102 protein-coding genes, 18 tRNA genes and 2 pseudogenes (1 of these 122 running past the window's edge) are annotated in these 115343 nt (G+C 38.9%); 14 read left to right on the top strand and 108 right to left on the bottom strand.

Features of this window, described 5'->3' with window-relative positions:
• Positions 1–53 carry the 3' end of an Hsp33 family molecular chaperone HslO gene (hslO, locus tag HMPREF1654_RS03220; protein ID WP_003077705.1) on the top strand. It extends 820 nt beyond the left edge of the window, so the window shows 53 of its 873 coding nt (coding positions 821–873); its start codon lies beyond the left edge, outside the window; it ends in the stop codon at positions 51–53.
• Complete coding sequence (gene dusB / locus HMPREF1654_RS03215; RefSeq protein ID WP_003077834.1) at positions 40–1011, top strand: tRNA dihydrouridine synthase DusB; 972 nt, start codon at positions 40–42, stop codon at positions 1009–1011. Before hslO ends, dusB begins: the two co-directional genes overlap by 14 nt.
• Positions 1012–1086: 75 nt before the next feature.
• Here the strand turns inward: dusB and HMPREF1654_RS03210 are convergent, their stop codons facing one another.
• From HMPREF1654_RS03210 to HMPREF1654_RS03200, 3 genes are read right to left on the bottom strand one after another with little or no spacing between them, the layout of a single operon-like run.
• Positions 1087–1527 (bottom strand): GNAT family N-acetyltransferase, encoded by a 441-nt coding sequence (locus tag HMPREF1654_RS03210; RefSeq protein ID WP_003077674.1) that lies wholly within the window; start codon positions 1525–1527, stop codon positions 1087–1089.
• A 46-nt stretch (positions 1528–1573) separates the two neighbouring features.
• Entirely contained in the window at positions 1574–4003 is a 2430-nt protein-coding gene (locus HMPREF1654_RS03205; RefSeq protein ID WP_003077621.1) for an ATP-dependent Clp protease ATP-binding subunit, read from the bottom strand.
• A 3-nt stretch (positions 4004–4006) separates the two neighbouring features.
• The gene (locus HMPREF1654_RS03200) at positions 4007–4468 is read right to left on the bottom strand and encodes a CtsR family transcriptional regulator (protein WP_003077510.1); all 462 of its coding nucleotides are present in this window, start codon (positions 4466–4468) and stop codon (positions 4007–4009) included.
• A gap of 255 nt (positions 4469–4723) precedes the next feature.
• On the opposite strand from HMPREF1654_RS03200, the gene HMPREF1654_RS03195 reads away from it, so the two are divergent.
• The gene (locus HMPREF1654_RS03195; protein ID WP_003074775.1) at positions 4724–5074 is read left to right on the top strand and encodes a hypothetical protein; all 351 of its coding nucleotides are present in this window, start codon (positions 4724–4726) and stop codon (positions 5072–5074) included.
• A 75-nt stretch (positions 5075–5149) separates the two neighbouring features.
• On the opposite strand, the gene tsf is transcribed toward HMPREF1654_RS03195, so the two are convergent.
• Complete coding sequence (gene tsf / locus HMPREF1654_RS03190; RefSeq protein WP_003074777.1) at positions 5150–6193, bottom strand: translation elongation factor Ts; 1044 nt, start codon at positions 6191–6193, stop codon at positions 5150–5152.
• An 82-nt stretch (positions 6194–6275) separates the two neighbouring features.
• Positions 6276–7058 (bottom strand): 30S ribosomal protein S2, encoded by a 783-nt coding sequence (gene rpsB, locus HMPREF1654_RS03185; protein WP_003077447.1) that lies wholly within the window; start codon positions 7056–7058, stop codon positions 6276–6278.
• Between the two features lie 297 nt (positions 7059–7355).
• Here rpsB and HMPREF1654_RS03180 point away from each other — a divergent pair.
• Positions 7356–7426 (top strand) — tRNA-Cys (locus HMPREF1654_RS03180).
• Positions 7427–7695: 269 nt separating this feature from the next.
• Here HMPREF1654_RS03180 and HMPREF1654_RS03175 read toward each other — a convergent pair.
• The 5 genes from HMPREF1654_RS03175 to pbp2a form a co-directional block, all read right to left on the bottom strand.
• A complete protein-coding gene (locus HMPREF1654_RS03175) occupies positions 7696–8481 on the bottom strand; it encodes a hypothetical protein (RefSeq protein WP_003077832.1) in 786 nt (261 codons plus the stop codon).
• A gap of 206 nt (positions 8482–8687) precedes the next feature.
• Positions 8688–9224: a transcription termination/antitermination protein NusG gene (nusG, locus tag HMPREF1654_RS03170; protein WP_003074879.1), complete on the bottom strand. Its 537-nt coding sequence runs from the start codon at positions 9222–9224 to the stop codon at positions 8688–8690.
• A 145-nt stretch (positions 9225–9369) separates the two neighbouring features.
• A complete protein-coding gene (gene secE / locus HMPREF1654_RS03165) occupies positions 9370–9546 on the bottom strand; it encodes a preprotein translocase subunit SecE (RefSeq protein WP_003074881.1) in 177 nt (58 codons plus the stop codon).
• A 9-nt stretch (positions 9547–9555) separates the two neighbouring features.
• Positions 9556–9708 (bottom strand): 50S ribosomal protein L33, encoded by a 153-nt coding sequence (rpmG, locus tag HMPREF1654_RS09725; RefSeq protein ID WP_003074882.1) that lies wholly within the window; start codon positions 9706–9708, stop codon positions 9556–9558.
• Between the two features lie 49 nt (positions 9709–9757).
• Entirely contained in the window at positions 9758–11977 is a 2220-nt protein-coding gene (gene pbp2a / locus HMPREF1654_RS03160) for a penicillin-binding protein PBP2A (protein ID WP_003077670.1), read from the bottom strand.
• A 137-nt stretch (positions 11978–12114) separates the two neighbouring features.
• Between pbp2a and HMPREF1654_RS03155 the strand changes: the two genes are divergently transcribed.
• Positions 12115–12984 (top strand): RluA family pseudouridine synthase, encoded by an 870-nt coding sequence (locus HMPREF1654_RS03155; protein WP_003077631.1) that lies wholly within the window; start codon positions 12115–12117, stop codon positions 12982–12984.
• A gap of 40 nt (positions 12985–13024) precedes the next feature.
• Here HMPREF1654_RS03155 and HMPREF1654_RS03150 read toward each other — a convergent pair whose 3' ends face one another.
• The 7 genes from HMPREF1654_RS03150 to HMPREF1654_RS03120 all read right to left on the bottom strand — a co-directional run bounded on the left by HMPREF1654_RS03150 (position 13025) and on the right by HMPREF1654_RS03120 (position 19695).
• A complete protein-coding gene (locus HMPREF1654_RS03150) occupies positions 13025–13234 on the bottom strand; it encodes a heavy-metal-associated domain-containing protein (RefSeq protein ID WP_003074885.1) in 210 nt (69 codons plus the stop codon).
• Positions 13235–13246: 12 nt separating this feature from the next.
• Positions 13247–15499, bottom strand: coding sequence for a heavy metal translocating P-type ATPase (locus HMPREF1654_RS03145; RefSeq protein WP_003077844.1), 2253 nt, complete (start codon positions 15497–15499; stop codon positions 13247–13249).
• Between the two features lie 20 nt (positions 15500–15519).
• The gene (locus HMPREF1654_RS03140) at positions 15520–15975 is read right to left on the bottom strand and encodes a CopY/TcrY family copper transport repressor (protein WP_003077534.1); all 456 of its coding nucleotides are present in this window, start codon (positions 15973–15975) and stop codon (positions 15520–15522) included.
• A 267-nt stretch (positions 15976–16242) separates the two neighbouring features.
• Positions 16243–17742, bottom strand: a complete 1500-nt coding sequence (locus HMPREF1654_RS03135) for a zinc ABC transporter substrate-binding protein AdcA (RefSeq protein ID WP_003077715.1) — start codon at positions 17740–17742, stop codon at positions 16243–16245.
• Positions 17743–17751: 9 nt separating this feature from the next.
• A complete protein-coding gene (locus HMPREF1654_RS03130) occupies positions 17752–18558 on the bottom strand; it encodes a metal ABC transporter permease (RefSeq protein WP_003074889.1) in 807 nt (268 codons plus the stop codon).
• Positions 18551–19255 carry a metal ABC transporter ATP-binding protein gene (locus HMPREF1654_RS03125; RefSeq protein ID WP_003077500.1) on the bottom strand — a complete coding sequence of 235 codons (705 nt, stop codon included), beginning with the start codon at positions 19253–19255 and terminating at the stop codon, positions 18551–18553. Before HMPREF1654_RS03125 ends, HMPREF1654_RS03130 begins: the two co-directional genes overlap by 8 nt.
• On the bottom strand, positions 19252–19695 hold the full coding sequence (locus tag HMPREF1654_RS03120) for a zinc-dependent MarR family transcriptional regulator (RefSeq protein ID WP_003074891.1): 444 nt from the start codon (positions 19693–19695) through the stop codon (positions 19252–19254). The genes HMPREF1654_RS03125 and HMPREF1654_RS03120 overlap by 4 nt, the downstream gene beginning before the upstream one ends.
• Before the next feature lie 549 nt (positions 19696–20244).
• Here HMPREF1654_RS03120 and ily point away from each other — a divergent pair.
• A complete protein-coding gene (gene ily, locus HMPREF1654_RS03115) occupies positions 20245–21843 on the top strand; it encodes a cholesterol-dependent cytolysin intermedilysin (RefSeq protein ID WP_003077694.1) in 1599 nt (532 codons plus the stop codon).
• 185 nt (positions 21844–22028) lie between these two features.
• Here the strand turns inward: ily and HMPREF1654_RS03110 are convergent, their stop codons facing one another.
• The 3 genes from HMPREF1654_RS03110 to HMPREF1654_RS03105 all read right to left on the bottom strand — a co-directional run bounded on the left by HMPREF1654_RS03110 (position 22029) and on the right by HMPREF1654_RS03105 (position 29553).
• Complete coding sequence (locus HMPREF1654_RS03110; protein WP_242600911.1) at positions 22029–23084, bottom strand: hypothetical protein; 1056 nt, start codon at positions 23082–23084, stop codon at positions 22029–22031.
• A 219-nt stretch (positions 23085–23303) separates the two neighbouring features.
• Entirely contained in the window at positions 23304–23447 is a 144-nt protein-coding gene (locus HMPREF1654_RS10020) for a hypothetical protein (RefSeq protein ID WP_003077540.1), read from the bottom strand.
• Between the two features lie 337 nt (positions 23448–23784).
• Complete coding sequence (locus tag HMPREF1654_RS03105; protein ID WP_003077482.1) at positions 23785–29553, bottom strand: Spy0128 family protein; 5769 nt, start codon at positions 29551–29553, stop codon at positions 23785–23787.
• Positions 29554–29733: 180 nt separating this feature from the next.
• On the opposite strand from HMPREF1654_RS03105, the gene HMPREF1654_RS03100 reads away from it, so the two are divergent.
• On the top strand, positions 29734–30387 hold the full coding sequence (locus HMPREF1654_RS03100; RefSeq protein WP_003077749.1) for a TetR/AcrR family transcriptional regulator: 654 nt from the start codon (positions 29734–29736) through the stop codon (positions 30385–30387).
• A 122-nt stretch (positions 30388–30509) separates the two neighbouring features.
• Here HMPREF1654_RS03100 and HMPREF1654_RS03095 read toward each other — a convergent pair whose 3' ends face one another.
• The 13 genes from HMPREF1654_RS03095 to HMPREF1654_RS03035 form a co-directional block, all read right to left on the bottom strand.
• Complete coding sequence (locus tag HMPREF1654_RS03095; protein WP_003077635.1) at positions 30510–31121, bottom strand: HAD-IA family hydrolase; 612 nt, start codon at positions 31119–31121, stop codon at positions 30510–30512.
• A complete protein-coding gene (locus tag HMPREF1654_RS03090) occupies positions 31118–32395 on the bottom strand; it encodes an MATE family efflux transporter (protein ID WP_003077533.1) in 1278 nt (425 codons plus the stop codon). The genes HMPREF1654_RS03095 and HMPREF1654_RS03090 overlap by 4 nt, the downstream gene beginning before the upstream one ends.
• Positions 32396–32513: 118 nt before the next feature.
• Entirely contained in the window at positions 32514–33998 is a 1485-nt protein-coding gene (thrC, locus tag HMPREF1654_RS03085) for a threonine synthase (RefSeq protein ID WP_003077429.1), read from the bottom strand.
• A gap of 302 nt (positions 33999–34300) precedes the next feature.
• Positions 34301–34924 (bottom strand): V-type ATP synthase subunit D, encoded by a 624-nt coding sequence (locus HMPREF1654_RS03080; protein WP_003077697.1) that lies wholly within the window; start codon positions 34922–34924, stop codon positions 34301–34303.
• Between the two features lie 12 nt (positions 34925–34936).
• Entirely contained in the window at positions 34937–36328 is a 1392-nt protein-coding gene (locus HMPREF1654_RS03075) for a V-type ATP synthase subunit B (RefSeq protein WP_003077460.1), read from the bottom strand.
• Positions 36315–38105 (bottom strand): V-type ATP synthase subunit A, encoded by a 1791-nt coding sequence (locus HMPREF1654_RS03070; RefSeq protein ID WP_003077847.1) that lies wholly within the window; start codon positions 38103–38105, stop codon positions 36315–36317. The genes HMPREF1654_RS03075 and HMPREF1654_RS03070 overlap by 14 nt, the downstream gene beginning before the upstream one ends.
• A gap of 12 nt (positions 38106–38117) precedes the next feature.
• Positions 38118–38441 (bottom strand): V-type ATP synthase subunit F, encoded by a 324-nt coding sequence (locus HMPREF1654_RS03065; RefSeq protein WP_003077734.1) that lies wholly within the window; start codon positions 38439–38441, stop codon positions 38118–38120.
• Entirely contained in the window at positions 38431–39441 is a 1011-nt protein-coding gene (locus tag HMPREF1654_RS03060; RefSeq protein WP_003077703.1) for a V-type ATPase subunit, read from the bottom strand. The genes HMPREF1654_RS03065 and HMPREF1654_RS03060 overlap by 11 nt, the downstream gene beginning before the upstream one ends.
• Before the next feature lie 11 nt (positions 39442–39452).
• The gene (locus tag HMPREF1654_RS03055; protein WP_003077573.1) at positions 39453–40043 is read right to left on the bottom strand and encodes a hypothetical protein; all 591 of its coding nucleotides are present in this window, start codon (positions 40041–40043) and stop codon (positions 39453–39455) included.
• Positions 40044–40098: 55 nt separating this feature from the next.
• Positions 40099–40578, bottom strand: coding sequence for a V-type ATP synthase subunit K (locus HMPREF1654_RS03050; protein ID WP_003077766.1), 480 nt, complete (start codon positions 40576–40578; stop codon positions 40099–40101).
• 99 nt (positions 40579–40677) lie between these two features.
• Positions 40678–42636 carry a V-type ATP synthase subunit I gene (locus tag HMPREF1654_RS03045; RefSeq protein ID WP_003077678.1) on the bottom strand — a complete coding sequence of 653 codons (1959 nt, stop codon included), beginning with the start codon at positions 42634–42636 and terminating at the stop codon, positions 40678–40680.
• Positions 42626–42949, bottom strand: coding sequence for a hypothetical protein (locus tag HMPREF1654_RS03040; protein WP_003074917.1), 324 nt, complete (start codon positions 42947–42949; stop codon positions 42626–42628). Before HMPREF1654_RS03040 ends, HMPREF1654_RS03045 begins: the two co-directional genes overlap by 11 nt.
• Positions 42950–43401: 452 nt before the next feature.
• Positions 43402–44226 (bottom strand): MurR/RpiR family transcriptional regulator, encoded by an 825-nt coding sequence (locus HMPREF1654_RS03035; RefSeq protein WP_003077713.1) that lies wholly within the window; start codon positions 44224–44226, stop codon positions 43402–43404.
• Between the two features lie 118 nt (positions 44227–44344).
• On the opposite strand from HMPREF1654_RS03035, the gene murQ reads away from it, so the two are divergent.
• The 4 genes from murQ (at position 44345) to HMPREF1654_RS03015 (ending at position 48786) form a co-directional block, all read left to right on the top strand.
• Positions 44345–45271, top strand: coding sequence for an N-acetylmuramic acid 6-phosphate etherase (gene murQ / locus HMPREF1654_RS03030; RefSeq protein WP_003077785.1), 927 nt, complete (start codon positions 44345–44347; stop codon positions 45269–45271).
• Positions 45261–46670, top strand: coding sequence for a PTS transporter subunit EIIC (locus HMPREF1654_RS03025; protein ID WP_003077685.1), 1410 nt, complete (start codon positions 45261–45263; stop codon positions 46668–46670). The genes murQ and HMPREF1654_RS03025 overlap by 11 nt, the downstream gene beginning before the upstream one ends.
• Positions 46654–47709, top strand: coding sequence for a MupG family TIM beta-alpha barrel fold protein (locus HMPREF1654_RS03020; RefSeq protein ID WP_003077584.1), 1056 nt, complete (start codon positions 46654–46656; stop codon positions 47707–47709). The genes HMPREF1654_RS03025 and HMPREF1654_RS03020 overlap by 17 nt, the downstream gene beginning before the upstream one ends.
• Positions 47710–47940: 231 nt before the next feature.
• On the top strand, positions 47941–48786 hold the full coding sequence (locus HMPREF1654_RS03015) for a MurR/RpiR family transcriptional regulator (RefSeq protein ID WP_003074926.1): 846 nt from the start codon (positions 47941–47943) through the stop codon (positions 48784–48786).
• 68 nt (positions 48787–48854) lie between these two features.
• Here the strand turns inward: HMPREF1654_RS03015 and HMPREF1654_RS03010 are convergent, their stop codons facing one another.
• The 18 genes from HMPREF1654_RS03010 to ruvB form a co-directional block, all read right to left on the bottom strand.
• Entirely contained in the window at positions 48855–49739 is an 885-nt protein-coding gene (locus tag HMPREF1654_RS03010) for an ROK family protein (RefSeq protein ID WP_003077592.1), read from the bottom strand.
• Positions 49740–49756: 17 nt separating this feature from the next.
• Positions 49757–50674, bottom strand: a complete 918-nt coding sequence (locus tag HMPREF1654_RS03005) for a dihydrodipicolinate synthase family protein (protein WP_003077468.1) — start codon at positions 50672–50674, stop codon at positions 49757–49759.
• 25 nt (positions 50675–50699) lie between these two features.
• Positions 50700–51347, bottom strand: a complete 648-nt coding sequence (locus tag HMPREF1654_RS03000; RefSeq protein ID WP_003077829.1) for a DUF624 domain-containing protein — start codon at positions 51345–51347, stop codon at positions 50700–50702.
• 24 nt (positions 51348–51371) lie between these two features.
• Positions 51372–51827 carry a YhcH/YjgK/YiaL family protein gene (locus HMPREF1654_RS02995; protein ID WP_003077717.1) on the bottom strand — a complete coding sequence of 152 codons (456 nt, stop codon included), beginning with the start codon at positions 51825–51827 and terminating at the stop codon, positions 51372–51374.
• Positions 51828–51840: 13 nt separating this feature from the next.
• Entirely contained in the window at positions 51841–52671 is an 831-nt protein-coding gene (locus tag HMPREF1654_RS02990) for a carbohydrate ABC transporter permease (protein ID WP_003074938.1), read from the bottom strand.
• Positions 52672–52687: 16 nt separating this feature from the next.
• Entirely contained in the window at positions 52688–53575 is an 888-nt protein-coding gene (locus tag HMPREF1654_RS02985) for a carbohydrate ABC transporter permease (protein WP_003074939.1), read from the bottom strand.
• A gap of 111 nt (positions 53576–53686) precedes the next feature.
• Positions 53687–55012 carry an ABC transporter substrate-binding protein gene (locus HMPREF1654_RS02980; RefSeq protein WP_003074942.1) on the bottom strand — a complete coding sequence of 442 codons (1326 nt, stop codon included), beginning with the start codon at positions 55010–55012 and terminating at the stop codon, positions 53687–53689.
• A gap of 45 nt (positions 55013–55057) precedes the next feature.
• Positions 55058–55762, bottom strand: a complete 705-nt coding sequence (locus HMPREF1654_RS02975; RefSeq protein ID WP_003077708.1) for an N-acetylmannosamine-6-phosphate 2-epimerase — start codon at positions 55760–55762, stop codon at positions 55058–55060.
• A 292-nt stretch (positions 55763–56054) separates the two neighbouring features.
• Positions 56055–58706, bottom strand: coding sequence for a bifunctional acetaldehyde-CoA/alcohol dehydrogenase (gene adhE, locus HMPREF1654_RS02970; protein ID WP_003075021.1), 2652 nt, complete (start codon positions 58704–58706; stop codon positions 56055–56057).
• Between the two features lie 373 nt (positions 58707–59079).
• A complete protein-coding gene (locus HMPREF1654_RS02965; protein WP_003077427.1) occupies positions 59080–60897 on the bottom strand; it encodes an acyltransferase family protein in 1818 nt (605 codons plus the stop codon).
• On the bottom strand, positions 60887–61300 hold the full coding sequence (locus HMPREF1654_RS02960; RefSeq protein ID WP_003077737.1) for an MORN repeat-containing protein: 414 nt from the start codon (positions 61298–61300) through the stop codon (positions 60887–60889). The genes HMPREF1654_RS02965 and HMPREF1654_RS02960 overlap by 11 nt, the downstream gene beginning before the upstream one ends.
• An 8-nt stretch (positions 61301–61308) precedes the next feature.
• A complete protein-coding gene (locus HMPREF1654_RS02955; RefSeq protein ID WP_003077849.1) occupies positions 61309–61737 on the bottom strand; it encodes a low molecular weight protein-tyrosine-phosphatase in 429 nt (142 codons plus the stop codon).
• 249 nt (positions 61738–61986) lie between these two features.
• Positions 61987–62835, bottom strand: coding sequence for a class C sortase (locus tag HMPREF1654_RS02950; RefSeq protein WP_003075029.1), 849 nt, complete (start codon positions 62833–62835; stop codon positions 61987–61989).
• An 87-nt stretch (positions 62836–62922) separates the two neighbouring features.
• On the bottom strand, positions 62923–64386 hold the full coding sequence (locus tag HMPREF1654_RS02945; protein ID WP_003077620.1) for a SpaH/EbpB family LPXTG-anchored major pilin: 1464 nt from the start codon (positions 64384–64386) through the stop codon (positions 62923–62925).
• 53 nt (positions 64387–64439) lie between these two features.
• Positions 64440–66674 carry an Sgo0707 family adhesin gene (locus HMPREF1654_RS10300; protein WP_016670374.1) on the bottom strand — a complete coding sequence of 745 codons (2235 nt, stop codon included), beginning with the start codon at positions 66672–66674 and terminating at the stop codon, positions 64440–64442.
• Positions 66625–66891: a hypothetical protein gene (locus HMPREF1654_RS10295; RefSeq protein ID WP_016670373.1), complete on the bottom strand. Its 267-nt coding sequence runs from the start codon at positions 66889–66891 to the stop codon at positions 66625–66627. The genes HMPREF1654_RS10300 and HMPREF1654_RS10295 overlap by 50 nt, the downstream gene beginning before the upstream one ends.
• A gap of 331 nt (positions 66892–67222) precedes the next feature.
• Positions 67223–67789 (bottom strand): nucleotidyltransferase family protein, encoded by a 567-nt coding sequence (locus tag HMPREF1654_RS02935; protein WP_003077601.1) that lies wholly within the window; start codon positions 67787–67789, stop codon positions 67223–67225.
• 5 nt (positions 67790–67794) lie between these two features.
• Positions 67795–68793, bottom strand: a complete 999-nt coding sequence (gene ruvB, locus HMPREF1654_RS02930) for a Holliday junction branch migration DNA helicase RuvB (RefSeq protein WP_014829554.1) — start codon at positions 68791–68793, stop codon at positions 67795–67797.
• Positions 68794–69201: 408 nt separating this feature from the next.
• On the opposite strand from ruvB, the gene HMPREF1654_RS02925 reads away from it, so the two are divergent.
• Positions 69202–69969, top strand: a complete 768-nt coding sequence (locus tag HMPREF1654_RS02925) for a PspC-like choline-binding domain-containing protein (protein WP_003077775.1) — start codon at positions 69202–69204, stop codon at positions 69967–69969.
• 94 nt (positions 69970–70063) lie between these two features.
• Here HMPREF1654_RS02925 and HMPREF1654_RS02920 read toward each other — a convergent pair whose 3' ends face one another.
• The 8 genes from HMPREF1654_RS02920 to HMPREF1654_RS02885 form a co-directional block, all read right to left on the bottom strand.
• On the bottom strand, positions 70064–71110 hold the full coding sequence (locus HMPREF1654_RS02920) for an aldose epimerase family protein (RefSeq protein ID WP_003077690.1): 1047 nt from the start codon (positions 71108–71110) through the stop codon (positions 70064–70066).
• 42 nt (positions 71111–71152) lie between these two features.
• Positions 71153–72154: a tagatose-bisphosphate aldolase gene (lacD, locus tag HMPREF1654_RS02915; RefSeq protein ID WP_003077572.1), complete on the bottom strand. Its 1002-nt coding sequence runs from the start codon at positions 72152–72154 to the stop codon at positions 71153–71155.
• Positions 72155–72164: 10 nt separating this feature from the next.
• A complete protein-coding gene (locus HMPREF1654_RS02910) occupies positions 72165–73334 on the bottom strand; it encodes an SIS domain-containing protein (RefSeq protein ID WP_014829553.1) in 1170 nt (389 codons plus the stop codon).
• Positions 73335–73486: 152 nt separating this feature from the next.
• Entirely contained in the window at positions 73487–73891 is a 405-nt protein-coding gene (locus HMPREF1654_RS02905) for a PTS sugar transporter subunit IIA (protein WP_003075049.1), read from the bottom strand.
• A 17-nt stretch (positions 73892–73908) separates the two neighbouring features.
• On the bottom strand, positions 73909–74736 hold the full coding sequence (locus HMPREF1654_RS02900; protein WP_003075051.1) for a PTS system mannose/fructose/sorbose family transporter subunit IID: 828 nt from the start codon (positions 74734–74736) through the stop codon (positions 73909–73911).
• Positions 74723–75616, bottom strand: coding sequence for a PTS mannose/fructose/sorbose/N-acetylgalactosamine transporter subunit IIC (locus tag HMPREF1654_RS02895; protein ID WP_003071226.1), 894 nt, complete (start codon positions 75614–75616; stop codon positions 74723–74725). Before HMPREF1654_RS02895 ends, HMPREF1654_RS02900 begins: the two co-directional genes overlap by 14 nt.
• 18 nt (positions 75617–75634) lie before the next feature.
• Positions 75635–76111, bottom strand: coding sequence for a PTS sugar transporter subunit IIB (locus HMPREF1654_RS02890; protein WP_003075053.1), 477 nt, complete (start codon positions 76109–76111; stop codon positions 75635–75637).
• Positions 76108–77895, bottom strand: a complete 1788-nt coding sequence (locus HMPREF1654_RS02885; protein WP_016670372.1) for a glycoside hydrolase family 35 protein — start codon at positions 77893–77895, stop codon at positions 76108–76110. The genes HMPREF1654_RS02890 and HMPREF1654_RS02885 overlap by 4 nt, the downstream gene beginning before the upstream one ends.
• A gap of 167 nt (positions 77896–78062) precedes the next feature.
• On the opposite strand from HMPREF1654_RS02885, the gene HMPREF1654_RS02880 reads away from it, so the two are divergent.
• The gene (locus tag HMPREF1654_RS02880; protein ID WP_003077815.1) at positions 78063–78779 is read left to right on the top strand and encodes a GntR family transcriptional regulator; all 717 of its coding nucleotides are present in this window, start codon (positions 78063–78065) and stop codon (positions 78777–78779) included.
• 264 nt (positions 78780–79043) lie between these two features.
• Here the strand turns inward: HMPREF1654_RS02880 and purB are convergent, their stop codons facing one another.
• From purB to HMPREF1654_RS02805, 16 genes and pseudogenes are all read right to left on the bottom strand, one after another.
• On the bottom strand, positions 79044–80339 hold the full coding sequence (gene purB / locus HMPREF1654_RS02875; protein ID WP_003077607.1) for an adenylosuccinate lyase: 1296 nt from the start codon (positions 80337–80339) through the stop codon (positions 79044–79046).
• Positions 80340–80342: 3 nt separating this feature from the next.
• A complete protein-coding gene (locus HMPREF1654_RS02870) occupies positions 80343–81080 on the bottom strand; it encodes an STM2766 family helicase-associated protein (RefSeq protein WP_003077514.1) in 738 nt (245 codons plus the stop codon).
• Positions 81081–81121: 41 nt separating this feature from the next.
• A complete protein-coding gene (locus HMPREF1654_RS02865; protein ID WP_003077643.1) occupies positions 81122–83197 on the bottom strand; it encodes an STM2767 family DEAD/DEAH box helicase in 2076 nt (691 codons plus the stop codon).
• 3 nt (positions 83198–83200) lie between these two features.
• Positions 83201–83284: pseudogene (locus tag HMPREF1654_RS10015) on the bottom strand (hypothetical protein); the annotation flags it as partial.
• A gap of 35 nt (positions 83285–83319) precedes the next feature.
• The gene (locus tag HMPREF1654_RS02860) at positions 83320–83931 is read right to left on the bottom strand and encodes a CPBP family intramembrane glutamic endopeptidase (protein WP_002264673.1); all 612 of its coding nucleotides are present in this window, start codon (positions 83929–83931) and stop codon (positions 83320–83322) included.
• A 93-nt stretch (positions 83932–84024) separates the two neighbouring features.
• Positions 84025–84653: pseudogene (locus tag HMPREF1654_RS02855) on the bottom strand (aspartate/glutamate racemase family protein).
• 75 nt (positions 84654–84728) lie between these two features.
• On the bottom strand, positions 84729–85481 hold the full coding sequence (locus HMPREF1654_RS02850; protein WP_003077792.1) for a hypothetical protein: 753 nt from the start codon (positions 85479–85481) through the stop codon (positions 84729–84731).
• Positions 85482–85485: 4 nt separating this feature from the next.
• Positions 85486–85713, bottom strand: coding sequence for a hypothetical protein (locus tag HMPREF1654_RS02845; protein WP_003077479.1), 228 nt, complete (start codon positions 85711–85713; stop codon positions 85486–85488).
• Between the two features lie 15 nt (positions 85714–85728).
• Positions 85729–86391 (bottom strand): hypothetical protein, encoded by a 663-nt coding sequence (locus HMPREF1654_RS02840; RefSeq protein WP_003077616.1) that lies wholly within the window; start codon positions 86389–86391, stop codon positions 85729–85731.
• Positions 86391–87482, bottom strand: coding sequence for a 5-(carboxyamino)imidazole ribonucleotide synthase (gene purK / locus HMPREF1654_RS02835; protein ID WP_003077525.1), 1092 nt, complete (start codon positions 87480–87482; stop codon positions 86391–86393). Before purK ends, HMPREF1654_RS02840 begins: the two co-directional genes overlap by 1 nt.
• Entirely contained in the window at positions 87469–87957 is a 489-nt protein-coding gene (gene purE / locus HMPREF1654_RS02830; protein WP_037589505.1) for a 5-(carboxyamino)imidazole ribonucleotide mutase, read from the bottom strand. Before purE ends, purK begins: the two co-directional genes overlap by 14 nt.
• 321 nt (positions 87958–88278) lie before the next feature.
• Positions 88279–89460: an ATP-grasp domain-containing protein gene (locus tag HMPREF1654_RS02825; protein WP_003077478.1), complete on the bottom strand. Its 1182-nt coding sequence runs from the start codon at positions 89458–89460 to the stop codon at positions 88279–88281.
• 59 nt (positions 89461–89519) lie between these two features.
• Positions 89520–90779 carry a phosphoribosylamine--glycine ligase gene (purD, locus tag HMPREF1654_RS02820; protein WP_003077821.1) on the bottom strand — a complete coding sequence of 420 codons (1260 nt, stop codon included), beginning with the start codon at positions 90777–90779 and terminating at the stop codon, positions 89520–89522.
• 288 nt (positions 90780–91067) lie between these two features.
• Positions 91068–92156 carry an RES family NAD+ phosphorylase gene (locus tag HMPREF1654_RS02815; protein ID WP_003077810.1) on the bottom strand — a complete coding sequence of 363 codons (1089 nt, stop codon included), beginning with the start codon at positions 92154–92156 and terminating at the stop codon, positions 91068–91070.
• Positions 92153–93100 carry a sce7725 family protein gene (locus HMPREF1654_RS02810; RefSeq protein WP_003077536.1) on the bottom strand — a complete coding sequence of 316 codons (948 nt, stop codon included), beginning with the start codon at positions 93098–93100 and terminating at the stop codon, positions 92153–92155. Before HMPREF1654_RS02810 ends, HMPREF1654_RS02815 begins: the two co-directional genes overlap by 4 nt.
• A gap of 12 nt (positions 93101–93112) precedes the next feature.
• Positions 93113–93940 (bottom strand): sce7726 family protein, encoded by an 828-nt coding sequence (locus tag HMPREF1654_RS02805; RefSeq protein WP_003077688.1) that lies wholly within the window; start codon positions 93938–93940, stop codon positions 93113–93115.
• Positions 93941–94183: 243 nt separating this feature from the next.
• On the opposite strand from HMPREF1654_RS02805, the gene HMPREF1654_RS02800 reads away from it, so the two are divergent.
• Positions 94184–96112: a GBS Bsp-like repeat-containing protein gene (locus tag HMPREF1654_RS02800; protein WP_003077795.1), complete on the top strand. Its 1929-nt coding sequence runs from the start codon at positions 94184–94186 to the stop codon at positions 96110–96112.
• Between the two features lie 52 nt (positions 96113–96164).
• On the opposite strand, the gene purH is transcribed toward HMPREF1654_RS02800, so the two are convergent.
• The 33 genes from purH to HMPREF1654_RS02635 all read right to left on the bottom strand — a co-directional run bounded on the left by purH (position 96165) and on the right by HMPREF1654_RS02635 (position 115333).
• Positions 96165–97712 (bottom strand): bifunctional phosphoribosylaminoimidazolecarboxamide formyltransferase/IMP cyclohydrolase, encoded by a 1548-nt coding sequence (purH, locus tag HMPREF1654_RS02795; protein WP_003077457.1) that lies wholly within the window; start codon positions 97710–97712, stop codon positions 96165–96167.
• A 19-nt stretch (positions 97713–97731) separates the two neighbouring features.
• Entirely contained in the window at positions 97732–98325 is a 594-nt protein-coding gene (locus tag HMPREF1654_RS02790; RefSeq protein WP_003077587.1) for a hypothetical protein, read from the bottom strand.
• Positions 98318–98881: a phosphoribosylglycinamide formyltransferase gene (purN, locus tag HMPREF1654_RS02785; RefSeq protein ID WP_003077467.1), complete on the bottom strand. Its 564-nt coding sequence runs from the start codon at positions 98879–98881 to the stop codon at positions 98318–98320. The genes HMPREF1654_RS02790 and purN overlap by 8 nt, the downstream gene beginning before the upstream one ends.
• Positions 98881–99903 carry a phosphoribosylformylglycinamidine cyclo-ligase gene (gene purM, locus HMPREF1654_RS02780; RefSeq protein WP_003077841.1) on the bottom strand — a complete coding sequence of 341 codons (1023 nt, stop codon included), beginning with the start codon at positions 99901–99903 and terminating at the stop codon, positions 98881–98883. The genes purN and purM overlap by 1 nt, the downstream gene beginning before the upstream one ends.
• A 56-nt stretch (positions 99904–99959) precedes the next feature.
• Positions 99960–101399: an amidophosphoribosyltransferase gene (gene purF / locus HMPREF1654_RS02775; protein WP_003077787.1), complete on the bottom strand. Its 1440-nt coding sequence runs from the start codon at positions 101397–101399 to the stop codon at positions 99960–99962.
• A 25-nt stretch (positions 101400–101424) separates the two neighbouring features.
• Positions 101425–102045, bottom strand: a complete 621-nt coding sequence (locus HMPREF1654_RS02770) for a DNA alkylation repair protein (protein ID WP_003071279.1) — start codon at positions 102043–102045, stop codon at positions 101425–101427.
• Between the two features lie 21 nt (positions 102046–102066).
• Positions 102067–105792: a phosphoribosylformylglycinamidine synthase gene (locus tag HMPREF1654_RS02765; protein ID WP_003077487.1), complete on the bottom strand. Its 3726-nt coding sequence runs from the start codon at positions 105790–105792 to the stop codon at positions 102067–102069.
• A 9-nt stretch (positions 105793–105801) separates the two neighbouring features.
• Positions 105802–106509, bottom strand: coding sequence for a phosphoribosylaminoimidazolesuccinocarboxamide synthase (gene purC / locus HMPREF1654_RS02760; RefSeq protein ID WP_003077739.1), 708 nt, complete (start codon positions 106507–106509; stop codon positions 105802–105804).
• A 144-nt stretch (positions 106510–106653) separates the two neighbouring features.
• On the bottom strand, positions 106654–106899 hold the full coding sequence (locus HMPREF1654_RS02755; protein ID WP_003075134.1) for an acyl carrier protein: 246 nt from the start codon (positions 106897–106899) through the stop codon (positions 106654–106656).
• Positions 106896–107894, bottom strand: a complete 999-nt coding sequence (gene plsX / locus HMPREF1654_RS02750; RefSeq protein WP_003077605.1) for a phosphate acyltransferase PlsX — start codon at positions 107892–107894, stop codon at positions 106896–106898. Before plsX ends, HMPREF1654_RS02755 begins: the two co-directional genes overlap by 4 nt.
• Positions 107891–108664 carry a DNA repair protein RecO gene (recO, locus tag HMPREF1654_RS02745; RefSeq protein WP_003077503.1) on the bottom strand — a complete coding sequence of 258 codons (774 nt, stop codon included), beginning with the start codon at positions 108662–108664 and terminating at the stop codon, positions 107891–107893. The genes plsX and recO overlap by 4 nt, the downstream gene beginning before the upstream one ends.
• The gene (locus HMPREF1654_RS02740) at positions 108642–109829 is read right to left on the bottom strand and encodes a pyridoxal phosphate-dependent aminotransferase (protein ID WP_003077597.1); all 1188 of its coding nucleotides are present in this window, start codon (positions 109827–109829) and stop codon (positions 108642–108644) included. The genes recO and HMPREF1654_RS02740 overlap by 23 nt, the downstream gene beginning before the upstream one ends.
• A 163-nt stretch (positions 109830–109992) precedes the next feature.
• Entirely contained in the window at positions 109993–110961 is a 969-nt protein-coding gene (locus tag HMPREF1654_RS02735; protein WP_003075138.1) for a ribose-phosphate diphosphokinase, read from the bottom strand.
• Between the two features lie 133 nt (positions 110962–111094).
• Positions 111095–112276: a peptidoglycan hydrolase PcsB gene (gene pcsB, locus HMPREF1654_RS02730; protein WP_003077627.1), complete on the bottom strand. Its 1182-nt coding sequence runs from the start codon at positions 112274–112276 to the stop codon at positions 111095–111097.
• A gap of 109 nt (positions 112277–112385) precedes the next feature.
• Positions 112386–112886, bottom strand: coding sequence for a rod shape-determining protein MreD (gene mreD, locus HMPREF1654_RS02725; protein ID WP_003077700.1), 501 nt, complete (start codon positions 112884–112886; stop codon positions 112386–112388).
• Position 112887: 1 nt separating this feature from the next.
• The gene (gene mreC / locus HMPREF1654_RS02720; RefSeq protein WP_003077731.1) at positions 112888–113694 is read right to left on the bottom strand and encodes a rod shape-determining protein MreC; all 807 of its coding nucleotides are present in this window, start codon (positions 113692–113694) and stop codon (positions 112888–112890) included.
• 81 nt (positions 113695–113775) lie between these two features.
• Positions 113776–113863: transfer RNA gene (locus HMPREF1654_RS02715), tRNA-Ser, on the bottom strand.
• Positions 113864–113873: 10 nt separating this feature from the next.
• Positions 113874–113947, bottom strand: a tRNA-Ile gene (locus HMPREF1654_RS02710).
• A gap of 35 nt (positions 113948–113982) precedes the next feature.
• Positions 113983–114053, bottom strand: a tRNA-Gly gene (locus HMPREF1654_RS02705).
• 17 nt (positions 114054–114070) lie between these two features.
• A tRNA-Phe gene (locus tag HMPREF1654_RS02700) sits at positions 114071–114143 on the bottom strand.
• A gap of 6 nt (positions 114144–114149) precedes the next feature.
• Positions 114150–114223, bottom strand: a tRNA-Met gene (locus HMPREF1654_RS02695).
• A gap of 12 nt (positions 114224–114235) precedes the next feature.
• A tRNA-Ser gene (locus tag HMPREF1654_RS02690) sits at positions 114236–114325 on the bottom strand.
• Between the two features lie 14 nt (positions 114326–114339).
• Positions 114340–114413 (bottom strand) — tRNA-Ile (locus HMPREF1654_RS02685).
• Positions 114414–114426: 13 nt separating this feature from the next.
• Positions 114427–114500, bottom strand: a tRNA-Met gene (locus tag HMPREF1654_RS02680).
• A gap of 6 nt (positions 114501–114506) precedes the next feature.
• Positions 114507–114580, bottom strand: a tRNA-Pro gene (locus HMPREF1654_RS02675).
• 38 nt (positions 114581–114618) lie between these two features.
• Positions 114619–114692, bottom strand: a tRNA-Arg gene (locus tag HMPREF1654_RS02670).
• A gap of 12 nt (positions 114693–114704) precedes the next feature.
• A tRNA-Leu gene (locus tag HMPREF1654_RS02665) sits at positions 114705–114790 on the bottom strand.
• A 7-nt stretch (positions 114791–114797) separates the two neighbouring features.
• Positions 114798–114869, bottom strand: a tRNA-Gly gene (locus tag HMPREF1654_RS02660).
• 20 nt (positions 114870–114889) lie between these two features.
• Positions 114890–114962 (bottom strand) — tRNA-Thr (locus HMPREF1654_RS02655).
• A 10-nt stretch (positions 114963–114972) separates the two neighbouring features.
• A tRNA-Leu gene (locus HMPREF1654_RS02650) sits at positions 114973–115054 on the bottom strand.
• A 9-nt stretch (positions 115055–115063) separates the two neighbouring features.
• Positions 115064–115136, bottom strand: a tRNA-Lys gene (locus HMPREF1654_RS02645).
• Between the two features lie 27 nt (positions 115137–115163).
• Positions 115164–115236: transfer RNA gene (locus HMPREF1654_RS02640), tRNA-Asp, on the bottom strand.
• Between the two features lie 24 nt (positions 115237–115260).
• Positions 115261–115333 (bottom strand) — tRNA-Val (locus HMPREF1654_RS02635).
• Between the last annotated feature and the right edge of the window lie 10 nt (positions 115334–115343).

The following is a 115343-nucleotide window of genomic DNA, read 5'->3' as shown; positions in this document are numbered from 1 at the left end:
CATATCATTTTGACGAAAAAGACTTGGAGGAACTCATTCGTGACAAATCTTAATACCCCTTTTTTGATTGGTGATGTAAAAATTCCCAACCGGACTGTTCTTGCTCCCATGGCAGGCGTCACCAATTCAGCTTTTCGGACAATTGCAAAAGAGCTTGGCGCAGGACTTGTCGTCATGGAAATGGTCTCAGACAAAGGCATTCAATACAATAACAAAAAGACACTCCATATGTTGCATATTGACGAAGAAGAACATCCCGTTTCCATTCAGTTGTTTGGGAGTGACGAAGATAGTTTGGCGCGCGCTGCCGAATTTATCCAAGAAAATACCCAAACAGATATTGTGGATATTAATATGGGCTGTCCCGTCAATAAAATTGTCAAAAACGAAGCTGGAGCAAAATGGCTCAAAGATCCAGAAAAAATCTATTCTATTATCAATAAAGTTCGTTCTCTTCTAGATATTCCGTTAACCGTGAAAATGCGTACTGGTTGGGCAGATGCCTCACTAGCTGTGGAAAATGCTCTTGCAGCTGAAGCTGCTGGTGTGGCGGCTCTTGCTATGCACGGTCGTACACGCGAGCAGATGTATACTGGGCATGCTGATCTTGAAAGCCTCCACAATGTTGCGCAAGCCTTAACCAAGATCCCTTTTATTGCCAATGGTGACATTCGTACCGTACAAGATGCTCAACAGCGTATAGAAGAAGTGGGGGCAGATGCAGTTATGATCGGGCGTGCTGCTATGGGCAATCCGTATCTCTTTCATCAGATTAACCACTATTTTGAAACAGGAGAAATCCTGCCTGATCTCAGCTTTGAGGATAAAATGCAAGTCGCTTACGATCACTTGAAACGTCTAATTGACCTCAAGGGCGAGCATATCGCTGTTCGAGAATTTCGGGGGTTGGCACCTCATTACCTTCGTGGAACAGCAGGAGCTGCCAAGCTTCGTGGCGCTATCGCACAAGCTAATAGCCTCGCAGAAATTGAAGCATTGCTCCAAGTCTAAATATCAGAAAAACACCAATCATCTGGGAAATTATTCCTAAATGGTTGGTGTTTTTTATTTAAAGAGTAATTTCTACTAGGTATCTATCCGAGTCATTTCAGTCCTTGCCTGATTGCGATAAATTAAATCTTCTCGGGTAGAGAAACCTAATGTTTCCCAAAAATGATTTCCTTCTGTGTTCCTTTTGAATACAACCAAAGCGACCTTGTGAATTTTTAACTCATCTAAGACAATTAAAACTGTCTCAACCAACTTCCGAGCAATCCCTCTCCTACGGTAACTCGGATGAACAGCTGTATGATAGATATATGCCCTTCGACCATCAAAGCCAACTAAAATCGCTCCAATAATTATTTGATTTTCTACTGCTACCAGACAAGTTTGAGGGTTCCTTTTTAGAAACTGTGCAATCCCCTCCTTAGAATCATCCAAATGATTTAAGCCTATACTTGCACATGACAGCCATAATTGGTAAACTTGGTCGTAATCTTCTTCTACCATTTCACGAATGTTCATATTAAAATACCTTATCTACTCCCTGATGAATGCTTCGAATAGAAACTCAGAGCACTTCAAACTTCAATTTTCCAGCCTTGACACCGACTTTCAAGCTTTGCCCCGTTTTTAGCTCACCTGCTAAAAGTAATTCTGATAAATGGTCTTCCACTCGAGTTTGTAGAATTCGACGCAATGGACGAGCTCCCATTTCAGGATCATAGCCCTCTTGAGCTAGAAGCTTCAAAGCACTCGGTTGGAATTTGAGTTTAATTCCTTTTTCTGCAAGACTAGAAATGAGCGGTTGCACCATAATTTTCACCACTTCCTGCATGTCTTCGCTAGTCAAACTGTGAAAAACAACCTTTTCATCAATTCGGTTAATAAATTCTGGACGATAAGCTTTCTTTAGCTCTTCCATCATTCGTTTTTCCATATTTTCATGATCAAAGCGAACATCTCTTGCTCCGAACCCAACCGTCTTATCGTCCCGTAAACTTGTCGCACCAAGATTGCTGGTCATAATGATAATAGTATTGGAAAAATCTACCTTACGGCCCTTGCTATCCGTCAGAACCCCGTCATCTAGGACTTGGAGCAGCACATTGAAAATATCAGGATGAGCTTTTTCCACTTCGTCAAAGAGGAGCACAGAGTAAGGACGATTACGCACCTTTTCAGTTAATTCTCCCCCTTCTTCATAACCAACATAGCCTGGAGGTGCTCCATTGAGACGACTAGCAGCAAATTTCTCCATGTATTCGGACATATCAAAACGAATTAACGCTGTTTCGTCATCAAAGAGAACTTCTGCCAAAGCCTTAGCTAGCTCAGTTTTTCCGACCCCGGTTGGCCCTAAGAACATAAAGGAGCCAATTGGGCGCTTGCTAGTGCGGATACCAGATTGATTGCGCCGAATCGCTCGACTAATAGCAGAAATTGCTTCATTCTGCCCGATAACTCGTTTGTGTAACTCCTTTTCTAAATTGAGGTATTTCTTCGCATCTGTTTGTGTCAACTTTTGCACAGGAATACCTGATAAACTGCTGAGTGTTGCTAAAACATCCTCGTCTTTCACCCTTAATTTATAAACAATTGGCTGACTCTCTTTCTCCAACAACGTATCAACTTTGTTCCAATCGCCTGCCATTAAAGCCTCATCTGCTGCACTCAATTCTGCTTTTACGTGATTTTGCGGGCTTTTATTTTGTACCCTTGCAGCAGCTTCGTCTAGCAAGTCAATCGCTGAGTCAGGTAGATGTTTACTAGTCAGGTAACGATGCGCATACTTAACAGCCGTCTCAATTGCCGAATCCGTAATCACGACCTTGTGGTGATCTTCATAACTTTTCTTGAGTCCCTGTAAAATAGCAATGCTGTCAGCTACCGTTGCTTCTTCAATAGTAACCTTGGCAAATCTTCGTGAAAGAGCTGCATCTTTTTCGATATATTTTTGGTACTCTTCTTGTGTTGTTGCACCGATCGTTCTGAGCGTTCCTTTAGCCAAAGCCGGCTTGAGAATATTTGCTGCATCTAATGTCGAGTCAATCCCGCTGCCAGAACCCATAATGGTATGAAGCTCATCAATGAAGAGAATAACATGCCCATCTGCTTCAATATCATTGATAATATTGTTCATCCGTTCTTCAAAATCACCACGAAAACGAGTTCCAGCCACCACATTCATTAAATCTAGCTCTAAAACTCTCATCTTTGCAAGCTCATTTGGAACTTGACCATCTGCCACACGTTGCGCCAAACCCAGAGCTAATGCTGTCTTCCCAACTCCTGCATCTCCTACCAAAACCGGATTGTTTTTTGTCTTACGACTTAAAATCTGAAGTATGCGAGAAATCTCTTTATCCCGCCCAATGATCGGTTCTAAAAGGCCCATATGAGCCATTTCAGTTAGATCACGAGTATAATCTTCTAGTCCGCCACTGGTTGCAGGAGGCATTCCCATCATATTAGCCATCGTTTGTCTTGTTGCTGCAGCACTTTTATTTAGGTGACGAATAGCCTTTAAATCCTCTTTATTCCAGCTGGCCTTATGCTCTAAATTTTTCCGCAGATCTGTCATGCGCAAAACGCCTTCTTTATCTTCGTAACTAAAACCAATAAATTCAAGAATACGCGCTGCCAAGCTTCCTTGGTCAAATAACATAGCTAGCAATATATGCTCTGTCCCAAGATTATTAGCATGAACCGCCCCTGCAATTTGTTCAGCAGTCAAAAATAGCACTTTCATGCGATAAGAAAACGGCCAAATAGTAAAGTCTCCCTCTTGTTGATAGACTTTCCCCGTGATATGAAAAGCTGCCTTTTCAAAATCATCAATTTCAAGTGGGTAATCATTTAAAACTGAACCAGCAACACTATAAGGATTATTTGCCATAGCAATCAACAGCTGCCAAGACTCTAAATAATCCGTTTCAAAATGACTTGCTAATAACTGTGCTGATTCAATACTTTCTGTCAAAGCTTTTGAATATTTCATATATTAGTTTTTCCCTTTTCTATCAACTTGCTGTAAAATTTTCTTTAACATCCGCGCACGAATCTGTGCAGCATTTGTCCCCAATACCCTGTCTGTTGTCGTTGCTAAAAGAAGATTCCCTTCTCGTTCTGTCATGATCTGTTCATCAAATAACAGCTGAATAATATCTGTAAAGACCTGATGGCTAATCTGCTCACCAACGCTATGCAACAAATCACAAAGCAACTCATGGTGATTGGAAAATTCAATTCGACCAATCCGAATGTAGCCACCTCCACCACGCTTACTTTCAACAATATAGCCACGACTTTCTGTAAATCGTGTCTTTATTACATAGTTTATCTGACTAGGAACAACTTGAAAAACATCTGCAATCTCACTTCGCTTCAACTCTGCAATTCCTGCTTGCGCCAAAAGAGTTTTAATATATTCTTCAATACTATCTGATGTATTTTTACTACTCATGCCAACTCCTTCCCTTTAGACCTCATTCTATAAATCATATCCACAACTGACATTGACTATCTTTGACTATTATACCGAAATTCTTCCATTTTTGAAAGAGAAAGCGCTAAATGAAAAACTGAAAAGTCTGATTATTCAAGCAAGTGAAAAAGCTTATCTACTAGTAACAATTTAAGTGTAAACGCTTGCCTTTTAATTTTAAAGCGTTATAATATAGATGAAAATTTGACGATATCAATAAAGGAGGCCAAATGAATGAAAATGGATTGGTTCAAATATACACGTCATGTACTGGTTTGGTGGTTTTCAACTTTGTTCTTTTTTACAATTATTTCTGCTGACTATGTAGATGTTCAAGTCGCTACATTAGTCGCCTGTTTGTTTGCCCCGTTTTTATTTGAACCGTCTTCAATAAAACCAAAAACAAAATGGATAATTGATTTAGCCATCATTGTCATCAGTGTCTTTGCTGTTCTTTTTACACAAACTTACCGAATCGCTTTTACCTACTCCGAAATTACTTATCTACTCATCTCCTTGATTATTTTAATCCTTATCGATTTAGTTATTTCTCACAAGGGATTCACTAAAAGAATTGTAAAATAGTAACCGCAGCTAAAAAAGGTTAGAGAACTTCATCTGTTCTCTAACCTTTTGTTTGTTATTACATAATTGATTAACTTAGTTTTGTCCAAGTGCAGCAGCCATTGTAGCAGCTACTTCTGATTCAAAATCATTGGCAGCTTTTTCAATACCATCACCCACTTCAAAACGTGTGAAGCCAGCGATTGTAACACCTTGACTTTCAAGGAATGCTTCAACAGTTTTGCTGTCATCCATAATATAAACTTGAGCTAAAAGTGTATATTGTTGGTCGACTTTTGTGTTATCTAACATAAAGCGATCCATCTTACCAGGGATGATTTTGTCCCAGATTTTTTCTGGCTTACCTTCAGCCGCAAGACCTGCTTTAATATCTTCTTCAGCTTGTGCAATCACTTCATCTGTCAATTGAAGTTTAGAACCAAATTTGTAGTGTGGAAGTGCTGGTTTACCAACCATTGCACGGCTTTCATTGTCTTGGTCAATTTTATGGTTCATTTGCGCCAATTCATCATGGATAAATTCTTCACTCAATTCTTTGTATGAAAGAACAGAAGGTTTCATTGCGGCAACGTGCATTGCTACATGTTTTGCAAGGTCTTCGTCACTACCTGAAAGAACAGTAATAACTCCGATACGTCCACCATTGTGTTGGTATGCGCCAAATACTTGATCATCTGCTTTTTCAACAACTGCAAAACGACGGAATGAAATTTTTTCTCCAATTGTAGCAGTTGCACTAACATAAGCAGCTTCAAGCGTTTCTCCTGAAGGCATTATCAAAGCAAGTGCTTCTTCATTGTTCGCTGGTTTGCCTTCTGCAATCACTTTAGCCGTTTCGTTTACTAATTCAACAAATTGAGCATTTTTTGCTACAAAATCTGTTTCTGAATTCACTTCAACGATAGCAGCGATATTGCCACTCACATAGACACCAGTCAGTCCTTCAGCAGCAACACGATCTGCTTTTTTAGCAGCTTTTGCCATACCTTTTTCACGTAGCAATTCGATTGCTTTTTCGATATCGCCATCTACTTCTACAAGTGCTTTTTTAGCATCCATGACACCAGCACCAGATTTTTCACGCAATTCTTTTACAAGCTTAGCTGTAATTTCTGCCATTTTGATCCTCCAATTAAGATATTACGATTTGATTGAATAAAAAGGGGAGGGCTAGGCCCCGCCCCATAGGTTCGTTACTTGATTATTCGTTTGTGCCTTCAACAACTTCAACGATTTCTTCGATAGAATCAACTTGTGTATCAGTTGCAGCTAATTCTGCTTCTACTGATTCAACGTTATCTTCACCTTGGCGCCCTTCGATAATCGCATCAGCCATTTTCGCAGTGATTAATTTAACAGCGCGGATAGCATCATCATTTGCTGGAATAATCACATCAATGTCATCTGGATCTGTATTTGTGTCGACCATCGCAACCACTGGGATACCAAGCTTCTTAGCTTCTTTTACAGCGATTTGTTCTTTATGTGGATCAACAACGTACATTACGTCTGGGATGCGAGGCATTTCTTCAATACCACCCAAGAATTTTTCAAGACGAGCGCGTTGTTTGTTCAAAAGAGCGACTTCTTTCTTAGGAAGCACGTCAAAAATTCCGTCTTCTTCCATGCGTTTGATTTCTTTCAAACGAGCAACACGTTTTTGGATCGTTTCCCAGTTTGTAAGGGTTCCGCCCAACCAACGGTGGTTGATGTAGTATTGACCTGCACGTTCTGCTTCATCTTTTACAGCATCAGCAGCTTGCTTTTTGGTACCAACAAACAAGATAACCGCATCGTTAGCAGCAGCATCGCGCATAAAATCATATGCTTGATCTGCAAATTTTACAGTTTGCTGAAGGTCAATTACGTGGATACCATTACGTTCTGTGAAGATGTATTTCGCCATCTTAGGGTTCCAGCGACGAGTTTGGTGACCAAAGTGAACACCAGCCTCAAGAAGTTGTTTCATTGAAATTACTGCCATGAGTAAGATCTCCTTTTTGTTTTTTTCCTCTTTCAGATTTCAACTTGCAAAATCACCCGTAGGCAACAATTTCACAATTCATCTGAAATGAGTATTTGCCGATTACACGACATCTACTATCATATCAAAAGTTCTTCTATTTTACAAGAGGTATTCTGCTTTTTTATAGTCTTCTCAATCTCCATCCGTTTATTCTAGAGTTTAATCTTAGGTGATGAAGCGCTACAATTTTACCGAGAGAAACAAATCTACACTCTTGACGAAAACGATTTTTTACGATAAAATAGTAAAAGTTGTGGCGGTATAGCCAAGTGGTAAGGCACGGCTCTGCAAAAGCTTGATCGTCGGTTCAAATCCGTCTACCGCCTTTCAATACCTGACTTGTCAGGAATCAACCGAATGAAAAGCCTGATTTTACAGGCTTTTTGTTTTACTTTGAAACTAATCTGGGAATAAATTTGAGGCTATCTATTTGGTAACACTTTATTTTGTTTATACATAAAAAGCGGACATTACTAACCGCTTCTATATTATTCATGTAATTCTGTACGGATTACTTACTGTAATAGTAAAGTTCATTTTATTTCCTTTTCCTATCTCTACAAGGCAACTTATATGTAAAAATTATACTCTCAATCTACAGTACCCCTTCTAATAAAGTTGCAAGGTCATATTTGTATGCACTCATTCTATCATAGATTTGTTTTTGCCATTCTTTATCAAGAGTTCCATCACTATTGACAAAAAAGTTAGCATCCATATAACGAATAATCATAAATTCAGAAGTCTTTTGATCAAAACCATTTCCACGACTGAAATCTATTCCCTTTCCTGTATTTTTAGTAACAATCGCTTCAAATAAAGGTAAAGTAATTTCATTACAAGGAACCTTCATATCAGGAATATCCCAAAATGTCTTTTTATCACTTTTGTACAGTGCAAGATTTGAAATCGTACCATTTGTTACACATTGTACTCTACGAATATCTTCAATACTAATTTTATGCTTTGAGCCATAAATAACACCACTGGCAATACGGATTTCTTTTTCTTTCATGCTAAAAGCCAGTATTATATCAAGATCCCTTAGGTTATTTGGGAAATCTTTTGTAAGTTTACGTGCTGCAAAAGCCAGTAGGATTACTTTCGTTTCCAAAATGTTATGGCCATTATTGTAAATGGTGGTATCTGTATCAAATTCAGCCATATTCTTTCCATTCTGATCTCGAAAAATGAGATTATAAATTGAATTAGAGTTACAATAACGAAGTGATAAGATAGTAGAAACTTTGTCAAATGAAATATTCAGATTTTTCTTTTCACTTTTTGCGTCTAGATAAGAAAAACCATCATTTCTAACAATGACCGTACTTCCATTCTTACGGTTCAATTTGACTTCTTGATTTTCAAAAATAGTCTTCACAATTTCTCCTTAAAGATGATTTTTTGTTCCATCAATCCTTATTCTAACATTTTCAAAGAATTATGTATTCGTTTTCAATAACTGGAAATCTATCATTATCAAGAGCATAGGCTCTTAGAGAGAATATTAAAACTTGCAAGTAAGCTAAAATAGCATATAAAAAGAGTGGAAAATTTTTCCCAACCCTTTTTATGTTTTTCAAGGAATTATAGCTCTGCAATTTGGCTGAGATTAACTTCTGCAACCGTGTCATTGCCAAACATAGAGATAATCATTTTCACCTTGCTATTATCAATTTCGGTGATTTTACCTGTATAATCTGCAAAAGCTCCATCAATGATACGCACAGTATCGCCAACTTTCACATGAATATCGAATTCTTGAACAGTTTGGCCCATTGAAATCAAGATTTGGCGAATTTCTTCTTCCAAGAGCGGAGTTGGTTTAGAGCGGTTTCCGTGTGAGCCAACAAATCCTGTTACATTCGGTGTATTCCGCACGACAAACCACGCTTCATCTGTCATCACCATTTCTACCAAGACATAACCTGGAAAACGATTTTCTTCAACTTCTTTCGTTTTTCCATTTTTCTCTACTTGTACCGTTTGTGTTGGGATTTCCACGCGCAAAATGTTTTCCAACATATTGTAGGTTTGTGCACGTTGCAAAAGATTTTCTTTTACTTTATTTTCATAACCCGAGTAGGTTTGCAGAACAAACCAGCCTTTATCAAAACTGTCCATGAGTTCTTCCTTTCCTAAATAAAAAAGCCTGTGGGCTTCGGTTTCTTTCTAGCCCTATTATACCATAAAAATAACAAATACAACCTTTTTATCGTTATTTTTTTACAATAAAAACCTACTTGACAAATAGCAAGCAGGTTAAAAATTAAAAGATATTTAACAATCGTACTAAACCTCTTGTGACAAAGAGATCGAAAAGATAAATAATAACAACAAAGAAAGCGGTATATTCCATGACTGAGATAAAATCTACCCAGCTTTGCTTTCTAGTTGGCCAAGTTGTATCTTTTAACACTTGAAATGTATCTCTAATGAATTTCACAACTTTCTCCTATCTAGTTTCTTTATGAATCGTATATTTACTACAATGTTTACAATATTTATTTACTTCCAGACGTTTTGGTTTTGGCGTACTACTCAACTTAATTGAATAGTTTCTCGATCCACAAACCGTGCACGCCAGACTTGCTTTTTTTAGTGCCATAACGCCTCCATCTTTTTTATTATATCAGGAAAGCTAATTTTTGACAAGTCTATCGGAACCAACTCTTAACAGCATCCCAAAGATTCCCTGCTTTTTCAGAAATTTTGGCATCATCGATTGCCTTTTTGGCTTGGTCGACCAGATTCTTAGCTTTATCTTGCACATCTTTCAAGATATCTGAATTACTACCAGCTTGGTTTCTAGTATTATTCGTACCAGCCGTGTCCACCGGTGCGATGCCATTTTTAGCATAAGCATTTTTGTCACCAAACTTCGTGCCATTTGTATACGGCAAAATACTGTTTGCCAGACTTCGGAAAATAGCGGAGGCTTCATTAGCGCTGGTTCCTGTAAGATAATGATTTTCATCTGTTTTTGGAAAACCTAGCCACTGGCTGATGACTACATCCGGCGTGTAGCCAATGACCCACTGGTCTCCTGATAAATCTGGATTAAAGTTAGTTTCTGTCGTTCCTGTCTTCCCAGCCATAGTATAGCCATAAGGAGCAGCATAAACACCTGTACCATTGGTAAATGTTCCTAGCATCATACTGGTCATTTTTTCCGTTGTTGAGCGGTTGAGTACTCGAGTCGAGGTGGATTTATGAGTTTTAACGACTTGTCCACTAGCATTTTCAATTTTGGTAATCAAATGGGCGTCATTCATAACCCCATTATTTGCAAAAGTAGAATAGGCTTGTGCCATTTGCAGCGGATTAGTTGTAACGCCACTACCAAGAGCTACCCCAAGGGTCTGCTCTACTTTATCCATATTCAGGCCAAATTTCTTACCATATTCAAAAACCTTTTTCAGCCCCAATTCATTGGCAGCGGCAACTGCGGGAATATTTAGGGATTGAGCTAAAGCTTGGTACATTGGGACAGTCGGACTAGACTTGATACCACCGTAATTGTTCACAGTGTAATTCCCATAAGTCGTTGTGCTATTGTCCAACTCTTTATTAATGGGCCAACCTGCTGCAACTGCGGGACTGTAAACTGCTAATGGCTTAATAGTGGAGCCAGGACTTCTTGCGGATTGTGTAGCATAATTAAAACTTCTGAAATTGGCACTCGTACTATTGATTTGCCCGACAAGCGCACGAACTCCTCCCGTTTTAGGGTCTAGTGCTACGCTGCCAGATTGGGCCCTCGTACCGTCTGCTGCTTGTGGGAACAAATCTTTGCGGTCATAAATGACTTGCATGCTAGCTTGATAATTTTGATCTAGCTCTGTGTAAATACGATAGCCGTTATTGACAATATCAGATTCTGTCAATCCATAATCACGTACTGCTTCATTGATAACTGCATCAAAGTAAGACGGATAACGATAATCTGCCGATTTCCCAGTATAAGCATCTCTCAACTGGCTGCCCAGACCAATAGCGGTAGACTGGTTAGCAGTTGCTTGATTAATATAACCAGCAGCTACCATATTTTGTAAAACGGTATTGCGTCGATTCGTTGCGTTTTTTATAGAAGCAAGCGGATTATATAGTTCCGGTCCTTTGAGCATTCCTGCTAAGGTAGCTGCTTGATCTAGTGTCAGTTGGCTAGCAGATACTCCAAAATATTTCTTAGAAGCATCTTCTACTCCCCATACACCATTCCCAAAGTAAGAATTGTTGAGGTACATAGTGAGAATCTGCTTTTTACTATATTTCTTAGTTAATTCTAAAGCTAGGAAAAACTCTTTTGCCTTCCGTTCAATGGTCTGATCCTGAGATAAGTAAGCATTTTTAGCTAATTGTTGTGTAATGGTAGAACCACCACCAGAACGCCCAGCTGTTAAGACTGCTAGAATAAAACGACCATAGTTAATGCCACTATTTTTATAAAAGGAACGGTCTTCTGTCGCAATGACGGCATGTTGTAAGTTCGGACTAATTTTGGACAATTCTACGTAAGTACCCTTTTGCCCCGACAAACTTCCAGCTTTTTTTCCATCCTTATCATAAATTGCAGTCGTTGCTTTCAACGCATTCTGCAAGTCATTGACGTTAGTGGATTTGGCAACATAAAAGAGATAGCCTCCTGTCACCAAACCAAAACCAAGTCCCAGAATCAAAACAATTTTCGTTAGATGATAGCGACGCCAAAATCGACGAAATGGATGTTGAGAAATTGACTTTTTCCGACTTTTTCCAGAACGGCTCAAATGCGATTCGCTTTCTTCCGCCTCTGTCACCTCTTGATGATTGCGCTCAGGACTATCTTTTTTAAAATGATTCACTACTATTTCAAATAATTCGCTCAATTTTTTCATATCCTTATTCTATCACCTTCTTCATATCCAGACAAGAAAGGACCTCTCATTAGGCTTGTCATTTAGAAAATTTTAAGAAATTGTTCAAGAATTAGCTGACTATTTGCAATCATCTACTATTTTGTTACAATAAAATCATGCATTTTACAATTACGATTCCACAAGATCTGCCAGAGATGACAGTCAAAGAATTGCTGGAAGAACACTTTTTAATCCCGCGTAAAATTCGCCATTTTTTACGTATCAAAAAACACGTCTTAATCAATCAAGCATCAATCAATTGGCAGAGTATTGTTCATCCATCTGACGAAATCACGTTAATGTTCGATGAAGAAGATTATCCAGAAAAGTCTATTTTAATGGGTAAAGCTAATCTTGTGGAAGAATTATATCAAGATGAACACATCATCATTGTCAACAAACCTGAAGGCATGAAAACACATGCTAATGAACCGACGGAGCTGGCGCTTTTAAATCATGTTTCTGCTTATGTTGGCAATACCTGCTATGTCGTTCATCGCTTGGACAAGGAAACTAGTGGGGCTGTCCTTTTTGCTAAAAATCCATTTATCCTCCCTATCTTAAATCGACTGCTGGAAGACAAAAATATTTCACGTGAATATTGGGCTTTAGTGCAAGGGACATTTCTCCAAAAGAGCCAAACCTATACGGATAAAATCGGACGCGACCGCCACGATCGACGAAAGAGACTGGTAGATAATAAAAACGGTCGGTACGCTGAAACCTATGTCACAAGATTAAAAGAATTTAGAAACAAAACACTCGTCAATTGCCAACTTAAAACTGGACGAACTCATCAAATTCGGGTACATCTTACTCATCACGGATATCCTATTATCGGTGATCCATTATACAATCCACAGCGTGCAAGACGCCTTATGCTTCATGCTCATCGCTTAACTTTCACACACCCTTTCACACTTGAAAAAATTAGTGTTGAAGCATTTTCCGAAAGTTTTGAAAAGGGATTAAAGGAAGAAAACTAAAAACGGACAGGCGTCAGTATATTTGCCTGTCCGTTTTTAATTACGCAACATTGACAACTTTATAAATTGTTTTAGCGAGTGCTGCTTGGTAGTCTTCTGCGCTGTAAGTGTGATCAGTAGTTACAGTAGCAACCTTTGTATCCAGATCAATTTGAACGTCCGATACCCCTTTTAGTGTTTGGAAGTGATCGGTAACATGTTTCACGCAATTTTGGCAAGATATATTTTCTAAAGTGACGATTTGTTTCATGATGAACTCCTTTTATGATTTTAGTTTAAAACGTCGCAAACGTAATGCATTGGTCACGACAGAAACTGAGCTAAAACTCATAGCAAGACCCGCTAACATAGGATTGAGCAGCGGCCCCCCAAATATATACAAGAACCCCATTGCGACTGGTATCCCTAGGGTATTGTAGGCAAAAGCCCAGAAAAGATTTTCTTTGATATTTTTAATCGTAGCTTGGCTGAGTCGAATGGCCGTCACCGCGTCTAATAGGTCACTATGCATTAAGACAATATCAGCCGAGTCGATGGCCACATCTGTTCCCGAGCCAATAGCAACCCCAACTTCAGCTTGTACCAGAGCAGGTGCATCATTAATTCCATCACCTACCATAGCAACCTTTTTCCCTTTTACTTGCAAGTCCTTGACTAGAGCTGCTTTGCCGTCCGGAAATACTCCTGCAATCACTTGATGAACACCAGCTTCTCTTGCAACTGCTTGAGCTGTCTCCTCACGATCACCTGTCAACATTATCACTTCTAAACCCATTTTTTGCAATTCAGAAATAGCTTCACGGCTATTTTTTTTGATTTGATCAGCAACTGCTACGATCCCAACTAAGTGTTTATCCAAAGCGACAAGCACAGCTGTCTTTCCTTGATGAGACAAGGAAATCAAGTCAGAAATGTGCTCCCCCAGCTCAACTTGGTATTGTTTCATCAAACTTTCATTCCCAATCAAAATCTCTTGATCATTAACTTGAGCTACGATCCCTTTGCCTGAAACTGCTTGGAAATCTGTTACCGGAGTCAAAGATACATCTTCTGCCTGAACTGCTTGCAAAATGGCTGTCGCTAGTGGATGCTCTGAATGTTGTTCACTACTTGCAATCAAACTTAATAAATCCCCTCGTGAAATAGTACCGAAGGTCAGTACATCAGTCAAACTGGGCTTTCCTTCCGTAATTGTCCCTGTCTTATCTAGGACAACAGTATTCACCATACGAGCTGCTTCAAGAACTTGTCCAGATTTGATAAGAACGCCATTTTCAGCTCCTTTTCCTGTGCCTACCATAATAGCTGTCGGTGTGGCTAACCCAAGTGCACAAGGACAGGCAATGACTAGCACAGCAATGAAAATAGAGAGTGAGAATTGCAGACTTTTGCCTGCTACAAAGAACCACGCTAGAGCCGCCAAGATTGCTAAAAGTAAGACAATGGGTACAAAGTAGAGCGAAATTTTATCTGCCATAACAGCAATAGGGGCTTTTGAACCTTGTGCTTCCTCCACCAAATGGACAATCTGGGCTAAGGTCGTGTCTGATCCAACTTTAGTTGCTTCATAGTCAATAGAACCCGTTTGATTTACCGTAGCACTCGTGATTCGATCTCCAATACCTTTTTCAACAGGAACACTTTCACCTGTCATCATAGACTCATCCACATAAGTCTGGCCAGAAACAACGATACCATCAACTGGCATCCTCTCTCCTGGTTTAATCCGTACAATATCCCCAAGCTTGATGTCTTCGGTATCAATTGTCACAACTTCCCCATAACGAACAACAGTCGCTTGGTTAGGAATCAGACTCATTAAACCTTGAATCGCTTGCGAGGTTCGGCCCTTAGCATTGCCTTCTAAATATTTCCCCAGTAAAACAAGAGTGATAATTACACCAACTGATTCAAAATACAACTGGTGTACAAAAGAATAATGCCCCGATAAAACTTGAACAACCGAGTATAAGCTATAAAGAAAAGCTGCACTCGTTCCCACGGCAATCAAACTATCCATATTGGGATGCCGTTTTGCTAGGTTCCGAAAACCACGTGTATAAAAGCCTCGTCCTATCCCAATAGCTGGTAAAGTCAGGAGCAGTTGCGCCAAAACAAAGATTATCGGATGAGCTCTGGAGTCTAAGAAAGCGGGGAGAGGTAAACCAATCATGCTCCCCATTGAAATATAAAGCAGGGGGATAGTAACTCCTGCCACAAACCAAATCCGGCGTGCCATATGACGTACATTTTCTTTCTTTTCTGCGACCTGTTTCGCATAATCTGACTGTCTTTGTTCTCCTTTTTCTACCGCTTGATAACCTGCCTCTTTCACTGCATCAAAAACTTGCTCGCTTGCAAATCCTTCTTTTGGAAAAACTGTCAATTTTTCCGTTGCCAAGTTCACAGTAGCTTCTTTTACTGTTGGAAGTTCTTTGACTACCATTTCAATGGTCATCGCGCAAGCTGCACAAGTCATTCCAGATAATTTATACTCTTTTTTATCATTTTCCATTTTTTTACTCCGCTATTTGGTTAGAGGCGATTCATTTCATCCTGACAATCCTTACCACACGTACATTGACCTGGTGGACAATTGCATTGAACTCTTTTAGGTGCTTGTACCTGCTTTTCTTTTACAACATCTAGGATACGAGACAAATCTTTCCGACTGAATTGATTGCTTTCTAATATTGAAATCACTAAATCACCATGTTTAGTATTGCACATATTATCAAGCAAGATGCGCCAGCTATTTTGCAAATGCTCATCTTCTAAAACCAAAGCATCATAATAAAATTTTCCTTCAATTTTTTCCATTGAAATAAATTCTTTGGTTTTCAAACGATTCAGTAAAGTTTTGACAGTAGCGGGCTTCCAAGCAAAATCAGTTTCTAGCCGCTCTATCACTTCCGTGCTTCTAATATGAGGATATGCCCAAAGTACGCGCATAACTTGCCACTCTGCCTGACTAATATTTTGGTGTTCCATTCTTTCTTATCTCTTTTCTGATTACACTTGTAATTTTCAATTTGTTTATAGTTTACATCTGTAATCAGAAATTGTCAAGCAAAAAATCGAGAAGATTTCTCAACTCGATTTTTCTCATTTTGTATAGAAAGCAGTAATTTTTTCTTTGCTTCTTCTTAACTGACATGGACTAAAGCCTTAAATAAATAGGAAAATAAACTATAAGGCGACTCCCTTAAAATGAATTTCCTATTTTTCAAACTTCTTGCATACACTTTTCATCGTGCATCAATGCGCCAGCATTTCTTGAGCAATTTCTTGTCCACTTAATTTAGTTGGGTAGTAAGTTGGCCAATTTTCTAATTCGTTGAAAAGTGCTTCTTGACTTTCACCGCCGTAGAAGATATGGAAATGCGCTGCTTTTGTTGGTGCAATATTATGGTCACTAAATTGAACGTATTTATACTTACCTGCATCTGGGTCTGTCGCTTCAAACATGAAACGCACACCTCGGTTTCCTTTAGAGTACGTCAATGTATGCTTACCAACATATTTATAAGTATATTTCTTCTTTTGTCCGTTGACTACAAATTCCATAGTCTTATCTGTGATATTGATATGAGACACATCTGTCTTATAGCCTTTTTCATAATACGCTTTGTACTCAGCAGCTGTCATCTTACCAGTTAATTTTGCCTTGTAATCAAATACTTGGTCTAAAGTACCATCTTGTAAGTATGGATAAACTGATTGCCATTGACCTGCATAGTCAGACAAAGTACGGTCTTTGACAGCACTATCTTCAAAGTAGCCATTTTGTACAGTCTTTGTATTTTTTTCTTTTTCAGCAGAAATTTCAGTACCAGCTTGATCTGTCGTCTTTTTCAAAGCTTTCAAGTTTGATTGCATGATGGAAATGTAGTCTGCTCCATCTTTTGTTTGCTTTTCAGTCAAACTTTCAAGCGGATTAAGGACATCTAACTTCACACCTGTTTCTTTTGCCAATGTAGAAGCCAATGCTTGAGAAGCATTTTCTTCAAAATAGATATACTTAATATTGTTTTTCTTAATATATTTTGTCAACTCAGCCAAACGCGCTGCTGAAGGTTCACTATCTGGTGAAAGTCCTGAAATAGGAACTTGTTTCAAACCATAATCCAATGCAAGATATCGAAAAGCAGCATGTTGTGTTACAAAACTTTTTTGTTTTGCATTTGCTAAACCAGTTGCATATTCTTTATCCAGACTTTCTAATTTCTTAATGTAAGCTGCTGCGTTCTTTTGGAAAGTCGCTTTCTTATCAGGATAGCGTTTACTTAAGCTGTCACGAATATTTTCCACCATTTTAATAGCACGTTTTGGTGATAACCACACATGAGGATCATATTCATGATGATGTCCTTCTTTACCATGATCATGATCTCCTTCTTCTGTACCAGGCAGTAGCAACATCTTCCCAGTCGCCTTCACCACATTCACTTTACCTTTTTTCAAGGTTTTAAGCAATTTTGGTACCCAAGTTTCCATGTTTTCATTTTCATAAACGAAAGTATCTGCATCTTGAATCGTTGCAACTGCCTTAGCAGAAGGTTCATATTCATGTGGTTCTGTCCCTGCACCGATTAGCAACTTAACATTAGCAGTATCACCTGTCACTTGCTTAGTAAACTCATAAACTGGATAAAATGTTGTCACAACATTGAGCTTCCCATTTGCGCTTTTTTGATTGGAACAAGCCACTAAAAAGAGACTTAGTAAGCTTGCTACTAATAGACCAATTTTCTTCATTTTTCACTCCTATTTGATAAATTTTTTTAATAGATTCACTAGTAAAAATACACCGACAAAAATAATCGTAATACTTGCACTGGCTGGCGTTTCAGCATAGTAAGAAATATACAATCCAGCAATCATACCTACAAATCCGATAAAATTCGCTAATAAAATGACCGACTTGAAATTTTTCCCAAGTCGCAAAGCAATACTTGCCGGCAACACCATAATGGTAGATACCAACAGCGCACCTGCCGCTGGAATCATGAGAGCAATCGCAACACCTGTCACGATATTAAATAGAATAGACATAGTACGCACAGGTAGACCGTCTACAAAAGCTGTATCCTCATCAAAGGTCAAAATATACATCGGACGAATGAAGAGAAAAGTCAAAATAAGTACGATCGTCGCAATAATAAATAGTGAAATCACTTGTTCCGTACTAATCGTGACAATAGAACCAAACAAATATTGGTCTAAGCTCATGGAACTGGAACTTTTACCTCTGCTCATCACAATCAAAGCAATAGCAAGTCCTGTTGACATTAAAATAGCCGTTCCGATTTCCATAAAATCTTTGTAAATGGTTCGCAGATATTCTAAGAAAACAGCTGCAACCATAACAATAATGACTGTTGAAATTGTAGGTGAAATACCCAATACCAAGCCAAATGCAACTCCTGAAAGCGACACATGACTAAGTGTATCACTCATCAAACTTTGACGACGTAGAATTAAAAACGTTCCTAAAATAGGTGAGAACAAACTCATAGCAATCACAGCCAGAAAAGCCCGTTGCATAAAATCATAAGTTAGTAAATTAAACATGGCTCACCTCCTTGTCACTCTCATGAACATTGAAGCATCGCCATGGCGAATCTTGATTTCGCACTAAATGGATATTGCGGTCTGCATATTTTCGGACTTCCTCTGGATCATGTGTAATCATCAGAACAGCTTTTCCATGCCGATGCGCACTATGGTGCATCAAATCATAAAATTCATCCTTACTACCAGCATCCATCCCTGTTGTTGGCTCATCCAAGACAAAAATATCCGGATCTGAAGCAAACATGCGCGCTATAACCGCTCGTTGCTTTTGTCCCCCTGACAGTGAACCTATCCGCTTATCTCGATGTTCCCACATACCAACGGCATCTAGACTGACTTTGATATGCTCCTCATCATGAGCATTTAAATGACGGAACCATCCCTTACGCGGATACCGACCGGATTTGGCAAATTCGTAGACAGTACTTGGAAATCCCGCATTAAAGCTAGCAATTTGCTGCGGCAAATAAGCAATCCGCAACTTTTTACCAGCCGTATTTGTCTTAGAAATTGTTACCTTTCCAAACCGAGGCTGTAAAATTCCGAGACTAGCTTTAATCAAGGTCGTCTTTGCAGCGCCATTTTCTCCCGTCAAAGTTACAAACTCGCCACTATCTAAAAAGTAGTTGATATGCTCCAACACAGGCTCTTTGTCATAATAAAAAGACAAATCTTCAACTGTGATATACCTCATCTTCCGATTTCTCCCACTAAGGTTTCTAAGAATTGTTGAATAATCGCTTGTTCATCAGAACTATATCGATTAGCAATTTTTTCATAGATTTCTATCGTATGATGATGGTGGTGCTGATGTTCAGCCGCGACTGGCTTCGCCAACTCTGTCAAACGATAAAAAATGATGCGTGCATCTTTCGCATCTTTAAATGGTTCCAACATTTCTTTCTTAATCAATGACTTGATAGCCTTTGTTACCGCCGCCTGACTAACCTTTAAGCGCCTTGCTAACTCTGAATTTGTCAAAGATTCCTCAGATAACAACATCAAAATATGCTCTTGAGTATTGGTTAATGGCACATCACTCGTGCAAGACCCAATTAAAATCTCATGTTGATTCTCAGATTTTAAAATAATTTCATTTAAAAAACGATCAATTTCATGTGCTAACTGACTCATTGTTCTCCTTTTCTGATTAACCGGTTAATTCTTTACTAGTTAAGTATACCACAAAGAAAATAAGAGTCAAGTAAGAAATGTAGGTCCTTTTGTTATTTTCTGGTAATTTCATGGAAAAATGGGCTTCTTGCTACTTATAAAGCTGTTTCTAACTCCATACACTTCCCCAATAATTAAAAATTTACAACCAAATATATGGTTTTTTATTAATGTATAAAGCATATTTATAGATACAGATAAACAAATATAGAAATTTATATACTCACTCTTATAAACCTTCACTTTTTAAATATATAAATTACCAAACATTTATATTTTTCCATAAATACCTATATATAGCCGCTTTATCCATCTAACTCTTATCCCAAAAATATTTATCTAAAAAAATTTAAACATTATATAACTTTAAAAATGTACAAAAATGTTTATGTAACGACACAGACCGGTCTGTTATTTGTGTGTTTTTTATAAATTTTTGTTGATGTTTGCTCATCATAGTGTTAATATATAAATGAAAGCGTTAGCAATTTAGCAAAAGGAGGCTAATTTATGAAAACTAAGCAAAATATTGCTCGCAAATTGTCAAGAGTTGTTTTATTAAGCACTCTCGTTCTCTCTTCGGCAGCACCGATTTCAGCTGCATTCGCTGAAACACCTACCAAACCAAAAGCAGCTCAAACAGAGAAAAAAACCGAAAAGAAACCGGAAAACAGCAACTCTGAAGCTGCAAAAAAAGCTCTGAATGATTATATTTGGGGATTGCAGTATGATAAACTAAACATTTTAACACACCAAGGTGAAAAATTGAAAAACCACTCTAGCCGCGAGGCATTTCATCGCCCAGGTGAGTATGTTGTTATCGAAAAGAAAAAACAAAGCATTTCAAACGCAACATCTAAGTTATCTGTAAGTTCAGCAAATGATGACCGCATCTTCCCAGGTGCATTGCTAAAAGCGGACCAAAGTTTGTTAGAAAATCTTCCAACCCTAATCCCAGTTAATCGCGGCAAAACAACTATTAGTGTAAACTTACCGGGATTGAAAAATGGCGAAAGTAATCTTACAGTTGAAAATCCATCCAACAGTACAGTTCGAACAGCTGTTAACAATTTAGTTGAAAAATGGATCCAAAAATACTCTAAAACTCATGCTGTGCCAGCTAGAATGCAATATGAATCTATTAGCGCCCAAAGCATGAGCCAATTACAAGCAAAATTTGGTGCTGATTTCTCAAAAGTCGGTGCACCACTTAATGTTGACTTCTCATCTGTTCACAAAGGTGAAAAACAAGTATTTATTGCGAACTTCAGACAAGTTTATTACACAGCTAGCGTAGACTCTCCAAACAGTCCTTCTGCACTCTTTGGCTCTGGTATCACACCAACTGATTTAATCAATCGTGGAGTTAATTCTAAAACACCACCAGTTTATGTTTCAAATGTATCATATGGCCGTGCAATGTATGTGAAATTTGAAACTACAAGCAAGAGTACAAAAGTACAAGCCGCTATTGATGCTGTTGTTAAAGGAGCAAAACTTAAAGCTGGAACAGAATATGAAAACATTCTAAAAAATACTAAAATTACTGCTGTTGTTCTCGGTGGTAACCCAGGTGAAGCTTCTAAAGTCATCACAGGTAATATTGATACTTTGAAAGATTTGATCCAAAAAGGTAGCAATTTCAGTGCTCAAAGTCCAGCTGTACCAATCTCTTACACTACTTCTTTTGTAAAAGACAATTCTATTGCAACTATCCAAAACAACACAGACTACATCGAAACAAAAGTAACATCCTATAAAGATGGTGCTCTCACCCTCAATCATGATGGTGCTTTCGTTGCACGCTTCTATGTTTATTGGGAAGAACTCGGACATGATGCTGATGGCTACGAAACTATTCGCTCAAGATCTTGGAGTGGAAATGGCTACAATCGCGGTGCACACTATTCTACAACTCTCCGTTTCAAGGGAAATGTTAGAAACATTCGCGTAAAAGTACTAGGAGCCACTGGACTAGCTTGGGAGCCTTGGAGACTGATCTATAGCAAGAACGATCTTCCTTTGGTTCCACAAAGAAACATTAGCACTTGGGGAACAACCCTTCATCCACAGTTTGAAGATAAAGTTGTGAAAGATAACACTGATTAAGCTTGTTTCATTGAACTATCTTCCATTCTAAAAGCCCGAGAGAAGCCTTGAATCTTCGCATATGAGGTTCATTGGATACATCTGGCTTATCGTTCAAAAAGGAATCATCACAATGATGATTCCTTTTCTTGTGTACTAAATATCTTTTCCCGCTTCTAAGGCGATATACAGTTTGACACTTCCCATTAAAGCACAGCTTTATAGAGCTTCTTGCGATAGCGTTTCCTTAACGGAGGAGGTCCCTCTCTTATTATCTGGCTCTCCTTCTCAAACCCTGTTCCTTCCAAATTAGTAATGGAACTTTTCATCAGATTCCGAATATAATCCTTTGTACCATCTCGTATAAAGACCTGTGGGTTCTCCCCATTCAACTCTAGTAAATTCGTATGTGGTTGCCAAGTGAAATAATAGATCTTTCCATTTTCAACTGAGCAATATTGTAAATAATGAATACCATGCTGATCTACCCAACGATTTTCCAATAGAAACAATTCTTTCCGATACAGCATCTTCTTACTAGAAGCATAAATCTTCAAGGAAGGGTTCGTATAATAGATGGTATGTCGATTCGTAGTGCGTGTCAATAAATAACTCCCTATCGGCGAATCAGTAGAATCCGTCGGGAAAATATACAAAAACAACAAAGGCAAAGCAAAGAACAGGGCGGGGTACAGAAATAAATTCATAAAGAGAGGTCGCAACTCATAAAAGAAAGGCCGCTTGAAGAGGAAAAGGAGAAAACGAGGCATATTCATAGACGTCATCACGACCGCTAAAAGTAAACCAAAACGAAATCTCAAAGCAGAACAGATATTCCCCAACCTTTGTACGAAGAAACGGAAAAACTGCACCAGCCAAGAAGGCAGAAGCTTCTTCTGTTCGACAAAGCCATACCGAATCAAACGCGAACCATGGTGAGTATAGTTTCCTAGGCTGACAATCACCCAAGCTAATAGCTTTTCTATTGCTAAGACTGTCCCATAATAAAACGAGAAAATCTTCAAACCTTCTGGAACACTCTCTAAAAAGTAAAAATAAAACCCAACAAGCGTTTGAATAATAAAGGTTAAAGACAATACAATCGTAAGCAGGTGGCTCAGGAAATAAAAACGACAAACTTTCTTTTCGCAATAATAGGCAATGAGAATATAGAAATACATTACCAGCAAAGAAAATAATAGTTGCACATAGGGAATCCGATAAACAAGAGTGTAGTACAAATTGGCTACTGTATTAATCACTTCATTGGTGTCGTCCTGCGCAAGATACACTAAGATCCGCGTCATTAATAAAGGAAACGTGAAGTAAACACTATAGCGATAGAGAAAGTCATGCTTGTGCAGACGTTTCCCATCTGACGTTCTGGCCCTGTAATAGCGCAAGCGATTTAGAAAAAGGTAAACGGGCAAGGTGAAATAAAACAAGCCTCTATAAACTCCTTTGTAAAACCACCTATCTTTTTATGAACGAAGCAGCTGATAAACGGGATAAAAGTCCTCACGCTCAAGCGTCCGAAGCAAGCGTTTATCCACTGTTAAACAATAAATAAGATAGAAATAATAATAGGAACTGATTGTAATCCATAAAAGATGTTCTCTATCCATATAATCCCTCCTAGAATATATTTTTTTACTTTTTTAGGTAATACTAGTTATACATTTTTTTGGGTCCGTTTAGATAATATTTGACTAATTTTTTTCTAATATTTTACTATGTTTTTCGTTCCGCTACAAGTAGTATCTGCCAATAAAACACCAGTTTATGACTGGTTTTAAAAAAATAACATTAAGAGGAATTTCTAGAGCATATCAAGAAACTACTGCATGACTCAGATAAAGATCGCCATATAAAAAAAGAAATCTAATGAGATCCTTCGTTGCTACGAAAATTCTCACTAGATTCCTAATTTAAACGACTCTTTTCTGATAAACTCTTATCTTATCAAGATTTCTTCTTCATCAGATAAACTGCACCAGCCAAAACAATGAGTCCAATGAAAATAGCTAAGGTATGAATGACAGTACCTGTCTTAGGCAAGCCCTTCTTCGGTGGAGTATAGCGATTTTCAAATGTCTTGATGTTCTTGTCGTAACTTACTTTGGCAACCAGATGACCATTGGCATCATCTGTGACAGTTACTGTCACCTTAATCACTTTCTTATCATAAGTGATTCCTTGAAGTTTTGTATTCTTCTCGGTAATCGTGTAATGGTAAGTACCGGTTGTGTTATATTCAAGAGCATCAAAGTTTACGGATCCATCTGCTGCATTTTTCTTCGTTTGAAGCACTCGACCTTTTTCATCCTTCAATACAAATTCAAATTCATTTGCTTTCAAGGCACGGCCAATCAATTTCTTGGTTACTCCAATAGTAGCAGGGACTGGATCTGGTGTATAAGTATTGTTGAAGACACGATCTTTTGTATCATAAGATACAGTTGCTACCAGTTTTCCTGCGCCATTATCTGTCACAGTAACAGTTGCTTTAATCACTTTGGTGTCATATTTCACACCGCCAAGCTTCGTATCTTTTTCGGTAATCGTGTATTGATAAGTACCGACTGCTGTATAAGTTAGCGTCTTAAAGGTAATCTTACCGTCCTTATCATTTGTCACCGTTTCAAGCACTTCGTCCTTGTCATTTTTCAGTTCAAAACTGAATTCACCGGCTTTAAGGTCACGACCAGTTAATTGTTTATTAGCTGAAAGCTGAGCAGTCGTTGGAGCAGCTTGGTATTGGTTCGTAAAGGTTTGGTCGTTCTGCTCATAGGCAACTTGTGCTACCAATTGACCTTGACCATTATCTGTTACGGTTACGGTTGCTTTAATCACTTTCTTATCATACGTTACACCACCTAAGTTATTGTCTTTCTCTTCGATGGTGTAATGATAAGTACCGGCTTTCGTGTACTCAATCGTATCGAAAGTGACACTACCGTCTTGTGCATTTGTCTTCGTTTGGCGAACTTGATCATCTTGGCCTTTCAATTCAAACTCAAACTCGCCATCTTTCAAAGCACGACCTGTCAAGGCTTTCTTAACAGAAAGTTGTGCGTTTGTTTTTGCAGCGGAATAAGTGTTCTTGAAGGTCTGATCATCTTTTTCATAAGCAACTTTTGTTACTAAGTGGCCTTGACCATCATCTGTAACAGTGACTGTCGCTTTGATCACTTTGGTATCGTATTTCACACCACCGAGTTTCGTATCTTTTTCGGTGATGGTGTAATGATAAGTACCCACCTTAGTATACTCAATGGTATCGAAAGTGACGCTACCATCTTGTGCATTTGTCTTCGTTTGGCGAACTTGATCATCTGTACCAGTCAGTTCAAATTCAAATTCCCCTTCTTTGAGGTTGCGACCTTCTAATAGCTTCTTAGCAGAAAGAGTCGCAGTGGCTTTATCTGCTGAGTAAGTATTCGTGAAGGTGTTTTGGTTGTTTTCATAAGCAACTGTTGCATGTAGTTGTCCTTTACCATCATCCGTGACAGTGACTGTTGCTTTGATTACTTTGGTGTCATATTTCACACCGCCTAAAGCACCAGCTTGTTCTTTAATGGTATACGTATAAGTTCCAGCTGTCTTGAATGTCAACTCTTTGAATGAAATCTTACCATCTTTAGCGTTCTTAGCGGTATCCACCACTTTACCGTTTGGATCAATCAAGTCAAAGGCAAATTCATTCGCTTTCAATTCGCGACCAGTTAGCACTTTGTTCGCTTCTAATGTCGCGGTTGTTTCCTTAGCAAGGTAAGTATTGCGGAAGGTTGGATTAGCTGTATCATAAGATACTTGGGCAACTAACTGGCCATTGCCATCATCAGTAACTTTGACAGTCGCTTTGATTTCTTTCTTATCATAGGTCACACCACCTAAGCCATTGTCTTTCTCTTTGATGGTGTAATGATAAGTTCCGACTTGTGCATAGTCAATCGCATCAAAAGTAACACGACCGTCTGCTGCATTTTTCTTCGTCTGACGAACGTTGTCATCAGATCCGACTAATTCAAATTCGAACTCTTGATTGTTTAATGCACGACCTGTCAGTTCTTTGGTTACGCTTAGTTGTGCACTAACCTTTTGACTAGAGTATGTATTGTTGAAGGTTTGGTCATTGTTTTCATAGGTTACTTTTGAAACAAGCTGGCCTTTACCGTCATCGGTGACTTCAACTGTTACCTTGATGGTCTTGGTGTCGTAAGTCACACCACCCAATCCTGTATTTTTCTCAGTAATGGTATAGTGATGCGTTCCTACTGCTGAATACTTGATTGCATCAAATTGAACCTTACCATCTTTCTCGTTCTTCTTAGTTTGAAGAACATCTGCCTTGCCGTCTTCTTTCAATTCAAAGCTAAACTCGCCATCCTTCAAAGCACGTCCGGTTAATTTCTTCGTAACAGAGAAAGTAGCATCGGTACCTTTGGCTGTGTATTTATTTGTAAAGCTTTGTTTAGAAATTGGATTCTTACCACTCTCGTCAAGACCTAGATAGATGACATTGACAACCAACTGTCCATCCTCTTCTTGTTGAACATGAACTGTAACCTTAATTGGTTGTTTATCATAGTCAACACCTGGAACGTTACCATCTTTTTCTTTGATAAGATAGTTATAGAGACCAGCTTTGGTGAACTTAAGATCTTTGAAAGGAATCGTACCATCCGCTTTATTTTTAGCTGTTTGAAGTAAACTATTATCTTTTCCATCATACAGCTCAAACTCAAACTCGTCATCTTGCAGATTGCGACCAGTTAAAGCTTTTGTCACTTTTAGTGGTACTGTGATTTCTTTTGGTGTGAACGTATTTTTAAAGGTCTTTTTACCACCATCATAAGTCACGGTAGTACTTAGTTTCCCTTTACCATCATCCGTTACTTTAACTGTGACTTTGACTTCGCTCGAGTCATAAGTAACCCCTGTCAGACCATTATTTTTTTCTATAATGGTGTAGTGGTAGTCACCTGCTTTATCGTAGGTAATAGCTTGGAACTGAACTTTTCCTTGGGCATCATTTTTAGCTGTTTGAAGAACGTTTGGCTTACCATCTTCCTTCAACTCAAACTCAAATTCTTGCGCTTTCAGTTTGCGACCTGTTAACTCCTTGGTCACATCGAAGGTTGCAGAAGTAACTTGAGGTGTATAGGTGTTGTTGAAAGTGGTATCATTTTTTTCATAGCTAATTTCAGAATGTAGTTTGCCTTTTCCGTCATCTGTAATTTTGACAGTAGCTTTCACTTCTTTCGTATCATAAGTAATGCCACCTAACTGACCTTTTTTCTCTGTAATGGTATAGTGGTAGTTACCTGCTTTTTTATACTCTAATTCTTTGAAGGTCACTTTACCATCAGTGTTGTTTTTCGCAGTATCTTCAACAACTCCTGTGTCATCGTTCTTCAACTCAAACTCAAATTCATCTTTTTGCAGCTGACGGCCTGTCAGAATTTTATTCACTTCTAATCGAGCAAAAGTCTTTCCTGGAGTATATCGATTGATGAAAGTCGGATTTTCGACCTCTTCATTGACTTTTGAATACATCACTTTGGTGACTTTCAGCTGACCGCCTTGGTCTTCAACTTTTACCGTAACTGAAATAAGATTAGGGTCATACTCTACACCAGCAACATTACCCGATTTTTCTGTAATAGTATAATTGTAGGTTCCGGCTTTAGTATATTCAATCTCTTTGAATTCAACCTTACCATCTGCTTTATTTTTTACAGTTTCCAAAACTTTGTTGTTGTTTTGTAGATCTTTCAGTTCAAATTCGAATTCACCATTTTGAAGATCTCGACCAATTAGCTTCTTAGTTACAGCAAGTTTTGTACTTGTCTTATCTGGAATATAGTGGTTTGTGAATTTATTCTTTTCTTCTCTACCACCCTGAGCAGCAAGACCTTCATATTTGACAGTAGACACTAATTTACCAGATGCATCTCTTGAAACAGTCACTGTCGCATAGATATCATTTGGATCATAATTGATTCCTTTTTCAGGGCGGGCTTCACGCTTTTCAGAGATTATATACTCGTAAGTTCCAACTTCAGTAAATGTCAACTCTTTAAACTTGACTAAACCAGCACCGTCATTCTGCACAGTCTCTTCAAGATGTTGATCTGATTTTCTTTTTAATTCAAATGTAAATTCTTTATCTTTGAGTTGGCGACCGATCAATTCCTTCTTAACCTGAAGTTGAGCAGAAACTTTTTCATCTTTTTTATTTATAACTTCCTTTTTATAGACTTTATCGGCACCAAAGTCTGATGGTTTTATTTTTATCTCTTCATTTGATAATTTATATCCATCTGGAGCTTTTACTTCTTTTAGTGTGTAGTTATCTTTTAAAAGATTTTTTATCTCCGCATTACCATTCGCATCCGTTGTGACTTTTTTTACTTCACCAGTACTATCACGTGTCAATTCAAATTCTGCGCCCTGTAAATTGTTTCCTTTATCATCTTTTTTATGAACCCTAACACTATAAACGTAACCTTCAGCTTGACCACCACCTGCAAGATATCTTAACGAAAATGAGGTCTCATATTTTAGTTGACCATTTTCTAGTAAGGTTGCGTTATTCTTAAAAATTTCTCCATCTACTGGAGTATAGGAAACCTTTACTTGGTATTTAATGTAATATCCCTTGTTACCAACCTTACCAAGATTAACAGAAAAACCAGATTCGTCATTATCAAGCTTAGCATCAGAAGAACTTGTTACATCTCTATCACCAGCATGCTCATATTTCCCATTTTTAAAAGACCATGTTACTTCATAAACTTTAAGAGAACCCTTAACTATTTTTAATTTACTATTAGCAAGGCGATCTTTGACGATCACATTACCAAGATTTTTGCGGCTACGATTAACAGGGATACCATAATAAAACAAAGTTTTATCATTAGAGTCTCGCCAACCACTTTTTTCCAGTATAGATTCATATGGTGGATTTGGACCTCTATATTTAACTTTTTTATTTGTAAATACAACTTTATTGTTGATTGTTAAAGTAAGGTCTATATCTTCTGCTTGTTGAACTTTATTATCATCAACACGTGCATAGAAGAAGAAGCTTCCTTTTATATCAGAATGATTATTCACATAATCAGTATAGGTTAGAGTAATTGTCTTTGTCTTCGGATCAGCAACTGCCTTTGCAACAACTTGGTTATTGGCATCTTTTAAATCAAAAGTTAACGATGCATCTCCCATCATCAATTTATCAGGTAATTTAATGGTTGTTTTATCCCCACCACGAACTGTGCTAGGAAGAGAAAAATTCGCAGTTATACGGAAATTTTCCCATTGTTCAACCGTTCTCTGTAAAGGTTTTCCTGAAGAATCCGTAATATTAAAATTAGTAAAATTCGCTTCTACTTCCTTCACATCCAACGCACCAGCAGGAGCGGCTCTCCGTGTTCTTTTACTTCTCGGTGGAGCACCTGGTTGAGTTTCACTCTTTTCCTCTGTTTTGTTCGATTTTGATGATTCTGCACCTTTTGGAGATTGTTTCGACTTATCCCCAGTATTAGTAGTGCTGCTTGATTGTTGTGCTTGCTCCTTTGACACCTCTTTTGATCCACTAGTTGTTTGACTAGTTTGTGTACTGTTTTGCGTTTGTGCAACAACTGTACTTATTGGTGTTAAAATTGTTGAAGCGAGCAACAATGTTACTCCAAGCAAGCTCATCAATTTTTGACGCGCTTTCATGTTCGTCCTCCTTTAATAATCTTATGCATGCATAATGCACTCATTTTATATTATAACTATATAATCAATTGATTTCAATATAGTTTGTCTATGTTTGTTTACAAGTTGTCAACTTTTCGACTCCTTTTTACTAGACTACATATATTTTTTTAATTAGAATACTTATAAGGAGGAATCACGATGGTACTTAATACGAGAGAAAAGATTTTAGAGGCTTTTTTTGAGCTTGCTATGGAACACCCCAATAAAATGCATTTTTCTTTAGCAGAAATTGCAAAAAAGGCTGGAATTTCAAGGCAAGCTATTTACAAACGTCATTTTAATGGAGATTATGAAATTCTTGATTATATCCATAAAGAGATCGATGCAGAATTTCAAACGCTTTTTCAGCAATATAATAAAAAACTCTATCCAAATCCTTTTATATTTTTTGCTGAGGTAGTTATTCCCATCTTGTATACTCGACGAGAACGGATTAGTTGTCTCTATAAGACAGCGGCTGATCCTTATTGGAGAGACTTTTTACTAAAAACCTATGGACAATGGATTGAACAACATATTACAATTGACTATCAAAAATTAAACATTCCAAAAGAAAAAGCAATTCAAGTTCTGGTCAGTAACATTTTAATCTTTATTGAGATTTGGATTACTCAACCTGAACCTACTCCTCCTGAACAATTTGCAAAGACCTTTTTAAATTTGATTCATTTCCCTCTTGTAGATTATGTTTGTTTCAAACCACGTTCTCTTAATGATAAACTAATGATTCCAAACTGTTTAGAAGGTAAAGAAAAAAACTATGATAAGATGATTCCTAATCTTAGACAATAAGCTTTTAATAATGATGAAAACGAGATAGATTGTAATTTACAACAATTCCAGTTATCTCGTTTTCTTTTTCTCTTATTTTTTTGTGGACTAAATAAAAAGAAAAGCAACTGTCTTGCTTCCCTTTAACGGATTATCTTTTTTATATCTACTAACTGATTGATTTTTTGATTGATCGTTGGTCGGTAATCACAGAAATTGAGGGATTGAATACCGCTATTAAAGGCAACATCTACATCCAGCGTTCGATCACCGATATAGTAAGTCATTTCTTTATTCAACTGATATTTTTCCACCAGATAATCCACCCCTTCTGGATCAGGTTTTCTTGCAAATCCATTAGCCGTCGTCACAATTTCTGTGAAATAATCCAAAATATCTAAATCAGCTAAAACCTGGTAGGCATTTTCCCCCTTATGGGTATAAACAAACTGCTGAATACCTGCTTCCTGCGCCCAAGTAAGAATTGTCTTAGCACCATCCATAAGCTCAATTTGAGCATTCTTCTCTTGTAAACTTTGCCCTCTAAATCGATTCATCTCTTCTGCATTCAAGCCTTTTTCTACTGCGACTTTTTCCAGCAATTTTTGAACAGAATGCCGCAAAATATAAGCATGGATACCCTCTCGGTCAAAGTCCAATCCATAGTGAGTATAAGTTTCTTCAATCCCCGCCAAAATAGCGTCATAGGAATCTAGTAATGTTCCATCCAAATCCCAAATAAAAGCTCTTGTCATGTTCGCTCCCTCATTTTCCGTTGATAGAGTATTTGTAAAAATAGCCAGCGAAAGCCATTGTCCAAAAGAGTAGCCGTCCAAACTCCAGGCAAGCCCAAGCCCATCGTTACCCCCAGAAAATAGCCTGCTACAATGCGAATGAGCCACATACCAACCGTCGTGGCATAAAAAGGCAGCTTAGCATTGCCCAACCCTTGCCAAACAGCTGTATAGATGACTGTTCCTGCTGTCATAGGAACTCCCAAAAGTGAAAACAGAACAACAGATAAACTAGCCTGAACAGCAGCACCATCAGCTGTATAAAGTTGTGTTAACAGCTGCCCAAACCCAAAAAGAAACAGAGCTATCGGTAACATGAGGCTGAGAGATAACCAGTACGTCTGCTTTGTCAGCCTCCTAACTGCTTGAAAGTCGGCTTGTCCCACTGCATGAGCTACCAACATGACTGTTGCAGTAGCGACACCAAAGCTCGGCATGTAGTTAAACTGGGTCAGAACCTCTCCAATAGCATTTCCTGCGACGGCATCTGTCCCGAACTTAACAATAATAGCAATCATCACAACATCCCCGGCTCGCATCATCAATCGTTCCCCAGCAGCTGGCAGAGATAAGCGCAGCAGTTCCCAATCCAGCTTCCAACTCCAAGGCGCCAAAGGTAGCGACAATTCTTTCCATAAAATGAAGACGCCCACCAGACGAGCTAAAATGGTTCCCAATGCCACCCCGACAATTCCCATGTGGAAAATAAAAATTGCAATGCTGGAAAAAAGGACATTAAGTAGATTGCTAAAAAAGCTGACATACATAGGCAGGCGGGGATTGCTGGTCGCTCGAACCAAAGCCCCTAGACTTGTCATCATTCCCAAAAGAACAATTGTTCCTCCGATTAAAGCGAGATAGAGACCACCTGCATTAGCGACTGCGGGCTCCGTTCCCAACCAAGCCAATATTTGCCGTCCAAAAGCAAGCGAGAAAAGTCCCAGAAACCCACTCAGTATCAGGGTCAATTTAATGGCTTCACTAGTATGATAAGCCAGATTATCTCGGTCTCCTTCTCCTAAACTCTTAGAAATTAGACTAGATACCGCTGATCCTAGCGCAATAAAAATGGCCTGGTAAATGCTAATCATATTGCCAGCAACCGAAACTCCTGAAATAGCCACCAGACCTAGACTAGCTACTAAATACGAATCTACCATTCCCATTAGCATCTGCAAAAAGTTTTCTACCATGGCTGGCAAAGCTATGTTTAAAATCTTTTTATAAGTAGTCATGCATTATGAAACTCCTGCTCTGATTATCCCCTTTGCTGTACGAGACTTGCAATAGACTGTTTACATACTTTTACAAGCCGAAAACTCTCAGGTAAGTCCCTCTGAGTGTTGAAAATGGTTAAAGCCCTAAATCCTTTTCTACTGCTGCCTGCATCTGGTCAGCAGCAACAATCATTTTATGGCGGACTTCAGCCGTTTCGATGCCATCCACTGCTGCTGGAATTGACACACCACTAAGATCATGTAACTGAGCCAAAGCTTCAAAATCACTCAGTCCGGTTTGTCCAGTCACAGCTTCGACTGCAACAACTGGGAATTTGTAAGGACTGGCAGTTGAAACAACGACTGTCTTCGTGTCATCACCTGTTTTGGTCCGATATTTTTGATAAACGGCTGATGCTACTGCTGTATGCGGATCTTCAATATAGTTAGATGTTTCATAAACCCGTTTGATTTCAGCTGCGGTCTCCACTTCTGTGGCATATTCAGCCGCAAAGAGTGCTAGCATTTCTGAGTCAAAGTTGGTCAGCTCATACTGACCATGTTTTTTGAGATTGGTCATCAACTCTGCTGTCTTTTCGGAATTATTTCCTAACAGGTGGAAAATCAAGCGTTCTAGATTTGAAGAAACTAAAATGTCCATAGACGGGCTAGATGTCACCTTAAAACAGCGCTTCTTATCATAGATATGTGTTTTAAAGAAATCTGTCAAGACATTATTTTCGTTGGAAGCACAGATTAACTTGCCAACTGGAAGACCTATTTGTTTAGCATAGTAGGCTGCCAAGATATTACCGAAGTTTCCAGTTGGAACAGAAAAATTGACTGCTTCACCAGCTCGAATCTGATCGGTTTTGACCAATTGTGCATAGGCATAGACATAATAAACAATCTGTGGCACCAAGCGCCCGATATTCATGGAGTTGGCGGAAGAAAATTGCAACTTGTGTTCTGCTAGTTTTTTGCGAAGCACAGCGTTATTAAACATCTGCTTGACATTGGTCTGAGCATCATCAAAATTCCCTTCAATAGCCACTACATGAGTATTGTCCCCTGTCTGAGTTGTCATTTGTAGCTCCTGAACCTTGCTGACACCATCTTTCGGATAAAAGACGATAATCTCGGTCCCAGGAACGTCTGCAAAGCCGGCCATAGCCGCCTTACCCGTGTCACCAGAAGTCGCCGTCAGAATGACAATTTTATTTTCCAAACCATGCTTTTTCGTTGCAGTCGTCAATAAATGCGGAAGGATGGACAAGGCCATGTCCTTAAAAGCAATGGTCGAACCATGAAAAAGCTCTAAATTGTACTGACCATCTAGCTTGATTAAGGGAGCAATGTTCGGCGTATCAAACTTGTTATCGTAAGCATGGGCAATACAATCATCTAGCTCTTGATCTGTGAAATCATCTAAGAAAGCAGATAAAATTAATTTTGCTACTTCTTGATAGGAAGCATCTTTTAGTTTTGCAAAATCCAACTCGACCTGAGGATAAGAAATTGGAGTAAAGAGACCGCCATCTGTTGCCAATCCCTGCAAAATAGCTCGGCTGGCTGTCGTTGTATTGTTTGCGTCACGCGTTGATTGATAAACTAAAGTCATAAATTTTTATCCCTTTCGTGTAGTCTGTTCTATTATAACATGACTTATCAGAAAATTCTCGCATTTCTATGGAAAATACTAACGTGCGTAAACTTTTGGTTTCTTCTTGCTTGCACGTCTAATCATCGAAAAGAAAAACAGACGTCAACTCATCAAAGTATCGTCCGTTTTGTTTTTTGATTCGCATTGTCAGCCATAGAACTGAATGTCAGTGACAATGATTTTAAATATCGAGTATCCCACTACCGACTTATTACACAACATTATTTGGTTACCTCAGTTTTTTGAATACTCTCCCATCATTATTTCACTTTCATAACTCTCACTAGACTAGCTCGTTCAGCCTCTTCTAGCTTCATTTCGATATAATGAATGGTTTCTATGAGATCTGGAATAGTTGCATACTCTAAGCCATTGACCCGGCGGCGAGTTTTTTCAATTTCATCCGCCATCAACTGACAGCTCTTTTCAATCTCTGCTAAGCGCAAAAGATCTGGCAATAGGTTACTCATATCTTCAATCGTCTCATCCATCTGGCTGTTGGATGCCACGTAGCTATAAACTACATCTCCCTCATCATCACCGTAAGGATTGGCAATATGGGCATGCATCTTAGGAACTCGCACGCTCATGATATTTTCCTGTTCGATATGGAGATTGATTTCTCGCATAGGGACAGCAAAAATTTCTTCCACCATAAGGTCACTTTCCAAAGCTTTTGCCAACACAAAGTCCTGCATATGACCAACTAGAGCTTCTTCAACTTTTTGGCGAAGGCGATTATTTTCGCGAACAGCTTCAATGAAACGACGCATCAGTTCATCTCGCTTATCCTTGAGAAGTTTATGACCGCGAGTAGCTGTTTTCAAGCGCTCTTTTAGATTGTTGAGTTCCATTCGAGTGGGTTTGATATTCAAACGAGTCATCGGCTCACCTCCTTAAGCTTGCCGCCTACTTTCTGGTAAATATTGGTCAATCATATCATCCTTAATCCGCTTAAGCTCCGTCCGTGGCAAGATAGACAACAATTCCCAACCTAAATCTAGGCTTTCTTCAATCGTTCGATTGGTATAAAATCCTTGATTGATATATTCTTTTTCGAATCGCTCAGTAAATTGTACATAGAGCTTATCCGTATCAGATAATGCAGACTCTCCTAGTACAACTGCTAATTCTTTGGCCTGTTTACCTTGTGCATAAGCCGCAAAAAGCTGATTCATCGTTGCCGCGTGGTCTCCCCGAGTCTTTCCTTCGCCAGAACCTTTGTCCTTGAGGCGCGAAAGGGACGGTAACACATTAATCGGCGGACGATAGCCACTATTGTAAAGGTCACGCGACAGGATAATCTGACCTTCAGTAATGTAACCAGTCAAATCAGGAATGGGATGAGTGATATCATCCTCAGGCATGGCAAGAATTGGAATTTGTGTGACCGAGCCTTTCTTCCCTACCAAACGTCCTGCACGCTCATACAGAGTGGATAGGTTGGTATAAAGATAACCCGGATAGCCTCGGCGTCCTGGCACCTCTCGACGAGCAGCGGATACTTCTCGCAAGGCCTCACAGTAGTTCGTCATATCTGTCATGATGACGAGAACGTGCATGTCCTTTTCATAAGCCAAGTATTCGGCAGCCGTCAAGGCAATTCGTGGTGTCGCAATCCGCTCAATAGCAGGATCATTTGCTAGATTGATAAAGAGGATAGAGCGGTCAATAGCCCCCGTCTCCCGCAAGTCATTCATAAAAAATTCAGCTTCTTCAAAGGTTGTCCCCATAGCTGCAAAAACGACTGCAAAATTTTCTTCTGAATTGAGCACAGTAGCTTGACGAGCAATCTGAGCAGCCAATTCCTTATGAGGCAGGCCCGATCCAGAAAAGACTGGCAGTTTTTGGCCGCGTACCAAAGTATTGAGGTGATCAATAGCTGAAATCCCAGTCTGAATGAACTCATCAGGATAATCTCTTGCTACTGGATTGATCGCTTGACCGTCAATGTCCAGATATTTCTCAGGCAAAATATCTGGACCACCATCAATAGGCTTACCCATCCCATTGAAAATCCTTCCGACCATACCTTCTGATACTGGCAACTCAAGAGGATGACCAGTAAAACGCACCTTAGTTTTCCCTAGATTGATTCCGCTAGAGCCTTCAAACAGCTGGACCATCGCCTTATCTTCTTGCACTTCTAAGACCTGCCCTTGACGCTTCGTTCCATCATGGAGTTGGATTTCCACTAATTCATTGAAATGCACCCCTTCTACTCGATCCACAATCATCAAAGGGCCGACAACTTCACTGACGGTACGGTATTCTTTAATCACGTTCATTAGTTGCTCCTCCTTGGGCAAGAATATCATGCAGTTTTTCCCGAATAGCGGTATCCAAACTGCGAATTGCTTCCAACTGATCCTCTGGGATAAATTTAGAGCGGGCAATCTGATCTCTCAACTCCACAGTACCGTTCATAATCTCAGTAAAATAGGCACCTAAATTCAAAGAACGGTTAGCTTCTTCATCAAACGTTAGGATATTAGTAAGAAGAGCCACTTGTTTTTTAAAGGAAGTGTAGGTATCCACTTCGTCAAAAGCATTCTGCTGCAGGTAGTCCTCACGGATCATTTTTGCTGTATTCATGGTAAGACGATCCTTTTCAGACAGCGAATCCAGGCCAACCAACCGTACGATTTCTTGTAGTTCACTCTCTTTTTGAAGAATATTCATTGCCTTGGTTACCTTTTCTGACCAAGCCAACTGTTCATGTTGATTGATATAGTGCCCTACCTCATCTAGATAAAGTGAGTAAGAACTAAGCCAGTTGATAGCCGGAAAGTGACGACGTTGTGCCAACTGAGCGTCCAATCCCCAGAAGACCTTGACAATCCGTAGAGTATTTTGCGTGACGGGCTCCGAAATATCTCCTCCTGGAGGGGAAACGGCACCAATTGCAGTAATACTTCCCTCACGCTCGTCACTACCTAAGGTTTTCACCCGACCAGCTCGTTCGTAATATTCAGCAATCCGACTGCCGAGATAGGCAGGATAGCCTTCATCGCCCGGCATTTCTTCCAAACGCCCGGACATTTCCCGCAGAGCTTCTGCCCAACGTGAGGTCGAATCTGCCATAATGGCCACAGAGTAGCCCATATCTCGGAAGTACTCAGCAATTGTAATTCCTGTATAGATAGAAGCCTCACGCGCCGCAACTGGCATGTTGGATGTGTTCGCAATCAGAACGGTTCGTTGCATAATTGACTGACCAGTTACTGGATCGATTAGCTCTGGAAATTCATTTAAGACATCCGTCATTTCATTTCCCCGCTCGCCACAACCAACATAAATCACGATGTCCACATTAGCAAATTTGGCAACTTGATGCTGAACAACGGTCTTGCCAGCTCCAAATGGGCCAGGAACAGCAGCAGCCCCGCCCTTAGTGACTGGGAAAAAGGTATCAATCACGCGTTGACCCGTCACCAAAGGTTCCTCTGGGATTAGCTTTTGAGCAAATGGACGGCCTCTCCGGACTGGCCACCTCTGCATGAGACTACCGACAAAGACAGAACCATCCGCACGCTCAACTTCATAGACTGCTTCCTCGACCGTGAAGCTACCAGCTTCAATAGCCGTCAGCCGACCACTAACACCAACTGGTACCAGAATACGATGCACTACCAGCTCGGTTTCTTGAACGGTGCCTAGAATATCTCCAGCTTGGACTTCATCGCCGACAGCTAGACAAGGTACAAAGTCCCACTTAGTCTCACGATTCAGATTAGGCAGCTGAACTCCACGTACCAGAAAATCACTCTGTGTCACCGTTTGAAAGCGTGCCAAAGGACGTTGAATGCCATCAAACATTTGCGAAATCAGCCCTGGCCCCAACTCAACTGATAACGGACTCCCTGTTGTTTCTACTGGTTCTCCTGGCCCAAGACCAGAGGTTTCTTCGTATACCTGAATAGAAGCCTCATCTTGACGCATCTCGATGATCTCCCCAATCAAGCCCAAATTACCTACATGACAAATATCCTGAATGTTCGCTTCCTGCATTCCAGAAGCAACCACCAAAGGACCTGAAACTTTTATAATCTTTCCTTGACTCAAGTCTTGCTCCTTCTAATTTAAAATATTTTGTCCGACTGCTTTTTCTACATTCTCACGAATGCGTCCCCGTCCTAATCCCATTATTCCTTTATGAGTCGGGATTAAAATAATCGCCGGCAATACTTGCTTATCATAGTAAGCCAATGTTTCAGGGATTTCTGCAGCCACATCCTCTGTCAAATAAATAATGGCAAAATCTTCTCGGCTCAGTCGGCGTAAAGCATTCACAGCCTCAGCTGCTCCTGTGACTGGAAAAGTCTGAAAACCAATTAGACGAAAAGGTAGAATGGCATCACGATTTCCTACCACACCAATTTTATAAGTTTTACTGGCCATAAATTGGTCTCATCCTTTCTTTAATGATTTCTACTGGAAGCTGATTTGTCAAACCGGTCAAAATAAGTCGAAGATTTTTCACTTCTAGCTCTTTTCCCAATAAATAGCGAGCTAATGGAAGTGGACCACTTGTTTCAAATTGTCCTTGCTCTAAGAGTTTAAACGGAACCAAGTCTGCTAAATATTCCAGTTCAAGATTTGTCAGCTTCCCCAAATGCATTTTTTCTTCATAAGAGCGCAATTCTGCATCAAATTCTAATGGGTTTACTTGAGAAAACCAGTTCGTTAGTTGCCCTTTTTCTGCTAACTCAATCCACTCTGCACTTGTCAAAGACCCATCATCAGATAAGAGTTGTGTCATAAAACTATGCGGTTTTTGGTGACGAATGGCACGCTGCACCGTTGTTGCATTGTAAAAATCAATCGTCAACCGCACCAACTGCTTAAGCCGCTCATCTTCAAATTCAGATTCCAACCTTTTTAAGTGTGCGAAATAAGCTAGGTCCATTCCGATTTCCAAAACACGCACATCTTGGTAATCCTGGTATTCTGCCCAAGTTGCTTCTATTTCATCCACCATCAATTTGGGACAGTATTCCGCAGAAAAAGTTGTAATCAGCTGCTCCAGCATGTCTAACGAATATGACCCGACAGGAATCAACAGATGCTTTAAATTTAAGCCTGTTGCCTTGTGCTTAAGCAACACTTTAAGATTATGATAGGTATATTTAAGCGTGAAAAACTCCACCAAAGCAGATTCTGGACTGACTTCAAAAGCCCATGTATACTCTGCAAACAAATGCTTCATGAGAAATCTCTCAATCGTATTTAAGTCAGTTAGTTGTTCATGATTCGGATTATATGCTGTCCCTTCCAAAGCTGCTGATCGACTTTCAGAAGTTGAAGCTCGCAACAACTGCTCATACTGCGCAGGACTTAAGAAACTACTCTCATGAATACTAATTTCCGTATTAACTTGTGCGAAAGTATTGTCATTCATGAACAGTCTCCTTACTCTTCTTTATCTTGGAAAATAGCCTGAGCGAGCTGATAGCTTTCCTCCTGCCATAAAGAATCCACCAAATAACGGTAGAGATAGTTATCATCAACATTCCCTTGCGAAAGGAGAAAACCCGCTTCTCCACTCACAGGTGAAGAAGCTAATTTCACTTGCGGATAACGCTCTAACAATTGTTCTAATTGAACGGCTGAATATTTACCAAATGTTCGTGAACCAAATGTCAAAACCAGCTCTTCTTGAGGATACTTTTTTAAGATCTGCTCCAAAAAAGCCTGTTCTTGTTTGAGCGACCAAGCCGCCATCTGCTCATAAGCTCCTGCAAATAATTCTTTCAAAATCCGTTGCTTGGTCGCCAAAGTAGATTGACGTTTTTCATTTTCAAGTTGCTGCACTTTACGCTGTACCTGACGTTTTAGCACTATTACTTCTTGCTCACGTTGTTGCATTTTTTCTTGTTTCAGCCGTGCTTTTTGTTCTTTAGTTTCGCGGTCAAGGGTTGCTTGGGCATTAGCTACTAACTGTCGCCCATTTTCATGTGCCTGCTCTAAAACCGAATCCCTCAATTGAGATTCAAATCCCATATCTGCCTCCTTCTATGAAATCAGATGGTTCAAGACCCTAAAAACTGTCTCATTTTCATTTCACATTCAAAACCATTAAAAGAGACACAACAAAGGCAAGGATAGCATAGGTTTCGACCATGGCAGCAAGGATTACTCCTTTCATTACGTCTTCAGGACGTTTTGCCAAAATCTGCATGCCTGCTGTCGCTACATTTCCTTGATATTTAGCGGAATAATAACCAACAATTCCGATTGGCAGTGCGGCAAAAAAGAGTGCCAAGCCTGTTTGGAGAGCCATTTCGGATTGAACTTTAAAGAAAATTAAAATTCCAATAACAAAACCATACAAACCTTGCGTACCTGGCAACAACTGCAAAATCAAAGCGCTAACAAATTTCTCGGGCTGTTCTTTTAACAATGCTGCCGCAGCCTGACCAGTCGAGCTGACATTCCGCGCAGAACCAATACCACTAAGAAAAATCGCCAGAACCACACCTAGTGCTGCGAAAAAGGCACCACCATAAGTTGAAAAATAAGATGAAAAAGCTTGCATAAATAAACTCCATTTCTAATAGTAAATACTATTTGTTTGATTGTTCTAATTGTCAATGGTATAAAATTCTGTCTGAGCAATTAAAACAATTTCGCTGAACTACTTTTTGTAGCGAACATATTTCCCTGCTGGTTTCAAAGGTTTAAAGGCTTTTCCACCACCATCGTAGAATTTTCCAAAAAATTCAACAAAAATCAAACGTGCTCCGTGTACATAGCCTGATAAAAAGGAGAGGAACATATTGATACTGTGAAGGGCAATAAATAGCACAATACCAATACTGAAGCGAGCAAAAGGAGGAAAGAGACTAACAATTAAGTTAAAGGCTGAACCAATACTCGCACCTGCAAGACCCAAAGCCATAAGTCTCGTGAAACTCACTAAGTCGCCCACATAACCGCTGATATTGTATAAATTAAACAATGCGGGCCCCAATCCTTTCAAACTCTTAGCGCTGATAATAGAAACGAGTACAATACCCACAGCATTTATAATAGCAAGCCATTGTCCGATCAAACCAGCAATAGCAAGCGATGGGAATAATCGGCCCGCTGCTAATAAGACCAGCCCGACGAGAATCAGCATCCAAGCAAAGCCTGAATTATAGGCTTCCGCATAATCTTTCATGCGAATATTCTTTGCGCCACTGAGGTAAAGCCCTGTCATGACTGTAATAAACCCAATCACGACCGACATAATTAGAATGGTGATCACATCCGTACTAGTATCAACAACTGCAAAAGGCAATTTGAAACCAAAGAATGAACCGTAGATGACTCCCCAGAGTGCAACACCGACTCCTAAAATTCTAAAAAAGCGTAAATTCTTAGCCAGATTTGGCTTGATATGTAGGGCCTTCAAAGCCCAACTTGTTCCACCAAAGAGCAACAAACCATAACCAATATCAGCTGCCATCATACCAAAAAAGATAAAATAAAACAGCGACACAACGGGTGTTGGATCTTTGTCTTCGTACTTCGGCAGTGAATACATTTCCGTTACCAACTCAAACGGCTCAATCAGCGCATTGTTTTTGAGTTTTGTCGGCACGCGCTGTCGATCAGCTACCGTCATTTCATGGATTTGAAGCAAGACAGCACCACCAAATTGCTGCGTGAGTCCCATTCTCAAATCTTCTATCTGCTCCTGCTCAATCCAGCCCTCTAAGGCAACCAAATTCTGTGTACTAGCAAGAGCTTCCTTGCTTTCTTGACGAGAAGTTAAATTCAATACATAATCCAACTGATACTTGAGTTGTTTTAATTCTTCATTTGAAGACGCCAGTTGTATTTTTATTGAGGTTATGAGTGCTTCTTGCTCTTTTATCATCGCTTGTAATGCTACCAAACGCTCCTTTGGCAATTCCTCAAAAGCATATTCAAACAGCTTGAAACCAAGTTCTGTCAAAACTGCTTGGGTTTCCTTAGCAATTTCTGCTTTGCATAACACAAGGATTCCTTTTTCTGTACTGCTAGTAAAAACCTCTCGAACTTCCAGATTGGGATAATCCTGCAATCGAATATTGAACTGATTGTTTCCACTAGTTGGAATGGTTCCCACAAACGCACGAAGATGTTTAAATTGCTTAAGTGCTACTGGAGTAACGTCTAAACTTGCCCATTTTTCCAACTCCGCCACTTCCGACTGAGCCGTTTCTTTGGCTTCTTGTGCTCTTGCCAATACTTGAAATTGTTGCTGAATCGCCGCAAGAAACGCTTCTTCGTCACGCGCTTGTCCCACCTGTTCTAAACTGACAAAGCTTGTTTCCAACGGAGCTTCCTTCAATGATTCCAGCATTTTTTTCTTAGGAACAAATGCTTGCAGGTTTTCAATCATACGTGCGAGTTTTTCCTGCCGCCGAGTCAAAGCTTGAAGATGTTCCGAAAAAGATGTATCAGGATTCCACACTAACTCTTTCTCAAAAGCACCTTTCCAGGTCTCTTTTGCTTGTAAATCCTGAATTTCAACCGATTGGAGATTTTGCAGATAGGAAAGGATTTCATCCAACAATTCTCTTGGCAACAGCAGCGACAACTCCTGCATCTGACTAATTGCCATATTTTTCTACCACCCTGTCTACAATCATTTGCAGTAACGCCTCTTTTTTATTTGACAAAGCTGCTTGGACTTTTTCTTCGTTCTCTTGTTTCGTTTTTTCCAAGTCTTGTGTCAAGCTAGCAATCTCTTTTTCAGATTGTTCCTTTAACTCAATAAGCAACTGTTGTTTTTCTTCATCATAGGCTCGCCCTAGTTGCTTCAAATCACTGGCAGCTTGGTTTTGCAACTCCCGAATCTGATGTTGATAACCAGCTAGTACTTCGTCTGCTGCTCGCTCAATTTCTTGCATTTGCTCAAGAGTAGCGTTCGTCATATCTTGCACCTCCTTTGTATCATACAATGGCTGTAACGTTTACTTGTGTAAATTATAACACATTTTCAAACCATTCGTCACAGAGTTTTATTCCTTTTCTTTGCAAACAAGAATTATTTTACACGAAACACTACCATTTGTTAGACCAGCCTTATTTCCTTTTACTTTTCATCTGCTTGTATCATTTCTGAAAGCTTCGTTAATTCTCCATCACAACCACTTACTCAAAATACGGCATCATAGCAAAAAAACAACTTAAAATATTTGACTATCTGAATAGTCAAATATTTTAGCCCTCTTCTCTTACTTATTTTAGTTAAAATAAAGAATCTAAGATTTACCCCTAGATTCTCTAATGTCAAAAACAATTATTCCTTCAGTAATTTTTATATCTTAATGCATCCATCAATAACAATCTTTTACAATGATAGCACAAATAACCTAATTATCGTCTAATATTTCAAAGACTTGGTTAATAATTGTGTATCTTCTAATAACCTTCCTAATTGCTCACTATCCTTTTGAATCATAGCAAGATACAGCAGGTCTGTTAAAAATAAAGTATTGTTTCTAGAGTCAATAGCTCCCACTCTCACCTCTTGTTCATGTTTAGGAACACGAAATACAAGATCCCCTAACTGCGTCAGCGGATTTATCCCAACACCTGTAATGGCAATCGTGAATACTCTTTGTTTTTTTGCAAATTGTAGTGGAGCAACAACCTCCTTTGTCAATCCACTATAGCTTATTCCAATTGCTAAATCTTTACTACTTGCTGAAGCAATACTGGCCATTTGAACATGACTATCCTGGACATACACACAGTTTTTTCCAATCCTATTTAACTTATAATAAAAATCACTACATACTGTTCCAGATGCACCTACCCCAAACAGATAAATTTTACTTGCTTGATTTAGTAAAGTACTCGCTTGTTCCAGCTCTTCGATTTTTAGAAGCTCCACTGTCTGCTTGATTGATTCTGTGTAAGAACTTGCTAATTTTAGCACTAAATCACTCAAACTATCATTGGACAGAATACTACCATTATACAAATTATCATACTTGGTTTTTGATAATTCTAATTTAAACTTAGCAAAATTTGAATAGCCGAATTTTTTCGCCAATCTACTCACTGTAGCAGTTGACACTTCTGCTTGTTCTGCTAAATTCCGAATAGTTAATTCTTCAATGTGCAAGAGGTTCTTTTCTATATAATTTAACAATTTTTGTTCTGCTTTTGTTAAACCGCTTATTTGATTATGTATGATCGCCATATAATTTCACTTCCTTTGTTACTATTTTACATTTTTTTAGATAAATATTGAAATTTTATAACTTTTGTTTTATAATATGATTGAAGTAAGCGTTTACAAAAATGAAAGGAGCTTATAAATGGATATTGACCAGCTCAATACTGAACAAGCAAATCCTGATTCGTTCGAGATTGAAAAAATGACCACCAAACAGATTACATCTTATATCAATCAAGAGGATCAAAAAGTACCTTTAGCAGTAGCACAAGCCCTACCGGCAATTAATAGCTTAATTGATGCTACTATTTCTCAATTGCAGCAAGGAGGTAGAATCATTTATGTAGGAGCTGGGACATCTGGACGTTTAGGAATTTTAGATGCTTCAGAATGTCCGCCTACTTATGGAGTAGAAGCTGACTTAGTCCAAGGGATTATAGCAGGAGGAAACAGAGCTATTCACCTTGCTCAAGAAGGAGCAGAAGATGATAGGCAAGCGGCTAAAATAGACTTAAGTAAGCTCAAATTATCAGATAAAGATATGGTTATCGGATTAACAGCTTCAGGTCGGACACCTTATGTAACAGCAGCACTCAAGTATGCCCATGAGCAAAATGCCCAAACAGGTTCCATCTCCTGTGTAAAAAATGCCGAAATTTCTACTATTTCAGATTATCCCATAGAGGTTTTAGTCGGTCCGGAAGTAATCACTGGATCAAGTAGAATGAAAGCAGGAACTGCACAAAAATTAATTTTAAATATGATTTCTACTACTAGCATGATCCGTCTTGGTAAAATATATAAAGGTTATATGGTCGATGTGAAACCAACAAATGAAAAACTTGTGGAAAGAGCCCAGAGAATTATTCAGAAAACAACCGGTGCCAACTCACAGGAAGCAAGAGATATATTTGAAAAAGCGAAAGGAAACGTAAAACTTGCGATTTTGATGCAATTAGGTCATTTAACTACAGAGCAAGCGGAAAATATGTTACTTGAAAATCACCAAAACATTGCGCTGTCTATTGAGACTTTATTACAAGAAAAGGAGAATACCCATGAATGTTGAACAAGTGGCAACTGAACTTTTAAACAATGTTGGCGGATCCAATAATATAAAAAGTAATGCCAATTGCATGACTCGGTTAAGACTAGGACTTAAAAACCCTGAATTGGCTAACATTGAAAAATTAAAGAAAATTGATGGCGTTTTAGGCGTTGTAGAAGCGGATACTTTGCAGATTATTTTTGGGCCTGGCATTGTTACTAAAGTAGCTCAAGCATTTGCGGAACTCTCTCATCTTCCTCTCGGAAGCATAGACGAAACTATCGATGTTGAAAATCTCACCAAAATCAATAAAAGTGCTAATAAGCAGAAGCATGACAAACCACTACAACGCTTTTTGCAAAAAATAGCCAATATTTTCATCCCTTTATTACCAGGAATCATCGCTGCAGGAATGATTAATGGCATCACCAACATCATCAATGCTTCAACGGGAAATGCCTTTGCCATGGCATGGTGGTATCAATGTATTCGGACAATGAGTTGGGGATTATTTACATTTCTACCAATCTTTGTTGGCATGAATGCTGCAAAAGAATTTAAAGGTAGTCCAATTTTAGGTGCAATTGCTGGCGCTATGTATGTAAGTGTTCCCTCTATGCCATTACTAACAAAAGGGATTTTACTTCCTCTTGTAAACAAAGCTTATTCAACCGGAATCGGTGGTTTATTAGCGGCTTTATTTGGCGGTATTTTATTTGCTTATTTAGAACGCACCATCAGAAAATTTACGCCAGATTTTCTTGATACATTTCTCACACCACTTATGACAGTCATTATTGGTGGGTTTTTAGCTTTGCTGATCATTCAACCACTTGGTGAGGTGATTACGGGAAGTATTTTTACTACTTTAAACTTCTTCTATGAAAAATTAGGTGTCCTTGGAGGTTATCTCTTATCAGCAGGATTTTTACCTCTTGTTTCAGTAGGACTACACCAAGCACTCACCCCTATCCATGTTCTCCTCAACAATCCATCTGGACCAACCTCAGGGATTAACTATCTGCTTCCAATTTTAATGACAGCTGGGGGCGGACAAGTGGGGGCAGGTCTTGCTCTTTATCTGAAAACGAAAAACAAAAAATTAAAACAAATCACGCGCGACTCTTTACCAGTTGGAATACTAGGAATTGGTGAACCGCTAATGTACGCTGTCACTCTACCTCTTGGGAAGCCATTTATCACAGCATGTCTTGGTTCTGGCTTTGGTGGTATCTTAGCTGTATTATTCCACTTAGGTACTGTCACTCAAGGGGTATCAGGCTTATTTGGTTTGTTAATAATGGTGCCTGGCACACAAATCCAATTTGTTATTGCAATGCTTGGTGCCTACTTAGCTGGCTTTGTGATCACCTGGTTCTTTGGTGTGGACGAGGAGCGAATCAATGCAATATACAACTGACCAGACGTTTAACACTCCTTTAGGCTTTTCCCTTTATACATCCAACAATTTAGCAGACAGCAAACAGTGGATAAGAGATTATAAAAAGGCAGGTTTCTCATTTGCTTTCACATCATTAAATCTTCTTGAAGAAACAGACCAATCGAATAAAATACGTCCACTGCTTCAAGAATGTCAGGAACATTCTATTCATACCTTTGTAGACATTAATCGTCAAGTTTTAGATAGCTTCGGAATTGATGGATTAAAGAAACTCGGAATTGTTGCCCTGCGGATTGATGATGGCATTACTGATTCTGAGATCGTAATATTATCAAATCATTTTAAAATTGTTTTGAATGCATCCACTCTTACATCTCAAAAAATCAGTCGTCTAAAAATACAGGGACTAAAAACAAGCCAGTTAATTGCCTGCCATAATTATTACCCCAAACCATATACAGGATTGAGCCTTCACAAAGTGAAACAATTCAATCAGCAATTACACCAGTATAATATCCCTGTTATTGCGTTTATTCCAGGAGAAATAAAAAGATTACCGATTTTTGAAGGTTTGCCAACTATTGAAGAACACCGCCATATAAAACCTCTGCAAGCTGCTCTTGAATGCTTAGTAGCTGCTGAATGCGACTACATTTGTATAGGGGATAATGCCCTCTCTGCCTCCTCACTAAGTAAATTTTCTTTCCTAGCAAAAGAGGTTATTCCATTAGAAGCCGCTGTCCCTTCTCCCTTGTATCATATGATTTTTGAAAATCGACTAGATAGTAGCGATTATGTTATTCGAGCAGCTTATTCGCGACAACAACTAAAGCAATTTAAGCTATCAGGAGCAATTCAGCAACGACATCTCGGCGATATTGTCATTGCCAATGAAAAATTTTTACGCTATAAAAAAGAATTAGAAATTTGTCTTTGCAACCTTCCATTAGACGAACGACAGACTATAATTGGAAAAGTCCGAAATGAAGATTTAGCTTTATTACATTATATTCAATCCCCATTTAAATTTTCTTTTGTGAAATTGAATGTCAAATAGTTTTTTATTAGTCGTTGGAGACAAGATCTATCAACTACTAATTTTTTAAATCAACCTCCTCATTTATACGCTTACATTTATTATATCATTAATTTGGTTTACACATCACTTCGATAAAATCTTTCAATAAATTTACAATTCCAATCCAACCTTATCTTAAAAAAGCATGTTATAATATAACTACATAAGTAACAAATTGTTATATAGTAATGCAATGGAGATAGTGTTTGTATGAAAAATACGCAACGTATCATGGCGAGGATTGAAAGCCATTTTGATAGTATGACCGAGTTAGAAAAGCGGATTGCAAACTACTTTTTAAACCCTTCTAGTATCTACGACGATCTTTCCTCACAAAAAGTTGCGCAAACTCTCTACATCTCCCAAGCAGCATTGACTCGCTTTGCAAAAAAATGCGGATTTAAAGGCTATAGAGAGTTTAATTTTCAATATATTCACCAATTGCAAGGTAGTATTGAGCAAACAGAACATTTACAAAACGACCTATCTCGTAGAGTTCTACGAAATTATACTCAAATTCAGCAACAAACTGAAGAATTGATTGATGAAGACAAACTACTGCGCGTTGCTAATCTCATCGAAGTAGCTGATCGCGTCTATTTCTTTGGAACTGGAAGCTCTGGTCTCGTCGCGCGTGACATGAAATTGCGGTTCATGCGACTTGGTGTTATCTGCGAAGCCTTGACAGATCAAGATGGGTTTGCTTGGACAACGAGTATCTTAGACGAAAATTGCTTGGTTATTGGATTTTCTTTGTCCGGAGGGACACAATCTATCATCAATAGTCTCATTGATGCTCAAACAATGGGGGCCAAAACAGTATTAGTAACAGGTCACTCCAACAAAGTCAAAGAAACCTTTACCGAAATCATCACCGTCGCTACTCAAAACAAGCCAGAATATATTTTACGCATTTCAGCACAATTTCCTATGCTACTGATGATTGACCTCCTTTATGCCTTTTTCTTAGAAATTGACCGAGAAAGAAAAGAAAAAATATTCAACAGCTTTTGGGAAAATCAAAAATTAAATGGCTATTATAGGCGACATAAATAATGCATCAAACAAAAACGAGCAGCTCCTCACTGAAGGATTTGCTCGTTTTCATTATAGGAAGTTTTCCGTTAAGGATGCTTATTTTTAAAGTGATAATAAGCTCCAAACATACCAGCTGCATTTTGATGGTGAGCAAAAGCAAGTTTGGTCTTTTCAGCGATACTTTGTACCAAACAAGATTTCATGGCCGCTTCAATTCGAGGGCGGAGGATCGCCTCTTGACCCATAATACCACCACCCAAAATCACCACTTCTGGATTGACTACATAGCAAATATTCGCAATCCCTTGTCCCAGATAGTTGACCATGCGGTCAATACCTTGGATACAGCGTGCATTTCCTTCTGTTGCTTCCTTGAAAATGCGCCGTCCATTCCACATAGCAGGTTCTTCGTCGTGAAGTTTTGCTACATAATTGACCAAGGCAGTCGTTGAAGCCACATCTTGGAATGCACCATCTGATAGATACACATAACCGACTTCACAAGCTGAATTACTAAAACCATGAAAAACCTGACCATCCACCAGCAAACAACCGCCGATACCCGTCCCAATCGTCAAACAAATCGCAATATTCGTGCCCTTTCCACTCCCGGACATGACTTCCGCTAAGCCAGCACAATTGACATCGTTTTCAATCTCACAAGGAACGGCAAATGTTTCTTCTACCACTTTCTTGAACTGAGTACCAGCATAATTTGGAATCTGAGGGCCAGCATAAAAGATTTCTCCTTTATCTGGATCGACCATTCCGGCTGAGGAGATACAAACCCCAGCAACTGGAATTTGTTCTAAATAACGTGCTACAATTCCCTTTACCTTGTGTAAAATTTCTGGACCGCCCTTATGAGCCTCTGTTGGGATTTCATGCGCTTCCAGCAAGGTGTCAGTATCATCAATCAGACCATATTTGATATTTGTTCCACCAATATCAATGGCAACATATTTCCCCATAATCCACCTCTTTTTTATTACAAGAACGTTTCCTTAGCTACACGAATCAAGCGAGCTGCTTCTTCTACAATCGGACGATCTGTGTCTGTCACTGGTGTTAACGGAGCACGAACAGAACCAATGTTTAGACTTTCATTGATTTTCAAGACTTCCTTGATGACAGAATACATATTTCCATGTGCAGCAGTTAATTTTCCGATAATAGTGTTGATGGTAAATTGTAATTCTTTTGCTCTCTCCAATTCCTTGTCGGCAATCAATTGGTTGAGCTTTAAGAAAAGTTCTGGCATGGCCCCATATGTTCCGCCGATGCCTGCTCTTGCTCCCATCAGGCGACCGCCTAAAAATTGTTCATCTGGCCCATTAAAGACGAGGTGATCTTCCCCACCAAGTGCTGCAAAGATTTGAATGTCTTGGACAGGCATAGAAGAATTCTTCACGCCAATCACACGTTCATTTTTGAGCATTTCTTTATATAAACTTGACGTCAGAGCTACACCTGCCAACTGCGGAATATTGTAGATCACAAAGTCTGTATGTGGGGCAGCCGCGCTAATAGCGTTCCAATATTGAGCAATCGAGTATTCTGGCAAACGAAAATAAATCGGTGGTATAGTTGCAATAGCATCCACTCCCAAGCTTTCTGCATGGCGCGCCAACTCCATACTATCCTTGGTGTTGTTGCAAGCGACGTGAGCAATAATAGTTAATTTCCCTTTTGCCACTGCCATTACTTCTTCCAAAATCAATTTTCTATCAGCAACACTTTGGTAGATACATTCACCAGATGAACCATTGACATACAATCCTTGAACTCCTTTGACGAGAAAATATTCTACCAAAGCTCGCACACGTTGCGGACTAATCTCACCTTGATCATCATAGCAAGCATAGAAGGCCGGAATGACCCCTTCATATTTTTTTAAATCTCTCATATTTTATTCTCCAAGTTAATTGGTTTTATCGTTTATACTTATTAAAAATAGTTTCCATAATAGGCAATTGTAAAAATCCTAGGGCTGCAAACCCGATTAATACAAAAAGAGTAAAGCCCAGCAGCAATACAAATCCTGAACTAGAGAGGAAAAAGACGATTACAGCTAATAAGGCTATCATCAAAAAGAACCACGGGAAATGCAAACTCACCATGATCAGTCCTGTTTGTAAGAGATCTTTTACCGTCATTTCAAACTTAGCTGCCAAAGGATAGATGCATAAAAACAGCAAACTAGTAAAAATAATGACGCCGATACAGGTTACTTTCAGCAGTTGAAATGGCATTGTTTCCTGCCTCCAAAAAAGCACAAGGTCAAATAGACTGATTCCTACAACTAGCAGTTCTAGTAAACCAAGTTTTAAACCGACTTTCCAATTTTTCCGAAAAGCCTGTATATATGCCGCTGTGACTTTTATACGACGTGCACCTTTGATTTCAAACAAGGTCTGATATAGACTAACTTTTGCAATACCAATCGTGACAATCGGCAGACACGTCAAAAGAAAGATGAGATTCACAGTAACCAGATCTAATATTTTCTCACATACTCTCATAAAGAAATTATCTGTATCAAATAGACTTCGTATTAACTGAGAACCTCTCTTTTCCATGGTTCTACCTCCTAATCAATTATTTCAATCGTTGAGCAAAACTTTGACGACACATTTTTTGACCTTCTTACCTTTCCCAGCAAGTCTATTGGGCTGATGAGACTCATTGGGTAAAAATAGAACAAAATTCTGTTTATCCAAATAAAATGGAAGAGATTGCTCACAAGTCACAAAGCCAATGTCCTTCTTTTTATCATACGGTTTTCTCACTTCTTTTACCCTGTTGCCATATCGAATGATTTCATGCCCTGCTAAAAGCAAATGCAAGTCCAGATAATGGTGATGAAATTCAAATTCATCTGTCGTGTCAGAACACAATTCATTTTCCTGTACAAACAGAAATACTTTTTCTCCGTCAATCTCATACCGTCCCGAATCATAATCGTTTACATCGTGAGTTAAGAGATAATCAATAGCACAATCCAAATGCTTATGGATACCTTTGTAATGGGCAAGATTTTCCAATTCATCGAAAATCATTCGTTTTCCCTCCTTATCCTTTCACAGCTCCCATGGTAATACCTTGTGTGAAGGATTTTTGGAATATTAAGAAGACAGCTACAATCGGAACAGCTGCCATCGCAGCACCGGCCATAATTAAACCATAATTCGTTGCCATTTCAGCTTGCATCGTTGCCACTCCAAGTGAAATCGTTAGATTCTGCCGCGATGTCAGCATGACCAATTGCATAAAGTAATCATTCCATGTGTTGATAAAGGTAAAAATGGCAAGGGCAGCAAAACCTGGTTTCACAATCGGAAAAGCAACATTCCAAAATGTCCGAATCTCACCACAGCCATCAATCTTAGCAGATTCTAACAATTCCGTTGGGATATTTTCACTAAATTGCTTCATGAGGAAAACCCCAAAAGGCCAACCGACAAGAGGCAAAATAACCGCAGCTAGTGTATCATGAATTCCCATAAAGTTGACAATACGGACCAAAGGAACCAGTACTACTTGTTTAGGCAGAGCCATGGCAGCGATAAAAGTTGCAAAAAGGATTCGTTGACCATAAAAGCGTTTCTTCGCTAAAACATAACCTGCTAAAGAAGATGTAATGCAGACCAAAAACATGGTCGCTAGCGAGATAAAGACACTATTCCACATCCATTGCAGGGCTGGGTTTTGCACCATCAGCTGTTGGAAATTTTCTAATGTTGGCATCTTAGGCCACCATTGAGGTGGAATGACAATCGTATCTGGTTGAGACTTAAAGGCCCCTGTCAAAATCCAATAGAAAGGGAAAACAAAGAGAACGGTCAACACCAATAGAATAATCGTTGAAATAACCGTAAAGGCACTGATTTTTTTCTGTTTCATCTTGTCTCTCCTTTCTTTAATATTCGACATCATTTCCAAGAATCTTGAATTGGGCAAAGCTAATCAAAGCAATCATGACAGCTAAAAATACTCCCATGGTATTAGCATAACCATATTCAGATAACTTGAAGGCTTTTTCATACAGGTAATACATCAATGTACTGGTTGAATAGTTTGGACCGCCGGACGTCAACAGCTGAATCAAGGCAAAACATTGGAAGGAATTGATTGTTGTAATGATCGCAATATACAGAGTTGTTGGCAAGAGACTTGGCCATTTAATCTTCCAAAAAACTTGCAGCTCTGTCGCTCCGTCAACACGCGCAGCTTCCACCAATGAATTGTCAATGTTTCCCATAGCAGCAATATAGAGAATAATAGGCTGTCCGACAGAAGTTGTCAACAAAATCACAATAATCGCCATCAATGCCCAATGCTTATCTCCTAGCCAAGAAATATTCTGGTTGATAACATGCCCCGACTTCAGTACGAAATTCAAAATCCCTGACAGCGGGTCGTAAATCCATTTCCATACAACCGTTACAGCTACACTGCCTGTTACTACCGGCAGGAAGAAGACGAACCGATAAAATGACCGTGCAATCGCATTCTGACTATAGGTTTGAGAAGCCACAAACAAAGAGAACAGAACAACAATTGGTACTGAACCAATAACAATAATCACCGTATTAATGAGAGATTTAATAAAGACTGGGTCTTTAAACATTCGTGAGTAATTGTCCAATCCAACGAATGAAAAGGAAGTCATAGAATAATTAAAGAAACTCGTTACAAATCCCATCACCATCGGTGCCAATACAAAGACAATAAAGAATAATAGAACTGGTGCCAAAAAAGCATAGGAAATCACCGTTTCTCTCATTCTTATTTTATTCACTTTCACATTCAACACCTCATTTAGCTAGAGGAGATACTGACCTCCTCTTTTTGATAAAAAATTCCCTTTTCCTATTTTATGAAACCAACAACAGAAAAAGGGAAATCGTTACATTATTTATTTTTTACTTTTTTTAATGGTTTTATTTGCTTTTTCTGTAAAGGTCTTCAAAGCAGATTCAACTTTTTCATCGCCATTTGAAACAGATTGCAACATTGGGAACCAGAGTGTTCTCATTTCTGCAAATCCATCAATCGTGTTGTAATATGGTGAATAATATTTTGTCCAAGTGCTGATTTTTTCCATCCGTTTGTCATTATATAATTTTCCAAATGAGGAACGGACTGGGAAGGCACCTGTACGAACAACATTTTTTGGCCCCCACTTTTTATCATCCGCAATAAATTTGACAAACTTTTTAGCAGCTTCTACTTTCTTTTTATCTTTATTGTTAAAGATACCAAAACCATTTACAAGGTATTCCAAAGCTGGTTTTCCGTTATCTGATGGGAATGGCACTTCCACAACTTCGACGCCACTGGCTTTCAAGAGTTTAGCTTGGATGCCTTTTTGCGCAGGTGCCCAAAGAACAGTATAAGAAGTTTGTCCATTTGCAAAGTTTTGAATATCTGCTCCACCATCGAATTGAGAGCCGTTTGTCATCAAACCATCTTTAATCCAACTAACTGCTTTATTTAGCCCTTTGACAAAGTTTGGACTGTCTGTTGTATATTTTGTCACTTTATCATCTGTAACAGAACCACTATACAAATTAGCAATGAAAGCACGTGTTCCTTGGTCACCACCTTGACCATTACTGAAGAGCGAGCCAGGAGTATACCCTTTAGCTTTCAATGCTTTTAATACTTTTTCAAAGTCAGCAGTTGTCCAGCCCTCTTTAACAAGGTCTAACACACCAGCTTCTTTCAGCATTTTCTTGTTCAATGCCATGTAAAATGGTGCAGAGCTAATTGGATACATATAAGCTTTGTCACCAGCTTTGCTAGCCTGAATGATTTGATTGTTATTGACATCTTTGACAAAATCATTTGTAAAGAGATCGTTCAAATCCGCCAATTTTCCATTTTTACCATATTGAATGATCCGTCCAGGTGCATCAAAGAGGACATCTGGTGCTGTTCCTGCTTCAATCGCAGTTGTAATTTTTTCTGGCCCCGATTTAAAGTCAATCGTTTCCAATTTCACCTTAATATCTGGATTAGCTTTTTCAAATGCCTTAATAATCTCTTTTTCATAAGTGCCAACACCATCGCTTGCTTTTGCTTGCGTGAAAACCGGAAATGCCCACCATGTAATCTCCGTTTTACCAGAAGAACTGCCTGAGTCAGCTGACTTCTTTGAACCACCTGAATTTCCACATGCTGCCAAAGATAAAATTGCAGCTCCTGCAACTAACGAACAAAGTATTTTCTTCATCCTCATATTGTTTCTCCTTTTATTGTCATCCTTTTTAGGATAAAATTGTTCCTACTTTTCACTTACTGCTGCAACAAAACGCTCTGTAATTTCTTTTGGACGCGTAATGGCACCACCTACTACAATTCCTCTAACACCTAAGTCATGAATCGTTTTGGCTTCACTTGGATAATGAATTTTTCCTTCCGCGATAACATCCAAACCTGCATCACATAAGTTTTTTATCAAATCAAAATCCGGCCCCTCACATTGCAAACTATAAGAAGTGTAACCCGACAAAGTTGTCCCTACAAAGTCCACACCAGCTTCTACCGCAGCAATTCCCTCTTCAAAGGTACTTACATCTGCCATGAACAATTGATGAGGATATTTCTCCTTCACTTTCTTGATGAAATCCACAATCTTTAAACCATCAAAACGCTCCCGCTTTGTACAATCAAAAGCAATCACTTCAATATCAAGAGCTGCCAGTTCATCAATTTCTCGCATCGTTGCGGTAATAAATGGCTCTTGAGGTGGATAATCTCGCTTGATAATACCAATAATGGGTAGCGAAGTGACCTCTTTAATTTCCTTAATATCCCGAACGCTATTCGCTCGAATACCAACAGCGCCTCCTTGTTCAGCCGCTTTCACTAAAAGAGGAATAACCCCACCTGCATCAGTATAAAGCGGTTCATGTGGCAGAGCTTGACAGGAAACAATGATGCCATCTTTTATTTTGGCAATCAGCTCGTCTTTTGTCATTTTTGCCATAGACAGCCTTCTCCTTTACTATTGTAGATTGATTTTTAAAGCGCTTTCAATCTCACACTGCTATTATAGCTGTTTTTTAAAGTGCTTTCAACGAAATCCGATTTTTAGGTTTTAATTTCTGTAAACGGTTACTTTTTCTTAAATTCTGAAAGTAGTTTCAACAAAAACACCCCAAATGTTAGACATAGAATCTAACCTTTGAGGTACTGTTCTACGATAAGCAGAAGAAATACTCTTCAACAATTGAAAAACCTCCCTACTTTTTTGTAGGGAGGCATGACTGATAAACAACTTATTTCCGACGTCCTGGACGTTCTTTGTATCCATAATATGCATCTTCAATGATTTCTTGCATATGGTCAACCATTGGAAGACGAGGATTCGCTGGTGAACACTGATCTTCATAAGCTAAGAATGCTAACTCACGAGAATGTTCTTTCCATTCTTTCTCATCAATTCCTTGATCACGGAAGTTCATTTTAATTCCTACACGCTCACCAAGTTCGTAAACCGCTTTGGCATATGATTCAACGCCTTCTTCTGGAGTAGAAGCTGGAAGACCGAGCAATTTAGCAATATCTTGGTATTTTTCATCAGCACGGTAGTAGTTGTACTTAGGCCATGTAGCTGCTTTAGCAGGGCGAGTACCATTATAGCGAATAACATACGGCAACAGGATGGCATTTGTCCGACCATGAATTGTATGGAATTGTGCACCAATCTTGTGAGCCATTGAGTGAGAAATTCCAAGGAAAGCATTGGCAAACGCCATACCCGCCATAGTCGAAGCATTGTGCATCTTTTCACGAGAGTGGAAATCAGCATTCTTCACAGAGTTTTCAAGATGTTCAAAAACTAATTTAATCGCTTGCAATGCCAAACCGTCTGTAAAGTCATTTGCCATTTGAGAAACATAGGCTTCTGTCGCATGTGTCAATACGTCCATACCAGTATCAGCTGCGATAAATCCTGGAACAGTCAATACCAGCGCAGGATCAACAATAGCAACTGTCGGCGTCAAGGAATAGTCTGCAATTGGGTATTTACGGTTATTAGCTTTATCAGAGATAACAGCAAATGGAGTAACCTCTGAACCTGTACCTGAAGTTGTCGGAATACCGATAAATTTCGTTTTTCTGCCAAGCTGAGGGAACTTGAAGGCACGTTTACGAATATCCATGAATTTTTGAACAAGGTCATGGAAGTCTACTTCTGGTTGTTCATAGAAAAGCCACATAACTTTTGCCGCATCCATTGGTGAACCACCACCCAAAGCAATAATTGTATCCGGTTTGAAGGTACGCATCAAATCTGTTCCCTTCATTACGGTCGAAATATCTGGATCTGGTTCAACCTCTGCAAAGATTTGATAGGTTACTTTATTGCGACGAAGTTCTAACTGCTCAATAATGCGGTCAAGGAATCCTAATTCAACCATTGAGTGGTCTGTGACAATCATGACACGCTCTACATCACGACATTTTTGTAGATATTGAATTGAATTGCGTTCGAAGTATGTTTTTGAAGGAACTTTAAACCATTGCATATTATTATTACGTCTTCCTACTTTTTTGATATTCAAGAGATTTACAGCACTGACATTATCACCAACAGAGTTGCGTCCATAAGAGCCACATCCTAATGTTAATGAAGGTAAAAATGCATTGTAAACGTCCCCGATACCACCGAAAGTAGAAGGTGAATTGCAAATTACACGAATCGCTTTTACAGCTTTACCAAATTCTTTTGTCAATTCTTCATCTGCTGTATGAATAGCCGCTGAGTGACCAAGTCCATGGAATTCAACCATTTGACGAGCCTTGTTAATGCCGTCTTCACGAGATTCTGATTTCAAAACAGCGATGACTGGTGACAATTTTTCACGTGTCAACGGTTCTTTTTCGCCAACTTCCTTACATTCTGCAGCCAAAATATTTGTATCTTCTGGTACAGAGAAACCTGCTTGCTCCGCAATCCAAACAGCTGATTTACCAACAATATCTGGATTTAATTTAGCACCTGCGCAATTTTTACTGTTGGCTTTCACACCAAAGCAGAAATCTTCCAAAAGAGCTTTTTCTTTCTTATTGACAAAGTAAGTGTGATAAGATTTAAATTCTTCAAGAAACTCATTGTAGACTTCTTTATCAATGATAACAGCTTGCTCAGAAGCACAGACCATTCCGTTATCAAATGATTTAGACATCACAATATCATGAGCTGCTTGGCGGATATTAGCTGATTTTTCGACATAAGCTGGTACATTTCCGGCACCAACTCCAAGAGCCGGTTTCCCACATGAGTAAGCAGCTTTCACCATCGCATTTCCACCAGTTGCAAGGATTGTTGCAATCCCTTCGTGGTTCATCAGTGCTGAAGTAGCTTCCATTGATGGTTGAGTAATCCACTGTACACAATTTTCAGGCGCACCTGCTGCAATCGCTGCATCACGCACGATTTGCGCCGCATGAGCAGATGATTCTTGAGCTGATGGGTGGAAAGCAAAGATAATAGGATTACGCGTTTTCAAAGAAATTAATGATTTGAAAATTGCTGTTGAAGTTGGGTTTGTTGTCGGTGTGATCCCACAGACAACGCCGACCGGTTCTGCAATAAGTGTCAAACCAGTTACGTCATCTTCATCAATGATTCCAACAGTTTTGGTATGGCGCATATTGTTTACCACATGTTCACAAGCAAAGAGATTTTTGGTTGCTTTGTCTTCAAAAACACCACGCCCAGTTTCTTCTAGAGCATGTAAAGCCAGTTGACCATGTGCATCAAGCGCAGCAACAGAAGCTTTCGCAACGATATAATCAACTTGTTCTTGATCTAATTTACGCATTTCCTCAAGCGCAACAAGACCCTTTTGAACAAGTTCATCCACGTGTTTTTGAGCAGCTAAGACTTTGTCTTCTTTTGCTACAGTTTTTTTATCAGCCATATCTTCCTCCAATGGTTCTTAGGATTTTAAAACCCTTGTTAATTTTTTCACAAGATTATTATACCCTATTTTCCTGATATTGTAAACACTTTCACTTAAAATTCACAATCTTTTTATTTTATTTTGTGAAAACCTTTTAAAAAAGCCGTTATAATCACGTTTTTACAATCTATATTGTGAAAAAATAAATATAAAATATTTATTTCACATACTTTCTCTGAAATTTGTTGAAATACAGCAATCAATAAGAAAGCGCTTTCTTAATTTAGGCCTTCATTTTTGCTGTAAAATCACCAAATAATATTTAATATGAAAAAACTCTATGAACACTAAATCCATTCACAGAGTTTCGACTGTTATTCAAAATATAAAGCTACTTCTTTACACTTCCTTTTTTCGTTGCCTCATCAATCGTTTGTTTGATTGTTTGAGCATATAGTTCCCCACCTTTGGTGATAGTCGTGGACTCTGCACCAAAATGTACATAATCTGTACCATACCAAATTTCGGGATGCTGAATTGCCGTCTTATACCAATCCGCTACAAAAACATAATCATACTTTTTAGCCAATTCTAATTCATACTGCCGCGTTTTTACAGCAATACTAGCCCCATTATGTGCAGTGCGTCCATCATAAGGCGTAACTAAAATCAAACGATGACCTTTCGGTAGCTTTGCCACTATTTGATTGAGCAATGCTTCATAGTTTTCTACAGTATTTGTACCAAGGGCAACTACCACATTCTCTAGTAAAATTTTATTTGAAATAGCTGTTTGATAAACTTCCAAACCAGACGACAAATTACGGCTAACAGCAGCATCCACTTGAATTTCTGGCATAGCTTGTTTAAGCCATGCACTTGCCCTCAAGGCGACAGAATCTCCGATGACTGTCGTACCTTTTGCTACATTGTATTGACTCGCAGTCGCATTATCAACTTGTGTACGAGTAATTTGCATTTTATTATCAGCCTGAACTAAGCCATTTGTCAAGAGATTTTCTTCAAAAGCACCAATTTTAGGAGCCGTTATGATGATGGCCAAAGCAACTAACGTTAAGGGAATTAAACTATAAAATGCGGGCATTGTGATTTGCTTGATATCCATTTTCAAGCCAAATACTTTAGGTGGTTTACCAGCTAAAGTCGGCTCCAAAAGGTAGAAGGAGCCCGCAGCAAAAGCAAAGGAGAGAATGGTGGTCAAAAGCACTGCCAAACCATTGTTCAACAATTGAGAAAAAATGATATAGAATGGCCAATGGAACAAATATACACCATAGCTCGTATCTGCAATAAATGTGATAACGGGCGGCTCATCAAGATGTGGCGTTTTCTCGTGTAGCACACGCGTTGCTAGAATCATCACTAATGAAAAGATTGTGGAAAAAAGGAAACCAAATAGATAGGTTAATAAATTGTCAAATTTCAGAAGAAATGTCAGTAACAGCAAAGCTCCAAAACTAACACCAAGTAGATAGAAGGTTTTTTTCAAATCAAGCGCCTGTTCCATTTTTCGGAAAGGTGCCCCTAAGTCACTTACGCCTGAAACTGTAGCGAGAACACTGCCAGCAAAGAACGGAAAAATATGAGTAAAGCTTGAAAAGTAGATCACAGAGAAGTTTGAAGAGAAAAATGCTCTTATAAACATTGAAAGAAAACTAATGAAGAATAAGGCAGATGATAAAAGAAAAATCATTCCACGAAATTGTCCAACCGATTTACTTTTTCTCGCTAAAAACCAAGTAGCCACACCCCACAATAGATAGTAGTGCATTTCCAAGGCCAAACTCCATGTATGTACAAAAAGATGCGGGATGAACTGGCTTTCATAATTTCCGCCAGATAAAATTTCAAAAAAGTTTGTCACAAACCCTAGAGCCGCAGCAATCTGTGTGCCAATAGCAGCTACAAAATCTTTCCGAATCAACACTGTAAAAGGCATGACAATCAAAACCATCAACACAAGCGGTGGCACAATCCGATAAAAGCGACGTTTCAGAAAGCCTCTGAGATCAATTACCTTACTTCTAGCAAATTCATCAATCAGGAGTGATGTAATCAAAAAGCCTGAGAACGTAAAGAATATATCCACACCGATAAATCCACCAGGAAAAGCCTTCTGAAAGAAATGATAGAGTAAAACTAGGAGTAAGCCTGTTATCCTCACTAATGAAAACCATTTAATGCGCATTTTGATAAATCCCCTGTTTAAACTTTCCCTTGTAAACAACATTATTTTCTGTTGTTAATTTACCTTGTCCTTCAGGCTGACCGTTAACAAAATCACCCTCATACTTCCAGCCAGTCTTAGCAGTAAATGTTCCTTGTCCATCAAAAGTTCCATTTCTAAAATGACCTTTATAGACATCACCATTTTTAAAAGTCAACGTTCCCTGTCCGCTCATTCTACCACGAACCAGACTACCGTTATATTTAATTGTTCCCTTATCTAAAGTCAATGCCCCTTGGCTAGGAATACCTGATGTAAAAGTCAGCAATGCTGATAGAACAATAACAGTTACTGCTAATAGCTCCAAATTGTGTCTTGTCATATAAATGTTATATTTTTTGTAAAACTCTTTTAATGTATCCATGCTCTCCATTAATCTTCGCTTTTTACACGCTCAATCCATTTCTGACAGCCTGCCAAAACAAGCTGATAAGTCTCGTCAAAATCACCTGTGTACCACGGATCTGGTACACTTTTTTCTGCAAATTGAAAAACCTTCTCCAGATATTCATCTGGCGCAATTTTCATCAACTCTTGAAAATTAGATTCATCCATTCCAACAATATAATCAAAGTCTACAAAATCCTGCCGAGAAATTTGCTGAGAAGTTTTACTTTTGTCATAAGGAATGGCATATTTTCTAAAAATCCCTTGTGTTCCAGAATGGATTGGATTCCCATGTTCCCAATCCGAAGTCGCTCGACTTTCCACATAAAATTCATCTGTCAAATTCTTCATCACAAATTCTGCCATTGGACTACGACAGATATTTCCCAAGCAAACAAACACAATTTTCTTCATAACATAGACCTCTTTACTATTATAACAAAATCTAAAGAAATATCACTTTTAACCTCTTTAGTAAATAAAAAAATTCAAAATAGACTCTTACAATCTCTTATTTCTAAGCCGTAAAACTAACACAACTATCATAACAAAGATTATCTCACACAAATAAAAAGACTGAACTCTTTTGTACTGATCCCCAAAAGTTAGACATAAAAAATCTAACTTTTGGAGGTCAGTACACTCTTCTCAGCCTTTAATATTTTAATAAACTTTCATTTTGAGCTGCCGTCTTCTATGTCGAAAATAGACAAGTGCAAAAATGATAAAAAGAATCGTTCCTCCCGTAATCAGAATAAGATGTAACACAGGATGCTGTCTAGTCGACTTATTGATTGCCTCTGAATTTTCTTTCTCTTTAAATATTCGATGTCCCCTAACTAACAAACGATGCGTATTCACACCATAAGGTGTACATGTCACAAGCGTACAATAATCTTGTACAGGGTCAATTTTTAAAGCAGACAAATCTTCTGGTTTCACAGTCAAACTCTGATCTACTTCATAAATCAGCGTTCTTCCTAAAACGTGAATCATAAATGTATCACCGTTTTTTAATTGATTTAAATTTGAAAATAACTTTGCTGAAGGCAGACCGCGATGACCTGAAATAACTGCATGAGTCCCTTTCCCTCCAATGGGAAATGACGTTCCTGGAATATGCCCGATTGCTATTTCCAACACAGCCTCATCTGTCCCATGATAGATAGGCATAGTCGTCTTTAGCTTGGGAATCTCAACATAAGCCATAATGCCCGTACCTGTGACATCCAAGATATGATTATACGTTTCTATTTCGGACTTTGTCAGATTTAAAAGGGGGGTTACTCCTGTCGCTAAAGTTTTATTATAAGCATGAGCAGCAGATAGCATTTCCTCTTCTTTACTCTGCTTCATATCTGCTACATGATGCTTATAAGATGCGATTGCTTCCGACTGATGATAAGAATTCCAGATATTGCTAAGTGTGGGATATAGGAGTAATGATAACCCACTTAACAAGATGATAACTAATATAAAAGTAATAAAGTGTTTTTTAATAAAAGTAATCATGTTAAATGAGTTCTCCTTGTATAGCAAATAAAAGAGATAGAAGCAATTTGTCCATCTCTTTTGCTTGAGTCTGTCTCAAACTCTAAATCATTTTGTATTCATACGCTTTCTTACGATAAGCAAAGCACCTGCACCAAGAACTAAGATTGTTCCAACAGCATAAAGAATTGTTGTCCCAATGCTACCTGTTGACGGGAGGATTGAACCTTTTTTATTGACAACATTTGCGGTCAATGAGCCATCAGTGATATTGCTAGTAAATGTTAGCTTATTCGTAGAAGTTGCTGTAGCTGTTAAAGATTTCAAGGTTGGATTATCAGATATGCGATCCATTTCAGCAGAAATTTTAAATTCTACGTCTGCAATCGTATTATATCCAGCAGGAGTTTGGGTTTCAGAAAGTTTATAATCACCTGCGCTGAGTCCTTTAAAAGTAAAGGTCGTTGTTTCTCCAGCGGCAATTTCTGTTACTTTCGTATACTTTCCAGTAGCATCTTTCTTATAAAGTGTGAAACCTGCACCTTTCAAAGGAGTTTGTTTATCTTGGTCAACTTTATTGATAACTACTTGATAAGTAAAGACAACAACTTTATCTTTTGGCGTTTCACCTTTGCTACCACCACCTGTACTATTTGGGTCATTTGAATAAATCAAACTAGCTGTATTTGAATTTCCGGTTGAACCAATCACAGCTTGGTCGTTTAATTTTGCAGTATAACGAACGACGATTTTAGAATCTTTTGTAATGGTAACAGCTTGCCCTTTGTCATCTGTCGTAACAGTCTTCAAATCGTTGATTGTATAACTTGCACCATTTGAATCAATAGTAAACTTACTTGTAACTTCTTGTTCATTATTACTATTGATAACATAAACTTTCGCATCTTTATTATAAGTCAAACCTGCCGATAAAGTATCATTAAATGAAAGATGATATTCTTTATAAGAGTCGTAGTTACTTGGCAGCGTTGCAGTTAATTGGAATGGAACAGAAGCTCCGATAGCATAATCAACTGCATCATGGTAGCCATTTGTATCTTGCACTTTTTTCTCGATAGTTGGAACATCAGCCTTTAGATTTGCTTGTGTATCTTTCACAACTTCTAAAATGAAGCGTGTGTATGAGCTAGCTTTTCCATCTTGAGAACCACTTTTGTCTTTAATCAAGTAGTAACCAGCAGCCAATCCTGAAAAAGTAGTTGTTCCAGCTGTACTCGTTACTGTAGCAGCAGGATTTTGTAAATATGGAGCAACATCTTGAGCAAATTTTTGAGCTTCTGCAGCATCTTTTGCTTTTCCATCTAAGCTCTCTGCCTTGACACTCGCATCGCCAAGAGCAGTTTGCCCGGTAGCACTAACTCCTGATCCCCATTTAATGTTAGAAAGAGTGCTTCCCGACAAATCACCAGCAAAAATTTGGTAGGCTTCATAAGTATGTCCAGTAGTTGTTCCATTTAAAGTGACTGTATAGCTATCCGCTAAAACTTTACCGCCAGTGAAGACGGCTAGCACAGCAGCTAGGGCCGCTAAAATATATTTTATGTGTTTCATTTTTTCTCCTTTTATTAACCTTACAATAGCAACTTTGATGATTTACTATGTGTCTATCCGTTAACTTTTCGTTTATGATAGAAACGGTAAGTCAACACAGCAACTGCACCTACTACCAAAGCTGAACCTAGCATTAGATAGATCCCAATGCCTGTTCCTCCAGTTCCTGGTAAACTATATTGCTTAGGAGTTGGATTTTTAGTTGTATTCGTTTTTACAGTGTTATTTCCAGTAATGACTTGAGCAGTGTTTTCAATTTTATCTTGATTAACTTTATCATCAACTTTAACCTTGAATTTCACTGTCCAGGTTTCATTTGCAGCTACATTCTTAGTCCAAGTAACTTTACCGTCCGCATAAGTTCCAGCATTATCTGCCGAATTTTCAACATAGGTTGTGTGTTCAGGGATTGCATCCGTAATAGTGACATCCTGAGCTTGTCCTGTTGTATTTTGATAAGTTACAGTATAAGTCAATTCCTGTCCACGTTTTACTTCTTGACCATCAATGCTAGTGCCCTTAGTATCCAAGACATCTTTGACTGGTTTTTTAGGAGTTGGATTATGGGTTGGATTTGTATCAATTTTTTGTAGACCGTCATCCACATGTCCTGTATTTTCTATAGCTTTACCATTTACATCATCATTAACTTTTACTTGGAAAGTCACTTTTAAAGTAGTGTCTTTAGCAACCGTTTTTTTCCATGTCAATTTCCCGTCTGCATAGACACCATCATTATCTGCTGAGCCATTAACATAAGTTGTTGATTTTGGAATTGTATCTGTAATAGTTACTTCACGATCGCTATCCGTCGTATTCGTATAACTAATGGTATAAGTTAGAACATCGCCAGGCTTAACGCTTTGACCATTAATACTGGTCCCAGCTGTGTTGACAACATCTTTAACAGGCTTATCGTACTCTTCAATCACCCAAATTCCGATAAAATGAGCATCCTTGTTGTTAATGACTTCTGATTCTTTGTCGTAGCCTTTAAAGACCCAATTCCCTTCTGGTACACTGACTTTTTGGATATTATTCTTTGGTGGGTCAGGTGTAACCGTTGTTCCATTTGGAATATCTAATTGAGCCGGTGGAAGTAAATCCAAAACAGATTGCGGTAGTTCTTTACCTGGTGTTCCGCTTCGATATTCGTGTGTTTTCTTAAAAAGTACCTGTGTTTTAACCGTATTAGAGTGGGACGGAACATTATCTAGAATTTGTTCAGCTCGATTTTCAATATCTGAACCATTTTGCTCAATTTTACTATTAGTTACCGTCTTATAAGTGATAACATAATTTTTACCACCGTTCCCTTTAGCTAGATACTTAGCTGCTGGAGTCACCGTGACAGTTTGTCCAGAAACATCTACAGTATAATCCTCTCCTTCTATTAATGTCTTACCATCTAAAACAACACTTAAACTTTTAAAATCGAGCCGTTCATCAAAGGTGTCTGCCATCTTCATACTATCCAGATTCCCAATCAAGTCAACCCCTGGAACTGGAGCAGTATAATTTACTGTATAATTAATCTCTTGCCCAGACTTAGCAGTCACTTTTTCAGTACTGACTGTTTTAACAGGTGGAGCCGCGGGTACTTCAGTATAAATTCCAAAGAGACCTCCGCAACTTGCAGTTGTTCCATAGGAAAATGTCATTGTATTGTTAACTGACCGTACTGCAAAACCTGTTTTATTATGTTCGTCCCAGTCACCGCTTGTTCCATTAGGATCAGTAGGGGTCCAAGTAATATTACCTCCAGACGCTACTTCTGCCAAGTTATTGGCATTATTGGTTACTATCTTTGCAATAGTACTAGTAGCATTTTCCAATGTAAAAGATTCTTTAAGGGTTTGTCCATGGATATTACTGATGACATCAATATCAGATGGTGTCATAACTAATTTTAAATCACAGGGGGTTCCATCTTGATATCGCAACTCAGCAGTAATATTAGCGTTGATCCAGTAAGATTGATAGATATCATGTGTCACCGTTGGATGATTTGGATAAATATAATCCATAATTTGAATGGATTTTGTGCCCCAATTTTCATCTACCGTTAAGAAAGGAACTACTGTTTTTGATGAGTTATTATAGTCAGCATTCTTTTCAGCTAGATTAGCTGTAACATTATTAACCTTAACGTAGACATCAACCACTTTACCATAAACAATACCAGCATTTTTAAATCGTAGTGTTATCGTATTTGGAAAAGACTGGCTATTTTGATTCTTATCTACCTTCAAACAAAGAAAAAACTGTGCTTTCTTTCCAAGAGCCATTAGCAGGAACAACATCCTTAACTACAGCTGCATTCTGGTTAAGGACTTCCATATTATCCTGTCTCAAAGTAAATTGGTACAAGTTTATCTTAGATAAATCTGTGTCGTCTTTAATCCGCGAAATTGCCATAGTATTCTGCGCAGAAAAAACCAACAAAAGAAAACTGAAAACCGCTATGGCTGTCATAGCAATTCTTTTTCCTATTGACTTGAACATGAACTTTGTCTCCTATTTATTCTTTAACTGTGTCTCTTATTATTGCGGATAATTAAATATCTATTTTATTATACTGCAATAACCTTCATCAGTCAATAGTTATATCTTAGAATGTTTACATTTTGTAAACTTCTTATGTCTCTTTTCTAATTTTTATATAATTTTTTCAAAAAAGCACAAAAAGCCACCGATTAGATGGCTCTTATAGGGAGATTATTATGAAAAAGAAAAGTTTTTAGGAGTTCAAGTTAAGCTTTTCTCAACTTGTGATTATAGTATAACGATGTTGACTTAAATTTTTCTTAAAGATTTTACCTTTTTCTAAAAAATTTTAAAGAAATTTGATTTGAAGCTTACTCCACTTCTTCTGCCACTCTTTTTTCTGTATTCTCTTGTTATAAAGTTGTCTCCTACTTATATCTTCTAGGAAATGTGGAGTGGGCTGAACATAAAAATGGAAGATATCATCTAAACCGTAAGGAGCAAAAAGTTCCAACTGGCCATTATCCAGCAAACGCAACCCCACAGCTGTACATCGCTCTGGATATTTACTCATGGCGTCTTGTGAGCTAGTATAGGGGTGCGTATTGGGACTGTGGAGATGCATATAGACTTGATTTTTGACTTCCCAATGGTAACTAGGGTAAGCTCGCTTAAGTCGGTTTTCAATGTTGATCGTTTCCTCATACGAAATATCTGGGTCAAAGAAAATCACATCCACATCGGTTTCTGTATCAAAACCCGATTTCCCCGATAGAATATTCCAGATAAAGTTTCGTACGCTACCAGCAGCCAACCAACTATCTTTTAATCGCAAACTGCGAATAAGCGTCAACATAGTCATTAAATCTTTATCTGCTGCGAACTGTTTTAAAACATCCTGCTCTGCTATTTTCATAAATTCTACTTTTCTAAATATTCATAACCCAAATGCTCATAAGCTTTACGCGTTGCTACACGGCCTGTTCGAGTTCGCATAACAAAGCCTTTCTGAATCAAGTATGGCTCATACATATCTTCCACCGTTTCTTGCTCTTCTGCAATATTGACAGACAAGGTTCCTAAACCAACAGGTCCGCCTCCATACACCTCAATCATGGTTTTAAGAATCTTCTGATCCACATAGTCTAAGCCTTCTTGATCCACATCAAGCATCGTCAGGGCTTGATCGGTAATCCGATTATCAATCAACCCGTTCCCCATGATTTGAGCAAAATCTCGTACGCGTTTGAGAAGCCGATTGGCAATTCGAGGGGTTCCTCTGCTACGTAAAGCCAACTCCTCAGCCGCTTCATGTGTAATCTCCATCTCAAAGATTTCGGCCGTTCGCTCTACAATCTCGGTCAAATCCGTCTCTTCATAGTATTCCATATGTCCAGTAATACCAAAGCGAGCCCGCAAGGGATTTGACAACATACCAGCTCGGGTCGTTGCCCCAATCAAAGTAAAAGGTGGTAAATCCAAATGAACACTGCGACTGGTTTCACCAGAACCGATCATAATATCAATGTAAAAATCTTCCATAGCACTGTAAAGCACTTCTTCAACAGACATGGGTAAGCGATGAATTTCATCAATAAAAAGGACATCTCCTGGCTCCAGATCATTCAAGATCGCTACCAAATCGCCCGATTTCTCAATCACAGGCCCCGAAGTCTGTTTGAGATTGACTCCTAGCTCATTGGCGATCACAAAAGCCATCGTCGTTTTACCCAATCCCGGAGGTCCGAAAAGTAGGGTATGATCTAATGCCTCATCTCGCAACTTGGCTGCCTCAATAAAAATCTTCAGTTGATTTTTAACCTTATTTTGGCCTATATATTCTTGTAAGTACTGGGGACGCAATGTCCGCTCAACGAGCTCTTCGTCTCCCATCAATTCATTATCTAACATTCTATTCATAACTATTATTATAACAAAAAATAGGTTAGATGGATAAAGTAGATTAATAGCCAGAGAAAAACTGCCTAATTTGGCATCCTACTTTCTATTCACTTCCTCATCCATACAGATACTAAGGCAGTTTTCACTATTAAAAAACAAATCCTCTTCCATTCAGAAGAACAAATTCGTACCGAGCTTTTTATTAAATTTTCATTTCTACTTTATTCTTGAAGAAGCTATCATTTTGTCAAACTACTGTGCATCCTTTTGAGAATATTTGTTTTCCAATCAAACAGAATGTCATTTAGAAATCAAAGAACCCCTTTGATGATTACGGATTGATTTATCATTTAAAATATGTTACCTTTAATATGATCTATTTTGTATACGCATACATTATTGTTGTTTTATGAAAGGAGATATCAAATGAACAACATCCTTAAATACAGTTCAAAGCTTTTCTTCTTAGGACTGGCAGCCAGTGCAATAGCTCTAGCCACTAATGTTCCTGCAACTGCTGAAGAAACACCTCAAGCTGGACAAGAATTGGTCAATCGCGCTGATGGGCAATGGATTAAGGACTCTACTGGTTGGTGGTTCAAATATCCTGATGGCACATATCCGAAAAACCAATGGAAACAAATCAATAGCCGATATTACTACTTTAACAATCAGGGTTATATTACTACTGGATGGAAGCAGCTAACTGGCTTTAATAAACACAAAGAGGTATCCTGGTATTATTTTGATCCCACAAACGGAGATATGAAAACAGGTTGGCAAGCCATCAATGGAAAATGGTACTATTTTGATCCAACAGAAGGTTATATGCTAACGGGCGTTAAACAAATCGGCGCACCTGGAGTTAGAAAATATTACTATCTCCATCCGACCAACGGCGATATGCAGACAGGTTGGCATAAATTACCACATTCCTATGCAAATGGGGAAACCATTTACTACTGGCGTTATTTTGATCCAGAAGATGGACATAGAGTTGAAGGTTGGCGGAAAATTGATGGCGATTGGTATCATTTTACAAGAGGCATGGGCGTTATGTCCTCATCTGCATGGAACGGCCAATATTATCTAAAGGAAGATGGAAAAATGGCACACGATGAAACTCTTTTAATTCGCGGAAAATATTACACTTTTAACTCAGATGGTATTGTAACGAGTGTTAAAGAAAAATAAAGCTATCACTTCATATAAAACAACCCAGCAGAATTGAACTGCTGGGTTGTTTGTATTCAAATACAGAATAATCTATCAATATTTTTCGATATAGCTATTTATCCTGCTCCACAGTAGCATGATAAATGGTCGTGCTGGTAAAAATCTCGCCTGCTTTCAAGATAACATCTGATTTCAAATCGCTATGAATCGCATCAGGAAGTGCCTGAGTTTCCAGAGCTAAGCCGTTGTGCTGGATCATGGGATGCCCATTTAAAATGACCGTGTCATCCACAAAGTTTGCTGAGTAAGTCACCAAACAAGGTGCACTAGTTTTGAAAGTGAGGTAACGCCCAGATTGTGACTCATATAGAGATCCAGCATATTCCTGCTTTTTATCCAAAGCAAATGGATGATCTAAACCGGAAACAATCTGAATCTGCTCATCTTGATCTGCAAAAATATCCTTCATAGAAACACCTTGGCAAAGCTGTTTTACAAAGTTATGTTCTGAATCTGGTATTTTAGCAGGTATTCCATCTGGTGCGATAGGATAGACACCGAGAGTATTCAGCTGCAAAATACAATGATCAATTGGCTGACTGAAATCGCCTGTTAAGTTAAAGTAACTGTGGTTCGTTGGATTAACTAAAGTGTCCTTGTCCGTTTGAACTTGATACGAAACCTCTAGCTCACCCAATTCTGTTAAAGTATAAGAAACCCAGACCTTCAAATTTCCTGGAAAACCACCTGTTCCGTCTGTGCGTTCAATATAAAAAGTGACACTTTCATTCGTGACCTCTTCCACTTGAAAAATGGCACTATCCCAGCCAGTAGATCCGCTGTGATTACAATTTTCTGCATTATTGACCTCTAACTGATAGATTTCTTCATTCAACTCGAACTCAGCCTTTGCAATCCGTCCTGCAACTGGTCCAACGCTTGCGCCATATTTAGGGCTATTGCCTACATAAGCATCAAAAGAATCAAACCCAACTACGATATTTGTAAATTCATGATTTCTGTCCGGAGTGACATATTCTAAGACAGTCGCTCCATAAGTCATGACTTTCAAACGATAGCCCAAATCATTTTCAAATGTGTAAGAAACAATATCTTGCCCTTGAAATGTCCCGAAAATAGCTTCTTGATAAGATTTCATACAACTTTCCTTGTTTTTATTACCATTTTACATTTTCCTATTTTAAATCTCTAACTTCTCCATCCACGAAACAGCTGTTTCACGTAAGACACGATTTAAGTCGTTAATATTTTGACGCCCTGTTTCATCCAACCAAGCTCTAGCTGCATCCGCTCCTTGATCTACAAAGACCGTAACAGCTTCTTTCCAGGTAGCACGACCACAAAGGACACCATTAAATTGAGAACCTGCCTCATGTGCCACTTTCAGTGTTTCTTGGAAAAGCTCTGCGCTAACTCCAGCACTCAAGAAAATAAATGGTAGATGCGTCGCATCAGATTGTTCCTTAAAGAAAGCCTTAGCTTCTGCGAGACTATAAACTGGTTCTACTCCATCTTTAGCAAAACCTTCTACAAAATTCATATTTACAGGAACTTCGACTTTTAAAACGTCTACATTATAACGTGGTTCTGAAAAAAGCTTCATGGCTTCATTGACCTTGTGAGGTTTTACTTTTGCATAATCTGCATCTACTACACTAGCATGCGTCGTATCATAAGTCAGAATTTCAAGGAAATAAGGTATATCTTCTGCTAGACATTCACTCCCTACTCGCTCAACCCAAGCTTGTTTGATATCATTGATTTCAGGTTTGTCATCTACATCATAATAAATTAAAACTTTGACTGCATCGGCGCCTAGTTCTTTAATGCGTTTAGCAGACCAATTTGGTAGCAAGTCTGGCAGGCGACCTTCTGTTGTCGCATCATACCCTGTCTTTTCATAAGCAACAATAAGACCGCACTCTGATGCCCGTAATTTAGTAGCAGGGACACCATATTCTGGATCCAAAAGAATAGAAGTTGCATACGGAGTCAACTGACTGGAAATCAATTGTTTAAACTCAATCAGTGCTTCATCGCCCGATACAGTACGTGCACCACTTGCCAGCATTTTTTTCAGCGAACCTCTCTGATCAATCGCCAAAGCTCCAATCATACCATTTTCATCTGACAGCTGCTTTAAATGTGATAACTTTTCGTGACTAATTTTTAATTTTTCCATAGATTCCTTCCTATTCTTTATCAAACGGGTGAATGATGACACCTTGCACAACACGGTTGACAGTTCCTGTCGGAGACGGTGTGTCTGGACGATTTTGAACCTTAAGGGATGTTAATAAGGCAAATAATTGACCATAGACAATATAAGGGAACACGCGATAAACATCATCTGCTAGTGATTGGCTAGAAAGAATGATCTGTTCAACATTTTCCAAATCTTCCCTCTGATCTGTCAATAAAATCACCTTGCGGGCAATATCATCTCCAGCCACTTCTCGTACTAAATCAAGATCATATAATTTGGTGTATGAGTCTGTCGAACCAAACACCACAATGACCGTTTCTTCATTTACTAATGATTTTGGACCATGGCGGAAACCAACAGGGCTTTCATACATCGTCGCCACTTGTCCGGCAGTCAATTCCAAAATTTTCAGTTGGGCTTCATGTGCCAAGCCAAAGAATGGCCCTGCCCCCAGATAAATGACTCGATTGTAATCCAAGGATACCATCTTTTGAATCATTTCTGCCGAATCTAGCACCTTTTGACTCAAAGCTATTAAAGCAGCAATCTTCCCTTCTTTTACGGCTAAATCTGCCTTGTCAAAGACGAGCAAAGCGGTTAACATCATAGACGTAAAGCTTGAGGTCATAGCAAAGCCAGCATCATTTGATAGTGCAGGCTGAAGCAAGAGCAAATTGCGTTCATCACCATGTGCTTGCTGTGCTAACTTCCCTTCTGCTGCACATGTAATTGTAATTTGGTACAGTTCCTCAACCAAGTCTTTTGCCAAATCAACTGTTGCCACACTCTCTGGCGAATTTCCGCTACGGGCAAAAGAAACCAAAACAGTCGGTACTTCCTTGTGTAAATACGCCAAAGGATTGGCTACAATATCCGTTGTTGCAATGGCGTTGAAATTCCACTTGCGTTCGTCATACAGCTTTCTAAAATAAGGTACAAGCGTATCTCCGACATAGGCTGATGTTCCAGCCCCTGTCAAAATAACTTTGATATAGTCATGCTTTTCATCAATGCCATTTAGAAACGCTACAATCTCATCAGCTTGTGCTTTATAATTTTCAAAAGCCGTCTGCCAAACCTGTGGCTGTTGATAAATTTCCCTCGTGGTGATTTCCGCACCTAATTCGACTAATTTTTCCTTTGTATAATTGAGCATATTTCTCCTTTCTGCTTTGCAGATGTGATGTTTTCTATTAACCAAAAGAAGGGGGCGGGAAATAAAGATTTCTAAGAAATCCATTCTCTTATCCCCTCCTCCTTATTATACCAAGTATGCGCTTTCTCGGCCACTATTAACTGGATATATTTTTATTCATCTTCCTCATCATTCATTGCTGCCAACATATCATTGACCTTCACAATGTATCTGGTCGCTTTTTCAATATATGTTGCTTCCACACCAGTCAAGGCAGAATTGATAAATTCTATCACCATGGGCATATTCATTCCTGCATAGAGTTCAATTTGAAGTCCTTCCAGAATCAGGCGACTAACGACATTACAAGGTGTTCCTCCAAGCAAATCAGCAAAGACAATGTAATCATCTAACTCTTTTACAGTCGCTAAAAATTTAGCCGTAAAGTCGTCTATTCCTTCTTCTGGAAGTAAGGGAACTGTATGAACGAATTCCAGAGGCCCCATAATCATTTCGGTACTTTTTTTCAATTCTTCACAAAAGTGACCATGGCTAACTAGTATAAGTTGTTTTGTCATTTATAGAAAAGCTCCTTTTAAACACCTAAGATTGGCGTATGAGTAAAGTGTGAAAGCGCAGAAACACCAATCGCAATAATAATGACAATAAAGATTGCTTTGGTTGAATTCATACCTTTCTTACCGAGCAGCCAATAAACAAATCCAGTAAACAATGCCGGAACCAAACGCGGGAAGATTTTATCCAACGTTTCTTGAAGATTGAACTTTACACCACCGAAACTTTGTACATAAGTAAACTTAAAGTTAATCATCGTAGCAATCAAAGCAGCTACCATGAACACACCAAGAACAGTTGCAGCATCTGTGATTGCGGACAATTTATCCTGCATCGTTGTAACTAATTTGACGCCTTCTTTGTGGGCAAATTCTAATTGTTTCCAACGAAAAACGTTAATCGCAATCGTTACTCCTATCCAAAGGAAAATACCAAGAGGATTGCCATCAATGGCAAGACCTGCTGCCAAGCCACCCATGATTGCAGGAATAGTTGAACCAAAAATCGCATCCCCAATCGCTGCAAATGGACCCATTAACCCCGTTTTAATCCCTGTAACAGTATCTTTAGCCGCAACCCCTTCATTTTCTTCAAGCGCAAGGTCAATCCCTGTCACCAAAGTATGGAAAAAGTTAGACGTGTTGAAAAATTGCGTATGTGTTCGCATCATTTCTTTTAATTCGGGCGTACCATCACCGTATATCTTACGCAACTGCGGCAAAATCATATAGAGATAACCTGATGCTTGCATACGCTCGTAGTTCCAACCCCATTGGAAAGTAAAGAGACTACGACGGTTGATTTGTTTAAAATCTTCTTTTGTTAATTTGTAATTAGAGTTCGTCATCGTCAATTTCCCCACTTTCTGATTGTTCTGCAGCAACAGTCACCACTTGTTTGTTGATAGCATTTTGATAGCTAAGAGCTGCCAAAGCAAAGCCAATAATCGCAATTCCAATCATTGGAAGTCCCTCAAACTTAGCTCCACCGAGAGCCTTTGCAATGGGTTTGACAGCACTTGATGCTGTCGCTAATGTTGAAATATAGTCAAAAACAACTTTCAACATTGCTGTAATGGCAAAGCCTAAACCAAGATAATGAAGGTTTTTCTTTACTGGAAGGTAACGAAGCAAAATTGCAAAACCGACACCAGGAAGCATTTTACCTGCAAGAATCAAACCATCTGCAATCCATTGTGCATTATTGGCAAGCCAATCGGAGAATGCTTTTACAGCATCCCCACCAAGCCACAAAGCTAAAAATACCGGAAGTGCTCGTGAAAGCCCCCATGGAATAGCACCGAGTAAGTAATTGCGTTCAACACCTTTGTAGTCAAATTTTTCAACCGCTGCATCAATACGATGTGCAAAGTAAGTTGTAGAGAAACGTCCAAGAACATCAGTATAAACCAGCAACGCTGCTACCGGAACTGCGATAGCTGAAATCGCCAATTCCGCTTTGATACCTGTTGCCACAGAGAATGCTGTTGCAAGAACTGCACCAGAGGTTGCATCAATCCGAGAAGCACCACCGAATGTACCAACCCCGAGTACAACGAGTTGGAGACTACCACCAATAAATAAACCAGTTTTTAAGTCTCCCATGACCAGACCCGTGATAAAACCTGCAAAAACAGGTGAACCAGCTGATGAGTTAATTGTTAACTCATCCAAAATTTGATACGCTGAATACAGCGTCAATAAGAGAATTTGCCACCATTGTATCATAACAATGCCCTCCTAAATTTATTTCAATAATTTCATAAAGTCTTCAACTGGATCATTTGGAACCATTTGGGCTGTTAGAACCACACCTTTGTCATGTAATTTGTTAAATACGGCTACATCTTCATCCACCACATTGATCGATCGTGTGATCGAACGCGTTTCAGATGTCTGTGACATATTGCCCACATTGAGCGTTTCGATTGGTACTCCTGCTTCCACCAATCTCAAAAAACGATCTGGCTTTTTCGCAACAATGAGCAGACGCTGGCTATCGTATTTGCCTGCTAGGATATTTTCTGCTGCTTTTGCAACTGGTAACACACTCAATTTTACACCAGCTGGTGTCGCCAACTTGAGGCCACTCTTTTCAATAGCGTTTTCTGCTACTTCGTCATCCACAACCATAATGCGTGAAATATTTAATGTTGTAGTCCAAAGATTGGCTACCTGGCCATGGATTAAGCGTCCATCAATCCGATTAGCTATAATTGTCATAATTTGTCCCCCTTTATTGGTTTAAATGTAGGTTTATGAACTAAATCAATGAATTTACTATATTTTCCTTCGGTTTCAAAAATAATAATGCGATTGTTTCCGATTCGTAAGAGACCATGTGGAATGTAAAGTGATAAGGTTGGGCCAACATCCCAGAAACGACCAATATTGACGCCGTTGACAAAGACAACTCCCTTACCAAAATGGGTTAAATCTAAATACGTATCTTTAAGCGCTTTCAATTCAACGGCAAATGCATAGAATGCTGGCTGATCTTCATGCCATTCTTTCGTAAAATCAATCGCTTCTGGATTTTCGAACTCTAATGGATACTGATTCCAATGAAGCATAAAATGGAGGTCTTTGCAAACTCCTGTGCGAATACCTTTATGCTGGCTCTCTGCCAGAAGTTTATGCCCATAGTTAACACGCCCCATATTCTCCATCAAAATATCCAGCCTGTGTATCGACCGTTTCTGTTGTGAAATAAAGATATCTTCACCAATTTCTGTCTGATACTGAGTGGTGATGAAGTTCCCGTCTACAAAAAGCTGCATCCGATCACGTCCGTCAATGACACGAACTCGTTCCTTATCCGCATCCCATTCTGCTTGTGTACGATAGAGCAGATAACCAACATTTTGGCCCAACTCCTCCATTTTCATAGGATACAGACTCTCAATTGGCTGCGCTATATCTTCTAAAGTCTCAAATAAGCTAACTCTCTCATTGAGTGGAATATTCTTTAACTCAAACGTTTCTTTTACCAAAGGCTCTCTCTGTGGATACTCTGGATAATATTTTTTTAACATTCGCTGAACGGCAAAGTATTTTGGTGTTGGATTTCCTTGTTCATCAAGGAGAGCTTCGTAATCATAAGACGTTACTTGTGGCAGGTCAATGCTTCCTCGCGCTGAACAACCATTCATGAACCCAAAATTTGTTCCTCCATGAAACATATAAAGGTTGATACTGCCTTGTTGTAAGACTTCGTGAACCGCTTCAGCTAATTCTTCTGGATCTCGCGTGACAGTTGGCTCTTTCCAACGATTGAACCAACCGTCCCAAAATTCCATACACATGAGTGGCCACTTTTTGTCATGCTCATCAAAGAATTCCTGCATCTGCGCAAAATTTTCTTTTGCCTTAGAGCCAAAATTCCCCGTTACAAACATATCATCCTCAATGAGCGTTCCTGCTCGCAAAGTAGCTCGCCAGGGTCCATCTGACGTAAAGAGCGGACAAGTCACACCTCGCTCTTGCATCATGTCTCGAACAGCTCTCAAGTATTCCTTGTCTTCGCCATAAGAGCCATATTCATTTTCTACTTGCATCATGAGAATACTGCCACCATTTTCCAAAAGATGTGACACTAATCGTGGAAGCAATTCATCATAATAGTTGGCAACTGCAGCAAGATAAGCAGGATCAGAAGACCGAATTCTCATGTTTTCTTCTAAGAGCCAAGCGGGTAAACCGCCAAATTCCCATTCTGCACAGATATAGGGAGAACTCCGAAGAAGAACATACAATCCCAAATCTTGTGCTGTTTGCAAGAATTTTTCTACATCAAGGATACCTTCAAAATCGAATTGCCCTTTCATTGGCTCATGCGCATTCCAAGGGATATACGTTTCTACTGTATTAAAGCCTAAAGCTTTCAGATTATAAAGCGAATGATACCAATCATCTGGCTGAATCCGAAAATAATGAATAGCACCAGATAATATTTTAAAAGGCTGTTGATTCAGATAAAATTCTTCTCTAATCTCAAATCTTTCCAAACCATTTCCCTCTTTCACACACTATTCTGCAATCGTTTCCATAGGTTAATATAATATATATTGCACAAAATGTCAATAGTTTTTTAAAGATTGAATAAATTTAACCATTTTAGCAAAATTTATGGTAAAATTTTTTATGAGAGGGAAGCGAAAGAGAGGTGAACAACATGGCAATCCCTAAGTACCAATATATAAAAGATGAACTCAAAAGCAAAATTATCTCAGGCCAATTTGAAAATGGGGATAAATTTTATACAGAAGCTGAGCTAATTACAATGTATGATGTGAGTTCTATTACCGTCGTCAGAGCTCTAAATGAACTAGCAAAAGATGGGTACATTATCCGCCAACAAGGAAAAGGAACATTTGTATCACGTGCTCGCAAGCACAAACTTGTTGAATTTTCCGATGTTGAGATATTCCCTACCCAAAATGATCAAGTAACTGTTTTATCTATCGAACGTGGAAATGACTTAAAATTTCTTGACAAGTTAGATTTAAAGAGATATCAATTTTACTATAAAATTGATAGACTTCGTAAAGCGAAAAATACTCCTTATATCTATCATCAATCTTATATTCCAGAGCAATATATCAATGCCAATTACCCAAACCTTGAATATTACAGCTCAATCTACAATCGCTTCAAACAAGATTATCATATTCACATGAATGACGAACACTTTGAAGAAACAAATGAATTAATCTTCCCGACGCCAGACGCTGTTGCAACATTACTGGAAATTGATACAAACTTCCCGACAGTTTTCCAAGTAAAAACAACGCAATTGGAAAGCACGGGGCAAATCTTAGAGTACAGTGAAGCCTACAAACGTGGCGACTTCTTTAAAATCAAGTTTGTATCACGCAATGGCAATCATTAATTATTTCACGTAAAGAACATCTGAGTATCAGTTGTTCTTTTTTTAAACCTAAGATTATTATAGCCTATCTAGACCAATTTGCAAAGTATTTTATTCATCAGCTTTCTCATCATCGCTATAAGCTAAAAGAAAAGGTTGGGACAACTATTCCCAACCTCAAAGCGTGCTGCAAAAGAAAAGAAGCAGCTTACGACATTATTTGTTTTATTACATAATATACTTTGAAGCTAGGAACTCTTGTCTCAGCTTCTTTGGAGTTTTGTGTTAATCCAGACCTACACGGTGGAAAATTTCATCCACACGCTTGGTGTAGTAGACTGGATTAAAGATTTCGTCGATTTCTTCTTGGCTCAAGCGAGACGTGATCTCTGGATCTGCTTCCAGCAACGGTTTGAAGTCCACTTGGTTGTCCCAAGACTGCGCAGTCTTAGGCTGAACAAGGTCGTAAGCCTGCTCGCGGGTCATGCCTTTTTCAATCAAGGTCAGCATAGCACGCTGACTGAAAATGAGACCAAAGGTAGAGCCCATGTTGCGCTTCATATTTTCTGGGAAGACGGTCAAGTTTTTCACGATATTGCCAAAGCGATTGAGCATGTAGTCAATGAGAATGGTCGTATCAGGCGCGATAATGCGCTCAGCTGATGAGTGGGAAATATCGCGTTCGTGCCAGAGAGACACATTTTCATAGGCCGTCACCATGTGACCGCGAATCACACGCGCAAGCCCCGTCATATTTTCAGAGCCGATAGGGTTGCGTTTATGAGGCATAGCAGAGCTGCCTTTTTGACCCTTGGCAAAGAACTCTTCAACCTCACGCTGTTCAGATTTTTGCAGACCGCGGATTTCCGTCGCCATGCGCTCAATGGATGTAGCAATGCTGGCTAGCGCTGCAAAGTATTCGGCGTGCAGGTCACGCGGTAAGACTTGAGTCGAAATTTCCTGAGCACGAATGCCTAATTTGTCACAAACATATTTTTCCACAAATGGAGGGATATTAGCAAAGTTCCCAACGGCACCAGAGATTTTCCCAGCTTCCACACCAGCGGCAGCATGTTCAAAACGCTCAATATTCCGCTTCATTTCGCTGTACCAAGTTGCAATCTTGAGACCAAAAGTTGTTGGCTCCGCATGAACCCCGTGAGTACGCCCCATCATGATGGTGAACTTGTGTTCTTTGGCCTTATCAGCAATGATATTGAGGAAATTATCCAAATCCTTACGAATGATGGTATTAGCCTGTTTGTAAAGATAACCATAGGCTGTGTCCACCACGTCTGTCGAGGTCAGACCAAAGTGTACCCATTTACGCTCCTCACCCAACGTCTCAGAAACCGCACGAGTAAAGGCCACCACATCGTGACGTGTTTGCTGCTCAATCTCCAGAATGCGATCAATATCAAAATCCGCCTTCTCGCGAATCTTGACCACATCTTCCTTAGGAATCTCACCCAACTCAGCCCAAGCCTCGTCAGCCAAAATTTCCACTTCTAACCAAGCACGGTACTTGTTTTCTTCACTCCAAATGTTCGCCATCTCAGGGCGTGAATAACGGTTGATCATTTTTTATTTTCTCCTAAAATGTGAAATATTGGGTTTATACCCCATTTTTATAAATAAACAATCCTCATCTGCAAAAAATATACTTTTAAATTCCTCCTCTGCCAACTGATAATCAATACCAATTTTAAAACTCACAGAATCTCGAAAATCTGTATCAAAATGATACAGCGGATGTACACCAATTCTTTCAACAGTCATTTCTTCCTTATCATCACGACAGTTTTCAAAATCAATATCAAATCGAACATAGGAAGAATCATACTCTAGTAATTCTAACAACAATTTTTCGACTGCATCTTTACTTGTTGTAATTATTCCATTGTCTTCACAATAATCTTTATAAATATCTTCAGCAACCATCACGTAATCCAAGAGAGATAATGACAAGTCCTCAATTATGATTCTATCAAATAGAATTTTTAGAATTCGCAAGGCTTCTATTGTAATTTCTTCTTGATATTTTGGTGACTTTAAATAAAATTTACCATTATTTAATAATATATCAAAGGGTAAGGCGACAGAAAAAAATTTTTCTTCCGAAAAAAGCACCAATCTATGTTGTTTCTTTAAGATTTCAAAACTAAATTTGTTCTGTGCCCTACTTTCTTGTAACTTATTTTCTAAAATTTGAATATATACATATAACAGAAAATCAATTATTACCGTTTTTTCTTTGAAATGGAGATTGTTTATCTTATCTAATTTACTTTCAATCCCAAACGTTTGAGAAGTTTCTTTCAATGGACTTCTTATAAACTTTTCATCTGCTAAATAATATCTTGTCATTTTTCAATCCCAAATACAGGTGCAAACTGAGTAATAAATTTCAATATATCTTGTTTATTTGTTGTCCCTTCTTTAATCTGTGGAATTGTCATAAGCGTTGGTAACATTTCTTCCCGTTTCTTTCCATCTATAAAGAGTTCTGCAAAACATTCTTCAATTATATCATATTGAGATTTTGAGTCTTGATGACTAACGTTATATAATTTATTTTCGTCTATAATTTCGCTTGGTCTGTTTACAATTGTTTTCGGTCCATTTTCATATAAGTCATCAGATAATTGTTTTATTCGATTAATATATTCACGTGTAGCATGATTCTCAGATATAATCAAGGTTGATGATATAAATGACCTTGTTAAAGTCATATACAATGCATTTCGGTGTCTAACTTCTCGCGTTAAATTTTGATCATTAATATCTTCAATTCGCTGATTATTCACAACAATAACGAATGAGAATTCTAGTCCTTTTACATTGTTAACATTGGTTATTAGCACTTCATCAATATCATTAACTCTTTTTTCATGAGGGGCTATAACTGAATTCCATTCAAACTCTTCATACAAACGTATGCTAACCTCCTCAGCCTGTATATTTGCTTCTTTACTGTAATTCATATAAATTACAGCAATATCTGATGGCTGTAATCCTTCGTAATTTTCCCTTAACTCCCTTACAGTATTGATGACGCCCCCAACATAATCTATTTCATCTTTCACCACAATAGATTTATAAGATGATTCATTCAATTCGTCACCAAATCTCTTTAATGGTGAACGACTAATTTCATACTCATCTGTAGATTCTTCCTCGATAGAATAACCAGACATTATCCATTCTTTCTCGCTCAGCCATCGAACTGCTCTACTCTCATATAATCCGAAACCTAAAACATGTGAAAATAATACCGTCCGAGGGTCCGTTCGATAAATCTTATTTAATAAAAAGTCTGTATCTGCAACAATATCTTTATTTATCGAAAATATATCTTGTAAAATATCACCAGCAACATATAATTTTTTGTCTGTTACTAACTGACAAAGTTCTATATACTCTTTCTCAAAATCCTGACTTTCATCTAACAGTATATAATCAAACATCGGATCAAAGTTACCCAAAGATTTTAATTCTAAAATCGCTTCTTTCCAAATTTCACTTTTATTCTTTGTCCTAGAAAAAGGTTGAAAATTTAAACCATAATTTGCACAAATTTTTGAATATAATCCAGCATCAGGATAACGACCTGAGCCCCAGCTCGAAGCAATAAATAATCTCTGATAATTTATTTGCTCATCAACTTTCATATAGTTAAAAAATTCTGGTACACGGCCTCTTAATTTATCCGCTAATACCTTGTTAAAACAAGTAAACGCTATACGACTTCCCTTATCTTCAACATATAATTTTTTCAATTTATGCAACAGCAACTCTGTTTTTCCTGAGCCAGCTAGTCCTTGTATCCTAATAATAGGCGACTTACTATCTTCATTGTAAACAAACTTTGTTTGATTAGTATCAAAAAGCATAATTCTGTTCTTAATAGACTCTAACAAGGTTTGTTTTTTCGAAAAAAGGTCTTTATCCAACTCTGAAACATTATTTATACTACCCGTTAATAAAGAAATTATTAGATTAGATACTCTAGAATCAACTTCATCTAACTTATTCTCTTGAAGAAGGTGATCAAAATCAGTCTCTTCATCCAGACAAATACTTGAAATAATTCCCTTTGATTTCCAGTCTCTACTTCTACCTATTAAACTTACATATTCATATCTTCTAGCCAGAGCCCCTGTGTCCTCCAGAAAATCCTCTTGAAATGTAATAAAGTCATTATTTTCTAAAGAATCCACGGTTAAAAACATTACTTTATAGTTCTTAATTAAGAGTAAAAAACCATTTTTATAATCATATTCATACTCATTTGATTCCATTATTGGTCTATCAATTAAAAAAATTGAATCTGCTGGAATACTGGGATGATTTTCTAAAAAATCATGTAATCGGATAAATACATTACTGTCTCTCAATTCATCAGTAACATTACAAAAAACTTGTGCAATTTCTTCCATTATTTAAAACTCCTCCACACTATCTGGCTCTTCACTAAACACGGTCACATGCCCCATTTTGCGGTTATGCTTTGCTTCCAATTTACCACATCAACCACTCATTTTATTCAACAATATTTCTACTAAATCAACATAAACGCAGCACATATGCCTGAAAAAATATTAGCTGCTGCATGGATAAGCCAACTCGGAACAATGGATCCTTGCGTCTTTTTTTCATTGATGTACCCCATTCCATAAGCAATTCCAAATATAAACATTGTAATCATTATTGTTGAACCAATATCCAGTAGCTTGAAAAACATAAAACTGTGTATTAAAGCAAAACACAATGACTGAATGAAGTTAGCCAAGGGAAATGCCATCTTTGACATAAGACGCTTCAATAAAAAGCCTCTAAAAAACAATTCTTCCGGCAAAGCGGTATTAAATATCCCATAAATGAGAATAGCCGGCAAGACTGTATAACCACCACCTCGAAAAACGGTTGTTGCCGTTGACACTCCCTTTAAGCGAAGTAAGATAAAAAAGGAAGCCAATGAAAATAATAGAATCATTCCCAACACGGGTACAAAGAATCGTTTAAAATCATGTTTACTAACTTTCTTAAATCCTAACCAGTTTAGAAAAGTAGACTGTTTTCTTTCTGTGAAAATCCAGTAGAGAAACGGAATTGCAGCAGCTAATATTATTTCTAAAAAGCTACTGACTATCTTTGCGATGAATAGTTCCACGTGTTAACCTCCTGATATCCATACCACTTCAGCATCTTTTACAAACCCAATTGCATAGCCTTTTGTAGTTACACTTCTAGTTTACCACAATAATCACCTATTTATTGCTAATTCCGCCGCTTTTTGAGCATGGATAGTTGTTGTATCATAGAGCGGAAGGGCTGTGTCTGCCTGTTTGACTAAAAGGCCAATCTCTGTACAGCCTAGGATAACGGCTTCAGCACCAACATTTTTCAAATCATCAATAATGGCAAGGTAGGCTTGCTTTGAGCTGCCTTTGATATCTCCCAGACACAGCTCATCATAGATGATTCGGTTGACTTCAGTAATGCCAGCTTGGTCTGGAATCAGCACCTCAAGCCCTGCTTCAAGCAGCTTTTCCTTGTAAAAGTCTTGAGTCATAGTGTACTTGGTGCCCAAGAGACCAACTTTTTGAATGCCATTTTCAAGAAGAGCCTCAGCAGTTGCCTGCGCAATGTGCAAAATTGGAATCGCGATTTGCTCTTGAATCTGCGGGGCAACCTTGTGCATGGTGTTGGTGCAGATGACAATAAAGTCCGCACCAGCCTGCTCCAGTTTCTAGGCAATTGGCTCAGAACTTCCGCACTCTTGTCCCAATCGCCACTGACTTGATAGTGTTCAATCTCCGCAAAATCAACACTGTAAAGCAGAATCTTAGCCGAATGCAGCCAACCAAGTTCTTTTTTTATTGTCTCGTTGATGAGCTAATAATAGGAAGTCGTGTTTTCTTCACTCATGCCGCCGATAAGACCGATTGTTTTCATGTTATCTCCCTTTTATTTACTCAAAAAATAGTCGCATAAACGAGAACCTTCTAATGTTTTTGGATAACTAATTCCATAGTTCTTTTTTGCAATACGACAATATCCTTTCGAACCGATTTGATAAATCTCACTATTAATTTCCCCCGCTAATGTCGTATAATAGATAGTTACTTTTTGAGGAACATGTTTAAAGTCAGCTTTCCCTTCTAGTAAATATGCTTGTATTTCATTTTGATGTGTTTTTGAAACAACGTATATTCTCCGACCAACATCAAGTTTAGGAATGATTTCGCAACTATGCTCTTCTCCAAAAATGATATGAAGATTGAAAACTGGCTGAACATTCACAATTTCAATTGAGAGAATTTTATCTCTTTTGTTATTTAAAGCGTAAGTTTTTTCAAAATCATTTGCCTCAACATGTTTATTTCTTTGATTATTTTTAACAAGATGATACCAATGTTTATCATCAAAATAGATTTTACAATTAGGCTTTATGAGCTGATAATCATAACTTAAAATGAATTCTGGACGATATTTCAATAAGTCTTTATATTTTTCTCTTGATATTTGAAAATGGATAACTAGTACGGATATGACAATCCCAAATATGCTACCATAAAAACTCAACCAATCTCCTAGTTTAGGATTTAAATATCTTGAGACAAAAGACAGAACGATGGAAAGAATTGGTCCCATTAAAAGAATGACGATCAACAGAAATAGGAATATATGAAAATTTTCTTTAAAATACTTTTTCGCCATTTTTCTATTCAAACTCCTCTTTCCCAATTGCCACCGACGGATAGTGAGGTAGGTTACTGAGATCAGTATCCAATGGTAAATCATAGATTGCCAAATAGTTTTTAGGATATTGGCTAACTAATTCTTTATATTTGGTTTTAACCTTTTCATGGTCACTACTTGCAAATAAGATTTCCACTACAGCAGCTTCTTTGCCGTCTTCCACAAAGGCGTTAACAATGATTTGGATCATATCAAATGTCCCCTCTTAAATAATACCTAAGTCAGTCCTGATGACTTGTTCAAGTTTCCAACGAATATCATCCAGTCTATTTTGTCTTCCATCAGCATATTCCAAGGTTCTCCCTGCTATAAAAGCATTACGCCAAGTAACATCAAACTCCACTAAGCAATTTTTTACATCTTGACTGGCATACAATTCAATAATCTTATCGGTACTTCTAAGTCGTTCATATTCTTTCTTAGCTAAAAAATACTGATTTTTGATTTTTTCTATTTCCTTGATATAGTATTCTCTATTCTGAATTTCTGTTTTGATATCTTCTTCATCTTGATAAGTAAGACCTTTTCGCTCTAATCGCTTTTGATAATCTTCCTTAATCTGAATTTCCAAAATTCTATTCACCGTATCAAAGTTTTCTGAACTAAAGTTAGGTCCATATGATAATAGAGTCATGACATCATATGGAGTTCTATTTGGAAATAAAGATATTATCCTGATTAACTCGTTATAAGGTTCCGTTAATTTTTCTTGTTTTTGTACTTGACTTTGTATTTTTCGTTCTTGTATCTTCGATTTTCGTTTATCAACATAGATATAAATCCCCCATAAAAAGCCAAGAATCCCTACAATCGCTAATACAGATTGCCAATTAAAATAACCGTGTTCATCTGTAAAAAACTTATCCACTAAAAATCAATCCCTTCCCCAAACTCAACCACGCTATCCGGCGCATCACTAAACAAAGTCACATGCCCCATTTTGCGGTTGTTCTTCGCTTCTATTTTACCATACATGTGGAGGTGGGCGCTTGGATTTTCTGTGACATATTTTTCAGCGGCTTCGACATGCTGGCCGAGAACATTGAGCATGACAGCTGGCGCATGTAGGTGGATAGCTGGCAATGATGCTCCCAGAACACCGAGAATATGGGTGTCAAACTGCGAGAAGTCGCAGGCTTCGATTGAGTAGTGGCCAGAGTTGTGGGGGCGTGGGGCGATTTCGTTGACAATGATATCGTCTGCTGTCGCAAACATTTCCACGCAGAGCGTTCCTGATAGCTGGAGTTTTTGGGCAATAGTCACCGCCATGGCTTTAGCCTTATCAGCTAGCTGGTCTGAAATGCGGGCTGGCACAATGGTCTTAGACAGGATATTGTTGCGGTGGATATTTTCCTGAACGGGGAAGACCGTCACGTCCTTGCCGTTTCCTGAGATAATGACCGAGATTTCAAGGTCAAAGTCTACAAACTCTTCCAAGACGCACTCAGCAGAGTTTGCTAATTGGTTCGCGGCAGCTAAATCGTCGTGTGATTTAATAACAACTTGACCGTGACCATCATAACCGCCTGTGGCCGTTTTCAAGACGTAAGTCTTGCCCAAATCCAAATCCTCCAAGTCCAAACTAGAGGTCACCACCTTATATGGAGCGACCGTCACGCCAGCCTTATTGGCGAGGAAATTTTTTTCAAAAATACGGTTTTGCGAAATGCGCAGCAAATCAGTCCCCTGCGGCAGCTGACCGTCTCCTACGACCGCATCAAGGCCGTCAGCGTCGACATTTTCAAACTCATAGGTCAGCAGGTCGCAACGCACAGCCATTTCTCGCAAAGCATCCACATCATCGTAAGGCGCCACAATCATCTCAGACACGCGCGAGGCAGGACAGTCCGCCGTCGGATCCAGCGTCACCACCTTGTGCCCCATGTAAATCGCCGCGATAGCCATCATCTGACCCAGCTGACCGCCGCCGATTATGCCAATGGTTTTAGTTGAGTTCATTCGTTGACTCCTCTGCGATTTTTCCTTGTTTCTCTGCAAAATCTGCAAGCAGCTTCGCCAGGTCTTGGTCTTCAATGGCCAAGATACGCAGGGCTGTCAGGGCAGCGTTGGTCGCTCCCGCTTCACCAATGGCCATAGTTGCCACAGGCACACCGCCCGGCATCTGCACAATGGAATAGAGCGAATCCAAGCCGCTGAGGGCGCGTGATTTGACAGGCACACCGATAACAGGCAGTGTTGTTTTAGCTGCCACCATACCTGGTAAATGCGCGGCACCGCCTGCACCTGCAATGATAACCTTGATGCCGCGGCTGCGGGCTTCTTCTGCATGTTTGAACATGAGGTCTGGTGTGCGGTGGGCAGAGACGACTTTCTTTTCATAAGCCACGCCAAAGTTATCCAAAACTTGAGCGGTTTTTTGCATAGTGCTCCAGTCGGATTTGGAGCCTATGATAATAGAAATAAGTGGTTTCATAATAAGATACAAACGCCATAAAGGATCTCCAACAAAATGGGTGGTAAGTCAAAACTTTGATTTCGCTGACGCACCCCATCAGGACGACTAGGACTTTCTTAGCCTACTGGCGTAGAAAGTTCAGACATCTACAGCATAAGTCTTTCCTAGAGGCTTGTGCCTCGTCGTCAGACTCATCTTTTTGCCCAGTGTTGTTGTCGTATAGGCGTGTTTAATTCCTTTCGTTTTTTATTTTATAGCGACTTTTTGTCGCTTGCAAAATTTCCATAGAAAAACAGGAAAACTAACAGAATGTTCCTTTGAATAAACGGAATCTTTTGCTCAAATATTTTTTAGAGTGGTCGGTTCCACACTATAATGTTTAACGGTCTTATCAACCAACTTGGTGACACTTTTAGGATTTATCAATAAGCGACTGATAATAATCGCAAGAGGTATAAAACTTAGAGGATCCTTCCAAATAGGTGTTAACACCTCTTCACTGTCACTGTTAAAAAGCCACTTCCTCATTGTCCGTACAATCTTCTTTCTACTCTTCGTTCGCTCAGCAGTACCGATAAGCAAAGCCATCAGGCTATGCGTCCCTACCCCTGCTTGCCCAACACTAACATCAGATTTGGAATAGCAGTCATTGGCTAACTCTATCATGATTTTTGGGAAGTTAACTCCTGCTTTGTAGGCATTAGCAGGTTCAACCATTCTAGGATTGCACTCTATGTAATAAAAATGACCGTCGGTACGTATAAACTCTAAAGTTAAAGCACCATGCCATTGTAAAAATTGACCTAATTTTTCGACATGCTCTCTCGTTTTCTCAGATTCTATACTTAATCTAGCAGCAGCTGAACCACCGGCACCAGAACCCACTTTAACACTAGAATGAACCGCAAGTAACTGACCATGATGAAATACTGCTTGAACCTGACCATAGTCTCCGACTATGTCTTGCTGAACCATCCATTTTTCATCACTCGCTGTTAATCTGCTCGCAGCTTCCGCCAAATCTTCCTTACTTGTGATTTTATAAACTGAACGACCGGCAGTACCATAGTCTGCCTTTAGCCAATAAGGATAAGGAAGAGAAACAGATTCTAAATTTTCCACACGTTCCCATTTAGGAATTGGCAGATTTAACTGATCCGAAATTTCAGCAAACGCAATCTTCCCAGCCAGCTTTTCAATTTGTTCCTTATCAGCAAGCGCTACTGGCAAACGAGTTGGTAAAAATTTTTCCCCATTTGCCAATAACCAGCCTTCCTCATGTGTCGGCAAAATAGCTGCATAATTTTTTTGATGAAGCAGCTGATTAACTTGTTTCAAGTAATCTAAAGGAAAATGATTTACATCAACTGTCGGAATTCTATGAGTGAGTCGACTGAATGTTGCAATAGAAAACTTATCAGGAGACAGGACATCAACTTTGTAACCCTCTTTTAGCAATACTGTTAGAGTCTCTCTTGAAGTTAAGCTAGAACCTTCTAAAAATAGCAGTCTGTTTTTCATTTTTCAAACACCAGAATTCTATATTCAAGCCTCACGGCTCAAAGTTTAATACATTTGATTTACAAAGCCTTGCTTCCGATGTCCGTACGATAAAAGAGGCCTGTTGTGTTTTGTTTATTCAACTGGGTGTAAATTTTATCCTGCGCAGCCTTGACGCTATCGGCTGTGGTAACCAGCATATAGACGCGGCCGCCGTGTGACAAGAGTAGCTGGCTATTGCCATCAAACTTAGCCCCTGCATAATAGGTGATGATATTGCCACCAGTCTTTTCTGGCAGAAGCACCCCTTTTTCGTAGGCGAGCGGATAGCCATTTGAAGCAACCACCACGCCTAGGGTCACACCCGAATCCAGCCAAGTGATGTCAGGGTTCCTGCCAGCCAAAATATCCGTGATATTCTGTGCAAAGTCAGAAGTCAGGCGCGGCAGGATAACTTGGGTCTCGGGATCGCCAAAGCGAGAGTTGAACTCAATAACCTTAGGACCGTCCTTAGTCAAGATAAGCCCCGCGTAGAGCACGCCAAGATAAGGGCGACCCTCAGCAATCATACCCTCAAGCACTGGTTTGACAATGGTATCAACCGACTGGTCAATCACGCTTTTCGGCAGGTGAGGAACAGGAGCGTAGGCACCCATACCGCCTGTGTTTGGTCCCTTGTCACCATCATAGGCACGCTTGTGATCCTGCGCCGCAGGCATAATGTAAAACTTGTCCCCATTGATAAAGGCAAAGAGAGAGAATTCCTCGCCATCAAGGAACTCCTCAATAACCACGCGCGCACCCGAGTCGCCGAACTTATTGTCCAGCAGCATTTCATGCGCCGCCTCGACCGCCTGCTCCACGGTTTCAGCCACGACCACTCCCTTACCCAATGCCAAGCCATCCGCCTTGACCACGATTGGAGCGCCCTGCTTTTCGATGTAGCCTTTAGCTTTCTCGAAGTCGGAAAATGTGCCATAGGCTGCTGTCGGCACACCGTATTTGACCATGATTTCCTTGGCAAAATCCTTGGACCACTCCAGCTCCGCTGCTAAACGAGATGGACCAAAAGCCTTGAGCCCAGCTTGGTTAAAATCATCTACAATTCCAGCTGCCAGGGCATCATCCGGACCGATAAAGGACCAAGCAACATCATTCTTCTTGGCAAATTCGATTAGTTTGGAATGTTCGGAAATTCCAATATTTACTAAATCCAACCCATCCAAGGTCATGCCATCGTTTCCAGGAGCAACAAAAACCTGCTCCACATCCTGAGACTCCAATAACTTCTTGGCAATCGCATGCTCACGACCACCCGAACCCACAACTAAAAGCTTCATAGCTAAGATACCTCTATGTTCATATCATAGGCGCTTACGCACCAAGCCAATGTTTTGTGTAAAAATTAATGCAATTTTTACGAATTATTTATCTAAATTATATCACAATCGTTCGTTTTATTCCATTCTAATGAGAAAAATAGGGAAAATAAGATGAATTTTAGGGAAACGAAATAGATTGCGGCTTCAGAAATCTTTACAAAACAAAAACGCCTCATCATGAAGATGGGCGAAGTAGAGCAAAAATTCCTCAAACAAAAAGATAGTTAATTTTTTCAGGTAGAAAACCTACCATTCATATGAAATACGACTTATTTGTTTTGTCTTTATATCAATTACATCAAAGCACTCTGGTATGAATATGGCTAAATTATATCCTCCTGGATTCATAACGCTATGAAATTCAATTCCTTGATAGACAGATTCTCCAGAATCTTTTTTAGTTATAGATTTTACAAAATCAGCTATATATTGAGTTGGGAGATAATCTAAAACATCATCAGACTTTCTCATTACTCTCCCCATCTCATAATCAATTTGTTTTAGATGTTTTTTATTAATTGCCAACTCAGCAATATCATCAAAAATCTCAACTCGAAAAGGACTAATTTTATTAATATTTTTAAAATCAATAACTGTTATAGGAGACTTTAATTCAAAAATCCCAATGCAGACATGGTCATATAAACCCGTTCTAGTTTCATGTATTACTGTTTTTTCTGTGTCACCTAAATATAACGTTACAATTCCTTTTGCATTCGCTCTTCCGTCAGCAGATTTACCTTTAGGCGGCGCTCCTATCTCTTCTGATTCAAATTGTTTCCCGTCCTTTGAAATCCTACACCTATAGAATTGTTCTCCTTCTGGATAAGTCTTTTGGATCGCTTCGCAATACTTTTTTAAAATACATTTATTAATTTTATTTGAATGAAAACGGTTGTTATATTTAATATCATCAACAAAGTGTTCCCAACTTTTACTGAACAATGAATGATCTTGTAAATAGATTGGGTCATACATTTGTTTTATTCCAACAGTTTTCGTTAACAGTTCTGGATTATCTTCGAACAGTTTTTTACAAATCTCAGAAAGCATTTGATGAATCTTAAACTCTTCTTTAGCGGTAAATATATTCCAATTTGTAGCTATTTCCGTTTTTAGAAGCGTCTCTTGCCCAGCTGGAAAATTCTCTATTTTATCTACTGGAGAAAAAATAGAAATAAGAGAACTCACATAAGGAATCAAATAGTCGTCATGCTGTGTATCATAAACAAAAATATTTTGATTACCACAAATATCACAGTTATCCTGCCTTTCAGCTCTATTGACTTCATCTTTAAGAATCTCATCCGCAAAACAATCTTTACAAATTCTCATTCGCTGTCTCCACTATTCCGATCAAGATACTTACCAACCAATTCAATGTGATGCATAATAGATAATTTCTTTACTGTGCCAAGACCTGGATAAGAGCCCGTTCTATACAGTTTTTCAAACTCATTGATTGCCAGTGTTCTTTCCACTCGGCCCGTATTGACATAACCAATTAATTTCTCGAGTGCTTCCTTAAACTTACCAGCTGGATTTGTTGGATCTTGATTCGTATCTGATACAAAATGGTGAATTCTTAGATTTTCATCAGAGTCAAAATAAACAATATGAATAGCAACTGCATATGGAGCAAAACCGGATTCATTATATTCAGCCCCCACTATTGAATAATCCGAAAAACCTGTATATCCATCAGTTACAAAATATTTATGATCATCTGAGAAGAATTCATCATCTCTATCAGAATAATCTGTATTCCTTAGTAATTTAACAAAATTGTCACTAATTTTGACTTTATTTCCCTGAACTTCCCTTTTTAATCTTCCTGATTCTGAGATAAGATTGTACGCCGTTTCTTGACCCCTATAATTTTCGTTATATCCTTGTAAATCATCAGGCTTCTTACATACTGTTATTTGTTTACCAATATCAGTAATGGACTTAAAATTATCTTCTAAACTATAATCCTTACTCATCAACGAAACATAATAAAAATTCTCATTATCGTCAATCAACCTGTCCAATCGAGTAGCAAGATTACTTTTAGAAGAATCTCTATATTCCTCCAAAAAAGATCCTACATCTGGATTCATTATAAGAGAACATTTCTGACCTTTGTCTTTAAATCCCTCTAAAGTACTTACTAGTGTCGGAGATAGTCTTACTGGTTCAATAATTGGAATCACATTATTTCCTAATTTATTGTTGGTTAATAACTCTCTGAGTGCTATTAGCTCATACTGCCGACCTCTTAGATATGGAAAGTACATACCCTGCTCCTCCTATTTTTGTAAAAATTGTTTAAGCGCATCATAATCTTTTGGTTTAAAATTCATGAAATACACCAAAAATTTGAGTTCGTACGGGACTGCTGCAAATAATTCTTTATTGATTGGGTTCCTTTTTTTCAGTTCAATTAAAAAATCTGAATAAAATCGTCCCAGTGGAATATCTTCAGTTAGTTGCCTGCAAACATCGTAATAATCAAATTGAGAGACTTGAGGTAAGGAACCAAAACGCTTCTCAATAATACTTTCGTATTCATATTTCCGAAGAATACTGAAAATGACATCTCTGTCTAAATCATTGTTGTATTCCTTGGGTTCCATCACTGTTTTAATTTTTACGTTTTTTTGTAGAATATATAGACCAATAGGTTTATTAATCTCAGCAATTTTTCTTTTTGCCATTTCTATGTTCTTTTCGTATGTCACAATGGCAACGTGGTTAAAAGCTTTATAATATTCATTGATTTGATTTTCAAGCCTATCAAAATTGTCTAATTCTGTTTTTATTTCATACACAACTGCTTTCCCATTGATTAAAATAAAATCCGGTTTCGCTCTACCAACAGGTATTTCTGTTAAAGCTGTTGTAGTATTGACGCTATGTATTCCTAATAAACGTTTATTCAAAAGAGTATTCTTATAAAAATACTCGTTCCGATATGTTTTAGACAATTCTTGATAAACGCTTTGGATTGTTTCTAAATGACTCGTCTCTTCTTTTGATATTCTTTCAAAAACTTCATCTTTATTATATTTAAGAAGATTACTTATAGTAGCCCTTGAAAAAAATCTATTTAATAAATAGTTTGTTTTAACATTCACTATAATTACCTCCTCTCATTTCTTATAAAGATTATACCATAATTCAACTTATTAAAAAAACTATCTCATGTGGTTATTCTCAATTCTTTTAACAATCTTTCTTTCAATGGTTCATAGAATTCCAAATTATGCTGACTCTTCCGTCATCTCACAAATTCACAAAAAAAATAGTTTTTTAATTTTTAATTTCTTTCCCGAATAATCTAAATGGAACTATCCAAATTATTTATTCAAAGGAGATTTATGAAAAAATATAGTCAATTATTTTTACTATCCAGCGCCCTTTTGAGTGTTTTTTCAGCTCAACTAACAGTTCAAGCCTCGGAAGCAAATAATGCTTCAAAAAACTCAAATCCAACAACTCTTGCTAGCGATGTTACTGTCAATGTTTCTGGCAATAGCGTTTCTATCAACTACATACGTTCACAAGCCCAAAACCCCTACACCGTTTCCCATGCTGTTTGGTCTGATGAAAATGGGCAAGATGACCTTAAATGGTATTCCGCATCTCAAACATCAACAACTGTTGATTTGAGCCAACATTCTGGGTACGGTACTTTCCATGTCCATACATATATCAACATCAATGGAAAAATGATCGGTTTAAATGGAACGACATTCACTCTGAATAAACCTACTAGTCAAACAAAAATTACGACAGCTGGACAGATTGGACAAATTCATTTTACACGCAATAAAGATCAAAAAAATTCTAAAATTGTTCATGCCGTTTGGTCTGAAGAAAATGGTAGTGATGATCTCAACTGGTACGATGCTGAACAGGAAATAACTAAATTTGACTTTTCCAAACACAAGGGTTATGGGAGATATTTTGTAGATACTTATGAAAATAAAAATGGTAAAATGATTTATCAGTCAGGTACCACTTTTAACCTTGAAAAACCAAACCCTACTATCCAAACTAGTTTTCCAGAACCTGGCATCATGGATATTCGGATAAAAAATGTCCCTGAAACAATCTATAAACTTACTGTTCCAACTTGGTCTGATAAAAACGGACAGGATGATCTTCAATGGTATGCAGCTACTAAAAATCCTGATGGAAGCTACAATGTTAGAGTTGAGCTAAAAAAACACAACTATGACACAGGAACTTATCACATTCATGTTTACGGAGAAAGCTATGTCAAACCAGAGTTTACTGGCTTAGCTGGAACTACGGTACAAGTTCGTTCCGATCAATTACCTTCAGAAGAAGAGCAAAAGCCATTATTCTCTGTTGAAAATATCAATCAAGAACAAGGAACATATACGGTCAAAATTAAGGAAACTTCAAAATCCAAATCCATTCAATCCGTTCGCGTTCCTATTTGGAGTACTACAAATCAGAGTAATATCAAATGGTACACAGCCACTGACAATGGAGACGGAACTTTTTCAACAACCTTTAATATCCGCAATCATCAGGCTTTGTCTGGAACCTATATCAATCATATTTATGTAAAATATAAAGACGGTAGTGAGCATAGTTATGCAACAGATTCGGTTAGCATGTCCGCAGAACAGATAAAAACGAAAGTAGCTGTCACGAAACGCTCGATCTACAATTATGAAGTAACAGTGACAGATGCTTATGGAGATGGAAATATCATCCTGCCTACCTGGTCTGAAGTCAACGGGCAAGATGATATCCAGTGGTACCCAGCTACTAAAACTGGAAATGGTATCTACAAGTTCACTATTGATACGCAAAAACACACTGGTAGCGGGCTTTTCCACACACATGTCTACCGCAATCTCAACGGTAAAATGATTGGACTAACAGGTACGAGCTATCAAGTAGAGAAACCTGTTATTTCTTTCCAACCCAATTATGCCGCTGCAACGACTTATCCAAAAGGTCAATGCACTTGGGGCGCTAAAGCTCTAGCACCTTGGGCTGGAAATTATTGGGGAAATGGTGGCGATTGGGCTACTAGTGCCAGACGTGCTGGTTTTAAAACAGGAACAACTCCACAAGTCGGAGCCATTATTTGTTGGACAGATGGTAGTTACGGACACGTTGGAGTCGTCACTCACGTCGCCTCAAACACACGCATTCAGATTCAAGAGGCAAACTACGCTGGGAAACAGTACATTGGCAACTTTCGTGGCTGGTTTAATCCCCATGCAGCTGGGCAAGGAGTAGTCAGTTACATTTATCCAAAATAACTCTCTATAAAACTTTAAAACCTTGGAAATCAATCCAAGGTTTTTTCTATTCTCAATGTCTAAAATGTCTTACACCCGTAAAGACCATAGCAATGCCGTATTTATCAGCCATGTCGATAGACTCTTGGTCGCGGACGGAACCGCCGGGTTGGATGATAGCTTTGATCCCAGCAGCTGCGATTTCTTCAACGTTATCAGCAAATGGGAAGAAAGCGTCAGAAGCAAGAACAGCCCCGTCAAGGCGGTCTTTGGCTTGGTCAATGGCGATGCGAACAGAAGCGACACGATTGGTCTGACCTGGGCCGACACCAAGTGTCATGTGGTCATTGGTCACGATAATGCCATTAGACTTGACATACTTGATGGCTTTCCAAGCAAATTCAAGAGCAGTTTCTTCCGTTTTAGTTGGCTGGCGCTTGGTAACGACCTGCCAATCGGCTGGACTTTCCTTGACCACGTCTTGATTTTGCACAAGGAGGCCACCAACCACGCCAGTATACTCTTTTTCAGCCTCGCTAGCTTCTTGAGCGTCAAAGGGAAGTTGCAGAATACGCAGATTTTTCTTTTTGGTTGTGAGAATAGCTAGCGCTTCGTCTGTATAAGATGGCGCAATGATGATTTCTAGGAAGATAGCGTGCATCTTCTCAGCTGTCGCTGCATCAACCTCACGGTTTAGGACAACAATGCCGCCGAAGATCGAAACTGAATCAGCCTCATAAGCGTAATCCCAAGCTGTTTCAATGTCATCAGCCTGACCGATACCACATGGATTCATGTGCTTGAGCGCCACAACGGTTGGACGGTCTTTAAAGTCACGAATGACACAGATAGCCGCATCAGCATCGCGAATATTGTTGAAGGACAATTCCTTACCGTTGATCTGCTTAGCAGAGGCAATAGAATAAGCAGTTGGCAAAGCTTTTTGGTAGAAATCCGCATCCTGCTGTGGATTTTCACCGTAACGCATTGGCTGCTTGAGGTCATAAGTCAGCGTCAGTTTTTCAGGTTTTTCTTCACCCACTTGAGCAGTGAAATATTCAGCAATGAGGGCATCGTAAGCTGCGGTGTGACGGAAAACTTTTGCTGCCAGACGCTTACGAGTTTCATAAGTTGTTTCTCCGTTCGCTGACAATTCGTCAAGAACCTCAGCGTAGTCAGCAGGGTCAACCACAACCGTCACACTGACATGGTTTTTAGCTGCTGAGCGCAGCATAGATGGTCCACCAATATCAATATTTTCAACCGCATCAGCATAGGTCGCATCTGGTTTAAGAATAGTCTCCTTGAATGGGTAAAGGTTGACAACGACCAAATCAATTGGTGTGATTCCATGTTCCTTCATAGCATTAACATGACTATCAAGGTCGCGGCGCGCCAATAGACCGCCATGAATGTTTGGGTGAAGAGTCTTGACACGACCATCCATCATTTCAGGAAAGCCAGTCACGTCGTCAATAGCGATGGTGTCAATCCCTGCCTTGTCAAGGGCAACCTTAGTTCCGCCGGTTGAGACGATTTCCCAACCCAAGTTTTTCAATTCCTGAGCAAATTCAACAATGCCCGATTTGTCTGAGACGCTGATAAGTGCGCGTTTAGTCATGTTTTTTCCTTTCATTTTATCAAATTTTTGTTCCAGCTGGATCTACATACCAAAAATGCTCGCTATTTCTTTTACATTCTAAAACCGGTACTCTCTTGGTAATCTTTCTCTTTTTTAAGTTTCCATTTTCGTCATAAGAGTCAAGCCACTCATATGGCTTATTATAGTATTTCAATTTTCCACCACATTCTGGACAAGATTCTATATGTAACTTTTCAATATTCAATCTCTTATTTACACCACTAATAGCATAGTTGAATTTTAAAGGATGACGAGTTTGATTCTTAGTAATTTTTCGCAAAGAAAAAATGATACCTGAAAAAATAAATAAACCTAAAAAAATAAACAAATAAATTTGGTTCTCTTGAATATTAGGAATATTTCCATTAAAAGAATTTTTAGCCCAACTTATAATTGGTTCAAAAAATTTGTAAAGTGGCAACAAACTTCCTATTGAAGTTAAAAAGCCAATCCAACTCAATACTGCCATTGTAATAGGGCTTCTCCAAATCGGCTCAGGTTCATAAGTAGCAATTTTTTCTGGCTGATTTTGATTAATTATATTAACATCTCTACCAGCATTATTATTCCAATTATTAAAACTATTATTCATCATCTCTCCTATTCACTCCAAGTTCATCCAAAACCTCCGGATAGAGTTGGTATTCCTGTTCATGGATGCGTTCTTCAAAACTTTCAATCGTGTCATGAACTAGCCGTGGGACACGGACTTGTTTAATGACCTTGCCAGTATCCATACCTGAGTCCACCCAGTGAACGGTCACTCCGCTCTCAGTGACACCGGCATTCCAGGCATCTTCGATACCATGAGCACCTGGAAATTCTGGCAAATAGGCTGGATGGATATTGATAATGCGACCTTGATAGGCAGCCAGCAAGGTTGGGCCAACGATTTTCATGTAACCAGCTAGGCAAACAAGATCAATAGCATATTTTTCCAAGAGGTCAATGATAGCCTGCTCATAAGCAATTTTGTTGTCAAATTCCTTGAGTTCAAAGGCGTAACTTTTGATACCGAGATTTTTAGCACGCTCCAAGACATAGGCATCACGATGGTCAGAGAAAACAAATTCTACTGGGAATTGCTCGCCGATGATCTGAAAATTTGACCCATTACCAGAAGCGAAAACAGCAATTTTTTTGCTCATTATTTGATCACCACACTTGCATCAGCTTTTTTCACGATACGCCCAAGCTCATAAACAGGCTCATCAAGGACTTCCTTGACACGGTCAACCTTTTCAGGACTGACAGCCAGCATGAGCCCGATACCCATGTTGAAAATTTCAAACATTTCATCGTGCTTGATTTCACCGTACTTTTCAAGCGCCTTGAAGATTGGCAGAACTGGCACCTTGTCTTCTTTGATTTCGGCTGCCAAATCGTCCCCAAACATACGTGGGACATTTTCGATAAAGCCGCCACCTGTGATGTGGGCAATACCGTTGACTAATTCTTCCTTAATCAATGGCAGAGCTGCTTTGACATAGATACGAGTAGGTTCAAGTAAGACATCTTTGAGTTTTTTACCTTCCAATTCTGGCAGTTCTTCCTCACCAGTATAGTCTGCAAAGACACGGCGGACAAGCGAATAACCGTTTGAATGAATACCGCTGGAAGCCAGACCTAAAAGCACATCACCTTCTTTGACTTTTGAGCCGTCGATGATTTGTGATTTTTCAGCCACACCGACCGCAAAACCGGCCAAGTCGTAATCGTCTTCGCCATACATACCGGGCATTTCGGCTGTTTCGCCACCAATCAGACCAGCACCAGCTTGGATACATCCTTCAGCCACACCAGCAACTACCTGCTCCAGTTTAGCAGGTTCATTCTTACCCGTTGCAATGTAGTCTAGGAAATAAAGTGGTTCAGCCCCCGCTGCAATGATGTCATTAACACACATGGCTACACAGTCTTGGCCAATAGTGTCGTGCTTGTCATATTTAATCGCAAGTATGAGCTTAGTTCCGACACCGTCCGTTCCTGAAATCAAGACAGGCTCTTTGACGTCCAGCTGGGACAAATCAAACATCCCACCGAAGCCACCGAGAGCTCCCATAACCCCAAGACGCTCCGTACGCGCCACGTGTTTCTTAATCCGAGCAACAACCTCGTATCCCGCCTCAACATCAACACCAGATTGAGCGTAAGCATTTTTTTCTGTCATAATATTTTCCTTCTTTTTTCTTCGGAAATAGCAGAGCTGCTATTGAGTTCGGTCTATCAATAAAAACTAACCTTCTCATCCAAGCTTCTACGATAATCTTTCTCGTAATCGTAAATCGGTGTTGGGTACTCTCCATCAAAGTAAGCAACACAGAGACCGCCGTTTGGGGCATTTGTTTCAAGTCCGATAGAGTCAATCAAGCCGTCAATAGACAAGTAAGTTAGGCTATCTGCACCGATAATCTGGCGTGTTTCTTCAACAGAATGATTAGCCGCAATCAATTCACGCCGTGTTTGAATATCAATCCCATAGAAACATGGATATTTTAGAGGCGGGCTAGCAATTGCCACGTGAACCTCTGTAGCACCAGCTTCTTTCAAGAGCTGAACGATACGACGTGAGGTCGTTCCACGCACGATGGAGTCATCAATCATGACGACACGTTTGCCTTTAACCACTCCAGATACGGCAGAAAGTTTCATGCGAACCCCTTGCTCACGCAGTTCTTGCGTCGGCTGGATAAAGGTTCGTTGGGTGTATTGATTTTTGATGAGACCCATTTCATTTGGCAGTCCTGATTCTTCGGCGAAGCCCATAGCTGCGCTGAGTGAGGAATTAGGTACACCGACCACAATGTCTGCCTCATGTTTGAACTCACGCGCCAACTGTGCTCCCATACGTTTACGAGCAGTGTGGACATTGACCCCGTGAATATTTGAGTCAGGACGGGCAAAGTAGATGTATTCCATTGAACAAATAGCCAACTGCGTATCTGTCGTGTAAGTGTCGTACTGGATACCACTATTATCAATGATAACCACTTCACCCGGCTTGACATCACGAATCCACTCGGCACCCACCACTTCAAAGGCACAGGTTTCGCTGGAAACAACGATGGCACCATTTGCCATTCTACCAATAGAAAGCGGACGAAAACCGTTTGGATCAAGAGCTGCAATCAGCTTATCTTCCATCATCAGAAGATAGGCAAAACCACCTTTGACCGTATTGAGCGCTTCCTTAACCTTGCCCATAAAGCTTGGATTATGGCTGCAGCGAATAAGATGAGCCAGAATTTCCGTATCAGATGAAGAAGAGAAAATAGCGCCGTTATGTTCTAATTCTTTCTTCAGGGTTTTCGTATTGGTCAGATTACCGTTATGTGCCAGACCAAATTCCATATCGTAAAACTTAAAATGGAAAGGCTGGATATTATCAATAGAGGCTTCTCCAGCCGTTGCATAACGGACATGCCCAATAGCAGCCTGACCTGTTAATTTTTCCAAATTAGCTGGATTTTTGAAAACTTCTGAAATTAATCCTGTATCACGATGTCGTATCAATTTGCCAGCATCATTTGTCAGAATGCCAGCACCTTCTTGACCACGGTGTTGCAGACTATGCAGTCCAAAATAAGTGACTTGAGCTGCTTGAGGATGTCCCCAGATACCGAAGACCCCACATTCTTCGTTGAGAGATTTTACTTCGTATGTCATTTTATATACCTTTTGTACTTAAATTCTAGGCATCAATAAATTTACTTGCCAATTTATAAACTTGGTTAATTTCTTTACTTTCTAATTTCCAATTTTTCAACTCAATTTTAACTAAATCTGGAAATTTTTTACTAATGTCTCTTAAAGCATTCCCTACTGATTTTCTAACATATTCGCTTACATCCTCTTTTAAGTCAGCTATTCTTCTGATAGCTTCATTTGGGTTCTCTTTAAAGTATGGTCTATTTGTCCATATTCTTAACCCTTCTGTAACAGCTCTCCTCGTATGGAGATTGCTACTTTTTAACCATTCATCAATAATTGGAAGTGCTTTTTTATATCCTGTTTTCTTACAAAATTCATCAAATGCCTTTGCCAACACTTCTTGAACTCTCCAGTTACTATCTTTAGAAACTTCATCTCTCATAAATATTAAAATTTCTTTATCTTTTGATAAGTATCCGAAAAGGAATACAGCGTACATTCTTACTTGGTAAACATCAGATTGATAAGCTAAAAATGCTAATTTCTTGATATACTCACCATCATTGGATTTATAATCAGTTAAGGCTCTTTGTTCTTCCTCTTTAAATCCGTGTTCTATGAGTGAAAAATCTTTTTCCAGCCTTGCAACATACTGTTTCATAATATCCCTTCTACAAATAGGCTATTTCCCAGTAAAGTATTTCACTGCACTTTCAAATAGGCCTTGGTCTTTGCTACCTGGGATGTTTTGAAAGAGCCCATTTTCATAGCGTTCCGAGTGTCCCATCCTACCAATGATTTGACCGTTCTTGCTCGTAATCCCTTCGATAGCGTTGAGCGAACCGTTTGGATTGTATTTAGAATCCATAGAAGGCTTACCATCAAAGTCCACGTATTGGCTCCAGATTTGACCATTGTCACGCAACTCCGCAAATTCTTCAGCTGTCACGACAAATTTCCCTTCACCATGAGAGACTGGAATTACATGGATATCACCGATCTTAACACCTGCCAACCATGGAGAGTTGGTATTAGTGATACGGGTTTCCACCATCTTAGCCACGTGCTGGTTGGCATCATTGTAGAAGAGAGTTGGGCTTGTCTCACCAACTTCTTCAAAGTCACCATAAGGCAGAAGCCCAGATTTGACAAGAGCTTGAAACCCATTACAGATACCAATGATGAGACCACCCCTTTCAATGAAGCTGTCAATAGCAGAGTGAACTTTTTCATTAAGTAAGATATTGACGATAAACTTAGCCGAACCATCTGGCTCATCTGCTGCTGAGAAACCACCGACAAAGAAGATAATATTGGCTTTAGCAATGTTGTCAACCATGGTGTCAACAGAAGCCTCAATTGCTGCTTCATTAAGAGTCACGAATGGCAGCAAGTTGACTTTGGCACCAGCTTGTTCAAAGGCCTTAGCTGAATCATACTCTGAATTGGAACCAGGGAAAACTGGGATATAAACCAGAGGCTGTGCAATTCTTTCTTTAGCTTTTATAACAGCATCAGATACCACAACAGGTACTTCTTCAAGAACTGTTGACTGTTTAAACTCGGTTGGATAAACATCTTCCAACTTACCTTCAAAGGCTGCAAGTAATTTCGCAGCGGACAAGTTGACACCATTAACAGTTATTGTAAATTCTGCAACAGTTTGACCAATTTTCATTGCGTCAGCAATGACTTCATCAGATGTAAAAACAAAACCACCAAGCTGAGCTGTCAAGCTGCTGTCAAGCTCAGCTATTTCTACAGTTGCACCAATACGGTTACCAAAGCTCATAAGTGCTAAACTTTCAAGAACACCACCGTATTTAATAGCTGAAGCTGCTGTTACTTTATGCTTAGCTTGAATGGCTTCAAATTGTGCAAAGTTATCTTTGATTAAGTCAAAATCAATATCTTCTGAAATAGCCTGTCCTGGGATGTAGTAAATGTTCTCACCAACAGTCTTGAATTCTGGTGAAAGAACCTGACGACTATCTACTGTTGTCACACCAAAGGCAACCAAGGTTGGCGGTACCGTCAATTCTTCAAAGGTACCAGACATGGAGTCCTTACCACCGATTGATGGCAAACCAAGTTGGATTTGTGCCTCGATCGAACCAAGCAGGGCAGCTACTGGCTGACCAAAGCGATCCGCTTGTTTATCCATGCGTTCAAAGTATTCTTGGTAAGAGAAACGCGCACGAGACCAATCAGCACCTGTTGCTACCAAGCGAGCTGTTGCTTCAATAACAGCGTAAGCTGCACCATGATAAGGTGACCACTCCGCAATATAAGGATTGAATCCCTGTGCCATGACAGAAGCCGTTGTTGTTACACCATTTTGTACTGGCAATTTTTGCACAGAGCTTTCAGTAGGCGTAATTTGATAACGACCGCCGATTGGATGATTAACTGTTGAACGTCCAACCGAGCTGTCAAAGATGGTTTGCAACCCTTTTTGACTAGCGTGGTTAAGATCAGACAGAACTTTCACTGTGTCTGCTTCAAATGTTGCTGCTGATGTTGTACGCACCTCAGGAAGGGCAACATCCTTATCCACAACGTTTGCATCAACAACCACACGCACACCGTTAGTATCAAGGAAAGCACGTTCCAAGTCAACGATGGTTTCACCATTCCAAGTCATGACAAGGTTTGGTTTTTCAGTAACAGTCGCGACAACAACTGCATCAATGTTCTCTTTATGACATGCTGCAATAAAGGCATCCACATCACTTGGACGAACAACAACAGCCATGCGTTCTTGTGACTCAGAAATGGCAATTTCGGTACCGTTAAGACCTTGGTATTTTAGTGGCACTTTGTCCAAGTCAATTTCAAGACCATCTGCCAATTCACCAATAGCCACACAGACGCCGCCAGCACCAAAGTCATTTGATTTCTTGATGAGACGAGTGACATTGCCATTGCGGAAAAGACGTTGAATCTTACGTTCTTCAATAGCATTCCCTTTTTGCACTTCGGCACCTGCTGTCTCAACCGATTCAACCGTTTGAACCTTAGATGAGCCTGTAGCACCACCGACACCGTCACGTCCTGTTTTTCCACCAAGAAGGACGACCACATCACCAGCTTCTGGTTTTTCACGCACGACATTTTCTTTTGGTGCTGCACCGACAACAGCGCCTAGCTCCATACGCTTAGCAACGAAGCCTGGATGGAAGTACTCTTTGACATAGGTAGTCGCAAGTCCTATTTGGTTCCCGTATGACGAATAGCCGTGCGCCGCCGTTTTAGAGATGACTTGTTGTGGCAATTTACCAGAGCGTGTTTCTGCTATTGATGCGGTAATATCACCTGCACCTGATATACGCATAGCTTGGTAAACATAAGAACGACCTGACAATGGGTCACGAATAGCACCACCAATACAAGTTGCAGCTCCACCGAAAGGCTCAATTTCCGTTGGGTGATTGTGGGTTTCATTTTTGAACATGAGCAGCCAAGGTTCTTTGATGCCATCTACATCTACCTCAATTTCAACCGAGCAGGCATTGATTTCGTCCGACACTTCCATGTCGTTCAAACGACCGTTAGCACGCTCATAACGACCAAAGATTGTCGCCATATCCATAAGCGTCTGTGGCTTTTCAGAACGTCCCAATTCGTCACGCAGGGCAATATATTTATCGTAAGTTGCCTGCAATTGTTTTTGGAACTTAGAAGCTGAAAAGTTAATATTTTTCAATTCTGTTTCAAAAGTCGTGTGACGGCAATGGTCAGACCAGTAGGTATCCAAAACTTTCAATTCCGTTTCTGTTGGCACACGCCCAATTGATTTAAAATAATCTTGAATAAAAACAAGATCATCCACTTCCATAGCCAAACCTTGTTCCGCCTTGTAAGCCGCAAAATCTTCGGCTATATAAGTCTTGAAGAAATCCAAATTTGGAATTGTTTTGTCAGAATTTGAAAATTCCTGTGGACGAATAGGCAAGGTGATATCTTTGAAACGCGAATCAACTGGATTTAAAAGATAATGCTTCACCGCTTCCAACTCATATGCATCAATATCCTTATTAACCAGATAAAGCTGGGCAGTATTAACCGTTACGTTGCTGTCACTACCAAGTAAGAGCAAAGCCTCTTGTGAACTTGCTGCCCGCTGGTCAAACTGACCCGGCAAAGCTTCAATAGCAAAAAAAGCATGGCTGTTAAGATCCGCCTGCACAGTTGCTTCATCTAAAATTGTATCTGTCACCTGCTCAGAAAAGACATGCTTTTGCGCACGCGCAAACAGGCTTTCTTCTAAATTAAAGATATCATAAACCTGCACAATACGTAAAATTTTTAAGGAGGTTAACTGCAAATTATGTGTTAGTTCTTTGACTAGTGACTCCGATTTAATGCTAAAGTTAGCTTTTTTCTCAACAAAAATACGTCTATCCATGTTCAATCCTTACTTAAGTTCTTGCAATTTTTCCCATACCACTTCGTAAACATCCGTTAATTCTCCTAACCCTCTTCGGAAGACATCTTTGTCCATGTGATGCCCTTGCGCATCCCAAAGACGACAGTTATCTGGTGAAAACTCATCTGCTAGGATAATTTTACCATCTTTATCAAAACCGAATTCCAATTTAAAATCAATTAATTTAAGTCCGATTTGATGGAACCAATCTGACAAGAGTTTGTTTATCCGACGTGTTTCAGCTTTAATATAGGCAATATCTTCATCGTTAACAAGCTTTAAAAATTTCACATGTTCATCATTAATAAAAGGATCATCCAAATCATCATTTTTATAGTAAAATTCAACAATTGGCTTCTCCAACTGAATACCTTCCTTAACGCCAAAACGTTGGGAAAAAGAGCCGGCTGTCACATTACGCAAAACAACTTCAAGCGGGATAATCTTAACTTTTTTATTCAATTGTTCTGTTTTTGAAATCTTTTTAATAAAATGCGTTGCAACCCCAGCCGCATTTAATTTTTCAAAAATTAAAGACGAAATCTGATTATTAAGCTGCCCCTTACCTGCGATTTGTTCTTTTTTCACTCCGTTAAGAGCTGTCGCTTGGTCTTTATATTGTGCAATAATCACATTTTCGTCTTCTGTCGAAAATAAATTTTTCGCTTTTCCCGAATATAATAAAATATTATCCACTTTAATATTCGCCTTTCGTATTTTTCTAGCTTAATTCTATCATAATAAAAATATATTTTCAAGAAAATGTCGTACAATAACAAAAAACAACTGTTTTCCAGTTGTTTTTTAAATTTATCTCTCATATAGATAAGCTATTCACTCTTATGATTTATTCAAGCCTTTCTGCACGCAAGCAACAACGTCTCTCACATTATTCAGCTCGTCTATTTCTTCATCTGAAATTTCAACACCAAATTCATCCTCCACAGTTAGTATAAATTCCATCAAATCAACAGAATCCGCTTTTAAATCATCTTTCAAACTAAGTGTTTGAGAAACTTGAAATTCTTTACCACGACTTTCTTGAATAATTTCTACAATTCTCTCGTAAATCTTTTGTTCTGTCATTTTGCCTCTCCTGAAAATTCTTTTACTGCCTTTCCAATAACATCTGTTTCCAACATAATCCGAATCTGACGAATCGTGCTGTAAACGGCTTTTGCATCACTCGCCCCATGTGTTTTAACAACAGGTGCCTGCACTCCAAATAAAACTGCACCACCTACATCAGAATAATTTAAACTACCCTTCAACGATTTTAGGCTATCTTTCAACAATGCTGCGCCTAGTTTTGCTTTCCAGCCTCCATTTACAATCGATTTTTTAAGCTGGCTCATAATTCCCATAGCTGTACCCTCCATGGCTTTCAACACGGCATTACCTGTAAAACCATCTGCTACAACCACATCTGCTACATGATCCATTAAATCACGCGCTTCCACATTTCCAATAAAATTCAATGAGTCATCTGACACTAACAAATCATACACTTCCTTACGAAGCGGATCACCCTTGCTCGCCTCTGTTCCATTGTTTAAAAGCCCTACCCGCGGCTTCTTAATTCCACGTACATTTTCAGCATAAAACGATCCTAAAATAGCGTACTGGTGCAAATGATGGGCTGTGTTTTCTGCATTCGCTCCCAAATCCAACATATCAAATCCTTTTCCATCTGTCGTTGGTAATGTGGACATCAAACCCGGACGGTCAATATTCTTGATACGACCGACGATGAAGAATCCAGCAGCCAAAAGCGCTCCAGTATTCCCCGCAGAAAGAATGGCATCAGCTTCTCCAGTATTTACCGCTTTGGCCGCTAACACCATACTGGCATTTTTCTTCTTACGAATAGCTTTAGTCGGCTCATCATCTGAATTGATTTTTTCATCTGTATGAACAATACGAACCCGCTCAGTTGCCGTTAGATACTGCTTGATTTTTGCTTCATCTCCATAAAGGATAACTTCAACATCCGAAAAATCATTCAGGGCTTGATTAACCCCCTCTACAATAGATTGTGGGGCATAATCACCACCCATGGCATCAATTGCTATTTTTTTCATTTCAACTCCTTGTTCTTTAAGATTTCTCCCCAGTCTTCCAGAGAATCAATAAATTTTTTGGATTTTAGATGAATCCCAACATATTCTTCATAAATTTGATCAATTACTTTTCGCAATTGATATTTTAATTCAGAATTTAACGAAATTGTTTTCAGGTCACTAAATTGAACTGCTTGAAATTGGTCTAATAAATAAAGAATATTGGGTTCCAAATGACTCCGTCGCTCATCTTTGCTATAATGTTCTGGACATAAAACGCCATTATAGGTAAAAGAAAAATCAAACGGTAGCCCTATTCGGTGGCAAAAACAACACTCATGAAAATTCAAAGAAACGCCAAAACGCGACAAAATTTGAATTTCAAAAATATTGGTCAGCACTTCGTAATCCAAACCTTGCTCCATCAATTCTAATGTTTTTTGCAAAAAAACAAAGAGAGCAGAATCTAGTTCATTATCCTGAATACTGGCATCCGCCAGAGCTACCACATAAGTCGCATAAGCCATTGTAAAAAGATCATGATTGATATGCTGAAAAGTTCTAATTTCTTGATAATCATCAATATAGCTCAAACCGTCATCATTTACCTTCATCAAAAAATTAGCGACTACCAGAGGTTGAATAACTGGACTTAACTTAGAATTTCTAACGTGTTTCACGAAAAACATCCTCTTGCCAGCTTGTTCTGTGAAAATTTTAACTAGCTTATCATCTTCACGAAAATTACGGTTATAGAGAACCAAACCTTTACTTGTGATGGATTTCAGCATACTCCTCCATATATTCCTTAAGCCGCTTCATTGCTTCCTTTATCGTGTCCATGCTAGCCGCATAAGAAAGCCGTACATAACCTTCTCCATACCGCCCAAAAGCAGCCCCAGGAATAAACGCAACTGCTTTTTTATATGCAAAATCCTTTAAAAAAGCAAAAGAATCTTGATTGTAGCCAGCTGGAATTTTTGCAAAAATGTAAAATGCACCATTAGGTCTAATAATCTTAAAACCAAGCTCTGTCATTTTTTCCAGAATATAATCACGTCGCTCAATATATTCCCTTTTCATTGGCTCTGCATCATCTTTACCTGCTCTCAATGCCTCTACCCCTGCAAATTGAGCCATCGTATTTGCAGCTGTCACCAAATATTGATGACTCTTAATCAATTGTGCCGTAAAAATAGCTGGAGCAAAGATGAAACCCAGACGCCAGCCTGTCATCGCATGTGACTTAGATAAACCGTTGATCACAATAGTCTGATTAGGTAAAAATTCTGCAATAGATACATGAGGCTGTTTGGTATACGTCAACTCAGAATACACTTCATCACAAACAACAAAAATATCATACTTTTTCAATACATCAGCTAGAGCTGCTATTTGTTCTCGTGAATAAGCGACTCCTGTTGGATTAGCTGGATAATTCAAAATCACTGCTTTAAGCTTATTTCCCTGCTCCAAAATTGCTTTTTCCAACATTTCAGGTGTTAAAACAAAATCATTTTCTGTCGTATCAATCTCAACAACTTCTGCCCCAATAAGATTGACAATCGGCTCATATCCTGGATAAGCAGGTGCGGGCAAAAGCACCTTATCTCCTTCTTCTAAGATAGCTGTCAACGTAGCAGACAAAGCTTCAGTTGCCCCAATTGTCACTAAAATTTCTGTTTCAGGATCATAAGAAAGCTTATATTTCTCATTCACAAATTGACTAGCTGCCTGACGCAATGCTAGCAACCCACTCATGCCTGTATAATGGCTCTCATTTGCATCAATTGCAGCTTTCGCAGCTTCTTTTACATGATCTGGAGTTGTAAAATCAGGTTCTCCTAATGTCAAACGAAGAATTCCAGGAATGCTCGAAATAGATTGATCAAATTGTCGAATCAAAGAAACTTCAATTTTTGCTAAACTCTTGTTAAAACGTTTCGTTAAATCCACATCTTACCTCCAAAATCTAATAGAACTATTATACTATAAAAACTAAGTCATGGCAAAAATATCATAATATTGAGAAAATTCATCACTTATCAATTGATTGAAGCAAAAGAATCACTCCAACTATCAGAGTGATCCCTACCTAGATTTCTTTCTCTTACATTAATTAAAGAGCCGTCAAAGTTTCAAATAAGGGCGAAAGAGGACGTTTTTCATGGATACGTACAATAGCCTCCGCCAATAAATGAGCAATCGAAATTTGCTCTATTTTATCAATTAAACGTTCTTCCGGCAGATAAATTGTATCTAACACGACCAATTTTTTAATAGCCGATTTTTGAATATTCTGCATAGCAGGCCCCGAAAGTACTGGGTGAGTACAACTCGCATAAACCTCTACGGCACCTGCTTCAGCAAGCGCATCAGCAGCATGACAAATTGTTCCTGCTGTATCAATCATGTCGTCAATTAAAATACACGTTTTTCCTTCTACTTTACCGATGATATTCATCACTTCACTCGTATTCATCTTATCTACACTACGACGCTTATCAATAATAGCAATCGGTGTTTTCAAAAATTCAGCTAATTTACGAGCGCGCGTCACCCCACCATGGTCAGGACTAACAACCACATAATCGCTGCCTGTCATCCCACGGCGTTCAAAATAATCTGCAATGAGAGGAGCACCCATGAGATGGTCTACTGGAATATCAAAAAATCCTTGAATTTGTGCTGCATGTAAATCAATTGTCAACAAACGATCCACACCAGCTACCTGCAACATATTTGCAACTAATTTTGAAGTGATAGGTTCACGTGCGCGTGCTTTTCTGTCTTGACGAGCATAACCGTAATAAGGCATGACCACATTAATTGACTCAGCACTTGCACGCTTTAAAGCATCCACCATGATTAAAATTTCCATTAAATTATCATTAACAGGTGAGCTCGTTGACTGTAAGATAAAAACATGTTTTCCACGGATAGATTCTTCAATATTAACTTGAATTTCTCCATCAGAAAATTGACGTACAGTTGACTTCCCAAGATCCATGCCAATCTCTTGAGCAACACGTTTTGCCAATTCCTGATTGGACGAAAGAGCAAAGAGCTTTAAATCAGAAAACGACATGATGTCCTCCAGTATATATTCGTTTCTTTGTAAACCAGTTACAACATTTCTCCAATTAACATTGTAACCCTTTTTAGTTAATTTTTCAATCAAAAATAAAAAACGCTAACCGCGCTTTTTATTTCTTTATTCATTAATTTGGATAGATATAAGTAAATGAACCTTGTCCTGCAGCAGCTGGATTGAACCAACCACGATAGTTTCCAATAGCTTGATGCCCTGCATAGTTTGCTTCAGATACTTGAATACGTGTAGGAGATTCTACAGCTGTTACCACAGCAACGTGTCCATAACCACCATCATTCCATGAAATGATAGCACCAACTTGAGGTGTTGAACCTGTACGGAAACCAGCTGCTGCCGCACTTGCTGCCCATTGAGCACCATTACCCCAATAATCACCAGCCCACGGAGCTAATGTTTTTGCACCCCAAGTACACTGACCAACTGGATAAGTTGAAGCAGATGAATTATAAGTTGGGCGCGAAGTAGAATGAGACACTGTAGGAGCTGAAGAATGATTTAAAGCTTGAACTTGTGCTGTAAATGTTGTATTACCTGACGAAGCTATTGCCTGAGCTTGTGCTGCTTGTTGTGCTTTATAAGATGCTTCTTGTGCTGCTGCCTCTTCTGCTGCTTTTTGTGCTGCTGCCTTTTGAGCTAATAGTGAGTTCTTTTCTCCTTCAGCCGTAGCTTTTTCTGCAGCAAGACTTAACTGAGCCGCTTTTAGTTCAGCTTGCTTAGTAGATAAAGTTTTTGCATCATTTGCCAGTGTTTGTTGATTTGCAATAACAGTATTGATTGCTTCATTATTAGCTACTTGTTTTTCAGAAATAGCTTTTTTATCTTGTTTTTGTTGTTCCAACATTTTATTGTTTGCTGAAACAATTTCATTCATCGCAGAAACACGTGAAATGGCTTCTGTGATAGATTTTGAATTTACAATTGTATTAATATAGCTTGTAGCTGTGCCACTTGTTTGAGCACTACGTGCTTGATTAGCCAATGATTTATTACGCGCTACAATATTTTTAGACAAAGTTTCAATTTCAGCTGATAATTTTGCTGATTCAGCTTGAAGTTTTTCATTTTCAGATTTCAACTTTTCTTGTTGAGATTGAATAGATGAAACTTGGCTTTGAATTTGATCTACTTGAGCTTGAGCTGATTTTTGTTGATCAGTCAAACTGTTAATTTTACTATCTTGTGTAGCAATTTTGTCATCAGTAGAATCTGCATGTACATTTACAAGAGATGCCCCCTGTGTAAGAACCATTGTACTTAATAAGATTGATGTAAGTAATTTTTTCTTCATAAACAATTTTACTCCTATTCAATAAGACATTTATAAGTATAACAAAAAAAGGCGCTGAGTATGTTACGCCTTTATTACATTTCTATTTCCAATTTATCATAAATTTTTATCATAAATATATCTTTTCTAAAATTAGTTGAATCACTAAAAAGAATAGTAAATTTAACACCATCGTTGGTGCAATTGTATAAACAACAAAATCTGCAAAAGACATTCGAGCCAAATGAGTCACAATTGCCAAAGTAAACGTAGCCGCCTCAAAGAAAAATACCAAAATAGCGACTGAGAAAAAACGACTAACTCGATTAGACATCAAAACAGAATTATATTTGCTAACAACAATTCCCATCAATGGCAACAATAATATCGAAAGGCCGATAATATGAAAATAATAGATATCATACAATAGGCCAATTAACAATAAAATAATAAAATTGGTATTGTCTGAAAGATTTATAGAAATGTATAATACAAAAATAAGTAAAAGATGACTTAGTAAGTGAATATCAGTTGAAAAAAGAGTAGTTAAAAGATTTGAAAGGTGACCATCTACTAACATAACAACAAATAAAACCCCAAAAGGTAAAATGTAGTCCTTAAAAAATTTCATATTAACTTCCTACCAATGTCACCACACGAATATCTGTTAAATCTGCACTCGGTTTTACAAATACTTCTTTTGTCAAATGGTCAGATTTTTCAGTAACAGAAAGGACTGTCCCAACTGGAATGTTGGGAATGTTGTACGTTCCTAAGCCACTAGTCACAACTTTCACACCTTCTTTAATTGTGTCTGAGCTATTTAACTGGCTGATAATGAATGCAGTTTTTTCTTTACTGTAGCCAATAATTACCCCATAAATAGTGCCTGTATCTGTTTGAATTCTTACTGAAATATTATCAATATTTTTATTATTTGTTAATAGATTTACTCGACTAGAATGAGAAGCAACATCTTTCACACTACCTATCAAACCACCATTTGCCACTGCTAGCATTGTATTTTGAACTCCGTTTTGGTGCCCAGCATTGACAGTTAATTCAGCCAACCAAGAAACAGGTATACGTGAGACAACATCAGCTGAAACTTTCTTTTTGGACTCATAGAGATTCTTCATTTCTAATAGTTGCCTTAATTGACTATTTTCATCTTTTAATGAATCTGAAGCAGCCAATTGTTCTTCCATTTTGAATAAAGCTTTTTTTAATTGCTTATTTTCCTTATAGGTCCTTGTTAAATTAGTTAAATCTGATTTAACATCTACTAAAAAATTAAATGGTTTTGAAACAATATTATCCAAAACAGACACAACATTAGAAGCTTCATTCACTACACCTAAAGAACGAGTTGAGACCAGAAGTACCGAAGTTACTATTATCAAAATAGTAGCCATAACAACAAATTTGGATTTTTTCATACGATTCACTTTACTCCATAATGGCAGACAAAATCAATAGACAAGAGAAAAGGAGATAGCTATCGCTACACTCCTTAAATACGGAGAATGGGGGATTCGAACCCCCGCGCCAGTTACCCGACCTAACGATTTAGCAAACCGTCCTCTTCAGCCTCTTGAGTAATTCTCCAAAAATATGATGGGCACGAGTGGACTCGAACCACCGACCTCACGCTTATCAGGCGTGCGCTCTAACCACCTGAGCTACGCGCCCAAGTTCAAAAACTTGGTATGAACACCTCTGTTCAAAGCGGGTGACGAGAATCGAACTCGCGACAACAGCTTGGAAGGCTGTAGTTTTACCACTAAACTACACCCGCTTAATCAATCAAACAAATGGCGCGAGACGGAATCGAACCGCCGACACATGGAGCTTCAATCCATTGCTCTACCAACTGAGCTACCGAGCCAACCTATTGCGGGAGCAGGATTTGAACCTACGACCTTCGGGTTATGAGCCCGACGAGCTACCTAGCTGCTCCATCCCGCGCTATTCCTACTAAGGAGGATGTGGGATTCGAACCCACGCACGCTTTTACACGCCTGACGGTTTTCAAGACCGTTCCCTTCAGCCGGACTTGGGTAATCCTCCACAATACAACAAAATGGACCTTGTAGGACTTGAACCTACGACCACTCGGTTATGAGCCGAGAGCTCTAACCAGCTGAGCTAAAGGTCCAACAAGATCAATATAGCGGCGAAGGGGATCGAACCCCCGACCTCCCGGGTATGAACCGGACGCTCTAGCCAGCTGAGCTACACCGCCATAGGATCGGGAAGACAGGATTCGAACCTGCGACACCTTGGTCCCAAACCAAGTACTCTACCAAGCTGAGCTACTTCCCGTATAGGTAGAAAAACGAAGCCCTATGACTTCTTCCCTATGCACCCTAGAGGAGTCGAACCTCTAACCGCCTGATTCGTAGTCAGGTACTCTATCCAGTTGAGCTAAGGGTGCTCTCTATTCCTATGCCGAGGACCGGAATCGAACCGGTACGATTGTTTCCAATCGCAGGATTTTAAGTCCTGTGCGTCTGCCAGTTCCGCCACCCCGGCTTCCTCAAGCGAACGACGGGGTTCGAACCCGCGACCCCCACCTTGGCAAGGTGATGTTCTACCACTGAACTACGTTCGCATTCACTTCTTTCCTTCTAATGCCGGCTACATGACTTGAACACGCGACCCTCTGATTACAAATCAGATGCTCTACCAACTGAGCTAAGCCGGCTTATCTTCTATGCGGGTGAAGGGACTTGAACCCCCACGCCGTTAAGCGCCAGATCCTAAATCTGGTGCGTCTGCCAATTCCGCCACACCCGCTTGTGACTATGACCCGTACTGGGCTCGAACCAGTGACCCTTTGATTAAAAGTCAAATGCTCTACCAACTGAGCTAACGAGTCGCTCTAATGTATTTCTATACACTAAAACGGTCCCGACGGGAATCGAACCCGCGATCTTCGCCGTGACAGGGCGACGTGATAACCGCTACACTACGGGACCTATTAAGCTTTTCCGCTTAAGAAATGGGAGTTAACGGGATCGAACCGCTGACCCTCTGCTTGTAAGGCAGATGCTCTCCCAGCTGAGCTAAACTCCCAATGTGAGAT

The organism is Streptococcus intermedius SK54 = ATCC 27335, from assembly GCF_000413475.1.
Classification (GTDB): Bacteria; Bacillota; Bacilli; order Lactobacillales; family Streptococcaceae; genus Streptococcus; species Streptococcus intermedius.
The sequence above is the reverse complement of the archived record's forward strand: the minus strand, read 5'-3'. Positions and strand labels throughout refer to the sequence as shown.

Excerpts from the sequence above, each read along its gene's own strand:
- HMPREF1654_RS03155 (WP_003077631.1), top strand. The coding sequence starts at position 12,115 with ATGCATTTTACAATTACGATTCCACAAGATCTGCCAGAGATGACAGTC.
- rpmG (WP_003074882.1), bottom strand. The coding sequence starts at position 9,708 with ATGGCACTAAAAAAAGCAAGTCTGGCGTGCACGGTTTGTGGATCGAGA.
- HMPREF1654_RS02955 (WP_003077849.1), bottom strand. The coding sequence starts at position 61,737 with ATGAAGAAAATTGTGTTTGTTTGCTTGGGAAATATCTGTCGTAGTCCA.
- HMPREF1654_RS10300 (WP_016670374.1), bottom strand. The coding sequence starts at position 66,674 with ATGGCTCTTGGAAAGAAAGCACAGTTTTTTCTTTGTTTGAAGGTAGAT.
- HMPREF1654_RS03150 (WP_003074885.1), bottom strand. The coding sequence starts at position 13,234 with ATGAAACAAATCGTCACTTTAGAAAATATATCTTGCCAAAATTGCGTG.
- HMPREF1654_RS03065 (WP_003077734.1), bottom strand. The coding sequence starts at position 38,441 with ATGGCCAGTAAAACTTATAAAATTGGTGTGGTAGGAAATCGTGATGCC.
- HMPREF1654_RS03210 (WP_003077674.1), bottom strand. The coding sequence starts at position 1,527 with ATGAACATTCGTGAAATGGTAGAAGAAGATTACGACCAAGTTTACCAA.
- pbp2a (WP_003077670.1), bottom strand. The coding sequence starts at position 11,977 with ATGAAAAAATTGAGCGAATTATTTGAAATAGTAGTGAATCATTTTAAA.
- HMPREF1654_RS03075 (WP_003077460.1), bottom strand. The coding sequence starts at position 36,328 with ATGAACGTGATTAAAGAATACCGTACCGTCAGTGAAGTTGTCGGCCCT.
- plsX (WP_003077605.1), bottom strand. The coding sequence starts at position 107,894 with ATGAAAAAAATAGCAATTGATGCCATGGGTGGTGATTATGCCCCACAA.
- rpsB (WP_003077447.1), bottom strand. The coding sequence starts at position 7,058 with ATGGCAGTAATTTCAATGAAACAACTTCTTGAGGCTGGTGTTCACTTT.
- HMPREF1654_RS03125 (WP_003077500.1), bottom strand. The coding sequence starts at position 19,255 with ATGAGGTATATCACAGTTGAAGATTTGTCTTTTTATTATGACAAAGAG.
- purD (WP_003077821.1), bottom strand. The coding sequence starts at position 90,779 with ATGAAGCTTTTAGTTGTGGGTTCGGGTGGTCGTGAGCATGCGATTGCC.
- HMPREF1654_RS03095 (WP_003077635.1), bottom strand. The coding sequence starts at position 31,121 with ATGACAAGAGCTTTTATTTGGGATTTGGATGGAACATTACTAGATTCC.
- mreC (WP_003077731.1), bottom strand. The coding sequence starts at position 113,694 with ATGAAAAAATCCAAATTTGTTGTTATGGCTACTATTTTGATAATAGTA.
- HMPREF1654_RS02895 (WP_003071226.1), bottom strand. The coding sequence starts at position 75,616 with ATGATACAATGGTGGCAAATTCTCTTATTGACGCTGTATTCAGCGTAT.
- HMPREF1654_RS02755 (WP_003075134.1), bottom strand. The coding sequence starts at position 106,899 with ATGACAGAACAAAAGATTTACGAGAGAATTGTAGAAATTATTCAAGAA.
- lacD (WP_003077572.1), bottom strand. The coding sequence starts at position 72,154 with ATGGAAAAATTAAAAATTAGTCACGAAAAGTTATCACATTTAAAGCAG.
- HMPREF1654_RS02765 (WP_003077487.1), bottom strand. The coding sequence starts at position 105,792 with ATGGATAGACGTATTTTTGTTGAGAAAAAAGCTAACTTTAGCATTAAA.
- HMPREF1654_RS03200 (WP_003077510.1), bottom strand. The coding sequence starts at position 4,468 with ATGAGTAGTAAAAATACATCAGATAGTATTGAAGAATATATTAAAACT.
- HMPREF1654_RS03045 (WP_003077678.1), bottom strand. The coding sequence starts at position 42,636 with ATGGCAATTAGTCAGATGCAGGAGTTGTCGCTGCTGTTGCCAAGAGAA.
- purM (WP_003077841.1), bottom strand. The coding sequence starts at position 99,903 with ATGACAGAAAAAAATGCTTACGCTCAATCTGGTGTTGATGTTGAGGCG.
- HMPREF1654_RS02910 (WP_014829553.1), bottom strand. The coding sequence starts at position 73,334 with ATGCTCAATTATACAAAGGAAAAATTAGTCGAATTAGGTGCGGAAATC.
- HMPREF1654_RS03135 (WP_003077715.1), bottom strand. The coding sequence starts at position 17,742 with ATGAAGAAAATTGGTCTATTAGTAGCAAGCTTACTAAGTCTCTTTTTA.
- HMPREF1654_RS02905 (WP_003075049.1), bottom strand. The coding sequence starts at position 73,891 with ATGACAAAACAACTTATACTAGTTAGCCATGGTCACTTTTGTGAAGAA.
- HMPREF1654_RS02865 (WP_003077643.1), bottom strand. The coding sequence starts at position 83,197 with ATGGAAGAAATTGCACAAGTTTTTTGTAATGTTACTGATGAATTGAGA.
- HMPREF1654_RS03040 (WP_003074917.1), bottom strand. The coding sequence starts at position 42,949 with ATGACGAACGCTACTCTTGAGCAAATGCAAGAAATTGAGCGAGCAGCA.
- HMPREF1654_RS02815 (WP_003077810.1), bottom strand. The coding sequence starts at position 92,156 with ATGAGAATTTGTAAAGATTGTTTTGCGGATGAGATTCTTAAAGATGAA.
- mreD (WP_003077700.1), bottom strand. The coding sequence starts at position 112,886 with ATGAAATTTTTTAAGGACTACATTTTACCTTTTGGGGTTTTATTTGTT.
- HMPREF1654_RS03015 (WP_003074926.1), top strand. The coding sequence starts at position 47,941 with ATGAAAAATACGCAACGTATCATGGCGAGGATTGAAAGCCATTTTGAT.
- HMPREF1654_RS03145 (WP_003077844.1), bottom strand. The coding sequence starts at position 15,499 with ATGGAAAATGATAAAAAAGAGTATAAATTATCTGGAATGACTTGTGCA.
- tsf (WP_003074777.1), bottom strand. The coding sequence starts at position 6,193 with ATGGCAGAAATTACAGCTAAGCTTGTAAAAGAATTGCGTGAAAAATCT.
- HMPREF1654_RS02975 (WP_003077708.1), bottom strand. The coding sequence starts at position 55,762 with ATGGCAAAAATGACAAAAGACGAGCTGATTGCCAAAATAAAAGATGGC.
- HMPREF1654_RS02925 (WP_003077775.1), top strand. The coding sequence starts at position 69,202 with ATGAACAACATCCTTAAATACAGTTCAAAGCTTTTCTTCTTAGGACTG.
- adhE (WP_003075021.1), bottom strand. The coding sequence starts at position 58,706 with ATGGCTGATAAAAAAACTGTAGCAAAAGAAGACAAAGTCTTAGCTGCT.
- thrC (WP_003077429.1), bottom strand. The coding sequence starts at position 33,998 with ATGACTTTAGTTTATCAATCAACGCGTGACGCAAACAATACAACGACA.
- HMPREF1654_RS03120 (WP_003074891.1), bottom strand. The coding sequence starts at position 19,695 with ATGAGTCAGTTAGCACATGAAATTGATCGTTTTTTAAATGAAATTATT.
- ily (WP_003077694.1), top strand. The coding sequence starts at position 20,245 with ATGAAAACTAAGCAAAATATTGCTCGCAAATTGTCAAGAGTTGTTTTA.
- HMPREF1654_RS03010 (WP_003077592.1), bottom strand. The coding sequence starts at position 49,739 with ATGGGGAAATATGTTGCCATTGATATTGGTGGAACAAATATCAAATAT.
- HMPREF1654_RS10295 (WP_016670373.1), bottom strand. The coding sequence starts at position 66,891 with ATGTTCAAGTCAATAGGAAAAAGAATTGCTATGACAGCCATAGCGGTT.
- purH (WP_003077457.1), bottom strand. The coding sequence starts at position 97,712 with ATGACTAAACGCGCACTTATCAGCGTCTCAGACAAATCGGGCATTGTT.
- HMPREF1654_RS02850 (WP_003077792.1), bottom strand. The coding sequence starts at position 85,481 with ATGGCGAAAAAGTATTTTAAAGAAAATTTTCATATATTCCTATTTCTG.
- purF (WP_003077787.1), bottom strand. The coding sequence starts at position 101,399 with ATGACATACGAAGTAAAATCTCTCAACGAAGAATGTGGGGTCTTCGGT.
- HMPREF1654_RS02945 (WP_003077620.1), bottom strand. The coding sequence starts at position 64,386 with ATGAAACACATAAAATATATTTTAGCGGCCCTAGCTGCTGTGCTAGCC.
- HMPREF1654_RS02950 (WP_003075029.1), bottom strand. The coding sequence starts at position 62,835 with ATGATTACTTTTATTAAAAAACACTTTATTACTTTTATATTAGTTATC.
- HMPREF1654_RS02920 (WP_003077690.1), bottom strand. The coding sequence starts at position 71,110 with ATGAAATCTTATCAAGAAGCTATTTTCGGGACATTTCAAGGGCAAGAT.
- purN (WP_003077467.1), bottom strand. The coding sequence starts at position 98,881 with ATGAGCAAAAAAATTGCTGTTTTCGCTTCTGGTAATGGGTCAAATTTT.
- HMPREF1654_RS03130 (WP_003074889.1), bottom strand. The coding sequence starts at position 18,558 with ATGTTTAATTTACTAACTTATGATTTTATGCAACGGGCTTTTCTGGCT.
- HMPREF1654_RS03140 (WP_003077534.1), bottom strand. The coding sequence starts at position 15,975 with ATGGAACACCAAAATATTAGTCAGGCAGAGTGGCAAGTTATGCGCGTA.
- HMPREF1654_RS03035 (WP_003077713.1), bottom strand. The coding sequence starts at position 44,226 with ATGGCGATCATACATAATCAAATAAGCGGTTTAACAAAAGCAGAACAA.
- HMPREF1654_RS10020 (WP_003077540.1), bottom strand. The coding sequence starts at position 23,447 with ATGGATAGAGAACATCTTTTATGGATTACAATCAGTTCCTATTATTAT.
- HMPREF1654_RS03060 (WP_003077703.1), bottom strand. The coding sequence starts at position 39,441 with ATGAATGACAATACTTTCGCACAAGTTAATACGGAAATTAGTATTCAT.
- HMPREF1654_RS03050 (WP_003077766.1), bottom strand. The coding sequence starts at position 40,578 with ATGCAAGCTTTTTCATCTTATTTTTCAACTTATGGTGGTGCCTTTTTC.
- HMPREF1654_RS02890 (WP_003075053.1), bottom strand. The coding sequence starts at position 76,111 with ATGACAATTATAGCTAATCGGATTGATGGACGCTTAATCCATGGCCAG.
- HMPREF1654_RS03080 (WP_003077697.1), bottom strand. The coding sequence starts at position 34,924 with ATGACTCGTTTGAATATCAAACCCACTCGAATGGAACTCAACAATCTA.
- HMPREF1654_RS02735 (WP_003075138.1), bottom strand. The coding sequence starts at position 110,961 with ATGTCGTTTTCTGATTTAAAGCTCTTTGCTCTTTCGTCCAATCAGGAA.
- HMPREF1654_RS03090 (WP_003077533.1), bottom strand. The coding sequence starts at position 32,395 with ATGACTACTTATAAAAAGATTTTAAACATAGCTTTGCCAGCCATGGTA.
- ruvB (WP_014829554.1), bottom strand. The coding sequence starts at position 68,793 with ATGAATAGAATGTTAGATAATGAATTGATGGGAGACGAAGAGCTCGTT.
- HMPREF1654_RS03005 (WP_003077468.1), bottom strand. The coding sequence starts at position 50,674 with ATGAGAGATTTAAAAAAATATGAAGGGGTCATTCCGGCCTTCTATGCT.
- HMPREF1654_RS02980 (WP_003074942.1), bottom strand. The coding sequence starts at position 55,012 with ATGAGGATGAAGAAAATACTTTGTTCGTTAGTTGCAGGAGCTGCAATT.
- pcsB (WP_003077627.1), bottom strand. The coding sequence starts at position 112,276 with ATGAAGAAAAAATTACTTACATCAATCTTATTAAGTACAATGGTTCTT.
- HMPREF1654_RS02825 (WP_003077478.1), bottom strand. The coding sequence starts at position 89,460 with ATGAAAAACAGACTGCTATTTTTAGAAGGTTCTAGCTTAACTTCAAGA.
- HMPREF1654_RS02990 (WP_003074938.1), bottom strand. The coding sequence starts at position 52,671 with ATGAAACAGAAAAAAATCAGTGCCTTTACGGTTATTTCAACGATTATT.
- HMPREF1654_RS03020 (WP_003077584.1), top strand. The coding sequence starts at position 46,654 with ATGCAATATACAACTGACCAGACGTTTAACACTCCTTTAGGCTTTTCC.
- HMPREF1654_RS02770 (WP_003071279.1), bottom strand. The coding sequence starts at position 102,045 with ATGAAACAGTATGTTGCAAGGCTGGAAAAAGATTTTTCACTCATAGAA.
- HMPREF1654_RS03105 (WP_003077482.1), bottom strand. The coding sequence starts at position 29,553 with ATGAAAGCGCGTCAAAAATTGATGAGCTTGCTTGGAGTAACATTGTTG.
- HMPREF1654_RS02810 (WP_003077536.1), bottom strand. The coding sequence starts at position 93,100 with ATGTACTTTCCATATCTAAGAGGTCGGCAGTATGAGCTAATAGCACTC.
- purB (WP_003077607.1), bottom strand. The coding sequence starts at position 80,339 with ATGATCAACCGTTATTCACGCCCTGAGATGGCGAACATTTGGAGTGAA.
- HMPREF1654_RS02790 (WP_003077587.1), bottom strand. The coding sequence starts at position 98,325 with ATGAATAATAGTTTTAATAATTGGAATAATAATGCTGGTAGAGATGTT.
- murQ (WP_003077785.1), top strand. The coding sequence starts at position 44,345 with ATGGATATTGACCAGCTCAATACTGAACAAGCAAATCCTGATTCGTTC.
- HMPREF1654_RS03100 (WP_003077749.1), top strand. The coding sequence starts at position 29,734 with ATGGTACTTAATACGAGAGAAAAGATTTTAGAGGCTTTTTTTGAGCTT.
- HMPREF1654_RS03195 (WP_003074775.1), top strand. The coding sequence starts at position 4,724 with ATGAAAATGGATTGGTTCAAATATACACGTCATGTACTGGTTTGGTGG.
- purE (WP_037589505.1), bottom strand. The coding sequence starts at position 87,957 with ATGAAACCACTTATTTCTATTATCATAGGCTCCAAATCCGACTGGAGC.
- HMPREF1654_RS02995 (WP_003077717.1), bottom strand. The coding sequence starts at position 51,827 with ATGATTTTCGATGAATTGGAAAATCTTGCCCATTACAAAGGTATCCAT.
- HMPREF1654_RS03055 (WP_003077573.1), bottom strand. The coding sequence starts at position 40,043 with ATGGGATTTGAATCTCAATTGAGGGATTCGGTTTTAGAGCAGGCACAT.
- HMPREF1654_RS02960 (WP_003077737.1), bottom strand. The coding sequence starts at position 61,300 with ATGGATACATTAAAAGAGTTTTACAAAAAATATAACATTTATATGACA.
- HMPREF1654_RS03025 (WP_003077685.1), top strand. The coding sequence starts at position 45,261 with ATGAATGTTGAACAAGTGGCAACTGAACTTTTAAACAATGTTGGCGGA.
- HMPREF1654_RS03000 (WP_003077829.1), bottom strand. The coding sequence starts at position 51,347 with ATGGAAAAGAGAGGTTCTCAGTTAATACGAAGTCTATTTGATACAGAT.
- HMPREF1654_RS02880 (WP_003077815.1), top strand. The coding sequence starts at position 78,063 with ATGGCAATCCCTAAGTACCAATATATAAAAGATGAACTCAAAAGCAAA.
- HMPREF1654_RS03205 (WP_003077621.1), bottom strand. The coding sequence starts at position 4,003 with ATGAAATATTCAAAAGCTTTGACAGAAAGTATTGAATCAGCACAGTTA.
- HMPREF1654_RS02935 (WP_003077601.1), bottom strand. The coding sequence starts at position 67,789 with ATGAAAATAGCAGAGCAGGATGTTTTAAAACAGTTCGCAGCAGATAAA.
- nusG (WP_003074879.1), bottom strand. The coding sequence starts at position 9,224 with ATGGACAGTTTTGATAAAGGCTGGTTTGTTCTGCAAACCTACTCGGGT.
- purK (WP_003077525.1), bottom strand. The coding sequence starts at position 87,482 with ATGAACTCAACTAAAACCATTGGCATAATCGGCGGCGGTCAGCTGGGT.
- recO (WP_003077503.1), bottom strand. The coding sequence starts at position 108,664 with ATGCTGAAATCCATCACAAGTAAAGGTTTGGTTCTCTATAACCGTAAT.
- HMPREF1654_RS02900 (WP_003075051.1), bottom strand. The coding sequence starts at position 74,736 with ATGACGAACTCTAATTACAAATTAACAAAAGAAGATTTTAAACAAATC.
- HMPREF1654_RS02800 (WP_003077795.1), top strand. The coding sequence starts at position 94,184 with ATGAAAAAATATAGTCAATTATTTTTACTATCCAGCGCCCTTTTGAGT.
- HMPREF1654_RS02965 (WP_003077427.1), bottom strand. The coding sequence starts at position 60,897 with ATGCGCATTAAATGGTTTTCATTAGTGAGGATAACAGGCTTACTCCTA.
- HMPREF1654_RS02845 (WP_003077479.1), bottom strand. The coding sequence starts at position 85,713 with ATGATCCAAATCATTGTTAACGCCTTTGTGGAAGACGGCAAAGAAGCT.